This window comes from Vibrio sp. KUL78, from assembly GCF_059725505.1.
Genome location: NZ_AP045837.1, coordinates 1498118 through 1613460, shown reverse-complemented (window position 1 = coordinate 1613460; position 115343 = coordinate 1498118). Strand labels below are relative to the sequence as shown.

Genomic DNA, 115343 nt, shown 5'->3' with positions numbered 1-115343 from the left:
GGCGCGCTTAGGTGCAGAAATTTCAAACCCTATCGGTTGTGCCGATTGTCACGACACTCGCAGTGACAAATTCAAAAACGGTGAGCCAGAGCTTGCGCTAACGCGCCCATACGTTGAGCGTGCCTTTGAAGCCATTGGTAAGAAGTTTGATGAGCAATCTCGCCTAGATAAACAAGCATCGGTTTGTGCTCAGTGTCACGTAGAGTACTACTTCACAGGCCCAACGAAAGCCGTGAAATTCCCATGGGATATGGGCACCTCAGTAACAGAAATGGAGCAATACTACGACGCGCTTAACTTTAAAGACTGGCAACACGCTGTTTCTAAAGCACCAATGCTAAAAGCACAGCACCCGGGCTATGAAACTTGGCGCGATGGTATCCATGGCAAAAACGGCGTAGTTTGTGTTGATTGTCATATGCCGAAAGTAACTAAAGAAGATGGTACAGTCTATACAGATCACAAAGTGGGTAACCCATTTGACCGCTTCGAAGATACATGTGCAAACTGCCACACCCAAAGTAAAGATCAGCTACAAGGCATAGTATCAACTCGCAAAGCGCAAGTGCTCAACATGAAGCTGACTGCAGAGAAACAAATCGTTGCTGCGCACTTTGAAGCCGGTGCAGCATGGGATGCAGGTGCGACAGAAGAAGAGATGAAACCAATCCTAATGGATATTCGTCACGCACAATGGCGTTGGGACTACGCAATCGCTTCTCATGGTGTCCACATGCACGCCCCTGAAGTTGCACTTGAAGTACTCGGTACCTCAGTAGACAAAGCGGCAGATGCTCGTGCGAAACTGATTCGTTTGCTTGCGAAGAAAGGCATTACTGACCCTATCGAAATTCCTGACATTTCTACTAAAGAGAAAGCGCAACAAGCTCTTGGAATGGATATGGACAAGATGAACGCTGAGAAAAAACACTTCCTTGAAACCGTGGTACCAGAATGGGACAAAGAAGCAGCGGTTCGCGAGGCTAATTACTAATGTTATTGGCTATCTACTCGCTTTGTTAAAGAATGAATGTGTGATCCATTCGAGATAACTGTAAGCCCCAACCCATTGGTTGGGGCTTTTTGCTAGAATGTTTAGTACGTAAGTATCTGAAACCGCTTTGTGTTTCGAAAGGCATGAGTCATTCATACTCTAAAGGAACCCCATGAAAAGACGTCTTTTGATCAGTTTATGTTTAGCCTCATCATTCTCTTTCGCAGGCACCTACAACAGTGTCTCTGTTGGTACAACGAGCGAAGGTGGTTTTGGCGTCGGTTTGTATTACGACAGAAACCTAAGTTACGGTTTCTACGCCAACCTCGCCGGTGGCACTGGTCCGAATAATGACGACTTTGGACTTAACGTGGGTCTTGTTAAGTCTCTAAGCGATAACTTTGTGGGCTACGCGGGTATCGGGGTTGCCAACCGAAGTGAAGAGAAGATTTCAGACCTGCCTTTTAAAACTTATGAATCAGACCTACGCTTCAACGGCAACATAGGCCTGTTAATTAAAACGGGTGTCACAGGCTTCACGGCAGACGTTGGTTACAACACAGGTCTAGAGGCAGCCTACTTTGGACTGGGCTACACCTACTAGGATTACCAATAGTTCTCACTAGAGAAGTGCCCTGGCTTTTTGCGCAGATGTTTGCTTAAACCAAGCTCTGTTAACGCGGAGCTCGTGTCTTTGACCATCGCCGGATTACCACACATAAATACGAAGCTATCTGGTACCTGTAAATTCATCCCTACTTTTGTCTGTAGCTCACCGCTCAACAGAAGCTCTGGTATCCGCCCTGACAAACTCTGCTCGTGATGCTCACGGGATACAATCGAAACAAACTTAAATTTTTCCCCCAACCTAGATAAGGCATCCTTAATGGTTTCAGCATAAACCAATTCGTCTGCAGTTCTGACTGCATGAGCCAGCACCACATTGTCAAACCGGCTTGTTAGTGTTTCGTCATCTAGCATAGACAGAAAAGGACCGATCGCCGTACCTGTAGAGAGCATCCACAAATCTCGCGCGTAGTCAGGTACTTCTTCAATAGTCATAAACCCCGAAGGCTGTTTTCCTACAAAGACTGGATCACCAGAATCAAGCTGATTAAGTTTTGGCGACAATTGTCCGTCGCTATCGGCAATAATTAAAAATTCCAGATGCTGATAGCCATATTCATGGTTAGGGTGATTTACCATAGAGTAGGCTCGGCGCACCCACTCGCCCTCTTCGTTACGCAGACCCAGTTTTGTAAACTGACCTGCTACGTACTGTTCTATGGGCGCTGAAACTTCAAGACTGAACAAATTATGAGTCCACTGCTTTTTCGCAAGTACTCGCCCTTCGACTAAACCATTGGGAATGTCTGTCATATCTCATCTCCGATACAGGAACGCATAAAGCTCTTTCATCATAGAAGTAAACTCAGTAAAAATTAACTACATTATGTTTAAGGACTTATTCGACGATTAGACAAAAACTTTGCGATTTTAAGGAAAGAAATCGAGCGGACTCCGGTCTACGTATAGTGTGTGTTGTAAAAAGGATTTTGAGAGTGCCCATGAAGCCATGTTTTCCGTCTGTTCCATTTAAAGGTGTTAGTGAGAGCCCTGTGAAGTACTGGCTCCATGAATATCGTGATACAAGGTTAGATTTCACGGATTCTCAGAATACCGCCCTTTCACGGCTTCTTCCCTTACTAGTCTGTGGTGAACAAAGCTCACAATGGGTGTTCTATAACGAATCTCAGCGTGAGTTGCCTGAATCACTTTCCTCTGCTCGTGACGACTTTGAGCGAATCGTTGCCGATGAACAGTATCATGAGGATGCGCTTGAATTAGTGCAGTCACAGTTAGAGGTACCGGAAGACGTTGTTGCGATAAAGCGACGCAGCCAACGCTTTTTTGCGTCGCTTGGTTCAAGGAGGACATTTGAAGAACATTTCGCGCAGATCGCCTGTCTTGATGCCCTGGTCTGCAAAATAATGTTGTATCTAGAAAAAGGCCGATTAGACCAACATCATCCGTTTGTGCTCTTGTGTCGTTCCATTAAACAAGATGAGGCAAGACACGTTTCCGCAGCCAAACAACATGCTTTAGCGCTAGGCTACGACCGCTCGGAATGGAAAGCCCTCAACACACTCATTTCCGAGAAGTTATACAAACTATTGAATAGCGAGCGAGAAGCCTTCGAAGAGCTAGGCATTACTATCGAGCACATCTTTGATTCTAGGGAGAGTTAATCAATGAGCGCGACTTTCTTACCGGGCAGTGTGTCACTGCTCGCCGCAAACCATTTGTTTCCAGATCAGCATCTTACCAACGCACAATTGCTTGATGCACTCGAACGTCTATCAGGCAAAAGATACGCGAAAGTTGCAGCTCGTATCGCACCATTTTTAGGAATTGAAGGGCGCCACTTTTCACGCAGTATTTATTCCCATACCAGCGTCCCAACGCCAAGTAACTCCGATCTTGTGGTGAGTGTGATAGGCAATCTACTTGAGCAATCCAATACCAGTTTGGACGCTATCGATTATCTGATAGGACACACTACCACCCCAGACACACAGCTCCCGCCTAGCATCGCTTGGGTAGCGGAGAAGCTTCGCTATCATGGCCCGTTTATGGAATTAAGGCAGGCGTGCACCGGTTTTTCTAGTGGATTGCAAATCGCCATCCCACGTCTCGCTATGCTCCAAAAACCAGTGATGATCGTTGGCAGTGAAACAGGGTCAGTCTACTTCGACTATAACGAAGACTTTCTCGACCAGTCACAGCTCGTTAATTACATGCAAATGGGCGATGGTGCTGGCGGTGTTATTATTGCTCCGGAAAGTGAGCAAGGAATGGGTAAGATTTCTGACTGTTTCACCGGACAGATTGGTGTTGAGCAATCACCCGGTTTATCTCTCGATGGCGGTTCTATGTCGGTGTATACCCAAGAGGGCAAAGCGCGCTTTCATCACGATGCCACGAATGTGAGAAAAAGTGGCGAAGCGCTATTTCAAGCCAGTATTTTGGCATTAAGAAGTCGAGGCTACGAGCTGAATGACTTTGACTACATTATTCCCCACCAAGCCAGTGGACGAATAGACATCATGCTAGCCGAGGCGCTAGACATCGATCCAAATAAGATCGTCAACGATGCCAAACATTGGGGTAACCTGGGCTCAGCCGCGATTTGGTGCAGTTTCTCTAAACTCGTGAACAGTGGGAAGCTATTCCAAGGAAGCAAAGTGGTTATCTTAGGGGCAGAAGCGACTAAGTATATGTATGGCGGGTTTGTTTACACCCACGGCTAGAACTTGCTAGACACGGTAGCCACTTCCTATATGGTGGCTACCTCATTCCCTTAGCCTGATTGATCTTCTCGATGATTGCAGCCCGATCGATACCCACTCTGTTCGAATCTAAAATCTGAGTCCACACACGAATCGCCTCATCGTAATCCGCATTCAAAAAGTAATCCGACGCGATAAGTTGCAGCGCTGTGTCGTTGTCACTATCTAGCTCTAGTGCCTTATCAAGGTAACGCTGAATATCAGGTGTAATAGACTGAGAAGACTGGTAATACAGCGCGGTTGCTAACGCAGCATATTGACCAGCATAAGGCATACTAGAAAGGCGAATGGAATAATTGAAACAGGTAGCCGCTGAATCAAACTCCAAGCTTTGCATATATAGCTGACCTAGCTTAAACCAGGATTCCGAATCATTAGGAGACTCGGTTAGTGAGTTTTGCAGGTCAATCATGGCACTTTGATGGTTGGGACGCTCTTGTTGCATTTCTTGCTGCGGCAGCGGCATTCGCCATTGGCTCCAAATCAAAAAAGACAAACCGACAATCGCCAAGCTTGAGAGGATTGAATAACCAATCCGGCTTTTAAGACTGGTTATTTTAGTCAGACATAGATAGGCGACAACAGAAACGACAACGCCGCTCAACAACACAAAACTCAACATGTTAACGCTATATTCTTAATTGGATTAATCTGAGTACATTGTATCGGTTAGCGAAGAACAGCGCTGTGAGTTAGTACTCTGTTCTTCACCAGTGACGACTCAAGTTGAGGATTTTAGATTCATTTCGAAGCGAAGCTTATCCACACACTACTGAATACGCCTACCCGAGTTTGCATCCAGTCTACAGCTAGAACACTCGACGTTTCAACCCAGCGCGTTCAAGTACCCGAGTCGAGATCTCTTCGACTGACAGCGATGTGGTGTTGATATAAGGGATAGCTTCGCGCCTAAACAAAGCTTCGACACTCGCTAGCTCCTGTAAACACTGCTCTGTGCTCGCATACTCGCTACCCGCCAATCGATTTTCGCGGATTTCGGTCAGGCGCTCAGGGTTGATCGTTAAGCCAAACAGTTTATGCCTATGGATCTCAAACTCTGGCATTAGACGCAGTCGCTTGATGTCGTCGTCGATAAATGGGTAGTTAACGACTCGAAGACCAAACTGCATCGCTAGATAAAGACTTGTTGGCGTTTTGCCACTACGCGACACACCCAGAAGTATTAAGTCTGCCTGCTCTAGGTTTTTCAGTGAAACGCCATCATCGTGCGCTAAGGTGTATTCGACAGCGGCAATGCGGTCGAAATACTTAGCGGAATCTTTCCCTACACTGTGTGAACGCTGCAATTTTGGCTTTGGTTCCAGTTGTAAATCACTTTTAACTTGAGCTACCAAACTTTCTAACACATCGTAACAAAACGCTTGCGAAGCAAGTAATCCTGCTCGAATTTCAGGCACCACAATCGAGAAAAACACTAAAGGTTTCACACCGTTACGTTCATAAGATTGATTAATTTCTCTAATGAGTTCATCGAGCTTATGCGTGCTCTCTACGAAGGGGAATGTCTTTTCTTTGGCTTTGAATGGAAATTGACCTAGGACTACGTGTCCCAATGTCTCACAAGTAATCGCTGTACCGTCAGAAACGTAGAATACGTCACGACTTTGACTATCATTTTTCATTTTTTATTTAATTTTTCAAATTAATTTAAGTAGGATGCATTACATAATATCGATAACAAACCCTAGCATTCAATAACGTTCCCCCACAGTTTGTAAAAATAGTTAACTATTTTTTCACTGAATACGTAATCGTTTGCTATATCCTACAGCTGCAATGTTTCTGGAGAAAGACATGCAAAACAACACCCTTTGGTTCAATGGTCTGTCCATGGACGATGTCGATAAGGTCGGCGGCAAAAATGCTTCGCTTGGCGAGATGGTATCTAATCTTGCTAACGCGGGTGTTTCAGTGCCAAATGGCTTTGCGACTACGTCCTATGCCTTCAACCAATTCCTCGATTTCGAAGGATTGGATGAGCGCATTCACGGACTATTAGACGAACTTGATGTTGATGATGTTGACGCACTGCGTAAGACAGGCGCGACCATCCGTCAATGGGTATTAGAAGCCCCCTTCCCTGCTGACCTAGAGCAGGATATTCGAACTAACTATCAAGAACTCATCGAAGGCAATGAAGAACTTTCTGTCGCAGTGCGCTCCTCCGCAACTGCTGAAGATCTTCCTGATGCCTCCTTTGCGGGTCAACAAGAAACCTTTTTGAACGTAAAAGGCATTGATGCAGTACTTGAAGCCACTAAGCATGTCTACGCGTCTCTGTTTAACGACAGAGCGATTTCCTATCGTGTACACCAAGGATTTGACCATCGTGGTATCTCGCTATCAGCGGGTATTCAACGAATGGTTCGATCAGACAAAGCGTCTTCGGGCGTGATGTTTACGTTAGACACTGAATCTGGCTTCGACCAAGTGGTATTTATCACTTCGGCTTGGGGTCTAGGTGAGATGGTAGTACAAGGCGCCGTGAACCCTGACGAGTTCTACGTTCACAAGCCGCTATTAGAGCAAGGTCAAGCGCCTATCGTTAAGAAGACGTTTGGCTCTAAACTCATCAAGATGGTTTACTCTGACAACCAAGAGATTGGCAAACAGGTAGATATCATCGATACGTCTGATGAAGAACGTAACCAGTTCTCTCTGAACGACGAGGAGATCAAAGAGCTTGCGAAACAAGCAATGATCATCGAGAAGCACTATCAGCGTCCAATGGACATTGAATGGGCGAAAGATGGCATCGACGGCAAGCTATACATCGTACAGGCTCGTCCTGAAACGGTATGTTCTCAAAGCGAGCAAAACGTGATTGAACGCTTCCAGCTAAACAACAAAGCGGATGTGTTGGTTGAAGGTCGTGCGATTGGTCAACGTATCGGTACGGGTACCGTTCGCCTAGTAGATTCCCTAGACCAGATGTCACTTGTTCAAGAAGGCGATGTGCTTGTCACTGACATGACAGACCCGGACTGGGAACCAGTAATGAAGAAAGCGGCAGCGATTGTGACCAACCGCGGCGGCCGTACTTGTCACGCAGCGATCATCGCTCGTGAACTTGGCATTCCAGCTATCGTGGGTTGTGGTAACGCTACCGACAGTCTAGAAGACGGTGCAGTGGTTACTGTGTCATGTTCTGAAGGTGAAACAGGCTACGTGTATCAAGGTGAATTGGACTTTGAGATCCGCCGCTCTGCTGTTGACGAGCTGCCACTGCTGCCTACAAAAGTGATGATGAACGTGGGTAACCCAGACCGTGCGTTCGACTTCGCTCAAATCCCTAACGAAGGTGTGGGCCTTGCGCGTCTTGAGTTCATCATTAACAAGATGATTGGTATTCACCCGAAAGCGCTACTGAACTTTGACCAGCAATCTCCTGAGCTGCAGGCTGAGATCACTCAGCGTATTCGCGGTTATAAAGATCCGATCGATTTCTATGTCAGCAAGCTGACTGAAGGCATTTCAACGATCGCAGCCGCTTTCTGGCCTAAGCGTGTCATCGTCCGTATGTCTGACTTTAAGTCAAACGAGTACAGCAACCTAGTGGGTGGTAAAGAGTTTGAACCACACGAGGAAAACCCAATGCTTGGTTTCCGTGGTGCTTCTCGTTATATCTCACCCGTATTTGAAGACTGCTTTGAGCTTGAAACCCAAGCGATTAAACGCGTTCGTAATGAGATGGGACTGAAGAACGTTGAAATCATGATCCCATTTGTTCGCACGCCTAGCGAAGCCGCTCAAGTTATCGACCTACTTGCGAAGTTTGAGCTTCGTCGTGGTGAACAAGGCCTTAAAGTCATCATGATGTGTGAGCTACCATCAAATGCGGTTCTTGCAGAAGAGTTCTTGAAGTACTTCGATGGCTTCTCAATTGGCTCAAACGACATGACTCAGCTAACGCTCGGTCTTGACCGTGACTCTGGCGACGTGGCGCATCTCTTTGATGAGCGCAACCCAGCAGTAAAAGCGATGCTGAAGATGGCTATTGATGCTGCCACCAAAGCAGGCAAATACGTTGGTATTTGTGGCCAAGGTCCATCGGATCACGATGATCTTGCAGAGTGGTTAATGGAACAAGGTATTAGCTCTGTATCACTAAACCCAGATACGGTGATTGATACTTGGTTGAAACTAGGCAACGTAGCGAAATAATCAGACTGAGTAGCTCCACTATTTAAGCTGATTACAAACTAACAGTAAACCAAATGCCAGGGTGTAAACTCTGGCATTTTTTCATTTACCACTTGTTCATCAAGCGAACGCGCGCATCGTTTTACATCAACATCGCTTGCAGGGTGCGATCCTACATAGGCGAGTTAGGCGTCACTAGCATCTCTTCTAAAATACCGGCCTCTATTTCCAACCTTAAGAAGCCAACTATGTGGAACAAGCTAAACAAATCCATGATGGTCTGCCAGATGCTATTTGGTCTATCGTTCTATGGCGTTTTAGTCAGCCTGACGCGATTCTTTCTAGAAGACCTTAACTACAGTGAAGCCGATACCATGATGGTAGTTGGCGCTTTCGCCGCTATTGGTCCCCTATTTGCCATCGCTGGCGGGTTTATTGCCGATAAGTTACTAGGCGCCTACCGCTCGCTCACCATCAGCTATGCTGCATTTACACTAGGTTATCTACTTTTGGTCCTAGGCGCTACGACGCTTCATGTTCCTATGGCGATGGCAGGTATCGCGCTGGCAAGTTACGGACGTGGCTTGATGTCTCCGTCTTACCCTAGCCTTTACAAGCGCACGTTTGCCACTCAAAAAGAATTTGAGCATGGCTTTCCGATTAACTACTCGGTCAACAATATCGGTGCATTCTTAGGACAATACCTGTTCCCAATGATCACGCTCTATATCGGATTTAGCGGCGGATTTGCGCTATCTGCTCTGATGGCTGTTGTTGCTTTGTTTGTGCTGATAACACTGAACAAAAAGTTCAAACCACTTGGAAAGCCAATTGATACCGAACACGTATCGCTGAGAGCTTGGGGGATCTTTTTTTGCTCTATCGGCCGCTATGATTGCATTGGTGTTCTTTATGTTCTCCAACATGGATGTCGGCCAGAACATTGTGTATGCCATTGGAGTCGCTGCCATTGGATACTTTGTGTTTTTGATGTTTAAGGTGACGCGCTCTGAGCGACTAAAAATGGGCACCATCCTCATTATGACATTTCTGACGACATGCTTTTTCGTCTACTACGGTCAAATGATGACATCGATGAACATTGTTGCCATGAACACACTTAAAGGTGAGTTGTTTGGTTTCATTCCACTCGAACCAGAAGCCGCAATGGCAATGAACCCATTGTGGTGTATGGTAGGTGGTCCGATTATCGCGACCCTATTTAGCCGCCTAGAAAAAAACAATATTCACTTGTCGACATCGACCAAGATCGCCGCAGCGTTTGTCTTTACTGCGATTGCATTTGGCATCTTAACCTACTTTATCTCAACAGTTGGCGAAGACGTTGCGATCAGACCTGAAGTTTTCCTCGCAGTTCACTTCTTCCAAGCAATGGCTGAAGTCGTGGTTGGCTCTATGGTTGTGGCTTTTATCTTGTCGGTTGCACCACATCACATCGAGAACTTCTCTGTGAGTTTGTTTTCTGTCGCGATCGCCTTAAGTGGTATTGTTGGAGCAGCGCTATCCACCAATATCGCACTAGAAAAGGGGCAACAACTTACCCAACATATCGCTCAAATTGTGTACGGTGAATACTTTCAACTGCTAACTGTTATGGCGGTTGTGATGATTGGTGTCGCGCTAGCTGCATCGAAAGTTATCCATAACATGTTAAAAGCCGCAGCAGAAGCTGAACTGGGCGCTGGAGAGTTAGTAAAGCAGTAAAAGTGCAGAAACTAGAGCGGCAATCCGATGGTTATTGCCGCTCACAAATAGATTAACCTTGATGCGTAATCAACCAAGCCTCTTCAGCAAAGCGGGTCAATCCTTGCTGAATACGACGGTGATTACTATCTGCTTCATCACGCTCTAGAAGTATCACTTCAAACTCATCGCCAAAGTGCTGCGCCACTTCTGAACTTGGTACGCTGTAAGGAGGGCCCGCCATTTCACTTTGAACATAATCAAGCGTGATAAGTAGAATACGACCACCCGGTTTCAGAGACTGTTTTAATTTCTCAACGTATTGTTCGCGCAGTTCTTCCGGCATTGCGATGAGAGCAGCACGGTCGTAGATAAGCTCTACAGGTTGAATCGGTGCGGTAAAGTAGTCGCCGACATAAATGTTAAGCTCATCAAACTGGTACAACTCAAACTGACCGCTAATCGGCGTCACCATCGGAGTGTAGAAATGTTCAGCGAAAAACGAACGTACGGCAATTTGGCTAAGTTCTACACCTTGAATGTCTTCATGGCGTTGGGCAAGCCAGACAAGATCTTCAGACTTACCACAGAGTGGAACGAAAACCTTGTCTTCGCGTTTTGGGGATAGTCGGTCCCAGTACTTAATGAGTAATGGGTTTACATCTTCTAAGTGGAAGCCAATTTTATTGGCCGCCCATTTGTCGTGCCAAAGTTCAAAATCGTTCATTTATGGTTCATGTCGGTTGTAGATAATGGTTAACGTAGAGTTTACAGAGTGCAGACAAAATGTCACACCCAATCGCGTAGATTTTAATTAGCGATAGGCATCACAGTTTACAAACTCTGTTACACAGTTTGTATTGGGTTTTCAGTATTGAACCCCATATTATTGTTAGCAAGACTCCTGAGCGTTAACGCCCTTTTTTGTTCCCGTTTTTGTAACGTAACTAGGAGAGAGAATGAGCACGTTTCTTCGTACTGCAGCACTAATGCTATTGGTACTCAGCCGCGCACCTGCATTTGCGGCTACGCTTAATCAATCCGATTCCACCCCAACAAAAGGAAAGCAAGAGCAAAACGAAGTTTGTCCATCTGTATTCAAACACAGTCTTAGTGGCTTGTACGGCATCGATTCTGTTCAAGGCGCTGCCTTCCAACCCCATAACGATTTTGACATCTTGTACAGCAAAGCCCACCAAGCTCAACATGAACTCGAAGCGCTTTGTAAAACGACCGCCCTACTGACTGACACCGACGCGTACTTCGCAGGCGTAAAATCTGCTGAGCGTGCAAAGGTGAAGATCGATACTGAGCTTAATGGTCAGGTAAACCAAATCACAGACCTAGCTCGTGGCACTATCGTCGCTAAAGACGTGGAGAGCCTTGTAGGCGCCTATGAAGCGCTTAGCCGTGAAGCGCAAGTCGTGCGTGTAAAAAACCGCTTTAAAAACCCTGCAGCGTCCGGATACCGTGACCTGAATATGTTGGTGAAACTACCTAAGACTGGGATTATTGCTGAAGTCCAACTTCACCTTAAAGACATCGCCGACGTGAAAAGTGGCCCTGAACACGATCTATATGAAATCGTCCAAGGTATTGAACGACGAGCGGCTGCTGAAAAACGCGAACTCAACGAGTTTGAAACCGCGCAGATTGCCAGCCTAAGACGTCAATCGATGGAGCTGTATCAGAACGCGTGGCAGCCATACATCACAACGAATATTCGGGCGGCGTAATAAACTCAACATCAACCAATAGAAATACAAAAAGACCACACTAGGTGGTCTTTTTGTTTAACAGTAGGACATTAATCTACTTTGATGTTCTCGACTCGAGCCTTCAATTTCTGACCCGGACGGAATGTCACTACGCGTCGAGCGGAAATGGGAATGTCTTCACCAGTTTTAGGATTTCGACCTGGGCGCTCATTTTTATCGCGCAAGTCAAAATTACCAAAACCCGACAGTTTTACCTGTTCGCCACTTTCGAGTGATTTTCTAATCTCTTCGAAAAACACTTCTACCGTTTCCTTGGCATCCCTTTTACTGAATCCGAGTTTCTCAAATAGGTTCTCAGCCAGATCGGCTTTTGTGAGCGCCATAAAACTCCCCTCAAAGCTAATTCATACCTTGTTATCATAGTGATAACGCTAAAGATTTCGTTCGACCAATCAACAACATAACGGCCCAACTTTGAAAAGTGTAAGCCAACCTTCTGATTTTCGCCAACTTTTTTATTTCAGAGTAATGTCAGGATTTTGCGTTAACTTTTAGCAAGTTATCGCAAAAGTAGCATATTATGGATGCATAATTTACTATAAAACCCCCAAGCAATAGATATCACTAATAAATGACAAAAAGTTAGATGAAAATAAATTACAAACAAAGTACAAAATAGTGATATTGATACAGTATGAAAGAAAATTATTCCTTAAAAACAGTGAGTTGCGAAGAAAATAGAATATGAAACCAGTTTGTTTTTATCGGCTAATACTGGATATAAAAAAAGCGAGTTACTTTTCAGCAACCCGCTTTTCTAGGTAATTCTCGTTGACACGCTAACTGCGATTAGTCACGCAGCGTTGCACCAAATTTCTCAGAAATATGAGCAACAATTGCATCTACTGCACCAGCAATGTCAGCATCTTCAAGCGTACGCTCTAGAGACTGTAGAGTAAGCGCAATTGCTAAACTCTTCTTACCTTCTTCAACGCCCTTACCAACGTAAACGTCAAACAGTTTCGCGTCTTTCAGGAACTCGCCGCCTTGTTCTAGACAAGCTGCAACGATGTCGCCAGAAGCTACTGCCTCATCAACAACAACAGCGATGTCACGACGGTTTGCAGGGAACTTAGAAAGTCCAGCCGCTTCTGGAATCACTTTAGTGTTGATTGCAGACCACTCAACTTCAAACACGATAGTACGACCGTTTAGACCGAACTTACGCTCAAGCTCAGGGTGAATCGTACCAATTACACCCACTTCTTTGCCATCTACAACGATTGCTGCAGATTGACCTGGGTGAAGTGCTGGGTGTTTCGCTGCCGCAAATGAGTATGCTTTCTCGTTTGCAGACAGTTCTAGAATCGCTTCTAGGTCACCTTTTAGGTCAAAGAAATCAACGGTGTTAGTTTCAATGTCCCAATGCTCTTCACTGCGTGTACCTGCAATCACACCTGCAAGCATAGGCTCTTGGCGCATACCGTTTTCAGCGTTCTCACAAGGGATGAAACGTAGGCCGTATTCGAATAGACGAACACGTGGCTGCTGACGCTTCTGGTTGTGAACAACCGTATTTAGAAGACCTTGGATAAGACCAAGACGCATTGCTGACATTTCCGCAGAGATTGGGAAAGGCAGAATCAATGGCTCAACGTCTGGCACAACAAGTTTTTGTTGCTCTGGCTCAACAAAGCTGTATGTAATCGCTTCATGGTAGCCACGATCAACAAGCAGATCGCGTACACGTTTCAGTGGAAGATCCGCTTCAACGTGGTTGTGCATCTTAAGTGTTGCAGCAGGGTGTTGATTTGGAATGTTATCGTAACCGTAGATACGACCCACTTCTTCAATCAGGTCTTGTTCGATTGCGATATCAAAACGCCATGTTGGTGCAACACCTGTCCAACCGGTATCAGTCGTCGTTACTGTCAGACCTAAACGCTCTAGAATCTCAACAACTTCAGCGTCAGCAATTTGGTGACCAAGAAGTGAATCTAGCTTAGTGCGGCGCAGTTCAACCGTGTTTGGTGTAGGAAGATCTGCGTCAGATTCAACAGCAACGACAGGTGCTACTTCACCGCCACAGATTTCAACTAGAAGCTCAGTTGCACGCTCCATTGCGCTGACTTGCAGTGCGTAGTCAACACCGCGCTCGAAACGCATTGAAGAATCCGTGTGTAGACCGTAGCTACGTGCGCGACCACGGATGTGGTCTGGTGCGAAGAACGCACACTCAAGAAGCACATCTTTCGTTTCTGTTGTTACACCAGACTCTTCACCACCAAAGATACCCGCAATAGCGAGTGCTTTATTGTGGTCAGCAACAACAAGTGTGTCTGCGTTTAGTTCAGCTTCAGTGCCATCTAGAAGAGTCAGTTTCTCGCCCTGCTCTGCCATACGAACAACGATGCCACCTTCAATCTTGGCAAGATCGAACGCGTGCATTGGCTGGCCTTGCTCTAGAAGCACATAGTTAGTGATGTCTACAACAGGGTCGATTGAGCGAATACCACAACGACGCAGTTTCTCTTGCATCCATAGTGGTGTTTCTGCTTGAACGTTCACGTTCTTAACGATACGACCTAGGTAACGAGGACATGCTTCTGTTGCTTTAACTTCGATCGAAGCCACGTCAGCAATAGATGCTTCAACAGGGTTAACCGCTGGTGCAGTTACGTCAGCACGGTTTAGAACGCCTACTTCACGAGCAAGACCACGGATGCTGAAACAGTCAGCGCGGTTTGCTGTTAGGTCAACGTCAACAGTCACGTCATCAAGACCTAGGAAGTCACGGAAATCAGTACCGATTACTGCGTCTTCAGCCAGTTCCATGATACCGTCAGATTCAACATCGATACCTAGCTCGGTAAACGAGCACAGCATACCGTGTGAAGGTTGACCACGTAGTTTTGCTTTCTTGATTTTGAAATCGCCTGGAAGAACGGCACCAACTGTTGCTACTGCTACTTTCAGACCTTCACGGCAGTTAGGAGCGCCACAAACGATGTCTAGCAGTTCTTCTGCGCCAACATCAACTTTAGTTACGCGTAGTTTGTCTGCGTCTGGGTGCTGACCGCACTCAACCACTTTACCTACTTTAACGCCAGTGAAAGAGCCCGCTACAGGTAGTACGTCGTCTACCTCTAGGCCAGCCATTGTAATTTGGTGCGTAAGCTCGTCAGTAGAAACTGAAGGGTTTACCCACTCACGAAGCCATGATTCGCTGAATTTCATTGTGATGAACCCTCTGGATTACTTGAACTGTTTTAGGAAACGTAGGTCGTTCTCGAAGAACGAACGTAGGTCATTTACGCCGTAACGAAGCATAGCTAGACGCTCGATACCGATACCGAATGCAAAACCAGAGTATTTTTCAGGGTCGATGCCTACGCTGCGAAGTACATTTGGGTGCACCATGCCACAGCCTAAGATTTCTAGCCATTTGCCGTCTTTACGCTTAACGTCCACTTCCATTGAAGGTTCAGTGAATGGGAAATATGACGGACGGTAACGAACTTCAAGATCTTCTTCGAAGAAGTTAGTTAGGAAGTCGTGCAGAATACCTTTCAGCTGTGCGAAGTTAACATTTTCGTCAACCAGCATGCCTTCCACTTGGTGGAACATTGGCGTGTGTGTTTGGTCGTAATCGTTACGGTAAACACGGCCCGGTGCGATGAAGCGGAATGGTGGTTTGCCATTTTCCATCGTACGGATCTGTACGCCAGACGTGTGGGTACGTAGCATCAGATCTGGATTGAAGAAGAAGGTGTCGTGGTCAGTACGAGCTGGGTGATCTTCTGCAATGTTCAGTGCATCAAAGTTGTGGAATGCATCTTCAATTTCAGGACCAGACTCAGTGCTAAAGCCTAACTCACCAAAAAACTTTTCAATACGCTCAACAGTACGAGTAACTGGGTGTAGACCGCCGTTCTCGATACGACGACCTGGTAGGGTTACGTCGATAGTTTCTGCCGCTAGCTTCGCTTCAAGCTCTGCACGTTGTAGTGCGTCTTTGCGTGCTGCGATCGCTTGCTGAACCACGCCTTTTGCTTTGTTGATCTCTTGACCAGCACTGCGGCGCTCTTCTGGTGGTAGTTTACCTAGGCTTTGAAGTTGAGCCGTTAGCTCACCTTTCTTACCTAGATACTGAACACGCACTTCGTCAAGTGCGACTAGCGAGTCTGCAGCGTCAATTGCTGTGCCCGCGTTAGCAATGATCTCTTCTAGATGTTGCATCGTTTCCTCGTCTACCGTCCGGTAGTATCCATAAGGGTGTTTTTTGATAGCTGTACATACTAATAAAACCCGCCGCCAATGCCAAATTGATTTGTAAATTGAACGGGTTATTGGGCAAAAAAAACACGTTTTTTGCCCTTTTGATGAAAATCTAGCAGGAAACGATGACTATTTAATGTTAACTCAAGAGAATTAATTGGCTTTAGCGCGGATAAAGATGAAGTTTGGTCGGCGCGACAATCTTTCGAACGTTTCGGGTGACTCGGTTTTCATCTCGGGATCTGGTTTGCCCTCTGAAAACTTGTCCAACACGAATCCCCCTTCGGAAAGACTCTCAAACAGATTGGTAAATGAACGTCGATAGAAGGAGACCTCTACCGGCTCACCAATGGTATTCCACTCTTCGGTCAAAAGCTCAACATCAAAGTAGTTATTGAACGCGTTCTCTTCAAAGTCAACGAGAGGGTGATGGGTTGAGAAAACAAGTATTCCGCCCGATTTAAGCACACGGTGAACTTCCTTGAACAGCGGGACAAGATCTTCTAAGTAATGCAGCATCAACGGGCACACGACGATATCAAACGTATCGTCTTGCTCTTTAGGTAGTCCGTTAGCCAGATCTTGCACATAACATGTGACATTGTCACCTAAGCGTTCTCTTGCTATCGCCACCATTTCTTCAGCTAGGTCGATTGCCGTCACCTGTGCACCTGCCTTAACAAAATGCTCTGCATAAGCGCCAGGACCACAACCTAGATCAAGTACCTTCTTATTTGTCACATCACCAATTAACGCCAGTGTTGAAGGACGCTCGTAAAGCGCATTGTACGCATTGTTCTCAATGGCATCTGCGTACTTTTTCGCGTGCTTGGTATACATCTCACCCATAAAAAACCTCCAACTATCAGACTATTAATTCACCGTTTTCGGGGAATGCAATCTACCGACCTGAGTAAGAGACGTCAATCTTAAGTTGCATTAAGAAGGATAGCATCCTTCAAAGTGGAGTTTTCTATTTTAACGGTCACACATAGTATGCCCACAAAGCCATTGCCTCACTTCTTGAGGTACTCATTAAATCAATAGCAAGCCATCACTATGTCTGACATTACCTTAAACAGCGCAGAATCTATGCTACTTGCCATCCTAATACTTTGGGTTGGGTCAAAACTGTTAAGCCACATCAAATCATTCAGTAAATACCACATTCCATCTCCGATTATTGGCGGTATTCTGATGTCTTTGATCACTATGGCACTGCATTACTCCGGCACTGACATTTCGTTTGATCTACCACTCAAAGACACCTTGATGCTAATGTTCTTTACCAGTGTCGGTTTGTCAGCAGATTTAAGACTTCTGAAGCACGGCGGCTCTGCTCTTATAAGCTTCCTAATCTGTGCCGCTCTGTTTATCTTATTCCAAGATACGCTAGGTATTGCACTGTCTAGTCTTCTGAATCTAGATCCATTACTTGGCCTGATGGCCGGCTCTATTACTCTCTCTGGCGGGCACGGTACCGGCGCAGCGTGGGCAACGGTTTATAGTGAGCAACTAAATATTCCGGGAGCACTCGAAATAGCAATGGCTTGCGCAACATTTGGTTTGGTCGCAGGTGGAATTTTTGGCGGACCATTAGGAACAAGATTGGTAGAGCGCTATCAGCTCACACCTTCAAAAACTCAAAGCTCTTTAACGATTCGAACTCATACGAAAGACAATATAGTCAGCAACGCGAGTCGCATTTTAGGTTATTTCATCGCAATCGCAGTACTAATAACCTGCGCTGTTGTGAGTAGCGATATTCATCAAAGCGCGCAGTCGACAAGTATCCACATCCTAACCTTAGTGCCAAATTTCGTTTACGCCATCATGCTTGGTATGTTAGTTGGCCATATGCCTTCCGTTAGAGCTAAGCTCGATACGATTCGACTTGAGGTCGACAAAAGTGCGAACCTATCACTTAGTCTCTTTCTCGCGATGGCTTTAATGGATTTAAAATTGTGGAATCTATTTGATCTCGCAATACCGCTACTCATTATTTTGGTCGCACAGCTAATTTTAACTATCGGGTTTGTGTACTGGGTAACCTTCCGCATCATGGGTAAGTCTTACGATGCTGCCGTTCTTGCCGCGGGACATGTGGGCTTTGGGATGGGAGCGACGCCGACAGCAATGATGAACCTAAAGGCAATCACCGGCTCTTATGGCCCCTCGCCACAGGCTTATTTTATCGTACCTCTTGTAGGTGCCTTCTTTATCGACATAATCAATCTGATCGTCATCCAAGGTTATATCGCATTTTTAACCTAGCGACATGCTCACACTAACTATTGGTCTTTGCTGCGCCATATCAGGCGCAGCATATCTTTGTGTTGGATACCGTGCTCGAATATAGGCTCATCGTAGCTATCTATAAAGAAGTTCTTGACCACTGAATCGACCCTAAAACCATGCTTCTGATAGAAAGAAAGCTGATAGCCAAATGTCCCTGTCCCAAGTTCGACCGTGTTGATACCTTTTTGCGATAGCAGAGCTAAAGTCTCACTAAGCAAAACACCACCAAACCCCTTTCCTTGAAACTCATCGTAAATGGCGATATTGAATAGTTCTGCAGAGCGCTGCTCATCATCAACCTCCACCAGCAATGCACCCACCAATGCTCCCTGCATATAGACAGCGAAACCGATGCAGCGCTCTCGATAAGCATTAATCGCCGCTTCTTCTGGGTCAGCAATCAGCAATATATCGAGCGGTAACTCAGTCTGCTTTACTTCACGGACATCAAACATACTAGAGCTCATTATCAAGCGACCTTTCCATCAAAAAATTATTGAGCACGACGCCTCGTATTTCCGCTTCGTTAGGGCGCACGACCGTAAAACCGAAGTGTAGATAAAAAGGTTTAGCTGTAATACTCACAAAGGAATACAACCTCTCGAGCTTAGCTAGCTTTGCTTTGTCGAGAATAGTGTTCATCAACAAAGACCCCACTCCTCTCCGCTGAGCTCGATGATGACAATAAAAATGATCAATTAATCCATCGGGTTGTAAGTCGCTATAACCTAGGATCTCATCGCCCTCTACGACGACAAACGGGCGGCATCTTGAAATATAGCCCTTAAATACCTCTTTAGTAAGATCTAGAGGGGCCCATGCATCAATCTGCATCTTATTGTAATCATTACGATTTACAGTGCGAATTGTTTGCCGATAAAGCTCTAGCAATTGCTCTGAATCTTGTTCTTTTGCGGGTCTTACTGATAACGACACTGAAAATACTCCTTATGATTCAGCAATTTGAAAACAGAGTTAATATTATCACCTAATGAAAAAACACTGAAAGTTGTATAGGTCACTAGATGGTAACCAATTGAAAAATATCTTTTTGTGTACTAGATATTAAGACTCATAGACAAAGCTATCCGGAAGCGATTATGCCCGAAAATAACAATAAAGTTCTTGTGCTCTATGCACACCCTTCTCAGCGGCGCTCCGAAGTCAATGCGCCCATGTTCCGAGATGCCGCCTCCATCAAAGGCGTGACAGCAGTTGACCTATATTATGAGTATCCGACCTACAACATCAATATCGACCGAGAGCAGCAACGCCTGATCGATCATGATGTGATCATTTTTCAGTTTCCGCTTTATTGGTACTCAACACCATCGATTCTCAAAGAGTGGCAGGACCTCGTTTTGGAGTATGGGTTTGCTTATGGTCAAGATGGCACCGCGTTGCACGGGAAAACGTTCTTGTGTGCAATTTCTGCAGGAGGAAAGGCGGAGGCTTACCAAACTGATGGCTACAACCACTTTACGATCCGAGAACTCTTGCAGCCTTTGGAGCAAACCGCAACGCTAACTGGTATGACTTACTTGCCACCGTTTTGCTTATTCGGTTCGCGCACTGCGCAAGAGGAGCATCGTATTCCCGAACACAGAGAACGGTGGAGAGAGTTGCTCAGTCTATTGGCCAGCGGCGATTTTGACATAGAGCGAGCAAAACCTATGGACAAACTCAATCACTACTGGCCATCGGAACAAGCAGTTCAATCGGATGAGGGAACATCATGACAGGCTATTTTCTTCAGGCATTCATATACTTAGTTGCTGCCGTTATCGCCGTGCCGATTGCCAAACGACTTGGACTTGGCTCTGTTCTTGGCTACTTAATCGCAGGTGTTGTCATTGGACCAATCATCGGTCTCGTCGGTGAAGAGACCACGACTATTCAGCACTTTGCTGAGTTTGGTGTAGTGATGATGCTATTTTTGGTTGGTCTCGAGCTAGAACCAAAAATGCTATGGAACATGCGTCACAAGCTTATTGGCTTGGGGGGCATTCAAGTAGGTGGTACCGCGGCAGCGGTTATGGGGATTGCCCTTGTTTTCGGCCAGACATGGAGCATCGCGCTTACCATTGGTTTGATTTTTGCCCTATCGTCGACCGCTATCGTACTGCAAACCTTTCATGAAAAAGGGCTTGCTAAGACTGAAGGCGGTCAGAGCTCGTTCTCAGTCTTACTGTTCCAAGATATTGCCGTGATCCCTATGTTAGCGTTCATCCCTCTTTTGGCGATACCAGAGCTAGTAGAGCAAGCTCAGAACGCGGTTGAACATGCCGCAGATCATCATGAAGAATTGAGCTTGGTCGCTGGTTTACCTGGATGGGCTTACGGTTTGGTGATCACAGCCTCTATCGCAGTTGTTGTCGTCGGCGGACATTATTTAAGTCGGCCACTGTTCAGATTTGTTGCATCTTCCGGTCTTCGCGAAATCTTCACCGCTACAGCTCTAATGCTTGTTATTGGTATTGCGGCCTTGATGAGTCTAGTCGGACTCTCCCCTGCTCTCGGTACTTTCTTGGCAGGCGTTGTACTGGCGAACAGTGAGTTTAGACACGAGCTCGAATCCAACATAGACCCGTTTAAAGGTCTGCTTCTTGGTTTGTTCTTCATTACCGTTGGTGCGGGTATCAACTTTGGCATCTTATTCAATGATTTCTTCGTTATCATTGGGTTAACGTTAGGTGTCATGCTGCTGAAAGCTGCGGTGCTTTACGGTCTTGCCATCATCTTTAGGATTCGAGACAGCGCTAGATGGTTATTCACGCTCAGCCTAGCTCAAGCAGGTGAATTCGGTTTCGTTCTTCTTAGTTTCTCGGTTCAGAACCATGTGCTACCGAACGATATCGCCCAAACACTATCGCTTGTTGTCGCGTTATCTATGTTCCTGACCCCCGGCCTATTTATCTTGTTTGATAAGGTTATTTTGCCGCGTTATGAGAAACAGAGTAACGATCGAGAAGCAGATACTGTCGATGAACGTGGTACCGTGATGATCGCAGGTATGGGACGATTTGGACAAATTGTTAATCGCCTATTAGTTGCTAACGAAGTGAAAACTGTGGCGCTTGATGTACGAGCGGACCAAGTCGATAACATGCGTCAAATTGGTACCAAAGCCTTCTTTGGTGATGCATCTAAACCTGACATACTACACACTGCAGGTATTGAAGAAACTAAGCTGTTAGTCGTGGCTATTGATAATCAAGAAGCCAGTATCGAGCTTGTAAAATACGTCAAACATACGTACCCTCACGTCAAAATTCTTACCAGAGCATTTGACCGCGGTCATGGTTACCAATTGAGGCAGGCTGGTGCAGACTATATTGAATCTGAGACCTATCACTCTGCTCTTGAGCTAGGTGCTAAAACCATGAACTGCCTAGGCTTCCATCCTTTCTTTGTCGAACAGCAGAAAGCCACCTACAAGTCGATTGAGGACAAACAGTCTGATCGTTTGTACGAGGGCTGGAAAGGAGGCGCTGAAGGTGAACGCTTCGACAACAACTACCGAGACCTGTTTATTGAACTAGAGGGGCTCATCCGCGACGCCATGCAAATCGACCGCAATGACAAGCACTCGCGCGAACGCGGCTGGACACCGCCGCCAAAAGGTTATGCAGACAAGTTCGAAGAATAGCTTCTTAGGTTTGGTCACGTGCTAAGGAATAGCCGTAATTCAATTAAGGACGGGCACGCTGCCCGTCCTTCCTATTTTTTAGCCATCGTTCGTGACAATAAGTCGGAACACAAAATAAAGAGAACAACGTGGATAAAGATTCTAAACAGTTAGCCAAGCAATTGTTCAACATGACCTTACCTATGGTACTGGGTGTGCTTTCGCTAATGAGTTTCCAATTGGTAGACAGTGCCTTCATTGGTCAACTCGGCGTACTGCCTTTGGCAGCGCAAGGCTTTACCTTGCCAATGCAGATGGTGATCATCGGGATTCAAGTAGGCTTGGGTATTGCAACGACAGCCATTATTTCTCGTGCACTCGGCGCTAACAATGAAGAGTATGCCAAGCAGCTCGGCGGATTAATTCTCGTGTTCGGTAGTTTAGGCGTCGCCATCATTGGTGTGGTGATTTGGTTTATCCGGCACCCTATCCTAGCAATGCTGAGCGCTCCAGAATCCGTTTACCCTGTCATTGATAGCTACTGGCCTTATTGGTTGTTAAGCTCTTGGGTAGGGGCTGTACTCTATTTCTATTACAGTGTGTGCCGAGCAAACGGTAATACTGTTCTTCCTGGCATGATGATGGTCATCACCAGCATTATCAACCTCGCCCTCGATCCACTGTTTATCTTTACCTTTGATATGGGGATTAATGGTGCCGCTATCGCGACCGTGGTGGCGTTTGGTATTGGTATTTTGGTTGTTGCGCCTAAGGTTGTCTCTAAAAACTGGGCGTCATTCAATTGGTCTAATGTGAATATTGCTGAGAGCTTAAGATCGATATGGAAGATCATGGCACCCGCTATGGTGAGCCAGTTATTACCGCCACTCTCCTCTATGTTAGCGACAAAACTGCTGGCGACATTTGGCACGGCTGCGGTTGCGGCTTGGGCTCTTGGCTCTCGTTATGAGTTCTTTGCTATCGTAACCGTGCTTGCACTGACCATGTCGATGCCACCTATGGTGGGTAAGCTCTTGGGTGCTAAGAATCTGGTCGATATTAAGAAGCTCGTGAACATCGCCGTTGCCTATATTTTGGGCTTTCAGTTTGTTGTGGCACTCATCACGCTGTTGTTTGCCAACCAGCTCTCTGCGCTGATGACCAGTGAAGATAACGTATATCAGATATTGAACTACCACCTTATTTTGGTGCCGTTCAGCCTAGGTCCTCTCGGTGTCTGTATGTTGATGGTGTCAATATCTAATGCACTAGGTAAAGCCAAGACGGCATTGACCATCTCTACACTACGCTTGTTTGCCTTCTTTTTACCTTGTTTGTGGGTTGGCGCACAACTTGGAGGGATCCAAGGGCTGTTCTACGGGGCGCTAATCGGGAATGTCCTTGCCGGAGTAAGCGCTTGGTTCACATACAGTTATTCTGTGAAGCAGCTTGAAAAAGCGCTTTCAAACTAACCTTATGAAATAAAAAGAAAAGCCTTCTTATTTTTGTCAAACGCCCTCTCCTTTGCTACGTTTAAAATACGTAGTGAAAGGAGAGGTGAAATTAATGAAAATAAACATTCAGACCCATCACGTATCTATCGGTGACGACTCAAGAGAAGAGATAGAAAGCAAGTTTGAGAAAATTGCGGCTCATTTCCCGCAACTAATTAGCAGCGACATCATCATTAGAAAAGAGCACGACCAACACGAAGTCGAAATATTCACTAACTACGAAGGTGTACGAGTCTCTGCTAAAGCGACCCATGACGTCATGTACCCCGCGATCGCAGCATCGCTTAAGAAACTCGAAGCAGGCCTTCGCAGTCGTAAAGGGCATCTAAAATCCGGCGCCCATTAATAAGAATGCTGACCACTGTATAGTTTCAGCAGTTTACGCCCTCACTAAATTGCAAAGCCGACACGTTGTCGGCTTTTTTAGTGCTCTACTTTTCCCTAAAACACACGCTGAAACATTTTCTTACCGTGATATTGAGCGATCAAATAGCTGCTCTATCGTGTCCTATATCGCTCATCATTCCCCTCTCAGTTAGTCTCATCGGCTTTTCAACGCCTGTGGCACAAAATGGCAACTTTACAATTTTTATCCCGCTACTATGTGCTCCAGATAAAGAGGAGCAGACACGATGACCTATAGAGAATTTCAACATACCGACGCTTACAAACTGATGGTAGGTACTGGCGACCTGATTACTTCCATCGCCAATTTCACGTTCACCGTAATCAAAGCAGTGGCTAAAGCTGGCTACTGGATTACACGCAAAACGTACTTGTGGATCGCCCAGCGATAACCCTGAATCCAACTAACTTTTGAGAAAGCGAATGAAAAGCAAATTAGCACTTGTTTTAACATTGGCAATTGGAACTGCCTCTCCCATTGCAACTTTGGCTTCGGACAGCGTATCGTCAACCGACAACCCTTTATTAACGCAGTCAGAGGCATTGATTCTAGACGTTGAACGCCTCAGCGCGAGCGCTGAGCTAAACCGTTTTGAAGAGAGCATCATCGATCGCAAAAATGACGCCTTACGACAATCACTGTCCGAGCGTTTAACCAGCAATAAAGATGCAGAAATCAACAAGCAGATTGTCGCGAGTCAACTAAGGTTGATGCAGGACCTTCTCGCCGCTAATGAGCAAGATCTCAAACGCTTATCAAAAGAGTCAAAACAAGCAAGTGATGCAGCGAAAGACGAAGTTCAGTTCGCTATGCAAAAACGCATCACCACAATGGATGAATACTATTCAGATCTCTCTACGACGCTAGTATGGGCGTCAGATCTGGGCATAGACACTACAAAGGCACGCACCATTCTAGAACGTGACCTTAAGGAACGAGCAGATTTTCTCTATAATTCGGTTCTGTATCTCGACAGTCAACTGAATGATGTCAATGACCGACTCGCTTATTTGCCTGAAGAAGAGAAAGCGGCGCTACAAGAAGATGCCATTAGGATTACTGGTCAGATAAACCTATTGATCTTAAGTCTCGAATCAAGCATTACCCTGCTTGAAAAATATGGTGTCGACACGACCGAATACAAACAGCTGCTGTTTACGATCACAGGTGATATTAGCACCGACGTCCTCGATGTGAGTGTCATTATGGGGCTGCTCACCGAATGGCTAGGCGCTTTCAAAGACTGGGCAATGGAACACACACCATCGCTTATCGTTAAGATCTTTGTCTTTGGTATCATTCTTTGGTTATCGCGCTCATTTGCAAAAATTGTTGGTAAAGCCGTACGCAAGAGTGTCAGTCACTCAACCATGAAATTCAGTGTATTGATGCAAGATTTCTTTGTCTCAATGGCTCAGAAAGGGGTTACCGCACTCGGTCTGTTAATCGCATTATCACAATTAGGGATCGAACTTGGTCCACTGCTTACTGGTTTCGGTGTTGCGGGTGTTATCATCGGTTTTGCATTGCAAGATACCCTGTCAAACTTTGCATCGGGCATGATGATTCTTATCTATCGTCCATTTGATGTTGGGGACCTAGTAAAAGTGGCTGGAATATCGGGTACCGTTAGCCACATGAGCCTTGTCTCTACGACAATACGAACCGTAGATAACCAGCGCCTCGTTATTCCAAACAATAAGATCTGGGGCGACACCATAAACAACATCACAGCGGAGAAAACTCGTCGAGTAGATATGACGTTTGGTATTGGCTACGGTGATGATATAGATAAAGCAAAACAGGTATTTGCAGACATTCTTGCAGCACACCCGAAAGTACTAAAGTCACCTGAACCGATGATTTATGTCCATACCTTGAACGAAAGTTCCGTAGATTTCATCGTCAGACCTTGGGTGAAAACGGAAGACTACTGGGATGTTTACTGGGAAGTCACCGAAGAAGTGAAGAAACAACTTGATCGCAATGGCATCAGTATTCCATTCCCGCAACGTGATGTTCACGTGTACCAGCATGCAGCAGCGACAGAAGTCGACTTGCTAACGGTCGCTCAAGCTGGGGCAAAATAACCAAATGCGAGCATTCACACCTTGAATGCTCGCATTATTTTTTCTAATCAATAACTGAAATTTTTATCGTGATTAATATCACGCTTTGTTATTGATGAAAGTCCAAACTGACTCTAATATCTGCGCCCTAATACTGACAGGGCTATTCCTAGGCAGGTTTAATCACTTCCTATTGTTTAAGAGATATTTGAGAAATGTCATCCAAGTTTCCATTAGCTAAGCTGACCTTTTTAATCGCTATTTTGACCGCAGTCGGTCAAATGACCCAGACGATGTACGTGCCTTCAATTGGTCAGATGGCAAAAGAGTTCCACGTTAATCCTGCTATGCTGCAAGCTGTTATGGCGTGTTACTTGATTCCCTATGGTCTTTCACAATTTATATACGGACCATTGTCGGACAAGCTTGGGCGCAAACCTATCATTATCTCGGGACTTGCGATTTACCTAGTTGGTGCGCTAATCAGCTTATTTGCTCATTCATTCGAACTGTTTTTGCTAGGAAGTTTTGTCCAAGGCGCAGGTATCGGCAGCGGTGGTGCAATGTCTCGCACCCTATCTCGCGATTGTTTCTCTGGTGAAGAACTGCATCGTGCAAACAGCATCATTAGTATGTGCGTGATCTTTTCGCCTCTGCTAGCACCAGTACTTGGTGGCCTGCTTACAGAGACGTTAGGCTGGCGTTCAAGCTACTTATTTTTGACGCTCTTCGCTGTTGCCGTAGTCATCGTGATGTCATCGAAGTTGGTCGAAACACTGCCTGAAGAGCGTCGCACGAAAAGCTCGGCAGTGGACAACTATCGATTTGTTCTGTCCGATCGCCGCTTCCAAGGTTACGTGATTTGTCTTGTGGCGACGTTTGCTGGAGTCGCAGTGTTTGAAGCAGCAGCTGGTGTGCTATTTGGCGGTGTATTGAAGCTTTCTGCGCTTACGGTAAGTATTTTGTTTGTCATGCCAATCCCAGGGTATTTACTCGGGGCAGGATTTTCGTCGCTCATCGCAAAACGATTTGGTAATGCAGCGGCGTTTAAGTTCGGTCTGGTTGCCATTGTTGTTGGCTCTGTGATCGTCCTTATTCCAGGTTTAGAGGGCAGCACAGATGCATGGACATTAACCATTGGTTCAACGGTCTATTTCTTGGGTGCTGGCGTACTCTTTCCGGCTGCAACCACCGGCGCGCTGACCCCGTTTCCGAATCATGCTGGCACAGGTGGTGCAGTTCTCGGTGGGATGCAGAACCTCGGTGCGGGTCTTGCTACGCTCGCGGCATCGGTGATACCAGCGAGCAGTCAACTGCCGCTTGGCGTCATAATGTTAGTCATGGCGCTTCTTGCCATGTGGGGACTGTATATTGCTAAACGCGATCGTGGTCGTGATAACACTGGTGGTGCCGTCGCAGTGTAAAGCACTTGGTCATGCATTCACCTATGCATTCACTTATGCAGCGCGTCTTGAAGACGAAGGCGCGCTGCTTGATAAAGATCATGGAAGTCCCCTTCTCCTCAATAAACTCAGGCACAAGTTTGATTTTGCGCTGACATTTCTCTAAGATGCGCCACCTTGAGCAATTGAGTAATCACTCAAATCTGTTGCTAAACCGCTTTGGTTGTTATGACTACCATCCAAACTAAGTGGTCTTCAAGTAACTCGTCTCGATGAGGATCGGACTCTCATCACGCTCACATCATTTAGAGGGGAATGACCCTCGACTCTTTGAGAAGCCTGCCAATTATGGCGCTCTCTATTCAGGCTCGGTGACCGGCTTTGTTTGCCCGAACCTCACTGACCAAATACACAATGTGACTGAGTAGCAATTTGGCTACTTCTGCTCGCCTAGCGAGCAATAAACTATTATAACGATAGGAGTTTTTATGCCTAACGGATTGATGCTGTCCGATCTTGCGATCGCTGGCGGACTGCTGCTTTTAGGGAAAGTACTTCGAGTACACCTTACTGTTTTCCAAAGAATGTACTTACCATCTGCGGTGATTGCTGGCCTTCTCGGTTTGGCGCTTGGCCCCGCAGGCGCTGACATTCTGCCGTGGACAGACACCTTTGCAAGCAACGCTGGTCTTTTAACTGCTGCACTTTTCTCAGCGCTTGGTCTTGCAACCGATGTTCCGTCACCTTCAGTCGTGGCAAAACGCGCAGGTAGTATGTGGGCGTTCAACCAAGTCGCCTCCGTATCTCAGTGGTTGTTTGCTGCGATGTTTGGTCTGTTTTTAGCGTCTTTTGTATTCTCTGACCTAACACCAGCGTTCGGGATCCCTATGGCGGCAGGCTTTATGGGCGGTCACGGCACCTCGGCGGTTGTCGGTGATATCTTCACAAACCTTGGCTGGGAAGATGCGTTTACGCTAAGCCTTACGTTTGCCACCGCAGGTATTTTTATCTCTATCTCTGTTGGCATGATCATTTTACAAGTTGCCCTCAAGCTTGGCTTAATCAAACGCTTTAACAGCTTTCAAAAGATGAATAATCACGAACGTAAAGGTCTTATTGAAGAGGGTGAGCAACGCTGGGCGATGAAATCAACCATGTCGTCGTTGTCCGTTGACTCCTTTGCGATTCATGCTGCTTTGGTGGTTGTCGTGACCGCTTTTTCTTATGTGGCAGCGGATTTTTTGTCTTCTTTTCATGACAAAGTTCAAATCCCAACCTTTGTAACGGGTTTTCTAGGCGGAATGTTCGTGCGTATGGTGGCTCAACGTACTGGTGCATCTCAATACCTGTGTGACGGCGCATTCAATCATGCCTCGGGCATTAGTACTGACTACCTCATCGTGTTTGGTATTTCAGCCATCAAAATTACAGTACTCGTGCAATATCTGCTACCAATGACTCTACTTGCCATCGGCGGTATTTGTTTCACTCTGTTCCTTATTTTCTGGGTGGCACCCCGTATACTTGGCGATAACTGGTTTGAGAAAGGCATCTTTTCTTGGGGATGGCTAACGGGTACGGTCGCAATGGGTATTGCGCTACTTCGCATCGTCGATCCAAATATGAAAAGCAAAGTATTGGACGACTATGCTATTGCTTATGTTCCAGGGTCCATCACCGATATATTTATTATTTCTCTGATGCCAATTGCTATGTATTCCGGTTACCACTGGGAAGCGTTAGCTGTTGGTCTTAGCTACATCGCGTTTGTTCTTTTTGTTTGGCGCTTTGTATTCCAAAAATCAGGACAACTCGTGACAGAATAGACCCACAAGGCGGCGACACTTGCCGCCTTTTTTCTACCAAACCTGCCGCCATAACCGACACAACAATGCTCACCCTTACCAAACCACGACTTTTATTTTGATTTCAGTCAGTTAACATTGCATTATGGTTAATAGAGACTAGAATAAAAAACGTGTCTCGCCCCCAAGCCATGGAAGGAGTAGTTGGAGTTGAGAATTCGCTGTATACATAACATGTTTGTATTTCTTGTCTCTGCTGCATTTCTTTTCTCTGGAGCGACTTCTAACGCGCTTGCGGACACGCCAGACAATAAGACGTACTACATCTCTGCTCATGAACGTGACTTCTTAGCGCGATTTATTTTCTCGACTATAGAGAAAGAAGCGAATATTGCATTTGAATATGTAGACTACCCCGATTTCAGTGAGCGACTTAATGCGATAGAAAGTGGTCAATTGGACTTTATAGCCAACATTACTTTCACTAAAGCGCGTGCGCAGCGATTTATCTTCTCGCCACCCATCAATATTGAACCGACTTACTTGTTCACCGAAACAGACAAGAGTTTTGATGATATCCATGTGGTCGGTACCACGATGGGGACAGCATTTAACGATATTATTCAGCGCTATTATCCTGAGAAACGCGTGTTGGGCTTTCTCGATAATGAGGTGGCCTTTGAGAGTATAAGAAGTGGCGATATCGACGGTTACATAGGTACATTCTTGCAGCTCGAATGGTTTTTGAGTGCAGGTTTTAAGGCGACACTGATCAACGATAAAGTGTCTATACCACCAGTTTCGATAATCACTAATAAATCCGAAAATGCTCCGCTCCTTGCAAAGTTCAGCCGTATCATCGCTCAGGAATCAGTACAGAAACAGATCCGCAGCTATATTGAAAGCTACATTACCGAGATAGCCATTAAACAGCTTAAAAATGATATTGAGTCTTCGGGCCTAAACTTGGAAGATCCTATCAATGTCTACCTCAACCCTCGTAAGCCATATGTTTTTACTGATAAAAACGGTGTCGTGACAGGAGTCGCGGTAGATCTAGTCAATGAGATCTGTCGCCTTGGTTCTCTTGAGTGCCGATTGGTATTCCAGCCTGATGAACCGTGGGCAGCGTCTTTGCAGAAACTCATGCTCGGCGAACATGAGATCATGACTCCGATTGCTGATCTTAATCACCGTAAAGAGCGCCTTATTTTCAGCGACCCGTACGCATCTATTGATGGTGTTATCGCTAAACGAGTCGGATACAAAGAAGAGGTATATCGCCATATCTCGGAGCTGTTTGCTGAGCGTGTCGGTGTGGTCGAAAACGGTGTCTTTGCGACCGTTACTCGTCGCCTCCTTCCCAACAAAGAACTGGTCTACTTCAAAGATACTGAAGCTTTGGTGCGCGGGCTAATAGGTAAAACCATCGACTATGCGGTGACCAACCGAGTCACTCTCAATACGTTACTTTATGAACAGTCATTGTCTGAGATTACCGAGGATCGTTATTTTAAGCCTTTCTATCGATCTCAGCTGACGTTTGGTTTTCCAAAAACAGAACGTGGCGCAACACTATCGAAACTCTTTAATCGAACGCTCGACTTTGTAGACACCGAAACGATTCATCATCGCTATCAACCTCCAGCGAATTGGCGAGAATTGAACGAGAAAGAGCTCGATAAACAGCGACTGAACGTCATCAATATTTTGCTTGGTCTATTTATTTTAGTGACGATCACCTTTGGTTATTTGACTAATCACCGAGCTAATCATGACGTTTTGACCAGGTTAAAAAACCGCTATGCTCTAAACCGTATTCGCAAGCAACCCTTGGGTAAAGGTAACGGCCTAATTTTTATTGACCTAAATGGGTTTAAGCAAATTAATGACACCTACGGCCACGCCGTTGGTGATCAGGTACTACGCTGTTACGCTAAATTACTTCGCCAGACTGTTAAAGGCACGAGCTACCGAATCGGTGGCGACGAGTTTGTTGTTATCGCACCCATGAATAATGAGCTACTTCGAGAACTCTTACCCAAGTTAGAGAGTTTTCAATTCGGTGTTCGCGGACATGATCTGACCTTGGACCTAAATGCGGCAATTGGTGTATTCCTTCCTGACAGTAGTGATTTGAGTATCAGGCAGTTACTAATCTATACCGATTTTGCTATGTATGAAGCCAAGCGCAATAAAGGCCTAGGGAGCGTGATTGTCGACAAAGCTAAGCTAAAAGAGTTAATAGCAAAAAACAACGTAGCCAATCCCGTCGATTAAATAATAAAAGGGAGAGACCAGTTATAGTCTCTCCCTTTTATTAAGCCATCTTTTACAGAGACTACCCTACACTTCGAAACGACCAACCAATTGATCCAGCCTTGATATCGAGTTTTGCATTAGTGCAGTTCGACGTGCTAATTGCTTCGATTGATACTGCAAAGAGCCCGTCGAATCGGCTGCTAATTCTGCCGTTTGAGAGTTAGTGTTACTCATGCTTGCCAAGCCAGTGATGGCATCAAAAAGCGAGTTTACCGATTCTTGTAATCGAGCGTTTTGTTTCGAGTTATCTGCAAGATAGGCATTACTTTCTACGTTATCAATACCAGCTCTCATCGTCGTCACCGCTTTTTCAGACTGGTGACGAAGCTGCTCCATCAAGTCACCAATATCTTTAGCTGCTGCCGCCGTTCTATCGGCAAGCGTTCTCACCTCATCGGCAACCACAGAGAACCCACGTCCGTGCTCTCCCGCTCTCGCAGCCTCTATGGCTGCATTAAGTGCAAGCAAGTTCGTTTGTGCAGTGATATCCGTAATTAGTGTGACAATGTCACTAATCTTTTCCATCTCACTATTCACATCATTCACACTCGCTGATGAAGATTGGACGATCGCCTTGATTGTCTCGGCACTGTTACGCGCCGTCTCATACTCGTTTCTCGCTTGTTCGACAGACTCTGTCATGAGTACGTGCATTTCACGTGCATTGTCATTGGCTGAACTGATTTCGCCAACCTGCTTTTGAGAGAGGTCAATCAGCTGAGAGATCGATTCTGAGGTGCTTTCACTCGATTTAGAAAGTCGCTGACTGCATCGAAACATCGATTCCGATACGTTGTTCACTTCTCGACTGGCGAAGACTAACTCAGAAACTACGGTTTCGAGGTTATCGATAAAGCTGTTGGTCCAGCGGCCTAGATCACCGGTTTCATCAGCCTTAAACTTCGATGAGTCCAGTCGCTGTTTAAGGTTTCCATCCCCCTCTGCCAATACCTTCATCACACCAGTCATCTGTTCGAGGCTACGCGACAAAGGCTTGGCTGTTCTCGCTCGGAACAACACAGTAAGTAAGCATGCAAATAAGAAAGACAAACCAGCGCTTGTGTATGCGTCTAGGCTTAGAAAGTGTTGTAGCATCACCGGTAGCAAAGTCACTGCCATAGCGGATGCCATAAAACGTCTCGTTAAGCGGCCAACCAGAGAACGGTGTCGATGTACTTCTTCTAAGTCGGATTCACACATCATACCCCAGGTATCAATTGAGCCCGGCAGTCTGAACGTGACGCCTTTGCCTATTACCGGAATATGGCGGTAGTCTGAGTAACCTGGATAATCGACATACAAATTGCTGCCATTTTTAATGGTCTCTCGAACACCCGGGTGAAGTTGATTGGTCGCTGGATCATTAAACACAACCTCAAACTCAGTATGTTTTTGGATCTTCACGGTTCCCCAGTCTGTTTGCACACCTTGTTTTAGGTTCTCTCCGTGTGAAAAAGTATTGTCCTCAAAACGCGAACGAGATAACGCAACGCCCTGCGCTATTGACGGGTCAAAGTTGGACTCAACCATAAACAGATAGTTGTCACCCGATTCACTGTAGATATGCCCTGCTTCTCGCTGAATCAAATCCCCCAGTACGTCATTTGGTACACGTCCACAAAGGATCGGTGCATCAGCATCATCAATATTGAGGGGCTGGTAGAACATCAAGGTCACAGCATCATGAAACTTGGAGGATGACGGACCTATATCTAAGGTCTTTTTATCGACGTACGGGCCATGCAGAAACGGCTTGTTCCTCGCAAGGTCAAGAGCTTTCTTCGATGCGCTCTGATGACCAATATATTCTCTACTGGTCGAACTTAAGACGGAGCCATGTTCATCAACCAAAAACAGCTCAGTAAAATCCTTACCTCTGCGTAGTAATAGGTCGAGCGCCTCCGCACGCTCATCTTCCGCCTTTGAGGAGAGGTAAAACGCGGCATCTTCTAGAAAACGCCACTGGTTTTGAGTCCATGCTTCCAGCAGTTTGACCCTAGTTTGTGCAATGCTCTCGAACGTTTGCTCTAGTTCGGTGATTCTATCTCGATTGGAGAAACACGCCTTCCGCATGGCGATTTTTCCGGTACTACCTAGCCAAGGTAACCAACGTTTTTCTTCAGAAGTTAAGTTCATTTTCATTCCTTTGAATCTACTTTATTGATTACATTGCAATTTATATACCCGTACTTTGTGTGGTTTAACCCTCTTCTGTCACAAGAGGGCTGTTAAAACAAGGAACCAAAAATGACAATGTGCATCAAAATCGTCACCATCTTAGTGCGTTCAATGCACCAATATAGTGACTTTAGCATTACACTTTCTAACACTATGTCGATCTAGGTAACAGTCTGATTTGCTGAACAAATTCGCTATCCGTTTATTTGCTAGTACAATAAGGAAGACCCCAAAAATAATTCCTATTAGGAGACTCTATGACTGAGAATCGTAACGCCAGCCAAATCGTTTCCATTATTTCCACTATTCTTGTTATCGGACTCGCGATTTACCTGGGTACCTTGGTGAAATCTGTCGATACCATTGAAGAGAAATTGAGCCATCAGGCACAGCAAATTGAACGCGTAACAATCGCATCAAACGGCAGTGACGCCACCAGCGCCTATGTACCGGCCTATTCACATATCTACACCGATGGTGGTAAAGCCGTGCTGCTTGAAACAACGCTAGTGGTGAGAAATACCGACCCGAAGAACAGCATTAATATCCATAGCATTGATTACTTCGATACCAACGGTAACTTGGTCAGACAGTTTTTGGAGGAAGGTTACGAACTCAGCCCATTATCAAGCTCTGAGTACTTAGTAGAGAAAAGAGAAACCAGTGGCGGTGTTGGGGCAAACTTCATCGTAAACTGGTCAAACCCGAATCAAGCATCGAAACCTATTTTTGAAGCGGTGATGATTGGTGCTGGTCAAGGGAAGGATATCTCGTTTACTAGCCGCGCTCCTCAATAACACGCCATCAAACACAAAAACAACTCCCATTAAAAAAGCCCTGCGCAGAGACGCAGGGCTTTCTAGTTTAATCATTAGCCTATTGAGCTTGCTCGTTAAGATAGGCCTGCAGAGAAATGTTCGTCCACTCGCGCATTTTAGTTAGATAGTTGGCTTGAGAGTCCAAGATCTCTTTTGCTAGTTCGTCATTTGAAGCCTGCGCTTTCAATAGTTCGCCATTTGCTTGTTTCAGTGCATTGATGACTTCAGGTGGGAAGCTGCGAACCTTGATGTCCGGGTACTCTGAGCTCATCTTAGACCAGCTGTCGGCATTCTCATGCAACGCTTGCGTATACATGTCAAAAGCAGCGACACGGAAAGAGGTTTCGAGGATTATCTTAAGGTCGTCCGGCAGTTTCTCCCAAACCTTTTTGTTTACGAGAAATTGTGTCTCGGAACCAGGCTCATGCCATGCTGTGTAGTAGTAAGGTGCGATTTTCTGAAAACCCATTCGAAGGTCAAAAGCAGGGCCTACCCACTCAAGCGCATCAATGGTGCCACGCTCTAGGGATGTGTAAAGCTCACCAGGAGCAATATTGGTTGGTTTCGCCCCTACTTGCGCCAAGACTTCACCCGCAAAACCTGGGATACGCATTTTCAGACCTTTTAGGTCCTCAACAGAGTTAATCTCTTTCTTAAACCAGCCTCCCATTTGGATGTCAGAGTTTCCGCCTGGGAAAGAAAGCAGGTTGTGTGGAGAATAGACTTTTTGCATCAGCTCTAGACCGCCACCATGATAGAACCATGAGTACTGCTCCATCGTTGTCATACCAAACGGCATCGAGGAGAAGTACAAGGTGTTTGGCACTTTACCTTTCCAGTAATAAGAGCTTGAGTGACCGAGGTCGTATTGTCCCGATTTCACCATATCAAACACACCCAGCGGCGCTTTATGCTTATTGGCAGAATCGATGCGAATGATTAAGCGTCCATTCGACATCTCTTTCGCAAGCTTAGCCATATTCTTGCTCGCATCCCCTAAGATAGGCGTATTTGGTCCCCATGTCTCAGCAAGTTTTAGTCGGTAAACTTTATCTTCCGCATGAGCATTAACTGCGACAATGGTAGTAAGGGAGGCGACGATGAGGGTACTAACTCGGCGAATGGTTTTTTTTAAGTCCATTTCTTTGATTCCTGTGAACGTTGTTGGATTGCACCCTCACAATGAATGTAAACACCCTGTATGTCAAAGTGTTAAAATTAGGTGTTTCAAACCGTAGGCAGTGTAATTGACTAACATTTAACCAGCCATCCATACAGCATGCTTTAAACCAACGACCTGCTTTATTTAACTCCATCCGAGTGCATAAGATAAACATTCCATTCTGTTTAACAAACTGATAGTTCTGTCACGAAATGTCTGCTATTAATACGAAATCGTTCAATATTCTAAAAACAGTAACTATGGACTGGGCAACACTTTCACTATTCATCCCCACCTTCTTTTTCGTCTCGATCACACCAGGGATGTGTATGACACTCGCTCTCACTATGGGAATGAGTATCGGCTACAAACGAACCCTTTGGATGATGGTTGGAGAACTGTTGGGCGTCGCTCTTGTTGCTTTAGCTGCCATTCTTGGCATCGCTGCCGTTATGCTCAAATACCCAGACATCTTTTTTGCTTTTAAAGCTATAGGCGCAGCGTATCTGTTCTATCTTGGTATTCAGATGTGGCGTTCTAAAGGCAAGCTCGCTATCTCATCAGATATGGAACATCAACCTAAGCACAATGATTGGGATTTGGTCGCTCAAGGTTTTATCACCGCGATCGCCAATCCTAAGGGCTGGGCATTTATGATCTCCCTACTCCCTCCTTTCATCGATCAGTCGAAACCAATGACGCTTCAAGTCTCAATAATGTTGGGAATTATTTTACTCAGTGAATTTATTTGTATGACTATTTATGCCACGGGCGGTAAGGGCCTGAAACGCACACTGGGTCAGGCTCAGAACGTCAAAACCATGAATCGCATTGCAGGCACATTAATGTGTGGCGTCGGTATCTGGCTGTTTATTGGTTAATTCTATCAATATAGAGTGATTTATCACTATCATTCCCTGCCATTAACATTTATTCATAATTGGACCACCCACGGTGGTCTAAACTTTCAATTTCGTAATTCAATTGCTTTTGTATTACAAAACAGAAAGTACATAGCAAGAACCATTTACAAAACCCACCACGACCAGCAACTATTTTGCTACCAAACATTTACGCACCATTGTATTTTCCGATAGGTTTTGTAGAAAAATATAGTGATGTACGATATCTACCCACCTCACCTACCCCTTTAGGATAGTTTAATTCTGTAATTGATTTACATCATGTTTTAATTTTCTTTCACATTTAACAATGCGCGTAGATTCGATAATAACCCTTAGGTATTAATAATGAGCAAGATGAAGCTTGTCGTAGTAGGAAACGGCATGGTTGGCCATCGCTATCTCGAGGACCTCGTCGAGAAAGCGGATATGGCGAACTATGAAGTCACTGTTTTCTGCGAAGAACCCCGCGTTGCGTACGACCGTGTGCACCTTTCTTCTTACTTTTCGCACCACACTGCTGACGAACTTTCACTCGTCAAAGAAGGTTTTTACGAAAAACACGGCATCAAGGTATTGATTGGCGAACGCGCTATCAACATCAACCGTGAAAACCACATCGTATATTCCAGCACTGGTCGTGAAATCAAATACGACAAACTCATCCTAGCGACTGGCTCTTTCCCATTTGTACCGCCTATCAAAGGCAACGAAAGCAAAGACTGTTTTGTTTACCGTACTATCGAAGATCTAAAAGCTATCGAAGCAACCGCTAAGAAGAGCAAGAGCGGCGTAGTTATCGGTGGTGGTCTGCTAGGCCTTGAGGCTGCTGGTGCACTGAAAGCACTGGGGGTAGAAACTCACGTGGTTGAGTTCGCTCCAAAGCTAATGGCAGAACAGCTAGACCAAGCTGGCGGTAATCAGCTTCGTTCAAAAATTGAAAGCATGGGCGTGAACGTTCACACCAGCAAAAACACGCTAGAAATCGCTCCTGAAGGCAAAACAGCACGTAACGTAATGCGCTTTGCTGATGGCACTGAACTAGAAACTGACTTCATCGTGTTCTCTGCCGGCATCCGTCCTCAAGACAAACTTGCTCGCGAAATGAAACTAGATATCGCACCTCGTGGCGGTATTGCTATCAACGACTTCTGCCAAACGTCTGATGAAAACATCTACGCGATTGGTGAATGTGCGTCTTGGAACGAAACGTTCTACGGTCTAGTAGCGCCTGGCTACAAGATGGCAACGGTTGCTGTTGACCACATTGTAGGTAACGACAGCAAATTCGAAGGTGCTGACATGTCTGCGAAGCTTAAGCTTCTTGGCGTGAAGGTAGGCTCAATTGGTGACGCTAACGGTCGTACTCCTGGCTGTAAGAGCTACGTTTACCAAAACGAAGAGCAAGAAGTGTATAAGCGTCTTATCGTTTCTGAGGACAATAAGAAGCTTCTTGGTGCGGTAATGGTTGGGGATACTTCTGACTACGGCGACCTACTTCAGCTAATGTTGAACGAAATCGACCTACCAGAGCACCCTGATGCACTTATTCTTCCAGCACACGCTGGTGCTGAAAAGCCGACGCTAGGTGCAGATTCGCTTCCTGAGTCAGCAGTTATCTGTTCGTGCTTTGACGTAACGAAAGGCAAGATTGCAGAGGCAGTTGCCCAAGGTCACCACACCATTGGCGACATCAAAGCGGTGACTGGCGCAGGCACTGGCTGTGGTGGTTGTATCCCTCTTGTGACTTCAGTTCTAAATGCTGAACTTGCCAAATCTGGAATCGAAGTTAAGAACGATGTGTGTGAGCACTTTGCTTACTCTCGTCAAGAGCTGTTCCACCTAGTACGTATCGGCGAAATCAAGACCTTCGAGGAGCTGCTTGAGAAGCACGGTACTGGTTACGGCTGTGAAGTATGTAAGCCACTTGCAGGCTCTATCCTAGCGTCTTGCTGGGGTGACCACATCCTTAAGCCTGAGCTAGTGAAGCTGCACGATACCAACGATAACTTCCTAGGTAACATCCAAAAAGACGGTACTTACTCAGTTATCCCACGTATGGCTGGCGGTGAAGTCACACCTCAAGCGCTAAAAGTGCTGGCTGAAGTAGCTGCAGAATACAACCTTTACACTAAAGTCACGGGTGCACAACGTATCGGTCTATTCGGCGCGCAAAAAGACGACCTTCCAGCTATCTGGAAGAAGCTGATTGAAGCGGGTTACGAGACAGGTCAAGCGTACGCAAAAGCACTTCGCATGGCGAAAACGTGTGTAGGCTCTACTTGGTGTCGTTACGGCGTTCAGGATTCTGTTGGTTTAGGCTCTCGTATCGAGAACCGTTACAAAGGTATCCGTACTCCTCATAAGATGAAGTTTGGTGTGTCTGGTTGTACTCGTGAGTGTGCAGAAGCACAAGGTAAAGACCTTGGCATCATCGCAACTGACGCAGGTTGGAACATGTACGTGTGTGGTAACGGCGGTATGAAACCTCGTCACGCAGACCTACTGGCTTCTGATCTAGACGAAGCAACGCTGATTCAATACATCGACCGCTTCATGATGTTCTACATCCGCACGGCTGCGCCACTACAACGCACCTCTGTATGGATGGAAAACATGGAAGGTGGTGTGGACTACCTACGTGAAGTTATCGTTGAAGACAAACTTGGCATCAACGAGCAGCTTGAAGCTGACGTTCAACGTCTAGTGGGCGATTACAGCTGTGAGTGGAAGAACACGATTGAAGACGAGTCTCAGCTTACACGCTTTGCTCACTTCATTAACAGTGACCTACGCGACGACAATGTGGTTTTCGTTCAAGAGCGTGACCAACACCGTCCAGCGACATTCACTGAGAAACACCCTGAAGCGAAAGGCGACATCCTACACGTTGAGCTGGAGAAGTAATCATGGCATTTCAAAAATATGTGACATCCAAGATATCGTCCCAGGCACAGGTGTTTGTGCATTGATTGACGGTCAGCAGGTAGCGGTTTTCCGCCCAAGTGCAGCAGAAGAAGTCCGCGCTATCAGCAATATGGACCCGTTCTATCAATCTAACGTGCTATCACGTGGTTTGATTGTTGAACACCAAGGTGAACTTTGGGTTGCAAGCCCGCTTAAGAAGCAACGCTTTAACCTAACTACTGGCGCATGTATGGAAGATGAGCGCTTTAGCGTGAAGGCTTACAAAGCGCGTGTAACTAAAGGTGCGGTAGAGATTTCTGCATAAAATTGAATGCCGTCATCCTCGTGAAAACGAGGATCTCATGAAGCGAGTGACTCGCTGTCGGAGGTCTCCTTTTTCAAGGAGATGACGGGGTTCATATGAGAATGAATAGCCTATAGGGGTTAGCCACCCTAGCCCCTATCACTATTCAATCTTAACTTTTATATTTAAACTTTGTTGGAGAGACATGATGTCTACTGATTTTAAACCAGCACAATTCGTGCAAACTATGATCGACGTTGGTGAAGCGAAAACCAAAACCAGCACTCGCGATCTACTACTACGCGGAACGATGGCAGGTGTGATTCTGTCACTGGCGGTTGTGGTAGCTATCACGACTATCGTACAAACAGGTATGGGTGTTGTTGGCGCACTCGTGTTCCCTGTTGGTTTCGTTATTCTGAGTGTGATGGGTTATGACCTAGTAACGGGTGTTTTCGGTCTTGCTCCACTAGCAAAATTTGAAAATCGTCCTGGTATCACTTGGGGTCGTATCTTCCGCTGCTGGGGTCTAGTAGGCCTTGGTAACCTTATCGGTTCTCTGATTGTTGCTTACCTAGTGGCTGTATCATTAACGGGTAACTTCTCTCTTGAGCTAAACGCGGTAGCGCAGAAGTTCATTGCCGTATCTACAGCTCGTAGCCTTGGCTTTGAGAACATGGGTATGGACGGATGGATCACCTGTTTCGTTCGCGGCATCTTCTGTAACCTGATGGTTTGTCTAGGTGTAATTGGCAACATGACAGCGCGCACTGTTGCTGGTCGTGTAGCTATGATGTGGTTCCCAATCTTCATCTTCTTCGCTCTAGTATTCGAGCACACAGTAGTAAACATGTTCCTATTCCCACTTGGTATGATTCTAGGTGCGGACTTCGGTGTAATGACATGGTTGAACTTCAACCTTATCCCTACCATCCTAGGTAACATCGTTGGCGGTCTAATCATGACTTGTATCCCGCTTTACCTAACTCACGCTAAAACTGCACCCTCAATCTCTGCTGAAACAGAAGAACAAGTGCAAGCTGAACCAGCTCTAAGCGCGAAATAGTATTAATAAGACCTCACCTTCAAGGTGAGGTCTTATGCCTCTTTGGCTATAAAAAGTCGTACTGGCAAGTGCCACTCTTTTATATCCAAATTCTGATTTGATAGGCGTAGCTTATGACCACTAATCACACATCTTTAAATGCCGGCTTTGTTTCATTAGTCGGTGCGGGGCCTGGAGACCCTGATCTTTTGACAGTGAAAGGATATCGCGTGATTCAGTCTGCGGATGTAGTCGTTTTCGATAGACTCGTATCCAAAGATATCCTTTCGCTGGCAAAACCTGATGCAGAGATGATCTATGTGGGTAAGAAGCTCGACTATCACTGTGTTCCACAAGATCAGATCAACCAGATCTTGGTAGAGAAAGCCAAAGAAGGTCATAAGGTGGTTCGCCTTAAGGGTGGCGATTCATTTATCTTTGGCCGTGGCGGCGAAGAGCTAGAAACACTGGCAGAAAACGGTATCAACTTTGAAGTCGTTCCGGGCATCACAGCAGCTGCCGGAGCAACGGCGTATGCAGGGATTCCCCTTACTCACCGTGACCATGCGCAAAGCGTACAGTTTATTACTGGTCACGTGCAAAAAGATGGTCGTGAGATTGAGTGGAGCTCACTGGCTCAATCAAACAACACGCTCGTATTCTACATGGGTTTGAAACAAAGCGGTCGCATTACTGACAAGCTGATTACCCATGGTCTTGATGAAAACACGCCGTGTGCGGTCATCGAGAATGGAACGCGCAAAGAGCAACGTGTTTTCCAGGGAGCACTTAATACACTACCGCAGATGGCTAGTGAAGCAGAAAGCCCCGCGTTAATTGTTGTCGGTAGCGTGACTCAGCTGCATGACAAGCTTAAGTGGTTTTAACTGAATCAACCCTCACGTAAGACTAAAATCACTCAGTTCACATACTAAAGCGGGAACACAATGTGTTCCCGCTTTGCTAACTCGATAGTTCAACCTCTACAGAATTGGCGTAATGTCCTGCTCTGTAAACTCGCCTTCCTTAACCTCAACAGGCACATAGTGTTGATAGATCAAGAAGCCATCTTCTGCAGTTTCTTCTGTTTCTGGTTGGTCAATATAAGCGGTACAGGTGTAGCCGATTGAATAGCTACCTGGACCAACGTAACCAAACTCGTACTCATAGACTGTGTTGTTGTCTTGGTCGACACTTTCGTTAACGTTTGCGACTGATACAGGTGCTACACGCTCGCTTTCTGAACCTACATCTCCCATAGTAGTACGATCCATCTCACCCGCATACAGGTAAACCGCGTGGACGGGCTCAGCGCCGCCGATCGCGTTATAGGATGCACTATCCGCTTCACACGCTTGATACTGCATAGTATCCACTTTGCCGCGAATGTGTCCTGATTCTGAAGCATTAACTAGTGCGACACCATTTCGGTTCATCAACATATGCTCTTTACCCGTAGGGTCAGTCAGCGCTTTTCGCAAATCAAACTCAACAATATAGCTATTAAAGCCAGCCATGATTTCAATCGATTCACTTGGCTTTGCGAAAACTAACGTGCCCTGGTCTTTATCATCTGGCTTATAACCTAAACAACTGCCTTTGTTTGGAACCACCAGCCCCTTTAAATTGCCATCAGTCTTTCGCACATAAGAGGTCGTGTCATCAGCCGTTAAGCCGTCTTTTGCATACAGGCACAATGCGTAATGACCCGTCGGGATTTCATAATCTCTGACGATGGTCTCCGCATTGCTACCTTGATACTCCATCAAGTCAATCTGGCGCAGCTCTTCATCTTCGCCGCTCACGTCCAGAGCAATTGGGTCACCTGTTTTCGCGCCACTTTGTGGGTCAATCGGTACAAGTACCACATCTTTGAAACCCAAAACCACTTCCATCGCATCATCAACTGGTGCGTCAGACACACCTAGGTTTAGTTTGCCAGTTGTTATAGGTGCGGCTGTCTCTTCAGATCCACAACCGACCAATAACGTTGAAGTAAGCACAGCAAGCGCTGTTAGACGTGTTTTCATTTTTTTTCCTGTGATTCTGTCAGTGATTTTCTTACTGACGGATTTAACGATTAATTCAGAGAAGCTATGTCAAAGCAGAGTGATGGAAATTCAAATTATTAGTTTTAACGTCATATTTGCTTACTCGCTTCCAAATATGCTCACTAAGCTATGTAACCACAGTCATAACAACACGTGATGGGTACAAAGTAAGTGTCTCATTTGTGGTATTCGACAATTGGCGATGACGTTTCTCCCGAGCAGTTAGTTTATTCACAACTAAACTAAAGGATGACAACTGCAATGATGCATTTTACTAACGACAGGTAGGTTCGAATGAAAACACTTCTCCCCTTATCCCTAGCCCTTTTGTTTTCACTTCCCATGGCTCACGCTGACGTCACCATCAAAGGCGATCGAATGGAGATCAGCGAGGATTGCCGAAAGATAGAGGGTGAGGTAATGACACTGCGCTCTGAGGATTGCGAGTCTGATTCAAAAGGCTCTCACAAAGGCAAAGGTGAAAACCGCAGTGTGCACGGTGATGACAACCCAGGCAAAGGACACGACAAGAAGAACAAAGACAAAGACGACGACTAACCTCAATGGAATTTTTCATTGAATAGCTAAGGACTAAAGTTATGAAGACCTTACAAATTAGTGCAATTGCTGGCTTGGTATCGCTAGCTCTTGTCAGCTGCGGTGGCGATTCAGGGTCTGGCACCGCTACTGCACCTTTGACGCTTAGCGTCACTGATGCCCCTGTTGACGACGTTAAAGAAGTTGTCGTCACCTTTGGAAAAGTAGCCCTACTCTCTCAAGGTGGTGACGCGCCGCGAGTATTCGATGTTTATCTCACCGATGACGAAGGCAATCCTGTTGACGAGGAAGGCAACCCTATCCCCGACGGGGAAGATCCCGTGCCAATTAGCGTCAATCTGCTCGATTATCAAGGAGACAACGTCATGCCTCTCTTAGAGGATGAAATTGTCAACGTAGGCGAGTATCAGATGTGTGTGTTTGCCAATGACGGTGACCATCCGACTCACCCTTCATACGTGATTAAAGATGATCCAGACAGCGATGATGACCTAACTTTAGAATTAACTGTGAAAGGCGAAGGTACGTGTCCTCAGGGAGTCGGGAGAGAATCAAACGCTGGTGTCCTATTCTTCAATAAGTCCTTTACTATCAACCAGCAAACTAACAATTACGCCATTGAGTTCGATTTGCGTCGAGGTCTCAAAAACCAATCTACTTTCCCAAATTACACCATCCAGAGAACTTCCATCACCCTAATCAACACCGCTGAAACCGGCAACATTAAAGGAACGATCACAGCCGACAAGTTTACTAGCTGTAATGACCCTGTATCTGATGCGGCGGTTCAATCAGTGTATCTATATGAGAGTGGTACTACTCTCGAAAACATGGCACCAATTGGCGGCACTGACTTAGTCAAACCTATTACCTCAGCGTCAGTCGGCGATAAGAACGCTCAGGATGTCTATGAGTTCGCGTTTGGTTTCCTTGATGCTGGCAGTTACAATTTAGGCTACACCTGTACTGCGCAGCATGATGATGGTGAGGAGGATTCTGATCCCGTTGCGGCTGGCTTTACAATTTACGATGTAATAACCGATGTACCCGTTGTGGTAAACGAAGATACCAACGTTGAATTCTAAGCTGCATGTAACGATTGGAAAGAGAGTGGTGACCACTCTCTTTTTTGATCGTTCTCCAGACAAAGAAAAAGCGGCCAAGCATCCTTACTCAGCCGCTTGTATCGTCGCGAGTAAGACTTAGTTACTTGTGACGATAACTTCCTTAACACGAACCTCTGCTAAAGCTCGATCCAAGTTGTCATTTGCCAATTTGTAGTATGATGGTTTCGCATCAATCGCTTGCTGAAAGTACGGAATTGAGCGCTCTGGTTTGCCTTTGAGCATCAAGAAGTATCCTACATTGTTGAGTGCTTCATGCCTCTCCATATGTCTGTCGAACATGTTGAGTGCTTGGTTCTCCTGTCCTTGAGCAAGATAAATCAGAGCCATATTATTTTGAGCCTTTTCGTTGTTTGGCTCCCTTTTCAGTGCTTTTTGTGTGTACCTAGCTGCAGTGGTATTGTCACCGGACATGTAATAGGAGTATCCCATATTAATCAGAGCTTTCGTTGAATTGGGGGCCGCAGTGAGCGCCTTGTCATAAAGTACCCGAGCAATATCGTAACGGTTTTCAACATCCGCTAATATCCCCAGTCCCATGTAAGAAATGGCTGGAGACTGCGAGTCTACCTGCAGCGACTCAACACTTGCCACAGATAAACTGTTGTAATCTATCATCGCCTTCGAACCCAACCGGATTTGGTCAGCATTCACAGAGCGCAGAAAGTAGCTTTCACCCTCGTCAGTGCGTCCTAACTGTGTATAGAGATTTCCCAGCTGCTGAAGCGCAGCGGCATTATTCGGGTTTTCATCCACAGACATTAAGAACGCTCTTTCGGCCAGATCATTGTTCCCTCGCGAAAGGTGGATTTGCCCTATTGTATACAGCGTCTTATCTTTATAGTTTGTCGGACTAAACGACAAGGATCGAATGTACTCATATAACGCCAGATCTACATTACTGGCATTGAGCGCAGCATCACCGCGTTGGATAGCTTCCACCTCAGATTCTGGAGGTGGTCCCTGAGTCAAAGTGTCGATCGGTCGACCTTGATAGAGTGACGTATCGTATGTCGGCTCCTTCGTCGAGGTACAAGCTTGAATACCCAATAACATCAAGCCGATAATCACTAGTTTGAATCCCTTCATTACAAACTCCTTACTCAAAGTTTTTGAGTATAATTAGAACCGATGGTCCAATTGCCACGATAAAGAAACATGGCCATATGAACAGGAACATCGGGAACATCATTTTCGTTGGTATTTTGGCAGCTATCTCTTCTGCAGCCTGGTTACGCTTATCACGGTAATCTTCTGTGTACTCTCGTAACGTATCGGAAATAGAACCACCAATGCGCGAGGCATGGGATAGCATACTCACTAGGCCCGCAAGCTCGGTCAGCCCAGTCCTGACTATCATTTCCTCAAACGCTTTAGGTATCTCTACCCCCGGCTTTTACCTTGACGCAAATTGTTTCAAGCTCATCACCTAGCTCCGGGTGTGAGATGTATATCTCGTCGGCAACTCTTCTTAATGCAGATAGAAAACCCAAACCGGACTCTGTACATACCACTAATAAGTCTAGTGCATCGGGGATACCGCGCCTGATCTTGTTTTGGCGAGCCTTCGCTTTTTTTCTAAGAATAATGTTAGGTAAAAACAGGCCCACAAATAAAACACTTGCCATGTAAAAGTTGACCATCGCTGAATTATCCACCGTCAGATAAATCACACCAGCAATCACCGCCCCTACTACAAAACAAAGCAACTTTATGGCATAGAAGTTAGCTATCGCACTTTTGTGGTGCATACCGGCGTGCATGAGTTGATGTCTGATATTTTCCCGCTCTTTACCACTCTTTGGCATATAGATCGGCGAAATAGACTCTAGGGTGTCTCTTACTTTACTACTCTGTCTCTTTTGCTCAGGGTTACTTAACTCATCGACCCGACGGTTTATGTTTGAACGTACACCGCTAAAGACAAACCCTAAGCAAAACACGGATAAGGTGACGGCTACGAGAACACCAAGCAACATGAGTTGTCCCCGTGATGCGCTAAAGTCAGTGAGTCCTGTAAAACTATTGAGTAGCTCTTCCATGACCTACACCTCCACATTGACTACTTTACGAATCCAGAAGGCTCCCAACACCAGACTTATCATTCCTAGCCCAATGATTTTGAGTCCTCGCGGATCCGTGTATAAGGGGTCGACATATTCTGGATTTACTATTGTTAAGCCGCCAAACAATACAAAAGGGGCTAATACCAATATCCAGGCAGACAATCGACTCTCTGCTGACAGTGTCTTTATCTTCCTAGCCAGTTTAAAGCGTGCTCTCAGCACTTCCGACACCTTGTGCAAGTTCTCAGAAAGGTTACCACCGGTATCTTTCTGCAGCAGAACAGCCGATGAGAAGGCAAGCATTGACACTGTTGGAACGCGATCTGCCATATTCAAAATAGCGACCTTAGTGTCATAGCCAAAATTAAGTAAGTTAAAGGTGTTCTTGAACTCCTCTCCTGCTGGGTTAGGTAATTCATCGCCAACTTCTTTGAAAGCTTGCGTAAGTGGTTGACCTGCTTGCAACATACGACGAATAATGTCTAATGCCTCTGGTAGCTGTTCTTCGAACTTTGCCAGCCGCCTTGATATCTTCCAGTTAACTACATAGGCCACTGCCATCAGTAGCAAAGCACAGCCGATAACAATAAAATACCAAGGCACAGAGAAAAACAGTCCGAGGACAATCAAGACCAAACAACCGATTAAGCTTCTTCCGATAATATCCCCGAGCCCCATATTGATTCCGGCAAGTTCAAGCATTTTCTTCAAATTAGCGAAGTAAGGCATCTCTACCAGTTTTCGATCGAGTGGTGACAGAGATTTGTTGTAATGCTCTTTCAACAGATTGACACTTTCGCTATCGATGTTCGATTTTGTTTTCTTGAGGCGTTTTGCAAGCTCTTGGTGCTTTGCCCTTTGACCTGCAGCAGGCAAAATTAACGCCTGTGAGATCAGAAATATCGATACAAACAGGAGAATGAAGAAAAGGGTCGCATCAACGTTCATAATTGCTCCTTAACCCTCTTTGAGCTCATTGAACAGCTCAAATGGAAGGTCAATTCCACGCTTGACTAAGCCAGCATGACATTCAGGTACAACGCCAGTCGCCGAATAGGCACCAATCACGTTACCCTGTTTGTCCATTCCTTGACGCTCAAATTTAAAAATTTCAGACATGGTGATGACTTCGCCTTCCATGCCATTGATCTCTTGGATACTCACCATGCGTCTCTTACCATCTTCTTGTCGCTCCATTTGCACCACAAGATGAATAGCGGAGGCTATCTGTGAACGCAGGTTCTTAGTAGAAATGTTCCAACCTGCCATAGAGAACATGTTTTCTACGCGACTCAACGCGTCTCGCGGTGTGTTGGCGTGAATCGTCGCAAGAGAGCCATCATGACCGGTATTCATTGCGGAAAGCATATCTACGGCTTCACTACCACGAACCTCACCAACAACAATTCTATCTGGTCGCATACGAAGTGAGTTTTTCACGAGTTCTCTCTGGGTTATTTCGCCCTTGCCCTCTAAATTGGAAGGTCGCGTTTCGAGACGAATAACGTGAGGCTGTTGTAATTGGAGTTCGGCTGAATCTTCTATGGTGATAATGCGTTGGTCTTCAGGAATGAACCCAGAAAATATATTCAGCGTGGTCGTCTTACCGGAACCGGTACCACCGGATATCAGGATGTTCATTTCACCGCGGACAGCACCTTGGATAAATTTCGCCATTTGCGGGGACAACGAGTTTAGCTCTAATAAGTTATCCATGGTAAGTCTGTCTACGGCAAATCGACGGATTGACACTGAAGGTCCATCAATGGCCAAGGGAGGAATGATGGCATTGACACGAGAGCCGTCTTGCAGGCGCGCATCCACCATTGGAGAGGCTTCATCGATACGACGCCCTACTAGGCTAACAATTCTATCGATGATGTTTCTTAGATGACGATCATCGAGGAAGGTATAGGGTGTTTTCTCAAGTTTACCTCGACGCTCCACGTACACATTCTTGCTACCGTTAACCAAAATATCGGACACAGATGTATCTTTTAACAGTGGCTCAAGAGGCCCTAATCCAAACACCTCGTCTTCAATTTGACCAAGAACACGCTTGCGCCCTTCATGACTTAAAGGGTGCTCATTATCGTCATTCATCAAAGTTTGGACGGCGAGATGCAGTTCTTTTTTGGCGGTCTCTTCGTCAAGACTTGACAGCAAGCCAAGGTCTAGCGTCTCGAGGAGCTTTTTGTGGAAGTAGTGTTTTACTTCTAAGTCTTGTTCGAGCTGTTTTCGCGCTTCCGCTACCGCTCGCTGTTTGACAACTTGCTCTTCCATGACCAGGTCATCATTGCTCTCAACGATTTGTTCAACTTGCTCAACAGGCTCGACATCAAAGTTGGTTTGATCTGACGTGTTGGCACGCTTTTCAAAATCTGGATTAATGTTTTTTCTACGAAATAGCATGGTCTACCCTTCCTTAGGTTCCCTATTTAAATAGCTTAGACAACCATCCTTTTTTACTCTCATCTTCCGGTTGCAACGAGCCAGAAAACTTTTGAAGTGCTTTACTGATCGCACTGCGTTTTTTGAAGTTGATCACCGGTTTACCTAAGTTGGCGCTCTCGTTTGCAACCTTGTAATCATTCGGAATCATCTGAATGTCTACTTTGGGAATTGTATTCTCGATGTCTTTGACAGTTATCGATTGGCTCTTCTCGTAGCGATTCACGATGAGTTCTATTGATTCTTCGCTATGACCAAACTCGAACTTAAGAGATTTAACCAAGTTGTTGGCGTTCTTGAGTGACATGTAGTTCTGTTGAAGCACTAAAAAGACTCGAGTCGCTGGTGTTACTAAGTTGGCAAAAGTTGGCTCAATCCCACGTGAATAATCGATAATGATGTATTTATAGAATTGTCGGAACAATGGGACAATTTTCTGTATTTGATCAATCTTGCTCATTGCAGCTTCACCTTGGCCATTGGCAAAGCCTATAGTATGAAGTTTTCCGTCATAAACCGTCACAAGGCTATTCAATGAAGACTCATCGAGTTCAGAAAGAATATCGATGGCGTCTAACATTCCGTACTTCGGAGCTAAATCTAGATACTCTGACATCAGGCCGAACTGGGTGTCGATATCAATGAGGAGCACGTCTCCTGGGTTGTTCTCTGCAAGCTCAATAGCCACATTCATTGCAATTGTCGAAGCTCCGTTGCCCCCTTTTGCATTAACAAACAGGAACAACTCTCCCATCTGACGGCTTACTATTTTTTGATCGGCCATTTGCTTGAGCAAAGGCAGCAAATCGATCATGGTACATCGTTCACTGAGATAGTCAGATGCGCCTACTCTTAGCGCTGTCCTCAATGCGCTGCTATCTTGCTCATCACCAAATGCAATAAGTGAGGTATCAATCTCACCAAATGGTAAGCTGTAATTCTGAATCTCTGCGACTTTTGCTGCCCAACCCTGTTTAGCCTCTACAAAAATAACATCGGGGGCATGCAAAGGACTCAATGACTCCTCACTCACTAGATTTAAACTCATGGTCTCGACGACAGTATTAATACTTTTACTTAACTCGCGTGTTATGTGACGTCGAAATTCATCGGTAACATTAAATACCCATACGTGCAGGTTAGTACGAAGTGAGTACTGTACGCTTTCTAGATTGTCGCGATTGATTGGTACTGGTTCACCCATTTTGCTCTCCCTAGCAGTCTTCAATGGTTCCATTCGCAGATCCGGCATTTGGTCTAACTATCCCCAAGCTTTCTATTGGTAATATCGTCGGGAAGCTCGGTGTGTTAATCGCCCCTGCATTACCAATAAAAGACAATAATGGGAAAAACTGAAACTGGTAATTAGTGATTTCTGCCCTAACGAATCGAACTTGAGACAAAATAACGTTCTGATCATCCTCTGATAGGGTAGAAAAGTTGTCGACGTTAACAGTTGCACCGGTATTGTCGACGTACTCTATCGATAAATTACTAGCCACAAATCCTACAGGGCGGTTCTCTGTTACCTCAGGAAGATCGGCAATATCATCTCTGTCAGATATCGAACAGACCACGGCCAAACGAGCCGCTTTCCGGGACATTTCGTTTAACATCTGCATCGAAAAGATGTACCGTCCAAACTCAAATGCCGCAAACATCATGATAAGGGCACCGAGCAAAATCATAGTGAACTCTATGATTGTGATACCTTTCTGGCCATTTTTGGATAGTTTCTTCATAGTCCCGTCTCCATAACAGCAGAGGCCGAGAAGTTCACACTCATATCGACGCCAACAAATGGTAGCGTTGCGAAATAAGGTTGATAGTTGTAATTAGCCGTGACCGTCACAACGTCACTAACATGACTTACCGTCACGCTGTCTACCACTAGACCAGGGAGCAGAGCATTACCGACCGCTGGGTTGCGACCATACACAACCATATTTTGGATCTCGGCAACAGGGGCAATTTGCTGAGTTGTCGCCGTACCATAGATACTAGTCACAGCATAGCGCGCACCATTGCGAACGGCTTTATTTAACGTTTGGTAGTCAATGAACATGCTGCCGACTTCAACATACAATGCCATAAAGACAATAATTAACGGCGATATCAGTGCGAACTCTACCGCGGCTAGTCCTTTCTGCTTGCTTTTCGCTGTGTACATATCAAGACTCCCCGCTCAATGGATCACGATAGAGCTGGATCCTAAAAATACCTTCTGAACTCGGGTTTACACCAGTGCTGCCATTGGTAATCGTACAGTCTTCAATGAACTCTCCATAAACACCATCTTTTGCACCGTTGTTATCTGGTGCCTTTTGAAGTAAGAAAAAGCACCCAACGGCTGTTAATGGCAGAACCGTCGTCCCCCCAGTAGCGCCTGCACAATCAACCATCGGAACTGGTAAGATTCGTCTACCACCTTCCCCATCAGTGCAATCACCACTAACTGAACCTGTACACGCCACTGATTCGGTTTCGTAATCGGCATAGTTCCATGCGTTATCGTAAACAACGTTGCCCTCGCTATCAGTAGAAGCTAGTGTAGTGGGCTCTTTAACGTAAACGTCAGGTGGATAGTCTGCAGCGGACACACCGCCACCTGAATAATCACCGAAACGTGTATTGAGGCCTTGCCCTACAGGACCAATACTTGCTCCCGGCTTCGTGGTTACTGTACTTGTGATATCAACACAACCGTTGAACCCTCCAGCCAAGTACTCACGAACATCCGCACCACCTGCGCCAAAGTCGAGTAGTTGGAAGTTTCCAGGCCCCATCTCAGTTGAGTTCTTATCAGCGACTTTGAGCTCATAGACCGTTTGAAATTCATACCCTAAAAAATCATTTGCACCACTTGTCGTATCCGCACACACAGCCATAGGTACCACGTTGCACGCATTAATGATGGTAGAGCTAGGACCAGCTACAGCCGAAGCAGCCCCTGCTTTATCAAAGCCAAAATAGCTTAAAAAGTAAGAGTTGAGAGGCACATCCGCAACGGAAACCCGTACGTAAGTATCCAACGCTGCGTTGTAAGAAGAGGAGAAGTCCTGAGGATCATTTGAAAATTGCACATTTATTGAACCGCTGGGGACTGATATCTCTGTATTACCAGATGCCGTGTACATCGTACTGATAGTCTGGATTGCCGTCGCTTGGGCAGTTGCATCAGTTTCACCAGCGCTAACCTTTACTGCTGCTGCCAATGCCGCTGCATCTACACCGTTTTGTAGCCTAGTCTTACTGAGGAGCGCATGGTTAACATCTACGGCAAATGCAGCGAAGACCAAAAACACCACTAATACCATTGTGATTAGTATCAGTGTAAGTCCTTTCTGTTTCCCCATTGATCTTTGGCTTTTACGTTGTTTAACCATACTACACCTCCCCACTAACAATCGTTAATTGTTAGAAGTACGTCTTTCTTGAACTAGTTCTTTACCAAGAACTTTCTCAGCTTCGCCATCGTAGGCAGACTGATCAACATAAGCATCATAGGCAACCTGCATACGAGCCCCTGTGCCTGTTGGAAGCACATTTTTGTTGCGCTCTGTCGCACCATGATCATAGGTTTGCGCGTGTCTAACTTTCGCCACTGAATAGCCCAGTGGCGCGTTATTGGCGCATCCAACCATCACTAAACCACAGCACAGTAATGTAAGTAGTCTCATGTTCTTCTCCCATTCCCTTATAGATCGTGTCCAAATGTTCCTTCTGAACCACCTTGAGTAGAAGGTACTTCTTGAGGTGTTGCTGGCTGGTAAGCAGTACTAGCAGGGTCCATTTCTGCGATGTAAGACCCTTGACCTAGCAGATAGTATTCCCAGTCGTTGGGCTTGACGAACGCGTCTGTTGGCAACACCACTTGGCTTCGATCAATCGGACGAGCCAAACGAGGGGTAACAAGAATAACAAGCTCAGTCTCACCAGAGATAAACTCTTGGCTGTTGAATAGTTGTCCTAAGACGGGAATATCACCCACACCAGGCAATTTTGAAGAGACATCTCTAACGTTCTCGCTGAGTAACCCGGCGATACCAATAGTCTGACCATCAGCAAGTTCAAGTGTCGAAGCTGCGGTTCGCTTGGTAATTGGCGGGATAACATACGTCGCATTCGTTTCTATTGGATCTAGCGTAAGTGAACCAGAGTTCGCGATTTCACTGACATCAACAGACAACACCAGATTGATCTTCTGATCGGTAAGGATAGTGGGCACAAATTTGAGACCTACACCGTACTCTTTGTACTCTACAGTGATACCGTCTCTATTTGGCACCGGAATTGGAAACTCTCCCCCCGCCAAGAATTCCGCTTTGGAGCCACTAAGTGCGGTCAAGTTGGGCTCTGCAAGGACCTTCGCGACACCATTCTCTTTCGCTATATCAAGTGCTAGAGTAAACAGGGTATTGCCGTCTAAAAAGGTGGCTAACAGCCCTGTTTCATCGATGGCAGGCGTACCGAAAATTGGACCAATGCCGCCACCAACATCATCGATAATGGCACCTCCACTAGTCGCTCCCCAACCAAAGTTGCCGTTCTGGTTAAAAAAGTGGAAGTCAGAATCGAACCTTCTGACTAGGCTACGTTGCACCTCTGCCACGGTCACTTCCAACATTACCTGTTGAGCACCACCAATTGACATTAGGTTGATAACATTAGTTTTATCTACAACCTCGTCGGAAGAAGAAGTCCCAGCGTCTGCTGCTTCACCAGCAGTGAATGTCTCCGCGACCTTAACAGCACGATTCATCACTTCCTGACTGCTGACTTGACCACTAAGGATTAACTTCTCTTGCGAGCTGTGTACCTCTATCGTTTCGTTCGGCAGGAACTCGTACAACTTGGATTTCACACCATTGAGATCGTGTGTTACTTCTACGTCAATAGATTCAATCAATCTACCTCGACTATCCCATGCCATAAGGTTGGTGGAGCCAAGTTTTTTACCAATGAGGAATACTTCGTTGGAACGAAGCATAACAATATCTAAAACTTCTGGATCCCCCAGAGATACTCGCTTAGCCTTGCCTGCGAGAATGACATTTTTAGATTTGTGGTGCGGAACCTTGACGTATTTACCACTCTGGGTAGCCGCTTGAAGGTTCAAAGCCATTGCAATGGCCGCGAGGAGGAGGAAAATCCTTTTCATAATATCTCCTTAGTCTCTAACTCTTATATTTGAAGACTGCGTCCCTTTAATAATAGTGACACTAGGAGGGGCGACATAACGCGTCTTAGCTACAGGTTTATCTTTTTGTTGTGGATTGCGAAGGGCGAGCTGGATCTCTCCGCTACTTTTCGCAGTGAGTAACTTTTCGGCTTCTTTCGGTGTTACTTCAAGGGTTACTGCGCGCACAATAACGGGCTTGTTGTCATTGGTTCTTGCCGTTTGGTCTACTGCGAGAACCTTGATATTTTTAAGAACAGTCGTCGTATTGGCTCTAGTCTTGCCCCGCTTTACCGTATTCATGACATCGACTTTGTTACCCGGCAATAGAAAGCCCGCCACACCGATGACATCATTAACGCGAATTGTGATTGCTCTCTTGTCTTCTGAAATCACCGACGCCAAGGTAGAACCTTCTCCGGGTAAAGCGATACGATAGTTGTGTAGAATTTCACCCTGATACAGAGGTGAGTTGGCAACCTTGCCGGTCACGTCTTCGAGAGCGACAAAATGATGTTCATCATTCTTCCAGTCTTTCTCTAACAACTTAATTGATAGGTGTTTGGCTTCGATGATGGTTCCTGCAGGTATGTCCTGTTCTACAAACACAACAGGCTCGCGCTCAACTACCTCGGTCACGACTTCCGGTTGAACCTGATCATCCATCCATTTTTTAGCAAAGAAAACTGCAGCGAGCCCCAATGCCAACGAAAACATCATTAAGAAAAATACTTGCGTACGACTCATTTTATATTCCCTCCAATCCATCGGAAGTAAAGTATAGTCTCCAAGAAGCCTCTAAGACGTTTGCTGTGACTTCAGAGTCTCTCCCTTCAAACTTGATAATGTCCTTACATATCCCGACGATGTCCTTGGGAATGCAAGGATAAAAAGGCACTTTGAATTGCCTGTGAAGCAATAAGAGATGTTCAGTGGTGAGTGAACTCATCGATAACTCGTAAGTTTCTATAAGAGAAGCGAAGAGCTCTAAATACGTTTCCTCGACCAGAGGTTGAAACTCGATTTTATAACCCAGACGTCTTAGGAAAGCGGGATCCGCTATCTCGAGTGGACTGAGGTTGGTAGAGAAAGCAAGCGTAAGTACAAACGGTATTGAGAACTGTTGCCCGTTAGGAAGTACCAGGTAATCCACGTTATATTCCATCGGTACGATCCAACGATTGAGCAAAGTATCAACCGGAATAGTTTGTCTGCCCAAATCATCGATGATCAACAAGCCATTGTTCGCCAGCATCTGCAATGGCGCCATCCAGACTCGATTACTCTCAGAATGGTTGATTTCAAGCATGTCCATTGTGAGCTCACCGCCAACCTGAATATTGGGGCGTTCACAAAGAGCCCAACGCCGATCATATTGCTCGCTAAAACTAATTGTTTGTGCGCTAGAATTATTGTCCAATCTCGTATGATGGAGCTCAGAAAACACCTTGATGACACTTCCTGATGCATACACTGAGTAAGGAATGTAGACAGAGGTGTCAAACGCGTTTAACAGCTGTGCGGCGACATAGCTCTTACCAGTACCTGAATTGCCGTATAGAAGCAAAGCACGGCCAGAGTTGAGCGCAGGCCCTAATACAGGCACCATATACTCAGAACCGTAAACACCACTTAACGCATGCACCACATTGTTGTATGAGATATTGTTTCGCCGAATATCCTGCATTGTCACTACGTGGTTATAGTCCGATAGAGATACAGGTGCAGGGCCTATATAAGCATCTTTGAGAAAGGCGAGTTCGGCTTCTTGTAAACCTTGTCCCGACAGGCCATATAAGATATGGCTAGTGGATAGCTTTTCTGCCTGTGCGTACCCTTCTGTATGAGGTTGATATACTTCTATCAGCGACCGTTTTCTAAGAATATTGAGCAACTCTTGCACGAGCTGCGTACTAATACCCATGAGCTGCGACAGACCAAGCAAGTCCACCTTGGTTTCATGAGAGAGGTGTTTCAACAAAAGATTTTCTAACACAACTTGTGGAATACCCAACCCGCCTAACGACGTAGGAACTGAGGGCGGATCCATTTGAGGACTAAGCTGAGGTTTGTTTTCTGCAGACGTAATGGCATTCATTATTTTATCCCCTAGCTCATGATCGGATACAATGCGACCGCGGCAACGATTGCCGGAGCAAACGGAATTCGCATCTCAATAGCATCCACTGGCGCTTTGGTTAACCTTCCATAGATGTTGTGTGTGACGTATTGGCGCACATGTTGCCCAAGACTCACTTGTGACATGGCAAGTTTCTGCGCCAAGTAGAATGTGCTTTGGATTCCACCTATTACGATGACGGCGGCACCGTACGGGAGTAAATCATCAAGACCAATTAGCAGACTTATAGACCCTATAAGCTTGACGTCGCCAGCGCCTACAAGACCACCTAGATAGAGTGCAAAACACACTGAGAACCCTACTAGCCCCCCAATCAAGTGGTCAGAAGGAATGCTTAGGACGCTCCCATAGAAGCTGTACAGATGAGCAATAATCACGACCGTTAGGAGCCCGACAAGTTTGTTTGGGATCCTGTTTTCCCTGGCATCAAAAACGACAATAATAAAAAGAACAGTCCATATTCCAATATACATTGTCTACCTCCATGTAATAAGGGTGGGGCCAAGCCCCACCTAACGTATACAAATGATTACCAATCGACGAAGCAATCTTTGTAGTTTAAACAGCTGCCCTTTATGATGAGCCTCCTGACTCTGCATCAGCAATAACATTGTCTATAGCAGTTTTTAATGTGGCCCAAGGAGACGCTGCTGCCATCGCCAAAATGATTAACGCAGCTCCTAGTAAATACTCAATAAGAGTGAGTCCCTCTTCATCTTGAACAAAGTTCTTGACGGTTTTAATGAGTGACGACATGGTTACCTCCCTATATCCTCGTCGCTATCACATAGCTCAATTAACTAGACGTGACTTCATTTTTATTATGAAGAACCACCAGCCTCTGCATCAGCAATTACGTTATCTAGAGCTGTTTTCAACGCTGTCCATGGCGATGCGGCTGCAAAAGCCAAAATGATAAGCGCGGCGCCTAATAGATATTCGATGAGCGTTAGCCCTTCTTCGTCTGACATAAAGTCCTTAAATAAGTTTTTTAGTGATGACATGATACTCTCCTTTACATATGTCTTTGCTTAACGCCCTTTCAAATTAGATGATGAGATAATTAAATGTTAGGAGTATTTTGCTTTATTTATGTAAAGTTTTAACATGCAATCCAATTAAAATAATCACATTTTGTCTACGATAGTTTAGCCGCATCTAAACTTTAGGATTAGCAATGCACACATTTTACTCGGTTTAGGTTTAGTAATAATATCATTCACATAATAATATGTAGGATATTTTTGATGTGCTAACAAACTGACTGTACTCCAACTGTTCTTAAAAAAAAGTATGAAAGCTTAATGAATCAACTAGTTGCCTATAGATGAATGTATTAGTAATGAGACAATTTTAAGTTTAGATGTCATTTTTATGATGTTTTGTGGCAAAAAAGAGCTGTGCAACTAGACTAATCATATAGTTTACAGGTGTTGTCGCAGTTTTGAGAGTGGAAAATGGCGTATTGGATAGGGAAACCAACAATTTTGCTTCCCAAGGTTATACGGGACTATCTTAGTGATAAGTTTAATCTCATAGAAGTGAATAGAGATGTGTCAGTCATTACAGAACCTTCTCAGAATTTTTGTTTCTATTTTTCAGAGCGTTATGATAATGACGAAACATTATTAATGCTCCTCAAAATCTGCAGAAACCTGTCCAAATCACTAGTACTGTTTCACGATGCAACCGTACCTGACGCTTTTCTAACTAGTGAACTGGTGTATGCACATGTTGACATCAACTCACCGCAGGCCCTTAAAAAGACATCGCTCGCGGTGGAGCAACTGACCGGGGATTCAAAAAGCAACGCTGGTGATTTGCGAGATAAAGTAAAGCCTCATCAACACAGAGAAAGCGTCGATAGATCCTCCTCTTGCGAATCAAATGTAATTACAACTGCGTTAGATTATATCGAAAAGCATTTTACCAAAAATATCAGAGAATCTGATGTCGCTGGGCACTGTCATCTATCCACACAGTATTTTTCTAGAATATTCCATAGAGAAGTCGGCTGCAGTTTCCGAGATCATCTAGGCAGCAAACGTCTTGAATATGCAAAGAGCTTGCTATTGAACGATGATAATAAGCAAATATCCTCCATAGCTTATGAAAGCGGCTTTAATGATGTTTCATATTTCTCTCGCGTTTTTAAAAGAAAAGTCGGTATGAGCCCTGGAACTTTTCGAAACTTCAAGGGTGTATTGAAAATAAACTAATTCTAAAAGGTAATATTTATTTGATTGTTCTCATTATTGAGGCAACAAAGTAAAATAATCTGTTCTAAGGTTTGAATACTCTGTAGGAAAAATGGAATTTCGAGGATGGAACGTATCCCAAGCAGAGAAGCTGAGCCTGACCTCCGCCTAAACGTTATAATAATTGTCGTTTGGGTAGTGGTTTTTTGTACGGCGTTTATCTACAGCTTCCCAAGCATATTAAACGGCGATCTTGGTGACAATGACAATTACATGAGATTGCATCAAGTTAGTACGTTTATCCAGTCACCCTCTCTTTACCAACTTCCATTAGAAAGATTCAACCCTGAAGACGGGCGAGTGATGCACTGGTCAAGAATTGTTGACGTGCCCGTCGCTTTGGTAATTTGGCTCACAGGTTACGTTGTATCGGAGCCCCTAGCCGTTGCACTGTCTCTATTCTTTGTCCCTACCCTGTACTTTCTCGGCCTCTTGTATTTAATGGCAAGACTCACCAGTAAAATATTTGGTCTCTATCCTGCTGTTATCGTGGCCATATTTGCTCCATTTTCAATCGTTTATGCTAAATTTGCACCGGGATATATTGACCATCACAACTTACAACTATTACTGTTCATCTTGTTTTTGAATCTGGTGCCCTTTTCTGAGAATAAGCAGGTGTCAGCGATATCTAGAGGTGTGGCTAGCGGCTGCGTTATGGCGGCATCCTTGCTCATAGGTTTAGAGGCGATACCCGCTTATTTCTGTACTCTACTGACGGGTATGTGCTTCCTTACTAAGCAACGTGGTCTCGACTACTCATGGGTTTACTTGGGTTACACGGGTATCACCTGTGCTTTAGTCGGACTATTGGGTTTGACTATTTTTGAGCCTATGGAAGTCATTCTTGAACCCGTTTTCGATGTCGCAACGTATCCATTGTTTTTGCTTAGTTTAGTCGTGGGAATAACCTTCATCGTAGGCTCACGGAAAGGTTCCGTTCTTTTTACTCTGACGCTCATACTCGCATGTATTGTAGGAAGTTTGTTTTTATTTCCAGATATGTTAGCGAGCCCATATCAAAACTACCCTAGATTGCTCTCTTACTTTTGGTTAGATCACGTCTCTGAAGCTAAACCGCTTATCTCCTATATGCTGTCCGGAGGACAACTGACGGTTGTCCTTATTGCTGTCTGTTACATCGTTATCACCACAGCATCAATAGTCACCACTACCAGCACTCACCAAAAATGGCTTTGGATGATAGCTTTATTGCTATTACTGCCACTTCTTTTTTGGCAACTGAGGTTACTTCCTTTTTATGTTTTGGTCAGCCTGCCTCTCCAAGCTAACCTTATCTACGCGTTGTATAGCAAGATTACGACTCGCTTTATACGCTTGACCCCATTTATGTTGGCGATGCCAACAATAGTAGTACCCATTATGTATAACTCGGCGGTCGGGTCAGAGCCGAGCCAAGCGCCTGTGAGCCGTTTGTGGCGCTTAGATGCCGTCGAAGTTCTCAACAAAAATCAGCTTCGTGAACACAAGATACTCACCTCATTAGAGACTGCATCGCCTATATTAGCGCTCACTGAAAACTCGGTTATTTCCGGCCCGTACCATAGAAACGTTAACGGAAACACAAAAGCAATTGAAGCCTTCAGTACTCACACATCTGCCGTTCTTGCCAACTCCCTTAAACAACAGAACATTAGCCTCATCATAGTGGACAAACGAGACCCACAACTATCAATGATTGCTAAAGCGACCCCCCCCACTAGCTTGGTCAATATGTTGCTCTCGGGACAAGTTCCCGAATGGCTAAGTTATGTCGATGGCAACGAACAAGGACTGGCCGTTTATCAGCTCAAAGGATTGAACAATGATGAATAACGAACCTAACGTAGCCGTCGTTATCCCTTGTTACAACGAAGAGGGAGCGATAGGACTTACTATCGATGCTTTTAAACAAGCTTTACCATCGGCCACCATCTACGTTTACGACAACAACTCGACGGATAACTCGGTAAGAGAGGCAAGCGCACACGGAGCTACTGTGATGAAGGAGCCCCGCCAAGGCAAAGGTGAAGTTGTGCGAAGAATGTTCGCGGATGTTGAGGCTGATATTTATGTAATGACGGATGGCGACAACACCTATGATGCGAATGCTGCTCCTGCAATGATACAGACTCTGCGCAATGAGCACCTTGATATGGTAACAGGCACTAGGAGCTACGTTGAGACAGCTTTCCCACCAGGGCATATATTGGGAAACCATGCCTTTTCCACTCTCGTCAATACGTTCTTTGGCGCCAAGCTAACCGACGTATTTTCTGGGTATCGTGTGATGACACGTCGCTTTGTGAAATCACTTCCTATTATCAGCCTTGGTTTCGAGATCGAAACCGAGATTACTGTGCACGCACTGCAAGCTAGGGTTGCTTGGAAAGAAGTTCCTACCTCATACTCTACTCGGCCAGAGGGAACAAGCAGCAAGCTCCGCACCTTCAAAGATGGCTTTAGAATTTTAGGTTTCATTTTGTTTCTGCTAAGAGATGTGAAACCCTTGCTCTTTTTCAGCGGCTTATCATTGGTCATGGCTTTTTTGAGCTTGGTACTGGGAATACCGGTAATCAAAGAGTTTTTTGAGACGGGTTTGGTTCCGAAATTTCCAACTGCTATTTTGGCGAGTGCTATAGCAGTCATCTCTGTCATGTGTTTATTTGTTGGCTTTATATTGGATAATGTTAGCCGCGGCCGCCTTGAGGCCAAACAACTTCACTTTTTGAGTACTCGGCGTACGTTCCATCAGTAATAATGATAATGAGACTAGTCTCCTTTCAAAACATACAAGTGATAAACCGAGTACTTGTAGCGATGGGAAGAGACAAACTGGTAACGGTCGATAATGGATTTTAGCGGAGGACTTTGCTCTAAGGTCTGCAGCACCAGTTTATGCTTCGGTTTTCTATCTGCGTCGTATTCTTCTTTTATAAGCACGTTGGGTTTCATTTTTTCAAAGTCTGCGATAACTGCTTTTTGAATCCACGCAATATGTTGTTTCTGTTTAGGTTTATTTTTGCGCTCAATCGCGTTAGGAAGTAGCCAAAAGTTTGGCATGCGAGATGCCCAATCTAACGAATTATGTAACAGTATAGAGTGCTGCGGGTACATACCTTTCGATGCTAAGAACACAATACCATCACCCGGCGAAGAGACATCTCTAATAGCATCAGAAAAATCAAGCAAATCCTTATCGATAATCATATCTTTATGAAGTTCTTGGGATTCGCTCATCAATCTGGACACTGAGCTGTTTAAACTGAACTGAGGCACTTTCATAAAATACGGCCACTGCCATATTACTAGCGGGCCCAGAACCGTAATAACAAGGGTGTGTTTTAGCTCAAAGCGCGTGAGCATTGATCGTACACCTACAATTAGCGAAAGGTTTACGAGTAGATAACTAAATGCGGATGCGGGAATTAGATGGTAAGAAAAAGCAGTTCTGCCCGACACGAATGCGACCAAGGCACCAATAAGAAAAACAGCGCCTAGCTCAAAGCATCTATGATCGTACTTCAACGCGCGTAAATATAGGTACGATGGTATTGTGGTTACAAGCAACAGTAGGGCCACACCTGCGACATTGCTAAAATCCTTAAAATATGATGAGTAGTACTCTCGCGCCCAAGGAACGATTATTGACAGGTAATCTTCATTGAACCAATACACGCTTGCTACGTAAAGTGCACCATAAGAAACAACTGCGATATAAAACAAGCGTTTGTTTGCATTGCCATACCTAAACCATAAATAGGCTTCTACTAACAAAAACACTGTCCCATATTGAGGTTTTAGACTTAACGATATAGCTAGAAAAAACGCCGTAATTACTTTCAGGCCAGTGCTATGAGCTGTATAGAAAGAAGCGTAACTAAACGCAAAGTACACCATTAATCCAGCGGCAATAAACTGTTCACGTTGAGAGAACATTAGGGGATTGATAATCAACAGGCTGAGTGCAATTGCAAGTATCATGGGTTCTCTTTGCTCCTTTGTAAGGTAGCTTAGCACCTTGGCACACACCCATACACCTGCCAAAAGATAGGTAGAAGTGCCAAGCCTTATCGAAGAGATATCACTGAGAAAACCCAGGTGGTAAGGAACTAGGAACAGCTTGTACAGATAGACGATCAGCGGAGGGTTGACCTCATAAAACTGCTGGTAGAAGTTAGATAACGCCGTGTTTTTGGCCATGTGAACCAAGAAAGCAACATCACCGTTGATAGGTGTCATCGTAACTAACAACAAAGTAAAAACAGCAATAAACACTACTGCTATTGAAAGTGCTGTCGATCTTCTCGATTCCATCTCGTGTGTCTCGATATCCATATCAAACGTTCATCACATGGACGAGTATAGCTCATTGTTATTACGAGTAATTCGGTGATTAACTTTAAACACACATACTTAAAACACAAAAAAGCCCTCTCTAGAGGGCTTTTTTTAGCGTAACGGACGAATCCTAAGTGATCTAATATCCACTAATTCATACTTACCATGCAGATAAAGCGATTGGTTTCGAACGTTTTGTCAAAAACGTCTTTCTTCTGTGACGAGTACACTCTTCCCTCGTCCGTCCAATAGTCACCCGGCTTAAGATCCGCGTACAACTCTAAATACTTGTATGCAGCCTTAGTTGGAAGCTTAGAAGACAACTTTTGTTCGCAGTATTGTGTCGCATCTGAGCGGCTAAGGAAAACTTCTGCTGATTTGTTATTGCCACGGTACACTGGGTATAGATAGGTGAATACCTCATCTTTATAAACAACCGTATTTGAGAACGTGCCTACTTCTTTGTTCGAACCCTTTGCGTTCTTAGGTGCTTCTAGAACCTTTTTGGTTATTTGAGCCGCTTCATTAGTCTTGGCACTTTTTGTCACACTCGCAGGTTTTGTCTGTGTTTTAGACTGTGCTTTTTGAGTTTTCTTAGCAAATGGGAAAAAGTAGTCACCGTCGTTTTTCAAGTTTAAGCGTAATGACTGTGTCTTACCCTTATTAACCGCACGAACATTGTATACACCCACATAATTACCAGACAGCTCAATCGTATCGCCGCTGCCTACTTTTTCTTCGTTTATGTAGTATTCGGTGTCCGCAGAGTTAGAGCGGAAGACAAATCGGATCTTATCTAGATTTAATGCTTTGCGAATCTCGCCATCTAAGTTTGAATTGAACGCATTCTTATATTCCGCAGACACGGTATAAGTTAGGTCACCATTCAGTTTTTGTGTGGCATCAACAACTTTATAAGACGTAAGTTTGATTCGCTCGGACCCACCTTTCTCTAATGCAAACGCATTCTTCATGTAAGGTAGGTTTCTATTTACACAGGCTGATAGGCTTTCAGTAACCTTACATTCTAGCTTGCCTGAATAGTTCTCACGATGAACAACATCAGCCTCTTTTAGGTGGCGATCTTTAATTTCTCTATACAGCGCAAGCAGTTGTTCATTTTTGTCACGCTCAATCTGCGTCACACTTGACTGACTCGTAGCAATCGTTTTATTGAGTTCAATTAACTTGGCTTCAGACTCTGCAAGTTCTTGATTAAGTTTACTAATTGACGATGAAACGCCACGAAGCGCCACAGCGATGCCTTCATCGTATTCACCAAGAACTAGCTTCTCTTGGAATACTTTGGAGTCGGCTTTGACAATATCGATATTGTTAAGCAGTTTGATCTTATTAGCATCGATACTTGATGAGGTTTTGTTATAAAGCGCAATAGTATCATCTAAACCTACTTCGCTATAACGAGAAGAATACTCGCTGTTAATCGTTTCTAGCTGTGCTTGCTCACTGCCATTAACCAGATCAGAAGCCCAAGCGCTCGACATAACGGTCACGCTTGCAAGCGTTATCCATGTTTTCGCTTTCAAGTGTGGTAATACTTTTTCTAGATTCACAACAACCTCATAATCCTTCTTAAATGCCAACGCATTTCCATGTGCGGCTTTTTCTTATAGCGAAGGTTTCATTCTGAAATAAGTGTCCATTCTATCAAAGCCCCAGTGCAGTGTCGCTACAATGGAGCATATTTGTGTGATCTTATTCATCAATTAAGAGGGAGTTCAAGTAATGTAGCCCTACGCCCTAGTTACCTGTAACAACCATAATTTCAGCACGGCGATTAATTGCTCGATTCTTGCTCGAGTTATTTGGCTCAAGAGGTTGAGTTTCACCTAATGTACGAACCGTAATATTTTGCTTATCGACACCTTGATAACGTAATAGATCATATACTGACAGCGCTCGTTTTAAACCAAGCTCTTGGTTATACCCGGCACTTCCCATGCTATCAGTGTGTCCTTCAACTAATATTTGAGTATCATTTTCACCGATAGATCGAGCTAAAGTATGTAGAGAGTCTCTTGCCATAGGTGTCAATGAAGACTGGTCAAAACCAAACTGCACCCGTGCGAGATTGGTTTGGTGATTACTGTCTGTCACGACATAGCTTTGACAGCCATCTAGAGAAACGGCTTGTGTTGTCGACAAATGAGGGTTCGACACAAGTTGGCCGCTTTCTATCACTTGTTCCTTTTGCAGTGCACCCTCACGATACTGCGCTAGCACGGTGCCGCTCCCAGCAGAAACACTGTGCTTTACTTCTAGGTTAGAGTTCGTGCAATAGTAATCTTGTGCGTAGCTGGTAGAAACCGACGTGCAAGCCAGCATCGCGATAATGGAAACTCGTATTTTCATTTTTTACCTAATACAACTTAGTAAACCCGTTGGATTTAGAACCGTTTTGAATCAGCTCTTCTATTTTTTTCAATTAGTTCATCAAGGTTGCCAACATTAATGATGTCCGTACTTTCATCATTAACGCACTTTCGAAACGCTTGAATGCCACCAGCATTGTAGTCAATACCGATAAACCCGATATAAAGTCCGGGTATTACTGAACGCGCGCGATTACACATTCCCTCATCAACCAATTTATCCAATATGCCTTTGTTAGGTGACTCCTTTCCGTCACTAAAAATCAGCAACATTTTTACCTTGGTATCGTAGGCTTCTTGCTCGTCTTCGTCAGATGAGTTGGGGTTACCCGCTGCCAATAACTGGGTGCCGGTCAATATTCCCTGGTAGGCAGCGGTAGCACCACTAGCAGTCATGTTATCGATTTTGTTAATTGCGGAAAGTGAGTTCGTCAGCGGTACGTTGTAGAACTGGCTATTACTGCTCTTTCCAAAGCCTGAATATAGATCGACACTCTTCACCCGATAACTTGAGGACTGACTTGGGAATTTATCGTTCAATATGTCGCTGATCGTAAGCGAGTAATCAATATAGCTATAGGAGTCAGGATAGCTTCCGCCCCACCCCATCACATCATAGATTCGCTTTGCTTCTTTCTGTCTTGCCGATGAGTTGTTCTTACAGTTATATCTGTTAATCGCACAATAATAGACATCCCAGTAATCTCGAGTTCGCCACCAGTTCCAATCAACATCGTCGTAATCGTAAGATGAGACCGATGTCCGATAGCCTGATCTGTAACGAAGCTGGCTGACTGCGTAGGCGTTGCCGGAAGAGTCTCGTTCTCTAGTACGAATATTGAAAGGGGCCAATGCGATTCGATTTTTTAGCTTATCAGCCATTTCGTCTTGGTTAGAATCAAGGCAAACGTCGGTATATTCGCCGTCAATCACCTTATACCCGACGTTTTCACATAAGATTTTGGCAGAAACTTGCTTAATTGCTAACTGCAAGTCTCTGATTTTCTTGTTGCTGCTTCCACTCCAACTCGAATCCATCGAGCCAGAGAAATCAGACACAAAAACGATATCAATATTGTTATCCGCTAGCGTGGATAAGTACTTTTTCGCAACTGCACTGCTGTGCAAGTCTACGGTTTCATTGAAAGAGGGAATAAACGTAATTGAAAACCAAGAACTGTGAGACGTTACGGCACTCACGCTGTATTGAATCGACTCATCCGACGCATCCGTTTGCTCTTGATGCTGTCTTACCGATGTAACGGCTATTGAATCAATGTCTCTTACATAGCTGCGTATATAACTCTCAGCTAGGTTCTGAGCAGATGCAGTATCATCTTGAATCGTGAGCGCCATCGCTGCGGCTTCATTAGCATCACCTAGACGGTTGTGTTCTTGGACATAACGCGTCCCCTCTATCGCCCAGAAGGTGAATCCCATGATCGGCACTAAAGTCATGCCTAACCAAATGCCTGCGACACCACGTTGATTCTTGATAGAGGAATAACGATTACCTAAACGACGTTTCATCGGCTACCTCCCAGGCATCACTGATGATGAAGTCACTGCAATATCTTCAGTGCTTCCACCAACGAATGGGTCAAACCAAGAGTCATGTTCTTCACAAACGCTGACTCGGTACAAGGGATAAATAGTCCCACTCTCGGTCGGTGCCAGTCCGGCTTCAGAAGAGATGGAGCCTACGCTGCAACCCAAACTATCAAATTTTGCACTAGTAAATGTCGTCGTAAACTGCGCATCAACAAGAGATTCAATTTTGATGGCTACCTCATCTTCTGTAGTGTTAAGTAACCTTGCTGCTACCTTACGCATTTCAAGAAGTTCAGTCTCGGTTACATCAAGGTTGAGCTTATTGACCACATTGCCATCGAAATAGCGATATCTCTCTTTGAGTATGTTCACCAAAGCAAAGCTGGTGCGATCAAGCTTTGCTCGAACCAATAACTTGTGACTGATATCGGTAGCGAATAAAAATATCGCGCAAAGTGCGAATAGGATAAATCCTAACTCAATCGCAAATACACCCCTGTGCTTTTTCATTCTATTCATCGTCACCCCACCCTTGGTGCTCCAAATTCAACACCATAGTTCGAGATATTTTTACTGTGTCGGAGCTAACCAGCTCTATCATCGGCTCATACTCGTACTCCACAGTGATCTCAGCTAAGTCGTAATAGAAACCAACCCCTTGAGAGGTGTGCCCTACACCAGCGACAAAGTCGTCATAAGATTGGTAGTACTTGCCTTCTATCGTGAACTTATCGCCGTCCATCAAGAAGTGCCAAATCTTGTTGTTGTCCATGATGAGTTGACGAAAGTACGTTTCGTAGTGCTCATTAAGTTTTTCAGGCGTATCGTCAATGCCCTGGTCTACCTTGGTATTACGAATAGTTTCTCGAAGCGCAAACTCCGTCATGTTCACAACATAAATTTGGTAACAGGACTCAAAAATGGCGAAAGTAGCAAACATGAGGGTTAAGCCCGCCAAAGCGAACTCTACGGAGGTTGACCCCATCTGCTTTTTCCACTTCGTCATCAGTGCCATTATTTAGGCACCCCGTTTTGGATCTGTTGTGAGACAAGCACTAGCTCTCGAGAGCTAAAATCATCTTTCAGCAAAGATTTTGCACTTGTCATGTCACCTGTTCTCAAAAGAGCAATGGCAAGATTCGAACGTACCTTTTTGTTCTCCGGTACCTCTTCTAACAAAGCCGTTAACACAGAGATTGCTTTTTGATTATTGCCTTGAGCGATATAGATAACCGCGAGATTGTTCTTCACTGTAAGCTCATCGAACCCTCTAAGTCGTGCCGTGTTGAATGCATCGATCGCTTCAGAAAACTGATTCAACTTACTGTATTCGACTCCGAGTGCATTAAATACATCTCCGCTGTTATTCCCTGAGGCAATGGATTGATTGAAGAACTCTATCGCGTTTTCGGGCTCTTCATCCGATGCGTAAATCTTACCTCTTACAAAAAGTAACTCCTGAGACTGATAACCATGTTCCAGTAAGTAATCTGAATAAAACTCCGCAGATTCAAGGTCATTCTTCTTGAAGTACGCCAGAGCGATTTGCTCATAAGATGCAAGGTCGTCGGGGTTTTGCTCGACTTTCTTTTGGTAGTAATCAATCAGCCCATCGAAGTTATCAACCTTGTGCATATTTTCAACAGGGTCAGACTTGGCGGTAGTTGGTGTGGTCGCGCAACCATTCACTAGAAAAAGGCTAATAAGTAAACTTGCCCAAAGGTTAGCTTTCATCAGTTTATCCACCTATATTTGCCGACATCTGAACGATTGCCGGACCCAAAATTAATACAACGATTGGGAACATGATAAATAGAATGAGCGGTATCCCCATTTTTGAAGACAACTGCCCGACTTTCTCTTCGATGGTCAGCAACTGAATTTTTCGCATGTCTTCTGCTAAGTTGCTCAACACTTGTGCGATAGAGGTGCCGTATTGCAGGTTTTGTATAACAGTCAACACAAAGCTTCGAACTTCCGGAGTGGGAAGTCTGTCGCTGAGGTCATTAAGTGCCTTTTCTAAACCTTTGATCTTCGCGGATTCAGCGGTGCGCCTGATTTGATAACAAAGGTCTCTGTCAAAGCTATCTAATTCTTGGCCCAAATAGTCGAATGTCGCCTCAACGGTCATCCCTGTTTGTACACACACTGACATCATATCGAGAAGATACGGAAGCTTTGACGACGTAGTTGAAATGAGCGACTTACGCTTAAAGTCCAAGATCATATCTGGCACAACAATAATGCCGACTAGCCCAAAAAGCATGATCAGCATTTTGTTATCCCATTCCAGTTCTGTCAGCATGGTAAAGGTAACTAAAGCCACCACAGCCAGAAGCTTTAGAGGAAAATAGAACTTGGCCAATTCTTTGTTGTAAAAGCCCGCTTCAAGGAATCGGTTTTCTAGTGCCTTTCTATGTTTGGTTCCAAACTTAAGTAGGAACATACTTATCTTAGAGGGCGCCTTATAATCATCCTCTTTCAAAAAGTGTTCAATTTTTGCGGTTCTATTTTGCTTATGAAAAGAGTCGACAATAAAAAACACAGATGCGAATACAAATATAAGCACAGCCAATAGAGTAAACATCAGCGTACCCCCTTCATAAGCAGCCAGATCACCGCCAAACCAAGAAGCTCACTGCCTACTACGTAGTAAAGAATGCCCCTACCATCAGGGTCGTAGAGAATAAAATCCAACTTATCTGGACTAATAACAGACAAGAGCCCACAAAAGCCTAATGGAATGAAAGCAACGATCTTCGCCGAGATCCGCGCCTCAGAGGTCATTGCCATTTTCTTTTTTTCCATTGTTCGAGAATCAACGAGCACTCGAATCAATTTCGCTAGAACCCCTTTTAATTGGCCGCCGCGACTAATATTGGCTTTTAAGGTCAAAGTGAAAAACACAAACTCCGGATAGGGGTATATTTTACAAGCTCGCTGCAACACGACCTCTGGTGTTTCACCCATTTTCAAACGGTTGCCCATATACTTAAAATCTCGGCCAATACTATTGTCCATGGTGTTACCCACGTAAGTAATCGCCTGCATTAAGCTATCACCAGCCGTTACCGCACTCATCATTATGTTCAGCGCATCAGGAAATGATTTTTCAAACTCTTTACGACGTCTGTCTTTCAAGTAGCGATAGCCGACAAACAATAGGCCCAGCGTAGAGATAACGACCAACCAAGGATTGTTAAAGGTAAGCACACGATTAAACAGATACCACGAACCAAACAATGAGCCGATAGAAAACATAGCAACGTAAAACACAGAGCGCGGCCCCAATATTGAGATGTTGCCGCTGACCGTCTCCATGGTCTTTTGCCATCCTTTTTTAGCCGTCAACTCTTTAATATTGATCGCATCAAACGACTCACTCTCCGCCTCTTCTAGCTGAAAGTAATGACCGACATTTTTCTTCCTATCATTGGGCATAAGAAGTAATGCGATGGCAAACAGAATGAGCGACAACCAAATCATGATTACATGCCTCTAAATGAGTTCATTAAGTCATCGTATAAGCCAAAAAATTGCGCTTTTTTTGACCAACTCTGAGCGCTGCATAATCCCGCTGGTTACGTAAGAACCTTTAACAGCCTCTCCGTACTGAGTATCGTCATACTGAAAGCGGAAAATCTCGTCCATCACAACGTTTTCACCCTCAAGGCCCACCACCTCTGAAATGCTCGTGACCTTACGCGACCCATCACGTAGACGGTTGATCTGAACAATAAGCTGAACAGCGCTGACTATCGTTCTGCGAATTGCATCAAGTGGCTGATTCAAGTTTGCCATCATGACCATGGATTCAACACGTGCAATCGCATCGCGAGGCGTATTCGCGTGGAGGGTCGACATAGAACCGTCGTGTCCAGTGTTCATAGCTTGCAGCATTTCGAAGGCTTCTGAGCCACGACACTCACCAAGAATAATGCGATCAGGACGCATACGCAGAGCATTGATCACCAAGTCCCGCTGAGTCACTTTGCCCGTTTGCTCGATACTTGCGGTTCTTGTTTCTAGGCGCACTAAGTTAGGCTGCCCTAATTGGAGTTCCGCTGCATCCTCTATCGTGACAACGCGTTCGTCTTCGGCAATATAGTTAGACATAGCGTTGAGTAGCGTTGTTTTACCTGAGCCCGTACCACCTGAAATCAGAACGTTCATTCGACAGCGAGCTGCGATCATCAAGACTCTCGCCATATCTGGTGACATAGAGCCAAACCCGACCAGATCTTCAAACGCAATTTTCTGCTCGCGGAATTTACGAATTGAAATGGACGTACCATCAAGAGCAATAGGTGGAATCACAATGTTTACACGGCTACCGTCCTCTAGACGGGCATCCACAGTAGGCGACAGCTCATCGACTCGTCGACCAACTCGTGAGGCGATACGCTTAGCAATAGAAAGCAACTGCTCTTCATTTACAAAGGTTAAATCTGATTTTTGAACCTTACCATGGCGCTCAAAGAAGATATTGCTTGGTCCATTTACCATGATATCGGTGATAGACTGATCTTCTACTAGCGGCTGTAGAGGACCAAGTCCAAATAGCTCATCAACTAAGCTCTTAACCAGCCCAGTCTTCATCATTGCCGTTATAGGACGACGATAGTTACTTGCTAAAAGGTCAACGGCACTGTGTATCTGACCTTCAAGATCCTTACGATCCATTTTTTGGACCGCTTCGGCATCAAGTGCTTCAAAAATTTGGGAGCGAAAAGCGAGATACAGCTCTTTATTCGAACTCATTTATTCTTCCTAGTTTTGAACCACGATTTAAGGCTCTTGTCTTCGATCGTTTGCCCGTTAATAAGCTTGATTAACTGACCAAAACAGCGATTGATGTGTCTATCGTGCTTGTGGGCGCTCTTGCCATCGATGATGATGTGCTCAAGATGTTTGCTGTATGGCATGTCCATATCAACTGGTGAGCCTAGATACTTGGAAATCTCGCCCTTTTGAATGACAAACGAAGGCGCTGGTCTGTGGTAGTTTACGACGGTAATCACGCGAGTCTTGGTCGACAGCGTCAATTGAATGTTACGCAAGCGTTCTAGCAGTCGCTTGGCACTGCGCATGGACGATACCGACGGGTCAACCACTAAAACCACCACATCAAAGTTGTCCACTAACAATTGTGGTTCTAGCTTGAAATTTACGCTGCCAGAGAAGTCTTCGACGATAAAGTTAGTGTTACGAGACAGGAGTTCACAAAGTGTCTGGCTATAAACCAGAATGTTGTCTTGACTCATATCGCCATCAAGAGCGAGCAATCGAAAGTTCTTGCGCACCGAATGCAGGTAACTTAGCGCCCCTTCTTCATCCATTTCATGTAGTGGTGCAGAAAACTCGTCAATAACACGTGGCTTAAATGACTTAAGCGCCAGAAGCACGTCGACATTTGAGTTGTCGTATTGATGATCCACAAGAAGACCGTCAGTCCCTTGGGCAGCCAGCATTGAGGTCAATTCTGAAGCGATAAATGACGTGCCCACCCCACCTTTCGAACCGACGATAGCGACTCGTTTGGCCTTACGCTTTTGGCTGACCCCTGAAAACGTTTGAAGGTTTTTGTTTACGTGAGTCAGGAAGTCGGCGAACTCAGTTTTGTTCACCGGCCAAAAGACATAATAGAAACCCATCTCCTTCAATGCACGAAGCGTGGATATTGCGTCTTCTTTGCCAATAACAACCACACCTTTATGCGTAGGCAGTCGGCTAGCGAACTCTTTTGCGTCTCGAACGACATCATCCGATTCATTCAGTTCTAGGACGATTATATGACTGCTTTGCTCTGTCGTGAGTTTGGTGACTCTGTGGTTGAACTTGACACAGTCGGGATCATTCCACCCCTCAAAACGAAAGATTTCGCGAACTAATTCCAAACATTCTGTCGACTGATAGTACAGAGTACAGCCTGCCACACCCGTTGCATTTTGCTGCTGTACGACTTTGCTTTTATTACTCAGCGCTTTGGTTAGATCAAACATAACTACTCTCCAACCAATTTCGATTTGTTCACGACTTGCTGCATTCTTGAAGACTCAACAAAGCAGTTTCTCTGATAAGACTCAACAAGCACCTGAGAAGGTGCACATCGCTCGGTTTTAACTTTATGAAGTGTCACTTTCACTAACGCATCGCTGCGTAATTGACTTTCCTGCTGATACGAAACACGGTGATTTCTAAGTGTTAGTTCAGGAAATGCCATCAACGTCTGCTCAAATAGCGCCTTAGTTTTCGCTTGGCGATAAACAAACGTATAACGCGCATCGGCATTTTGCTTTTCAATGCTTTCAATGAGCTGGGTAAGATAGGCTTTGCTCGCTGATTTATTCTTAATATTCAGCTCTACGGTGTGGTTCTCTTGATACACAAGTGCTTCAACGCCATCGCCAATGAAATACCGTTCCGTTGTGCAGCCAAACATCAGAAGACTCAGGCAGATACATAAAACTCGAGTTCTCATTGAATGAATCCTCCATCAGATAGAAGTCTCATCGTCGCATCCGATGCGGGCGCTTGATACTCGTCCCCTTCTAGGTTTAACCAACGCACCATAGTCGGTGTTTTCCTCATAAAAGGCAGTTGAATATCCGTCGAGCGAGTTGGTTTAACGAGATTGACCGTTGCAACAATGATCAGCTCAGTACGCTTTCTCTCAGTGATAGATTTTCTAAATGCAGCCCCTAAAACCGGGATATCACCGACCACTGGTATCTTTTGCAGCTCTTCGTAGTCCGCACTGCTCATCAGCCCCCCGAGAATAAAACTCTCACCATCACCCAGCTCCACCGTCGTCATCGCGCGACGTGAGGCGAGCTGTGGTACTTCTATACCTGCCGCTTTGACGTAACTCTCAATTTCACTTACTTCAGGAAAAAGCTGCATCTTGATCTTGTCTTCGCTTAGCACCTTCGCGGTCAGATCCAGCTTTACACCAAACTCTTTGTAGGTGATGTTGACGTTGTTGGCAGTGGTGATAATGACAGGAACTTCACCGCCCACTAGGAAGCTCGCTGACTCACCCGATAGCACCGTCAAGTTTGGCTCTGCGAGAACTTGAGCAACACTGTCATTGCCAAGTGCCGAGATAATCGTAGTCAGATTTTCAGCTTTAAATTGGTCGAACACGAACTGCCCTACACTGCTGCCAACAGTTTGCCAGTCAACACCGATAGTTTCGCCAAAGTTCTCAGTAACTTGAGCTACTGAAATCTTGACGTTTACCTGCTGAGTAGTCGCCACTTCCAAACGCTCAATAATGCCTTCCCAGGTCATATTGCGTGCGAAAACCATGCTTTCTGGCTCTTCGAGTTCCATATTGGGAAGCTTGAACTCCAGTTTTTCTGCTTTATGCCAACGCTCTGTTTTTTCACGACCAAGTAGTGTTGCTACCATGCGATAAATGGCATCTCGCTCTTCCTCAGAGTTCACTACCCCGCTGACCGCAACTTGTGAGCCTATTGATTGGACCTTGATATCGAGGTCAGGAAAATGAAACGCAAGCTGACGTCTAACTTGTGATAAATCGAGATCCACAATGATCTTGTCTGACAGCAGAACATCTTGCTCAGTGCCATAAACAATCAGGCGTGCTTGCCCTAAGCTAGAGGCAAATACGACGATGGTATTTTCATCAATGACTTTATAGTCGGCGATCTGAGGGTTACTAATAAACACCTTACCAATCGTATTTGGCAGGTTAATGTGCTTGCCCTCATTGAGCGTAATGTACCTGTCCGCGGCACTGCTCATTGAACTGAAAAGCAAACTCGCTATCAACAAAACAACTTGCGGAATGAATAAACGTAAAGACGACATCAGAAGCCCTCTGCTGACATAGTGAGTTTTCCTTGGCCTCGAAGCTCTTCGACACCCGTAAAGTTGTCGATGATGTTTCGCACTTCCACTTGAGTTCGATGTTGGTATGTTTGACTGCGGTACACTTCGATATGCATGGTGCGCTGCGCCAGCGCTAGACGAGGAATTTGGTCTGGATCGACTTCGATAATGATGGTCGCCATATCATCTGTACTGTTTGAGGTTGTTGCTCTGATATTATCTTTACCACGAGCGGCACCTTCTAAGTTAAGAACCTTCACTTTCGTTAGGAACATGTCGGCTTTAACACCATTAAAAAACTGCGGTTTATCTGACGAAGACGCGAGATTAATCGTGGGAGAACTCACGGTTAAAATATCAACGTAAGTGCCTGGGCGAATATAATCATTAACCATGTTGCTCGCGTTAACGCGCAATGGGTATAAGGTCATGCCTTCGGTGATCAAAAGGTCAACGTACCCTGGCTGCCCCTGCTTCGTCTGATACTCAGGCAAAACGAGTTCACCGCTTTTAAGTTCACGGTTGAGTAGTGTCGAAGGGTTAAAGTCGATTTTTACGTCAGATTTGATGCCGTAGTGACGAGCTTCACTGAGAGGTAGCTGCTCTTTTTTCACATCGCTTGTTGCGATTTCTCGACCTTTATCTAAGTCATCTAGGGTACGCCACACTGAGACATATCTTTCTTCAACAACGGGTTCTGCTTGTTTTGTGACCACCGTTTTGTCGTCAGGTTTATCCAGTAGACCCAAGAAGCCTACTACCCCAACAAACAGTGCAAGCAAAGCTATGACAAAAACTATCCTTTGTCTCATGGTGTACGTCCACTCTTGTTATTTTATGAGGTTGTTAAGTAGTGGTTTAGTATCGGAAAATAGAAGCCTAGGCTGATTGCAACTCCGTATGGAAGCCCCGGAGCTGTGACCTGATTACCTTGCAACTGACGAACTTTAAACCAAGCGAAATAGATTACGGCGAGAAAACCACCAGACAGTGCTGTCAATGCAAGTGCGGGTATCAACCATTGAGTTGGCAATGTGAGCGCAAGTACTGCAGCATACTTAATATCGCCAGCTCCCATCACTCTCAAGCCGAATATGACTAACCCTGATAGCAACACGACCAAAAAGCTTGTGACATAGATTTGGTCTAGATAGATACCGAGAAACTGAATGACAAGCAGTAAGCCAATAAGTTTGTTGGACAACCTATTTTGTTTTAAATCGCAGAATGAAAGCAATAGACATATCGCAACAAGTAATAGTATGTATATCTTCGTCAACATAGATAGCCACCGAGCCTTTGAGTAAATAAAGGCTCGGCTAAGCTCAATTAAAGCTGAGAAACAATACCATTAAAAATAGTTTGCAGTTTAGTTACGATACTACCATCAGCACCAAATACTACTGTCAATGCTGCTGCCATTGCTGCTGCAATCAAACCATATTCGATGGCTGTAACACCACGCTCGTCGTTTTTAAAGTCGTTTAAAAAAGCTACTGCTTTAGTTTGTAATTTAGCCATCATGATTTAGTCCTTTCAATGTTATTCAACAATAGGCACTTCGTATTTTATGTTAACCGTACGGCGCTGAGAAAATAGCAGCTATTGATTTTATCGATAGCCAGAATGATGTTTAAAGCTTGTTACTTTGACAATAACGTACAAAAAATGAGTTTAACTCTTTTATTTCAATTACTTAATCCACAACGCACACCATACCAAAAGGGACATCTCCAATTAGAGTTATTATTCTTGTGTGGCACAGATCACACTTTACAGCAACACAACACATGTTTTCGGAATGGCATTCACACTTTATAATCGACAGCAGCGTTTATTAAGACCATCCTGGTTTATTGAATTGGCTCGATTTTATATAGGTAACAGAATGTAAAGTAACGGGTTGTCATCGACCAAACGGCAGGTTACTGTATGTCAGCGTAGTGCAAATTATAAAAGTATAACTAGGCACATCCTATTAGGTTGGTTCGTTAATGAAACTGCAGTTTGAAAATATTATATCGTTTGTTGCTGTTGTAGAGTCTGGATCTTTTAGCTCTGCAGCACGAAAAATGGGTAAATCTCAATCTACCGTCAGCACCGCGGTGCAAAATTTAGAGTCTGATTTAGGCTTTATTCTATTTATCAGGGAAAGTGGCAAAGTAACATTATCCGATAAAGGAAAACGTTTTTATCACCTATCGACTCCCATCGTATCTAAGTATCGTGACTTGATCTCCGTTGCTGGGCAAATGAGTAAGGCTGAAAATATCGTATTTCGAATTGGCGTTGACCCATTGGTTTTCACCGAAAGTGTCAAGAAAACACTGTTTGATTTCTCAGAAGCGTTTCCAAATATCGATCTTGTGGTCGTTACCAAGCCAAGTTTCGTTCTGAGTAACTACATCAATGAAGGTAGAATTGATCTCGCTTTAGGTAACCCTTATCACAAAACAAATAACGAGTTTAATACCGATGAACTGTTTCAAGTTAACTGTTGGTGGGTTGGACATCCTGATCTCATACAGTTCTTTGAGAGCAGTTCTTGGCGCGTGCTGCTGATGGATGGTGTGGACGATCTACTCAACTTGTCGGATTTTGCTGCTCGTGGTTCTTGGCGTTTTGATGACATCAGCACCATTGTCGAACTTTGTAAGGAAAGAAAAGGCATCGCCTTCTTACCTGAGCATGTTATCGCTCCTCTCAGTGACAGCAATCAATTAGCAACAATCACTAACAACACCGAGTTCTTTGGTAGAAAAGTCGTCGCTTCACTGTTTTGGCCGGTGCACTCAGAGTTTGGTTTATATAACCAGTGGATAAAAAACAAGCTTAAAACCGCGGTTGGGGTGCAACGTTCGTTTGTTGCAGACCTAGCCAATTAGATGCTTTTTGTGACGTACACAGGGTAACGAAGACCTTTCGTTACCCAAAACGTGCCCAAGATCTCTCACCCCTTTATCTCATCCTAAATGATTTCATTTAAGGATGATTTATAAGCAATCATTCCGTTAAATAATCCAAGATGCTCTACTTATAATCATAAAAAGGACATCTTGTGACATTCGTTAAATCCCTTATTTCTATTTCCGTCGGAGCCGCGATGCTGTGGGGCTGCTCAGGCGAATCGACATCACCTACTGACCAAGGTGGCACAACAAGTTATGCGTGTAGTGCTGACGTCGCAACAGCCTCTGACGACCTTCGCATCTATCAAGTCATGGTTGAAAGTTTCGTTGATGGTGACCCTGCTGTAGGGCATGGCACAGGTTACGGCACCAGTCATCACATGGGTGATATCCAAGGCATTATTGACTCTCTCGATTACATTCAAGATTTAGGTATGAACGCCGTCTGGCTAACACCAATCTTTGATTCTGTGCCAGTCGATGGACAAGACCACTGGGCTGATCGTCTTGATGCAACAGGATACTTCGCGACTAACTACTTTGCTATCGACCCGCGATTTGGAACCATGGACGATGCTAAAAAGCTAGTAGAGGAAGCGCACAAGCGTGGCTTATATGTCTTCTTTGACGGCGTATTCGGACACCATAAGGATAACGTAGTCGCCTCCCCTTCTTGCAATCTACCAGTAGGCAGTAGTAACCCTGTTAGTTATCCAGAGAGCCTTCCTTTCTATAAAGAAGTGGCTGAGTACTGGATTAAAGAACTCAAAATTGACGGCTGGCGCTTAGACCAAGCATATCAAGTCCCTACCGATGCATGGGCCGAAATCCGTAAAGCGGTGGATGAAACCTCTAAAACCGTCACCTATACGAATTCTGACGGCGATTTAGTTAACCCGCTTGGCTACATGGTTGCTGAAATTTGGGATGGTGAAAGCAATATCGCCAAAAATGGTTACGGCTCAGCTGATAGTCCGGCCCTTTGCTCTGCGTTTGATTTCCCGATGCGCTATCGCTTGGTGCAAACCTTCGCAGTTGAGGAATCTGGTTATGGTTCAAACCAAGGCGGTATTAAGCTCGCTGAGGGCATGCAAACCCATAGCGCGTACCCGTCACATGCTAAACCTAACCTAATGCTAGGTAACCACGACTTAGTACGCTTCGGGGATCTTATCCAACGCGGAAACCTAGCAGAGCCAACTGATGCTGGCTACTGGCAACGACACAAAGCCGCCATTTCGTTTTTAGCTGCCTATACGGGTCCAATTACGCTTTATTATGGTGAGGAGATCGGTGATGAACTGCCGGGCTTTGCGGATAGAGTAACGACGGATTGCGCGATTAACGGCGTTTGTGATGATCACGTAGCTCGTATGAGCGGAATCATCGACGGTGTAACTGGCGACAATATTCTCACTCCCAACCAAACTGACCTGAAAGACTATGTGAAAGAGCTAATGACACTGAGATCTCAACACTCATCGCTTTCACAAGGTGAACGTACTAACGTTGTCGCAACCACATCGGCTTACGCCGATCTTAAAACAAGTTCGGATGAATCTGTACTCTATGTGGTCAACACCACTGACAGCAATCAGACGGTGGCGATCACAGAGGGCAGTATTAGCTTTAGCGGCGAACTAAAAGACTTACAGTCCAATGAGACCGTGGCGTTAACGTCTGGTCACTTTAATATTGACCTAGCGCCTTTTGAAGCTCGCTTCTTACTGCTAAACCAATAATCACTGGTATACGCCCATTAAAAAAGCCGCTTTCGAAATACAAAGCGGCTTTTCAATTTGTTTAACTGGTATTAAGCAAGTGCTGGGTAAGTCTTATACTTCACACCCATCATTTGCTCCATACAGTGCACAACTTGGCAGCTGTAACCAAACTCGTTGTCGTACCATATATAAAGTACACAGCGGTTATCTTGAGCAATCGTTGCTTCACCATCGACGATTCCTGGGTGGCGAGCGCCAACCAAATCAGTCGAGACAATCTCAGTGGAATCTGTGTAGTCGATTTGAGCTGACAATGATGACGTCAATGAAACCTCACGAAGATAAGCATTTAACTCTTCTTTTGTCGTGTTGTTTTCAAGGTTCAGATTCGCAACCGCCATAGATACGTTTGGCGTTGGAACACGAATCGCGTTACCACTTAGTTTGCCAGCAAGTTCTGGAAGCGCTTTAGCCACCGCTTTTGCCGCGCCTGTCGACGTCAGTACCATATTCAACGATGCTGAACGACCACGACGGTCACCTTTGTGGTAGTTGTCGATTAAGTTTTGGTCGTTGGTGTAAGAGTGAACGGTCTCAATATGACCAGAGATGATGCCATACTTATCGTTCACTGCTTTTAGTGTTGGCGTAATAGCATTCGTTGTACAGCTGGCTGCTGAAACAATAGTGTCGTCTGCCAAAATCGTATCGTGGTTAACACCAAAAACGATGTTCTTGATATCGCCTTTACCAGGTGCAGTAAGCAGTACTTTTGAAGCGCCGTTACATGCTACATGCTGACCTAGACCTTCAGCATCACGCCACACACCCGTGTTATCAACAACAAGCGCGTTGTTAATGCCGTACTGAGTGTAATCGACATCTTGTGGGCTGTTCGCATAGATGATTTGGATGTAGTTGCCGTTAACGATCAGCGCTTTATGATCTTCATCAACAAGAATGCTGCCATTAAACTGACCGTGTACCGAGTCACGGCGCAGTAAGCTCGCACGTTTTTGAAGATCGCCGTCACGACCTCCACGAACAACAATTGCGCGTAGTCGTAGCGGGTAACCAGGACCACTCTTTTCTACCAAGATACGCGTCAACAAACGGCCGATTCGACCAAAGCCGTAAAGCACAACATCACGGGCTTCCACAGACTCTGAGCTATCGATGCTCTCAATAAGCGCCGTCATCAAAAAATCACCAATGTTATGGTGAGTTTCATTCGTCGCCCAATATTGGCTCGCAAGTTGCCCAACATCGATACAGCATGGCGACAGCTCTAGCTCGATCAGTTTCTCGATGATTGGGGCAGTTTGAGTGATGTTGACAGTGGTTGTGCTGTGGTGACGTGATAGTCGGTGAGTTTTGATGATGTCGATTGTGGTGGCGTTGACGAGCGTCTTACCAAACAGAAGAACTTCGACGCCCTTCTCTCTGTACAATCGGCCAAGAAGCGGCATGATTGACTCAGCGAGTGTTTGATTTAATTGCCATTGATTTTGGTGGATTTCAGTTTGCGAGATGTTGCTATTACTCATAGTAACCTGGGGGCCTCTCTAGATTAAAGGCTCGCTATTTCTCGTATGTAGGGTACAAGATATATTGAGCAGAACGGGGATGTAATCGTGTTGTTATTTTTTATGCGACGCAGTGTAACAAACAGGCACTTAATCTGCTAGTAAAAATAAATCAGAGGAAATGAATAAAAAAGTGTGACTTGGATAGAATATTTAGCGGCGAGAGACTCGACCTTAGTCGTAAAAAATAGTGACCAAGGCCGAGGTTATTTTATGAAACCAATCAAGAAATAGCAGCAGTTAATTGGCAAACCATATTCATTAATAATGGTTAAGCGGATTCAAACTCGTCATTATCTTGTTTTTTGATGGCTTTATGACCATCTTCAGATACACCACGTTTCCAGTAGCTGCTGATGTAGATATCTTGACGCGGGATCTCTTTTTCATTTCTGAAATATTGACGTAATGCGCGCATCTCGTCGAACTCGCTGGCACACCAAACAAAAGGTTCGCCCTCAAGCCAAGATAGAGTTTTGGCTTTATCCGACAGCGACCCTGTTGTCCAAATGACATCGATTCCCTTTGGCACCTCGATATCCTGCTTGTCAGCCATATCTTCTAGCTGAACGACCGCATAACCTTTCGCACTGGATGGTAACAGAGATAGCTTTACACATAACGCTGGCAAAGCCGTCATATCGGCATTAAAGAAGAACCAATCTTTTGCAGTATCGACTTCTTGCAGTGTACCTGGGCCAACAATGGAGATAGTATCACCAACTTGAGCTGCCATTGCCCAGCGCGCACCAAATCCACAAAGCTTGTCTTCAGTCACATGAGTAACAAAGTCTACATCCACTTCACCCGCTTGCTGGTCGAGCCGACGAATAGTGTAGGTACGCATCTTAGGACGGTTATCCATAGATAAACCTGCCAAATCAGTACCCCCTTCTTCATTAAATAGCAGTTTAATGTAGCCCCCGATGCTTTCACTAGGGAACACTTTAAACGCTTCGGACTGTAATGTTATTCGGAGCATATTTGGTGTCAGAGTTTCTACTCGAGACACGGAGACAGTTTTCGGCGACGGCTTTTTCATGCTTATCTCTTAATGATTATTGTTTTCATTAAGTCTAACACATACTTAAGGAGTAAGAGTTATGATTTGAGTAGTTTAGTGCTGAATTTACAGACTTTTACCTTTGTCAGTCTGAGTAAAACGTATCTCTTATAGCACCTATTTCGGGGAGCTAACCTTGTAACACGCAAATCGTGCATACCACTCTTAAGTTTATTTTTCTACAAAGCATTGTTCATAATTTGACCAGCATCAGATTAACTCCTATGTTTGATAAACCGCTCACAACAATGGAGGTAAAACATGAAAAAAATGAGCAAGGCGTATCGCATGCAAATCATCAAAGAAGTTGCTGAGAGAAAACGTCGAGATCAGTTCGACGACCCGATGGCGGTGTACATCAATCATCTATTAGATGAGCGTCCACAAGCCGATAATGTCGTAGAGTACAAACAAGAATTTAGCGGAAGCTACTTTGATGAAAGTATTGGGGGATGGATCAGCAAGACTTGGCAGAGCAAATAACAATTACAGATTATAAGACCACCTATAAGACACCCGTCTAGATAACTGGGAAAGAGCTACGAGCTCACGATAAGGCGCCGAATTTAAGGCGCCCCCCATAACAAACACTACCCTCTTACCGCTATCACCTCTATCTCAACTTTTGCATCCATCGGTAGCCTCGCTACTTCAACACAAGAGCGCGCAGGAAATGACGCATCGTTATCAATAAAGAACTGCTCGTAGGCTTGGTTGACTCGACCAAAATCATTGAGATCTTTTACAAACACTGTTGTTTTAACAATATTACTGGCTACTAGACCATCAGCTTTAAGAATAGCCAACGCGTTATTCAAAGACTGTGTCGCTTGCTCGGCAACATCATCCGGCATCGCTTTCGTCTCTGGGTTAATGGGTAGCTGTCCGGACGTAATAACCATGTTTCCGAAAGTGACACCTTGTACATAAGGTCCAATAGCCAGTGGAGCATTTTCAGTAGAAATGGATTTCATTGCATTATTCCTAGTAAATCGTTTTTATCCTGATATTCGAGATGCTGACTGCGCACTAAAGCGCGAGTCAGCGGTATGTTTTTGATGATTATTGAGTGAGGTCTATCCTGAAAAACTTGGCAACATGCCCATCATTGAAAGGACATGGAAGATAGCGGTAAGCACACCAAAGCCAATCACAATCGTGATCATGGCGTTACCGCCAGGTGCTTTGAAACCCTCGCCACCTGTATGTACAACACGCGTTCTACGCGCGAGAAGCGCTGGAATAATACATGCCCATACAGTGGCAGCCGCACCGGCATAACCAATGGCAATAACGAACCCAAATGGGAACAGTAATGACAATATTAGTGGTGGGAAGAAGGTCACTAACCACGTTTTGGTGCGTCCCGCTTTATCGTCGCCGAACTTAAAAAAGTCCGCTAAGAAATCAAAAACGCCTAACCCTACGCCAATAAAAGAAGAAAGAATGGCGGCCATAGAGAACGTATTAATTGCATTCGCGACCTGCTCTGACTCAATTACAGAGCCTAGTGCTTTTAAAAGTGCATCCACATTACCGCCCTGCTCTATCACAGGTCCGAAGTTGGCGCGTGGTAAGTTTCCGAAGATGCTAAACAACCAAAGAAAATACAGGCTAAGGGCGATCACTGTACCGCCAAGAATGGCATACTTGGCTTTAGTTTCATCGCCGTAATAAGCTCGCATCGATGATACTGAGTGGTGATAACCAAAAGAGGTAAGAGCAACAGGCAGCATCGCCATGGCATACGGTGCATAAGCGTTCTCTTCACTAATGGTATCGAATAGTACTGCCATATCGACCTTGACCGCCAAACCTGAAACCCCAAAGACAAAGCTGAGGATCATAAAGGCGATTAGCACCACTGAAATTCGGTCAACCGCGCGAGTCGAGTGCCAAACAAAGGCAGAAAAGACCAATACGAACAGCGCTGAAGCGATCTTCGCATTCAATCCCAACACATCTTGTAAAATAAGACCTGAAGAAGTGATATAGGCGTAAAGTAAAATTCCGCCGACGAAATAGACAGTAATATTGTTCAACAGGTTGACCTTACTGCCTAGAAGATCTTTGGTCACCGTATCGAACGATACTTTTAGTTCATAATGTTTGAATGCCTCAAGTAGCATCCATCCTGATATAGTCATCACAACCATGGTAATCGCGATTGCCAACATAGACCAAACTGTCCATGCTCCTGCGCCCGCACTGGGTAGTCCAAGCATCCCTGCGCCCACACAGACGCTGGCGATGATGCATGCGCCACCAATTAGCGACGGATTCTTTTTCATCATACTGCTCTCTTTGATTCACGTTATTGGATTAGGGTGATGCACCCTTAACTATTATTTTTATTGTTTTAAAGGAAAAGAACGCAACCAAATGGCTGCGTTCCTAAGAGGCGATTATGCTTCTTCGAGCACTTTAGCTTCTGCTTTTGGGGTAACGGCTTCGACTTCTTTTAGTCTTGCCGTAAAGTGACGAAGCACTTCTGGTTCATAGGTAAAATCGAGACCTTTCACTTTATGCGCGTTCTGTTTCACTTTTTCGAACGCTTCAATAACGTAGTCCATATGCGTTTGCGTATAAGTCGCACGAGGAATCGTTAAACGAAGCAGCTCAGCTGGACAAGGATGCTGTTTACCTGTTGCTGGATCGCGGCCTAATAACAAAGATCCAATCTCTACTGCGCGAATACCCGCCACTTTATACAGCTCACAAGCCAGGGCATGCGCTGGGAACTGGTCTGCAGGAATATGAGGAAGCAGTTTACCCGCATCAACAAACGCAGCGTGTCCACCAGCCTGCTGACAAACCACACCAATCGCTTCTAAGCCATCAACTAAGTATTGAACTTGCTTGATGCGGTACTCTAGCCAGTCTTGGCGCATACCATCATAAAGACCGACAGCCAAACGCTCCATCGCACCGCCTTCAAGACCTCCGTAGGTTGGGAAGCCTTCTTGGACTACACATAACGTGCGGCACTCAGTGTAGACATCCATCATGGACTCATCTTTAAAGCAAAGCAGGCCGCCCATTTGCACCATAGCATCTTTCTTCGCAGACATAGCAAGTCCATCAGCATACTTGTAAGATTCGCGAGTGATTTGCTCAATGGTCCAATCTTGATAACCAGGTTCACGCTGTTGGACGAAGTACGCGTTCTCTGCGTAGCGAGCTGAGTCCATAATCACAGGGATGTCATATTTCTGAGCAATTTCATATACCGCTTTGAGGTTCGCGATAGAAACTGGCTGACCACCGGCTGAGTTACAGGTAATCGTGCTCACGATGTAAGGAACGTTTGCAGGGCCCGCTTCAATAATTGCAGCTTCGAGCTTCTCTAGGTCAAAGTTACCTTTAAAATCTGCATTTACTGCGGTATCAAACGCGTCCTCGGTGTAGACGTTTTTCGCAACACAACAGTTAACTTGAGTGTGGCCTTGAGTGGTATCGAAGAAGTAGTTAGACAACGCCACCATCTTGGTACGGTCTAGCCCCTTCTCTTTCTCACGCTTTTTAATCAGCACAGGAATATAAATCTGCTCTGCGCCACGACCTTGGTGAGTTGGGATTGTCAGTTCATAACCGAAGATGTCTTTTACTGCATTCGAAAGAGCGTAATAACTACGACTGCCACTGTATGCTTCATCACCACGAAGCATCGCTGCTTGCATCTCTTGCGTGATAGAGCCGGTACCACTATCAGTTAGAAGATCAATAAATACATCTTCACTGTCCAACAAGAATGGGTTCATACCCGCTTTAATGATAGCTTGCTCACGATATTCACGAGTCGTACGTTTTACTGGTTCAACAACACGAATGCGGAATGGTTCTGGTAGATGCTTGAAGTTTTCCATTTTAATTTACCTACTATTTAATTCACCTTGCCAAGCGTTATTAATTATTAATCGACAAGATAAATTTTATTTACAGATAACCCTATCTAGAAATATATCCAGATACGATTTGATTTTTATTTTGAGTTGTACTGAAATGCCGAATTCGAAAACACCTAAAACTAGGATTGCAACACGTAAAGCATACGCTTTGATTGCAAGCTGGAGTCAAGACAGGGTCGCCGACGGTAGCAGTTCAGCTAGACGCACTGGACAGTGCGAGAGAGAGGGTTATCTCGAAGGAAAGAAGAAAGCGATTTTGTAGTCTAGTGTGAACCAGCTACTGATTGAGTTGAACTTATTCATAGTTTTACCTACTTACAATATTCGAAGCTTTGATATTAAGCTTTTCGAAGTAACTGTGTGTATTATCTATAACTTGCCGTACAAGTCATTACTATAGGATATAATTTGAGAACTCGCTAACAAAAAAGTTGATTGTCTCGAATGTACTAAATATAAACCAAGAAATACTTTGAAGCAGATCAATATAGCGTACTAGTTAATAAGCGCAGCGATAGCACCCAACACTTTAATTATAAAATGGGTTTCGATTCTAAGTCCTGCAATCTATTGCAGCAATGTCCGAATTAAAATAACACTGCTATTCTATTACCCCATCATTTTGCATAAATTTAATCACTCTCGACATCATAGCGTCGAAGTAAGGGTTCCAACTCAGACGCGCACTTACCTTGTCTTGTTCAAATAGCCCCCACGCAGTGTAGGTGAGTGTTGGCATTCCAACGCAATCAACGGTGTAAACCTCCCCTTCTACCTCTCCACCACATTGCCGCATTGAGCCTCGTTCGCCATAAAGAGGATTATCCCTTCGATAAAGTACAGAAATATGGGAGCCACTCTCTATGCTCATCTCAGGCAGCGTCATTGAGCTTTGAATCACACGTGCATCTGGGTAGGACTTTTCCCCATACCACACCAATCGGCTATTGGGGTGCACGAACTCAGTCCGAAACAGTGAATAAACAGACTCGGTGTCGATGAGCTCGTCGTTTTCGGTCACCATTAGCAGTGCGGGTATGGTCAGTTGATTAGACTCAAGTGTCTCTTTCACTTCTTTTGTAGTTTGATAGTAAAGGGATGCACCATGCATCGCCAGCGAGTCGTATCGAGTGTAGTTTTGCTCTTTTGCAATATTGACCCAGTCTACAAACACGCTGGCGGCACCAGCAAATCTGACAATAAAATCATCAGGACTGTAGGCAGGAGAAAACAACACAAGCCCTTCAATAACTTCTGGGTTGTTTGCCGCATAGGTGGTCACTAAGTTAGTGCCGGTAGAGAATCCACCTAACCAAACTGTGTCGACATCGTTTTGAAGTATGGCGATCTGATTCGCAACCGACTTTTGCCAATCTTCCAGCGTTGGTGACATGAGATCGGCGGGTCTAGATCCATGCCCAGGGAGCAGCATCACGTGTACTAGATAACCTTCCTCAGCCAATACGGGTGCAATATCAATGAAAGAGTAAGGAGAGTCCCCCAGCCCATGTACCAGCAAGATACCTTTACCATTGGGACTTTCTGGCTCAAGACGATAAGGACTTACCGCCGCCATTTCTGCGTCATATCCCGCGCCGTGAAAGACACGAGTTTTATCGAGCCATTGATAAGTATCATCGACATAGGCGTCGAATGTAGCTTGTAAGTAAGGGGCAATCGAGCCAGAAACGGTGTACATTTCTGGCTCTTGCTTGATGATGGGATTGGTGCAGCCGGCGAGTGCTAAGACTAAAGTTCCTACAAAGACTTTACTCCAACTCGGTGTTTCTAAGCGTTTATTCAGATTAGCCACCAGCACCGGTCATTTGATGATCTCGGAAATACTCCTCTGCATCCATAACTTTACCATCTGGTAACGCACACTCTTTGGTGTCCGGCATATAGCCGCCACCCATTGCCTCACAAAAACGAGCTGCGCTATCGGGGCCTTCTTTATGATGCTCCCGAAAGTACTCCCAAGCATCCACTTCTTCGCCCGAAGAGAGTTTACACATCCCTGTATCTAGGTTGTACATACCATGCTTTTCACAGTAAACCGCCGCAGGGTTTGCCATACCAACAGGCTCTGGTTTTGGTTCAGATTTTGCGCAGCCAATCAGCATTGCAGGTCCTAACGCTAGCACACCGATACAACGAATTAGTGTACGACTATTCATAGTTGTTCTCCTTGTTCGCCCTACATTCATAAACTTAGATGAACTTAGGCAAACTTCAACCACGTTTATGATTACGCCTCCATTAATAGCTTAAAAGCTGTTCAAGTTCGAATTCCGAATCGAAGCAGGTAACACATGTTCGATTGTGAGAGGGTAACGCGGAGTATGTTACTTGTATCTTTGGGCGGATACTTGAAAATTCATGAGTAAATTATTAGTAAAAAGGTCGCAGATATGAACGGTGTTCGTTTATGGCATTTCGCTCAAGCTTCACTTGGTATCGTACAATGGGTTGGGATCGCCATCCTTATCAACCCAATCATAATTGAAAGAACCGCAAGTGGCGCACTGCTTGGGCAAGTAATGGCGCTCATTGGGGGCGCAGGTTTACTCGCCCCTCTTATTGGCGGTATCGCGGATAAGTATTCTTGTCACCGAATGATGCAGCGCATGGCTCTTTTTACTCACTTTATCGCCCTGCTTATTCTCTATTTTGCTGAAACCTCAACCACTATTTACTGGACAGTCGGTGCCCTAATCGGTATTGGCAGTGTTGCTCTACTGGTACTCAATCCAACCTTCGTCATAGCATCGAGCAAAAATCAAAATGAGGAAGGACGCGGGCTCGCCAATCTGTATCAATGCCAATTTTTCGGGATCGTCGTGACAGGGCTATTGGTCGCCCTAGCTGACTATCTGTCTGTCAGCACTGATAACCAATTGTTGATCCTTATGGGTCTCGTGCTAATTGTATTAACCATGGTGACAATTACCCCGCCACCTAAAGTAGAGGTTACTTCAGGTACAGAGCACGCGAGTAGCGAGCTGGAGCACAAGTCAACATCAGCAAAGAAAGCCCTACCGTGGTTTTTGTTTTTGCTTGCGGTTTTCTTCTCTATGTTCCTGTCATCCAACCTTATGGAGCTTGGTCCCCTTCTTATCAAGGAAGTATATAAAGTTGAAATTGGTAACTCGGCACTAGGCATGGCTGTCTCAGCCGTTATCAGCATATTCATGCTTGAATCCGCTGGTCGCTGGATGCAGAAAGGTGGTCCATTCAAGGTCTGGTACGCAGCACAGGCTGCCTACCTTGTTGTAGGTTCTCTATTCTGGGTGACATCAGGCCACGATGTTGGCGCAGTATTACCCATCGCTCTGCTGGTTGTTCTAATGCAGGCGATGTCTTGGAATGACATGATCATTCCAGCGATAGCGGGGCGATTAAGTCCGAATTCCCCTGCGCTTACTCAAGGTCTTTTGATGCTTTGTATGGCCGGAGGTTTCGGTGTCGGCGCTATGTTGGCTGGACTATCCATCGACAAATTTGGCTATGCGTCGGTATTTACCTTATCACTTGTTGGTATCTTGATTGCACTTACTTGTGTTGCTGGTTTGGTCATGGTGTCTAGACCAAAAACAACCAGCGTTGCTTCTGCCTAACATTACGAGACTAGACGATGGAGCATCACCGCGGCTTTTTAAGACCGTTGCTTTATCGTCTTGCATTCGTGAAGAAAAAAGCAGCATTTGTTGTCGTATATGATACCTCTCTCCAATCAATCTATTAAATTTCCGTCAGTTATGTCATTTTTCTTACTGGATGGACCATTCAACTCTTTTCCTAATATATAATCCCGAACAATTGAGTTAAATCTAAGAGTATTATGTTTTTAGCGCCATACGTATCAAGTAACAACGAACAGTTTGAATTCACTCGCCAACAAGCAAGCCATTTTGCTAAAAAAAGTCGCGGGCGACTTCAACCCAATCCATGACGAAGACAACAAGCGCTTCTGCGTGCCTGGCGATCTGCTTTTCGCTGTGCTACTTCAAAAAGAAGGCATCAGCCAAAAAATGCGTTTTGACTTCTCTGGCATGGTTGGTGACGGTGTTGCGCTTAATGTTGTTGAGAAAGGCGAGCATGAGAGTGCGGTTGTCGATGCGTCTGGCAAAGAATACCTTCAAATGACTCACACAGGTGAAGTAAGCCAAAACCAAGAGTTTATTGAGCATGTCGTAACGAACTACGTTCAGTTTTCTGGCATGAACTTCCCTCACATCATGGTTCCTCTGATGCAGGAGCAACAAATGATGATCAACTGCCAACGCCCTCTAGTGATTTACGAGAGCATGGAAGTAGAGTTCGATCGTCTCGACCTATCCCACCCTGAAGTTGAGTTCACAGGCGCGACATTTGACGTTGATGGTAAACGTGGCGTCGTTACTCTTAACTTCGCATTCAAAGAAGATGGTGCGGTTGTTGGTAAAGGCATTAAGCGTATGGTAGCGAGTGGTCTAAAGCCTTATGACAATGATTCGGTAGACGATCTAGTGGCGCGCTTCAATGAGCGTAAAACTCAGTTTCTAGAACTACTCAATAACGCAGCATAATTTAAAAAGCCCCGTAATCTGACGGGGCTTTTATTTTGAATGTCGATTAAATCCAGCGTCGCACCTTAACCTTATAGGTACGATAGTCTTCTCCAAACATAGCTTCTAGCGCTCGCTCCTCTGGGCGTATCTGAAAACGATTCATATACGGCACAAACAGACAAGCCAATGCGATTGCCAGTCCATCCTCAAGCCAAAATCCCCAACTAAGCAATAACGCAAACAGCGCCACATACATTGGATTGCGAGTTTTAGAGAATATCCCGCTATCGACGATACAACTCGCTTTATCTGGCTTGGCAGGATCGACGGTTGTCTTGGCTCGTTTAAATTCAAGAACTCCCGAAATACCCACATAACCGCTTAGTAAAAATAGCCCCAACACCCAAATGCTTTTTAGTGGGATATGCATATAGAGCCAACCATTATCGAACTCAGCAAGTAGGTACATGGCAGCAGCTAAAATAAGAAAAACCAAGACAGGTGGAACCTTAAGCTCTAGCGCTTTCACTATTAACTCCTTTATCAAAATCAAAAAAAAGCGCCCTAAGGACGCTCTTTGATGTTACTGACTCAGTAACTGCAATACCGCTTGCAGCGGATGCTTGGTAGCGGTTTGTTCAAAGCGTTTTACCTGGCTTCGGCATGAATAGCCAGTCACTAAGCAACGCTCTTTTGGCAGTTGGTCTAGTTTCGGAGCCCAGCTCAAGCCGTAGATATCTTTTGACATCTGTAGCTTATCCGACTCGTGACCAAAAGTACCCGCCATGCCGCAGCAGCCAACGGGTACTGTCGTCAAACGGCCGCCAAAGTGACTGAATATGGCACCCCACTCTTTCTCTGCGTTTGGCATCTTAGTTTTCTCTGTACAGTGCGCGAACAGATACCATTCTTCTGCATCAGCTATGGCTTTTGGCTCAGATTCGGCGAGAAGTGGAGTTATCCACTCGTGCACGGTTAGTACATCGAAATCGCCACGTTCTGAGCCGAGGATTTCGTCATATTCATCGCGATAACAAAGAACCAACGCAGGATCGACGCCAACAAGAGGCATGCCCAAAGCCGCAACTTGCTCTAAGAACTCTGCGGTGCTCTTCGCTGATTTGGCAAACTTCGCCAAGAAACCCTTGATGTGTGTTGCCTTACCATTGGGCTTAAACGGCAACATCACAGGCTTTTTACCAAGCTTGAGAATCAATTTAGCGAAATCTTCCACCACCTGCGCATCATAAAAGCTGGTAAACGGGTCTTGAACAATACACACGTAGTCTTGACGTTGCTCTTGCGGAATGGCTTGTAGCTGTTCCAAGTTAAACTCAGAAATCGGCTGCTGCTTAATACGAGATTTCAGTGTTGGTACCGACAATAACGGCGCATCCACATAACCGACCGTTTTTGCTGTTAAGCTTTGTACTAGGTTTTGCTTGAGAGCAAAGTTGACCACTTTTGGCACCTTTGCCATGTACGGCAACATAGTCTCTATATTGGCAACCAAATAGTCTTTCGCTGGGCGCTGATAGCGCGTGTAATACAAGTTGAGGAACCGCGCTCTAAAGCTTGGTACATCGACTTTGATAGGACACTGGCTCGCACACGCTTTACACGCTAGGCAGCCATTCATCGCTTCGTAAACCTCGTGTGAGAAGTCATACTCATGACGCTTGTTGAAGGTATTACGCCACTTTTCTATCAGACCTTTGGCGCTAGAGTTTTGTTTAGTCTCATTTTCTAAATCCAGAACATCAAAGCCTTGCTCGGACAACTGTCTTAACCATTCACGAACTAAGCCTGCACGTCCTTTCGGTGAGTGTCGGCGATCAGCGGTCACTTTCATCGACGGGCACATAGGCGACGCGGTGTCATAGTTAAAGCACAGACCGTTGCCATTGCATTCCATCGCCTGCGAAAAGCTGTCACGAATTTGAACCGGGATTTGACGATCATATGTGCCGCGCTTAACATCCGACACCTTCACGAGCTCATCTTGACTCTCAAGCGGTGTACAAATCTTACCGGGGTTCATCTTATTGAGAGGGTCACATGCGGACTTGATACGACGAAGCTCACCAAACAACTCTTCACCGAAAAACTCTGGTCCATATTCAGAGCGGAAACCTTTACCGTGTTCGCCCCACATTAAGCCGCCATACTTAGCGACTAATGCCACCACCTCGTCTGAGATTTGGTGCATCAAAGATTCTTGTTCAGGATCGCACATGTCCAGTGCCGGACGCACATGCAGTACACCTGCGTCAACGTGCCCAAACATACCGTAATTGAGTTTGTGACCATCAAGCAATGTGCGGAACTCAGCGATAAAGTCAGCAAGGTTTTCTGGTGGAACACAGGTGTCTTCTGCAAAGGCGATAGGCTTCGCGCTACCCTTCACTGCGCCCAGCAAACCTACCGCTTTTTTACGCATGTTGTAGATACGACCGATACTGCCAACATCATTGGTCACCTGATAGCCGATGATTCCGTCTTGTTCTGTTTTAAGCTTTTCATCAAGGCTGTCAGTCAAGGCTTTAACCGCTTGCGCTACTTCTTCTTCGTCTTGTCCAGCGTATTCCACCATGTTAAGACCAAGCATCTCTTTGCCTGGGACATCACTGATCAGGTCACTAACGGTATGCCAAACGATGTCTTGCTTCGCAAAATTTAACACGCGTGAGTCAACCGTTTCCACAGATAACGCGTTCGCCTCGACCATAAACGGGGCATTACGCAGCGCAGAGTCGAAGCTGTTGTATTTCACATTGATAAGCGTTCGAGCTTTTGGAATTGGAGTAAGGTTGAGTTTAGCTTCAGTAATGAATGCTAAAGAGCCCTCAGCGCCACACAGAATGCGCGTGAAATCGAACGTATCGTCGTCCGCTTGGTAGGCATTTTTTAGATCGTAGCCGGTTAGAAAGCGGTTTAATGGTGGAAACTTTTCGTTAATAAGTGCTTGTTGCGAAGTACAGACCTGTTTTGCAATTTCAACCGCCTGCTTGGCAAACGTGCCTTCATTCAACACATCAACAGATTCACTACTTTCAAGCAGTGAGCCATCGGCAAAAACCGCTTGAAGGGACAAAACGTGATCTGAGGTTTTACCGTATTTAAGCGAGCCTTGTCCGGATGCATCGGTATTGACCATGCCACCTAACGTTGCGCGATTACTGGTTGATAGATCTGGCGAAAAGAAATAGCCAAACGGGCGAACGGCATCGTTTAGGGCATCTTTAACGATACCAGTTTGCACTCTCACCCAACCTTCATCTTCGTTGATTTCAAGCACCTTGTTCATATGGCGTGACAAGTCAACGACCACACCAGATGTTAGCGATTGGCCGTTAGTACCTGTACCACCTCCACGAGGAGAAAATGTGACGTTGCTGAACTTATCTTGGTTCGCAAGCTGACCAATCAACTGAACATCGTGCGTTGTTTTCGGATGGACAACGGCTTGTGGCAGCTTTTGGTAGACACTGTTATCAGTCGCGACCGCTAATCGGCTTGAATATTGAGTTTCGATATCACCGGTAAAGCCATTGGCTTCAAGTTGCTGTAAAAAAGACCAGCACAGTGGGATGTATATCAGATTGTGAGTGTAATCTTGGTAACATTAGCTTCCTGCCCCTTAAGTCTGCCGATCCACTCGGCAAAGGAGTAAATTGTGAGAATTGCCCTGCGTCGCAGACGTCTTAGAATTGCATACTCAATTGCTGAAAATCCCGCACCTTGAGTTCACTTGATTATATACGTCGCTGAAAGCACATCGATTTTACTTATCCCGTCACTTTACAACAATTAAAAATGTGATCAAATCGGAAACTCACAGTCATTACCTATGTTTTATGCCTTTTCAACACCAGAGCTTCGTGACACACTCCTAAGACTAAGGAAGACACCATAAGATCAAGCGGTCCGCAATGAAGAAAACAAAAGTAATCACTACAGAAGATATTCTATTAAAACTTTGCCAATCGGTTTCCACCGTCCTGACTTCTGCAACAGAATCCAGCGTCACCTATTCGGCCATGGTTCAGAAGATAACAAAAACGACACTTAAGCCGGACTACGGTTGTTTTGTTTTATTCGATGGCGGATTTTCGGGATTGGTGGTGATTAACTTTACGTCCAAAGCCGCCCTTGAGCTTTATACCAACTACATGCGTAACATGGGCATGCCTGAAGAGGAGCTGGCCATTCACCACAACTCTGACGAAGTAGGCGATGTGCTTGGTGAGTTGATGAACCAACTGGTCGGCGATTTCACGAATAAAGTGCGTAAAGAGCTACAAACCAACATTACTCAAAACCAGCCAAAGATGCTGTCTATCAACAAGCAAGTGGTGCTCTCTGTAGACACTAACTTGGAGCGCCCACAAGCGAGACGCGTTACCTTCTCGACAGAAAACAACAATATCTTCTATCTTGAGTTTGCGATGGATAAGACGGAATTTATTCAAATGGAAGAGTTTGAGATTCAGCCAGACGAGTGTCCGGACGCTATAATTGAGAAAGCTCGAACGGCTCAATCTGAGAAAGCCAAACCCAAAGCGGAAGCGGTCGACGACAACCAAGACCTCCTCGATCAACTCGGGCTATGATACGCACCTTCATTGAATTTCTGTATGGCTGTGTGAAGTTTCATAGCCATACACACCTATTGTGACACCCTTCCACTTTTGCATAAAAGTCGCTAAAATATCCCCCCTTTTTCTTCCACGGTTGAGAAACTTCAGGTTGTCGATGGATAAACAAAAAGCCCTCAAAAAGATCGCTAAATGTCTAGAGCTAGGCAACTCAGCGAACGTCAATGAAGCCGCAAACGCCATCAAAATGGCGCATAGGCTGATGTTGAAATATGGTCTCGATAAAGATGATATCGAGTTCATCAAGATGGGTAAGACGCAATCCACTCACCTGCTTCCGACCAACATCAGCTCAACCTTGCTGCGTGTTATTCGTGGTATCAACACCAAGTTTGGTGTTGAAGCTGTCCTACTCAATCACAAAGGGCTAAAACGCGTTGAGTTCATTGGTGAAGCGGATCGCGCTATCTTTTGCGGCCTTTGCGTTTGACATCATTTACCGTGAAATGAACGAGCAGACAGGCCAGTTTAGAAATAGTTTTGCCGGCTCTGGCACGTCTACAACCGAAGTGACGCGCCGTGTTAACTCTTTTGTCTCTGGTTGGATTGAGGGAGCGCTTGAAAAGCTGCCAGTCATCACACCAGATGACGAATCAGCGAACAAGATCAATAACTATATAGATAAAGAGTTTAAAAACATCGACCGTGAAACCTTCAAACAGCAATTAAAAGAAGCGATGAAGAACATCACTGCCGACTATGAAGTCGGTCTTAAAAAAGGTCGAAAGGTGTCAGTTAACCGACCTATTGACGGTGCGCAAGCTCCAAAACTACTGAAATAGACACCTATCTAACTTGCCAATGGAGTGCAGAATAGATGCTTAAAAAGCTTGGCGACTCACCCACGTAGCATGCTGCTTTTACTCGTATTATTCTGCCTATCCTACTCCGCCCTGGCGTCTACGGAGGCGCTCGAAAAACAAGCCCTACTTAACAATGCCGATGCCCAATACCAGTTAGGTCTAGCCTACGAGACGGGTGAAGGTGTTAAACGCGACCTGACAAAAGCGGCACACTGGTATCAACAAGCCAGTGAGAATGAACATCCCGCCGCGACTTTTAACTATGCACAAGCGCTAGAGTTTGGTCGAGGTGTACAAGCCAATCCATCAAAAGCCGCGCTACTCTATACTAAGCTCGCGGTTCAAGGTGACGTTTCTGCACTCGGAAAAGTCGCTAAACTCTATCAACAAGCTGCGGTAGACATTCCTAATGAAGACCAAGCGGTTTTGTGGTACTCCCTTGCGAAAGATGCTTCGCCTAGCTATCAAGAAGCCTATAACGCCGCACTTCAAGCACAGTTCAATGCTCAGCAGTTGCGCCAGATAGAGGCACTGAAACAGCAAGAGCAAGCAAATGCACCTCAAGCGGTTACTCACATACCCTCGCCGGAGGCGACCTCTTCAGATTGGCGTTGGTTAATCCACGCGAGCTACCTTGTCTTGGTCGGAGCAATCATTGCGACTGGAGTCTATCTACAGAGACAAACAATGCGTGCGTCCAATGATCATGAATTGAACCTCGGACAGCTAAAACAAAACCTCGCTAAACAGCAGCAGATCATCAAAACATTGCAAAAACAGCTTAAGTCGGCAACCGAACAACTGCGCAGTCGCTCGACTGATTCCCAAAACTCAAGCTCCCAAAGCCCACATTCAACAGTAAGGGATGCCTACCTTCGCTTCGGGCTCAACATGAATGAACCACCTACTGCAAGACAAATCAAGGCGCGCTACAAACAGTTGAGCCGTATCTATCACCCAGATGCCCAAGGTAGTGAAGAAGAGATGAAGCAGCTTAACCTTGCACTGAAAACGCTTACCAACCATCTAAAGAGTCGATAATCGCTATTTAAACTGGCGGTTTTATAACCAAATCTGCACAACATCGCTCTTTATGAAACATATATTTAACATTCCTATTGGTTTTGTGTCATAATACTCCGCGAAAATAACACCCAGACAGATAAGGGTGGGGAGTAATAATGTACATATTCACTAAAGAAGGTATCTGTGACTGGTGCCACACACCTAGTTATGTCACTAAACATGAGTATATTGACGGCAAGTGCCATCACTCTTGCGAGCAATGTTTAAGTTTTGCCGTTATGGATGTCAGGCAATTTAATCTCGCAGAAATCGAGCTTCGAAACAAAATGACCGCTCAACCATAAATGAAATGCAATGCGCCTCTGTTAACAGAGGCGTTTTAGTCTCTACCTTCAAACGCCCTACACACCACTCATCTCATCGCTAGCTAATAGACGTACTATACAGCGGTTGTACAGTACTTTTATTCAAAACTACTGTTGTTCCCTTATTTCCTCACAATAGCTCGCGATAACTTCAATTTAAAAATCATTAAATATCAATAATTTAAATACAATTGAGTTTTTAATGAACAAAAAATGCTTGATCTTTCCCCTACAAAAAACTACTGTATAAACATACAGCATGTATAAAGGAACAGGGTTATGTTACTCAACAATCAAATTCGCTCTCAATACAATGTTTCACGTACTTACAACGCATTCGGTAGCAGTATTGCGCCACAAGGAATTCAGGATGAAGTTCTTGAAAAGTTATCGAAGCTAACGTCTAGACCACAGTGGATTTTGATGACAGCGGAATGCCCTCGCCCTTCTGCAGGACAAGCACTTCATTTTCATAAGTTGGGTAAACATATGGTTCAAATGAAACCTTCTGCTAGTTTGACGCAATATCAAGTTGTCGAAAAAGCAATCCGCTCTGGAAACGCATGCGCCATTATCGCCAACGGTCAGTTCAGTACCCAAGAGCAAGCGACTCTGAATGCACTCGCATTAAGCCAGCAATGCGAAGTTGTCTTTTTATCTGGCGAACGTTACCTACATTGATACGCCTCTTTTCAGACTCGAGGCAGCGAACCTGCCTCGAGACGTACGCACATTTCCGCTCACACAACCACCCTTTACACGAACCTAAAGCCGTCTTTTTAAACAATTGACTCTATAACATAAATAAATTGCGCAAACGTTTGCTTTTTCTCTGGCAGGTTCAACCAGTTCTGGTATGATGCGTGGCAATAATGAGTGTTACCACTCTTCCACTTGTTGTCGCTGTTGTCGCGACCTTACATTAGATAGGAATGTCTCCATGAGTCTTGCTGATCAAGTTCTTGCCGTAAACGACGATCTCCCAATTCGCACTAACAAACCGGTTCATAGTGGTAAAGTGCGTTCTGTATATTGGTTGACTGAAGAAGATAGCCGCCGCCTTATCAAAGATAAAGGCTACGACGTAGCAGAAGACGCACCACTTGCGATTATGGTTATCAGTGACCGAATTTCAGCTTTTGATTGCATTTGGCACGGCGAAGGGGATCTTCGAGGTGTTCCTGGTAAAGGCGCAGCACTTAATGCGATTTCAAATCACTGGTTCCAACTTTTCAAAGATAACGGTTTAGCGGATAGCCATATTCTAGACATCCCTCACCCATTTGTTTGGATCGTTCAAAAAGCTAAACCAGTCATGATCGAAGCTATTTGTCGTCAATACATCACTGGCTCAATGTGGCGTGCCTATGAGAAAGGCGAGCGAGAGTTTTGCGGTATTACGCTACCAGAAGGGCTAGAGAAAGACTCAAAGCTAGAAGATATTCTTATTACACCGTCCACAAAAGGTATCTTGCGCGGTATTCCTGGTGTTCCTGAGGCAGATGATGTCAACATCACTCGCCAAAACATTGTCGACAACTTCGAAGCATTCAACTTTACCAATGCAGCTGACATTGATGGCTACGAGAAGTTGCTTAAAGAAGGTTTTGGCGTTATCAGCAATGCACTTGAAGCGATTGATCAAACATTTGTTGATACTAAGTTTGAATTCGGCTACGTAACGGATTCAAAGGGTAAAGAAAAGCTAATCTATATGGATGAAGTGGGCACACCTGATTCTTCGCGCATCTGGGATACGAAAGCCTACGAAACAGGAAGCATTGTTGAAAACTCAAAAGAAGGCTTCCGCCAGTTCCTGCTAAACCACTTCCCAGATCCTGATATCCTGCTAAACAAAGAGCGCATGCCAGAGCGCGAAGCACTTGCGAAAGACAATGCATTGCCGCTAGAAGCACTGATGGATGTATCACGTACTTATACTGGTATCGCAGAAAAGATTACGGGCCGTGAAATCAAGCTAAGCGAAAATCCAAAACAAGAGATCATCGATATCTTGCGTGCCGAATACGACTTGATTGCAGACTAGTACCGCCTCGCTGTAAAGAGATTCAGCACCAAAAAGGGGGAGCATAGCGCTCCCCCTTTTCATTGGTTCGAACATTGTTAACTACGCGCATATTGGGGTATGTACATGGCTAACTAAGTCTCAATTTAGCATCGACGAAGCTAATGCTAAGCATGGATCACTGCGATCAGTAGATCTTCATCGGGCACTGCAGTAATACTCGCATTCCCTTTGGATTGTATCGTCTCTATTTGATCGGCATCGAGTGAATAAGGCATTATCACTTGTAGGCAATCAATATGCTCATCTCGAGCAAGTCGAATTAACGACACTAGGTTGGATTCATCACTACGACTGGTTGATAAAGACTGAAGCGCCATCTCCCATAAGCGGCTATCTGGGTCACTGTCTTGTTTGGTGGTCTCTTTCCAAGCCTCACCAAACACTGGAGCCACAGAAGCCAACGCCTCTAGGAAAGTCCATTTTTTACTGCACGATTCGCCGAGAAAACTGGTGTAATCAAACTCCACTGGCGATTTTTTATCATCACACATCTTCACTCCCGATTGCAGAATGCTACTTGATTACTATCATTCAAGCTTGCTTATATAGCAATAGGATATATAAAAACGGTCTTTTATAGCCCTTTTACGATGTGAAAAGTGATATAAAAACCCAATACGCAACATCTTCTGAACATTCGCTCAGCAATAGGCAAATTGTTGTGTAACCTGCCTTGACACCTCACTAACGGACACTACCTCAAGTCTAGCACTCTGCTTGCTTTTCGGTACTTCACTCGCCATCCCGACCAGGCAGGCAGCTCTTTGCGTTTAGGGTCATCTTTTCTTGATCCCGAATGATGACTGATTTCAACTAGTTTACCTTTACCGAAGTACTCAACCGTCAGTGTCAAACCACTCAATTGAATAACAAGCGGATACTTAGCGGCGAAGTCGGCATACTCCCATTCAGGAATGCCTTCAAACTCAAAGTCATTCGCATCGATAAGTTCAAGATCGTCGAAGCTTTCAACGCCAAGTTCGTCAAGACTACTTTGTAACCATAGAGACAGTTCTCCAGTCTCATAGCTCTGCCCTTGCCCCAATCCTAGTTCAAGATACAGTTTCCAATGCGCCATTTTTGTTGATAAGTCTTGTGCTAACCCAGGGAATAGTTGACCACTCATTATCGCATTAGCAATAACCGCAAGTGCGGCTTCTCCCTGAGGTTCACTTTCTCGTTTGGCAATTGTTCTTCCTGCATAAACTAAGGTTTCAGTGTTAATGAGGCCTGCTTCCGTCTCAACGGTCTCTCCAGCAACCCACTCACCTATCGAAAGCTCACGTAGCAAGGAGAGTTCAACCGGAACTAGCAAGGTTCCCAAGGTCATCGTCTGTTTCACACCGCGCCCTGGTAGGGAGTGCGTTGATAACACCAACGCAGATTCTGCATTACTCTTGAGTCGACTAGAGCGACCCAACAAGACCTCAATCAACCCATTACCAAGCGCCTCGCGTCGTCTCTCTCGACGCACAAACAACAACGTTGGATTGGCATTGATCATCTGCTTGATCCATTCACTTCGATCGTATCGCGATGCGACTTCTAGACTCGGCAGCTCAAATACCGATCGCATTTGCTCAGACAAACCTTGCGCTTCGCGCAAAGCATCTTGATCTGCGCTGACGCCAGAGAAGCTCTCGCCACGCAGTAAACCAACCATGATTTGCGCATCGCATCCAAACGGCTCTTCGATATCCAAGCGTTCAAGTGCTTCTTCGTTAGATGTCAGTTGATACAGCTTGCCCGTGGTGCAGATTGCTGCGGTCAAATCAATCATGACCTCTTTCAACGCCTTGGTTGGCATCTTAGTGACAAGATCGGCATAGATAGCATCAACTGGCAGTGGAGCAAGATTTCGCCCATGCTCGGTAATGCCATTATCATCAATCGCCCCTAGCTCTTTGAGCTGCATTTTTGCCGAGGCTAATGACTTATCCGGTATAGTGTCGATAAAGCTCAGGGTCTCTAACTCGTGCCCACAAACCGCGGAAGCCAGCATTGGCTCCACGATAGACTCGCGTTGTAACTCCGGTGGCGTTACCGACTCTAATGCTGCATGCTCTCCATACAAACGTACACAAATACCATTCATCATGCGCCCTGCGCGGCCCGATCGCTGCGACGCGCTCGCTTTTGAAATGTGAGTGAGCATGAGCGTCGTTTGACCATTTCGCTGGACATTACGACGCTCTAACCCTGAATCTATCACTAGCCCGATATTGGGAATGGTCAGCGACGTCTCAGCAACATTAGTAGCCAGTACCACTTTGCGCTTGTCTTGTGTGGTCATGGCTAAGCTCCGCTCATGATCCGTCACTGAGGCATGCAGCGGCGCAACAAGGATATCGTCAGTATCACAGAGAGGAGCCAATGCAGTTCTAACTTGTTGTATCTCTTTTCTGCCAGGTAGAAACACCAAGATATCACCCGATGTTTCACCAAGTTGCTCTATCACTTCCTGTTTAATTCGCGTTTCTAGATGACGACTATCAGGTAGTTGTCGACTGTCATCGCGTCGATGTTGAATATCCACGTGATAAACACGACCACTTGCCACCAGCCGCTCGGCATTGAAGTAACGCGCTAACTTCTCCCCCTCGATTGTCGCAGAAGTAATAATGGTTCGGTGTGACTGCTTCTGTTTGAGTAATGCCACCAATAGATCGGTATCCCAGCGACGCTCATGAAACTCATCCACGATAACAACCGAATATTCAGCTAACTCGTTCTCCGCGTACCAACGTAGTGCCACCCCAGGCGTTACGAATACTACCTGAGATTCCGCGGTAAAACGGTTTTCTAGCTTGATGGCGTACCCTATTTTTTCTCCGACTTTCTCTCCTAGAGATCCAGCTAAAAATTCGGCAAGTGAGGTGCAAGCGATTCGACGCGGCTCAACAACGAGGACTTTACCCTGCTCCATTGCCCAAAGCGGAAGTCTTGTAGACTTACCCGACCCTGTCTCTGCTTCAACGATAAGGTGGGAATGTACCAGCGTTTGCTTCACATCTTGTTCAATAGAATCAATAGGTAAGGTCATTGTATTTTCTGTAATCTCGGTCGAATGTCGAGAGTATACTTGTTGCTGCCGCAAGGTGCAGTACAACCTCAGTTAGCGATAGGATTTTTACGTGATATTTTCTACAATTAGTTAACATTTGCACTTCGCTTAATCTCTTAATTTGTGTTAAATTAGCGCGCTAATTGTTCCTATTTCCCGAATGACTGTTCCCATATCAGGTAACCTAATGAACAACAACAAACGACCGCTTTACATCCCTTACGCAGGTCCTGCGCTTCTTAGTACTCCATTACTCAATAAAGGCAGTGCTTTCACTTCAGAAGAGAGAATGTCTTTTAACCTAGAAGGTCTTCTTCCAGAAACGACAGAGACCATTCAAGAGCAAGTAGACCGTGCTTACAAGCAGTACACTAGCTTTGAAAATGACATGGATAAGCACATCTATCTGCGCAATATCCAAGACACGAACGAAACCCTTTTCTACCGTTTAGTCCAGAATCACATCTCGGAAATGATGCCAATCATTTACACCCCAACTGTAGGTGCAGCATGTGAGAACTTCTCGAACATTTATCGTCGTGGTCGTGGCCTGTTCATCTCTTATCCAAATCGTGATCGCATCGATGACCTACTCAACAACGCACGTAACCACAATGTTAAAGTCATTGTTGTAACCGACGGTGAACGTATCCTCGGTCTTGGTGACCAAGGTATCGGAGGTATGGGGATTCCAATTGGTAAGTTGGCACTGTACACCGCATGTGGTGGTATCAGCCCAGCTTATACACTGCCAATCGTTCTTGATGTGGGTACGAACAACCCGCAGCGCTTAGCAGACCCAATGTACATGGGCTGGCGTCACCCTCGTATCACGGGTGATGAATATCGCGCGTTCGTTGAAGATTTCATCCAAGCTGTACAACGTCGCTGGCCAGATGCACTGGTTCAATTCGAAGACTTTGCTCAGAAAAATGCAATGCCACTTCTTGAGCGCTACAAAGATCGAATCTGCTGCTTTAACGATGACATTCAAGGTACCGCTGCCGTCACTGTTGGCTCGCTATTAGCAGCTTGTAAGGCGGCTGGCAGCAAGCTGTCAGAGCAACGTGTAACTTTCCTAGGTGCAGGTTCGGCTGGTTGCGGTATTGCAGAAGCAATCGTGGCTCAAATGGTATCTGAAGGCATTAGTGACGAGCAAGCTCGCTCACAGGTCTTCATGGTTGACCGCTGGGGTCTATTGCAAGAAGGCATGCCAAACCTGTTGGACTTCCAGCAGCGCCTGGTACAAAAACATGAGCACACGCAAAACTGGGAATCAGAGAACTCTGGTTTCTCGCTTCATGACGTAATCAAAAATGCTAAGCCAACAGTGCTTATCGGTGTATCAGGTGCACCCGGCCTATTTAGCAAAGAGATCATTCAAGAGATGCATCAGCATTGTGAGCGTCCGATTGTGTTCCCACTTTCGAACCCAACAAGCCGTGTTGAAGCGACGCCGAACGACATCCTTCGTTGGACTAACGGCCAAGCACTCGTGGCAACAGGTAGTCCATTTGACCCTGTTGTCGTTGAAGGTAAAACCTACCCAATCGCACAGTGCAACAACAGCTACATTTTCCCTGGTATTGGCTTAGGTGTTCTTGCTGCTCAAGCATCTCGCGTAACCGACGAAATGCTAATGGAATCTAGTCGTGCACTGGCTGAGTGCTCTCCACTGGCACAAAAAGGCACTGGTCAGTTACTTCCGCCTCTAGAAGAGATTCATCTGGTCTCTAAGCGCATCGCTTTCGCTGTCGCTAAAAAAGCCATTGAACAAGGCGTGGCCAAAGAGTGTTCAGATGAAACACTACTCAAAGCCATCGAAGAAAACTTCTGGCAGCCAGTTTATCGTAAATATAAGCGTTCAGCGTTCTAACCTGAATCAATGTCACATGAAGGCTCTTGTTATCAAGAGCCTTTTTTTTGTTTAATGAGCCGCTAATTATGAAAAAGGAACCCTTCAATGTTGGATCTATTCGCTCCAGGTGGCAAGTTACTCTCTCCTTACCTTCTTGAAATCTCTACCGCGCTAGTAGCCTGTGCGCTGGTTGTCCTCGGTGCTGACATTAATCGTTTGATGCGTAACGTATTACGTGATACTAATTTCGTTATTCGGACAGGCTGCTTTATACTTCTTAACGCGTTTGGTTATGGATTGATCATCATAAAAGCCACGCCAGTATTAAAGAGTACTCTCAATAATATCGAACCCGGTTTGATGTTTTCCATCGTGGTTCTAAGCTTTGTAGGTATCGGCATTTGGGCTCAAAGGAATCGACAGATTTAGTGACCTTAAGATTTAACAAAGAATCTTGGCAATTAGGTAATGTTCTCCCGTTTTTGAAACGGTGCGTTCGCGTGCTTGCCATCACCCTGGTGTTATTTGTTATTTTGGTTGTCACAGTCGATCGCTGGGTGAGCTGGCAAGCCGAAGATCACTTGGTGACATCTATTGAAGAAGTGGACAACGTGCAAGTCGCTGTCGTGCTTGGGACCAGTAAATACTTAGGTCGCACGCTCAACGAATACTACTCACACAGGATAGATGCCGCGATCAATCTGTATAACGAAGGTAAAGTGTCCCACTTTTTGTTGAGTGGCGATAACGCCCATCGCTCTTACAATGAGCCATGGACCATGAAGAGAGACCTCCTTAGAGCAAATGTGCCAGAACCTGCTATTCACCTAGACTACGCCGGTTTCAGAACCCTAGACTCTATTGTTCGTGCCAAAAAAATCTTCGACACCGATAACTTTCTTATCATTACTCAGAAATTTCACTGTGAGCGTGCATTGGTGATTGCGCAGCACTATGACATTAATGCCAAGTGTTTAGCAGTCTCAGGTCCTGTTTCAAAAACAGGCTACTCTGTGCGACTTCGAGAGGTTTTTGCTCGCACGAAGGCGATGCTTGATCTGTATGTCATGAACACTCAGCCTAAGTTTCTTGGTCCCAAAGAGCCTATCGTCACGAGCGATGAGTTTATTGGACCGCTGCTTCCTAGTGAGCAAAACGAAGCCAACTAGTTTCTATACCCCGTTGATATAAGGATTTTTTAGCTTGAATTTGCTAGCATGACAGTACAATCAAAATAAAGAGTAATGTCATGTCACTACTAGCTTCAGGGACGCTGTCTAAAATGCGCGCTTCCCTAGAATCCACTGTTCAATACCGACTTCCGGTTGGTGATGAAGAGGTTGACCTTTCACCATTGATCGGTAAGACCATCACCCTAAACCACACGGGCAATATCTTTTGCGCCTCTTGCGGCAAAAAAACCAAAAAAGAGTTATTCACAAGGGCATTGTTTTGTCTGTATGAAGAAGCTGGCGAGCTGCGACATGTGCATCATGAAGCCAGAAACCTGCCACTATGATGAAGGGACTTGTCGTGAACCTGAATGGGGCGAAGCCAACTGCATGGTTGACCATTTTGTTTACCTTTCAAACACGTCGAGCCTTAAAGTGGGTATTACGCGTCACACTCAGATCCCAACGCGTTGGATTGACCAAGGGGCGACACAAGGTCTACCTATCCTAAAGGTCAAAACGCGCCAAATCTCTGGCTTAATTGAAGTAGAGCTTGCGAAGCACATCGCAGACAAAACAAACTGGCGCACACTGCTTAAACAGGATGGTGAGCCATTAGAGTTAGTTGACCAAGCGAAAGCACTTTTGCCACTTGTTGCGGATAAAATTGAAGAGATTCGCGCAAAATTCGGTGAAGACGCTGTCGTTGTGCTTGATGAGAGTATTACTCCACTGAGCTATCCGGTAAACACCTATCCGACCAAAATCACATCACACAACTTTGATAAGCAGCCGTTAGTGACGGGCTTGCTACAAGGTATCAAGGGGCAATACCTGATCCTTGATACCGGCGTGATTAACATTCGTAAATTCACGTCTTACGAAGTGGAAGTCAGCGCTGAGTAACACTTATCACTCGTAACGCATAAAAACAGCCCGCATTACGCGGGCTGTTTTTTCTAATTAAAGGCTTTCAAGCGTATCGAAGAACCGGTCTACTTCTTCAAGAGTGTTGTAGTGCATAAATCCAACACGAAGTACGCCACCTTTATCTTCCAGTCCTAACTGCCTCACCAAACCCAGAGCATAGAAATGCCCATTCCAGACGCAGAGGTTATGCTCACCTAGTGCTTTGGCAAGCAGCTCCGGTGAGTGTTTAGAAGAGCGCAGAGCAAAGGTTGGAGTGCGCTTTTGATGATCGCAGTTCTCGGCTCCATAGAGCGAGACTGATTCAACCTTTGATAATCGCTGTAGGAAATAGCGGCTTAATTGCTCTTCATGAACGCCAATATCCTTCATAGCACTAGCTAGCTTCTTTCGAAGTGAATCCCCTTCCCCCCAAGACGCCAGATAGTCCACAGCGGCAATAAATCCTGCGAGTGCTTCAAAGTTCTGAGTACCCGTTTCAAACCTTCCCGGACCAATATCTGTCGCGGGTTCAACCTTGTATGGACGAAGAGATTGCAACCAATCAGAGGCTACGAACGCCACGCCCAAGTGGGGACCAAAGAACTTGTATGCCGAGCAAACTAGAAAGTCGCAACCTAGTGCCTCTACATCCACAAGGCCGTGCGGTGTATAGTGAACGGCATCAACATAAACAGCAGCGCCATAGCGCTTTGCCATCTCAACGACGCGACGAATATCCGTAATAGTGCCTGTTGTGTTTGAGGCATAAGTAATGGCAATCAAGCGCGTCTTTTCATTGAGCAGTGATTCAAGGTGAGTTAAGTCTACTGAACAGTCTTTTGGATCGACTTTCGCTTGCTTAACTGTTGCCCCTTTATCTTCTGCCGCTTGCTCCCAACTGGACACATTAGAGTAGTGATCAAGTGCAGTTACGATCACTTCATCCCCAGCTTGCCAATCACGAGAAATAGCGCGGCTCAACTGGAATGTTAGTGACGTCATATTGGCGCCGAACACAATATTGTCCGCCGTCGGTGCATTGAGAAGCGCACGAGCGTGTTCTCTCGCATCAGCAACCAACTCAACGGTACGTTTGCTCGAAAAGTAATGACCACCGAGGTTCGAATTATAGAACCCTAAGTACTCGTTCATGGCCGTCAGCACGCTTTGAGGAACCTGAGAGCCTCCTGGACCATCAAGAAAAACCACAGGCTTATTGTTATGAGTTTGACTCAGAGCGGTAAACTGAGCGCGAGCGGTATTAGGAGTGAAGCGCATTTTTCGGACCTTTTGCAGTAAGAACGAAGACATCCATGTAGCCTTCATGTTGCTCATCAACACAACGAATTGGCGTCGCGTTATGCCATAAACGAGAGTCATCCAAAATAGCGACTTCACCAGCGGCCAGCACTTTTTTAAAGAATGGCGCCTCCTTGTGACCGCTATAAAGCATAATGTCGCCACCAACAATGTTTTGGCGCCCGACTCCAACCAAAGCAATATGGTCAAAACCGTCTTGGTGCACGCCTTCTGGTGCTACCTCTGTTTCGTCATAAACCGCTGCGATTCGAATCTGATGGATTTCGATTTCCTGTCCGTTCGGCAGGTCATTGGTGCGCACAAAAAGGGACACAAGCTCCTTCATCGCATCGCTTTGCAATGTCGATGCTAGAATTGGTTCAAACTGCCTGACTACATCGCCTTGAAAGTGATTGTAGTGCTCTGATTGCACAAAGCTGCTATCTCCAGTATCTAGGATCTCGCCATCGCGGTAGTTAATCACAGAGTATCGACGCAAGCGATATTGACCATCTGCATGTTGAGTATTAGGTAAGGTTGCAAAAGTCGGTGCTAACTGTTCGATTGCTCGTCCACTAAGACTAGTGAGATGTAAGGTACTTTCGCTTGAGTGCAGCATCATTAACTCCATTTAATGTTATGTTGAATTTCAATATTTCACATTTCATTTACATACCATTAAATATCACTAATCCTGCAAGATCAACTTTTGACAGCACCAAATCCCACTAAAACTTACATTTAAGATGTTATGACCGCGATTTGCGCACTATATAGGATTACCCTCCAATTGCAGTTCTGGCTGCACTCGAAATCTAGAACAGTTCACTAGCATAATAACCACATATATTTTATCGGGTTATTCAAAACCCAACGCAAAATAGCGCCAAGATCACAAAACCAGCAACAACCACTACATCTTCACTATATGGTAGTGATTACGACTGTTGCTATTGGATTATTGAACAACAGAAATGAATCAACTGTGGCAGCTCTGCTTTGGTTTGTGACCAATCGACCAAAATATCACCGTTCATTGCAAATCTAGTATTGATTCTTAACCCTCAACCCCAATATATTAGGTAGCAAAGCCTCACCCACCCGTGGTGTTGATAAGAATAGAGAAAGTGAGAAAAACTATGGCTGACACAAAACACTGTAAATTGCTGATCTTAGGATCTGGTCCTGCGGGTTATACAGCCGCTGTCTACGCAGCGCGAGCGAATCTTGAACCTGTACTAGTGACTGGGATGCAGCAAGGTGGCCAGCTAACCACCACCACGGAAGTTGAGAACTGGCCAGGCGATGCCGAAGGTCTAACCGGTCCACTGTTGATGGAGCGCATGCAAGCTCACGCAGAAAAGTTCGAAACTGAGATCATTTTTGATCACATTAATGAAGTCGATTTTAGCGAGCGTCCATTTAAGTTAACTGGCGATAGCCAGAGTTATACTGCGGATGCTGTCATTATCTCAACAGGCGCGTCCGCAAAGTACCTTGGTCTTGACTCAGAAGAGGCATTTAAAGGTCGCGGTGTTTCAGCATGTGCTACTTGTGACGGCTTCTTCTACCGTAACCAAAAAGTAGCGGTTGTGGGTGGTGGTAACACTGCTGTTGAAGAGGCACTGTACCTTTCAAATATCGCCTCTGAAGTACACCTCGTTCACCGTCGTGACAGTTTCCGTGCTGAAAAGATCCTAGTTAAGCGTCTAATGGACAAAGTCGAGAGCGGCAATATTGTCTTACACACAGATCGCACTCTAGAAGAGGTTGTCGGCGACGACATGGGGGTTACTGGTATTCGCATTAAAGACACACAATCCGATCTCGTTGAGCAAGTCGACGTAATGGGTGCCTTCATTGCGATTGGTCACCAGCCAAACACCTCTCTATTTGAAGGTCAGCTAGAGATGAACAATGGTTATATCGTTGTACAATCGGGCTTAGAGGGCAATGCAACCCAAACTAGCATTCCTGGTGTTTATGCCGCTGGTGATGTTATGGATCACAACTATCGTCAAGCCATCACCTCAGCAGGTACTGGTTGTATGGCAGCGCTGGATGCAGAACGCTTCCTTGACGCCCAAGACTCTTAAGAGACTTGCTCTTTTCACCAGCAGCTCATCAATATTGAAAATTGAAAACCCATAGGTATAACCTCTGGGTTTTCTTTTGTATAATCGCTGGTTCTATTAATAATAATACTCATTAAGCCTTCTACATGGATAAGAAAAAACAACGGAGCTTGAATAAGTGGCTCAAAGAGCAAAGTAAGCTAGCAAAACGCTGGCTTATAATTGCGATAGGGCTCGGCGTTCTTTCAAGTCTGTTCCTTCTCGCGCAAGCCGCGCTTATCGCCACCATTCTTCATCAACTTATTATCGAACATGTCGATAAACATGAACTGATCCCCCACTTTGCTGGACTTGTTGTCGCCGTCGCAGGACGTGCTGCCTGCGCTTGGGGTCGTGAGATTGCGGGCTTCAAATGCGGCGAACAAGTTCGTATTTACATAAGGCAGCTAATACTCGACAAGCTTAGAGAACTCGGTCCAACATACATCAAGGGCAAACCTGCCGGTACTTGGGCGACTCTAGTACTTGAGCAAGTCGAAGAGATGCAAGAGTTCTTCTCCAAGTATCTTCCTCAAATGTCACTTGCTGTTGCCGTTCCTGTTATTATCTTGGTGGTTGTGTTTCCAATCAACTGGGCAGCGGGTCTTATCTTCCTTGTGACCGCTCCTCTAGTTCCTATCTTTATGGCTTTGGTGGGAATGAAGGCGGCTGATGCCAACCGTAGGAACTTCAAAGCGCTACAACGCCTTTCTGGTCACTTTTATGACCGATTGCAATCAATGACGACCATACGTCTTTTCAATCGCACCAACGCAGAAACGGAAGTGCTACATGGCGCATCTGAAGTATTTCGTAAGCGTACTATGGACGTTCTGAGACTGGCCTTCTTGTCTTCCGCTGTGCTTGAGTTTTTCACCTCTATCTCGATTGCAATCACCGCTGTTTACTTCGGCTTTAGTTACATTGGCGAACTTAACTTCGGCCACTACGGAGTAGGCGTTACCCTCTTTGCTGGTTTGTTTATTCTTATCTTGGCACCAGAGTTCTATCAACCACTGAGAGACTTGGGCACCTTCTATCATGCCAAGGCACAAGCGGTAGGTGCTGCGGAAAGTATTGTTGAGTTTCTCGATCTTGAAGTCGCAGATCTACCTAATGGTCAACAACCATTAAACAAGGATACGATAACCATCAGTGCAGATAACCTCGAAGTCTACAGTCCTGATGGAACGAAGCTCGTAGGGCCTGTGAGCTTTGATCTTGATGCCAACAAAGCCACCGCATTAGTCGGCCCTAGCGGCGCTGGCAAAACCAGTTTAATCAACGCTATTCTCGGCTTCATGCCATACGAAGGCTCGCTCAAGATAAATGGTGTTGAGCTCAAATCTTTAGACCAGCATTCATGGCGTCAAGCTATCAGCTGGGTGGGACAGAACCCATTGCTTCTGCACGGCTCCATTTGGGATAACGTGACTCTTGGCAACCCTGACGTGAGCGAAGCCCGAGTTAATGACGCCCTGCTCGCTTCGTTTTCAGCTGAGTTTGTCGAAAAGCATGGCCTCAACTATCAAATTACCGACCGCTCTGGTGGTTTGTCTGTTGGCCAAGCTCAGCGCCTGGCACTGGCTCGAGCTATGGTCCAAAACGGCCAATTCTGGTTACTCGATGAACCAACGGCGAGTTTAGATGCTAAGAGTGAACGCTTGGTTACTCAAGGACTACACACCTCAACAGCGGGTAAAACGACCTTAATGGTGACGCACCAGCTTTCACAGCTTAAAGAGGTCGACAATATCCTTGTGATGAACAAAGGCCAAATTGAGCAGCATGGTGACTACACCTTGTTAGCCTCAAATGATGGTCTTTTCAGAACCATGCTTTCCGCACAACAATCTGCAAAAGCCCAAGATAAGGGGAATCTAGATGCGTGAACTTCTCCCTTACCTGAAACTGTATAAGAAGCATTGGTTTGGTCTCTCTCTCGGTATGGTACTCGCGTTCTGTACCCTGTTTGCTTCTATTGGTTTGCTGACACTTTCCGGTTGGTTCATCTCGGCTTCGGCTGTCGCTGGTCTGACGATTGCTCGTGAAACGTTTAACTACATGCTTCCCGGTGCAGGCGTGCGTGGCGCCGCTATGGCGAGAACCGCTGGCCGCTGGGGTGAGCGTGTTGTCAGCCACAATGCGACATTCAAACTACTGACTGACCTGCGCATTTTCTTCTTTAGGAAGCTGGCACCGCTTATTCCAGGTAAAGCGGTTAACATTCGCGATGCAGATATGCTTAACCGACTGGTTGCCGACGTCGATGCCATGGACCATGTCTATCTAAGACTAGTGAGCCCTATCATCGTTGGTGCTTTTGGCATCCTGTGTTTGACGGCTGTGCTGTGTTGGTTTGATATGACACTGGGCTTAACACTGGGCGCTATCTTGATGCTGCTTCTCGTGCTTTGGCCAGTTATCTTCTACCGCCTTGGTAAAAGCAATGGTGAAGCACTGACTCTGAACAAAGCCGATCTCAGGATCAAAACGCTAGACTGGCTGCAAGGTTATAGCGAGTTAACTCTGTTTGGCGCTGAGTCGCGCTATCGTCAATCCATCATAGAGGCTCAAAACAAGCTGTTATCGAACCAGTTTGTGCACGCTAAGATTTCTGGTATGGCGCAAGGTCTATTGATTCTGGCAAACGGCTGGTTGCTGATTCTTATGCTGTGGCTAGCGGCCGATGGTGTGGGCGGTAATCAACCTGATCCACTTATTGCGCTTATGGCATTTGCCACCATGGCGAGCTTTGAACTGCTCATGCCTATCGCAGGCGCATTCCAATACCTAGGCCAAACGCTGACGTCAGCAAAGCGTCTGAACGAAGTTATTTTGGCAGAGCCTGATGTCACCTTCCCTGCGGAGTCTGTCTCTCACGATAATGCGTTCTCAATTAAGGTGAACAACGCAACATTTCGCTATCCAGATGCGAATCAACCCGCACTAAGAGAGTTGAATCTCGATATTCCTGCTGGTCACAAGCTTGCGGTCGTTGGTCAAACGGGCTCGGGTAAATCAACATTACTGCAGCTGATTACCCGCTACTGGGACGTTAATGAGGGTTCTGTCGAGCTCGCAGGTCACGATATTCGCTCATGGAGTGAAGCCCAGCTTCGTCAATCCACCAGCATTGTGAGCCAGAAAGTCGATATCTTGAACGGAACACTACGCGACAACTTGTCGATGGCAAAACCTGATGCATCCGATGAGGAGCTCGCACAAGTGCTTGCTCAAGTTGGCTTAGAGCACCTTAACCAAGACTCAGGCTTAGATGCATGGCTTGGCGAAGGTGGTCGACAGCTTTCCGGAGGCGAGAAGCGTCGAGTTGGGATTGCCCGAGCGCTGTTGCATGATGCACCGATATTGCTTCTTGATGAACCTACTGAAGGCTTAGATAAGAAGACAGAGCAGCAAATCATGTCGTTGTTTGAATCGAAGTTTGCGGGTAAAACGGTGATCTTCATTACGCACCGTCTAGTGAACCTCGATACCTTTGATAAGGTCTGCCTGTTAGAAGATGGCGAGGTGCTCGAGCTTGGTCATCATGACGAGCTCTTAGCTGCGCACGGACGCTACTTCGAACTGCATCAAACTCTATAGCGCACTTACCTTCACCACCAATAAAAATCCCCGTTCAAATAGCGGGGATTTTTATTTTCGCTAGACCGACCATTAGTGATCGTTTGCTTGCTCAATCACTACTTCATGTACCCTAACCTGTATAATCCGATTGTTCTTTACAGTAACAACCTCGAAAACAAATCGCTGGTAGTAAATAGCCTCGCCCTCTTCGGGCAAACGACCTGATAGCCAGGTGAGAAAGCCATTTAAGGTTTGAAAACCTTCTGTTTCTTCCCCTTCAAGGACGTCTAGGTTTAGCTTGGTCTTGAATACTGAAATAGGAATCAGGCCATCAAACTGCCAACTGCCGTCTTTCCCCTTTCGTGCCGACATATGTTGTGTGGTCACGGCTAACTCACCCGCTATCGACGTTAACAGGTCATAATGAGTAACCAGACCTTGAATGTCACCATACTCATCGACCAAAAACGTCATCTCACTACTGGTCTGCTGCATATAGCTAAGTAGAGACAGCCCTTTCATCGATTCAGGAACAAACCTCGGCTTACGCAATAGCTTCACTAAGCGCTCAATGGATAGCTCGCTATATTCATCCAGTAATACCTTAGAGGAGATGGTACCGATAAGGTTATCTAACCCGCCACGACAAACCGGCCACACCGAGTGTTTAGTTTGACGAAGGTTGTTTAGTATCTCGGCTAATGGCTGCTCTATATCTAGATATTGGATCTCACATCTTGGTGTCATCAAGGACGTCGCCATTCTATCGTTGAGCTGCAATAAGTTGGCGATCATCTCTTGCTCTTGAAGTTCAATAACTCCAGTTTCTGAGCCTTCCTTTACCAAAGCGACGATGTCTTCTTCAGTGACAGCGTCACCATTGGTGTCCTTTTGTCCCAACAGTTTCAACATGAGGTTGGTGGAGAATGTCAGTAGCAGAACAAAAGGCTTAGTGGCGATTGAGAGCCAATAGATCGGATAGGCAACCACCACAGCAATACGCTCTGCATTGTTTTGAGCAACTCGTTTAGGCACTAACTCGCCCACCACTATCGCAAAATAGGTGATCACCAAAACCACCCCTGTTGTTGCTAACACCGTTGCCAACTCGCGCTCCATGCCCATGCTAACAAGCCATTGCAAAATTGGCGCTGACAGTACTGCTTCACCCCAGATACCACTTAAGATACCAATAGCGGTAATGCCAATTTGAATCGTTGAAAGAAACAAAGTGGGATCATCTTTCAGTTTCAGTGCAGTCTGCGCAGAACCGAACTGCTCTGCGAGTTTTCTGAGTCGACCACCTTTGGCCGCCACCAGCGCAATCTCAGACATTGCAAACAAGCCGTTAAGAGCAATCAAACCAAATAAAATCAATATGTCCATAATGCCATCCGATCATCAACACACTCTCAGCATAACGAGGAACGCGAGAGAAGAGTGTGAATAATCGCATGTTCACCAGATTCTTTGATATCGAGTTTACTATGGTGACGATAAGCTCTGTTTGTTCAGACATAAAAAAGCCGCGAATAATCGCGGCTTCGAGCAAAATCGAGAGTTGAGTTTATGCGTGCTCAGCTTCAAATTCTTTCATGAAGGAAACAAGTGCTTGAACGCCTTCTACTGGCATCGCATTGTAAATGGATGCGCGCATACCACCGACAGCACGGTGACCTTTCAACGCGCGAAGACCGCGTTCATCCGCAAGCTCTAAGAA

General features: G+C 45.3%; 98 protein-coding genes and 8 pseudogenes (2 of these 106 running past the window's edge). 46 read left to right on the top strand and 60 right to left on the bottom strand.

Annotation, left to right across the window (positions count from 1 at the left end; translation table 11 throughout):
• Positions 1-994, top strand: partial view of an ammonia-forming nitrite reductase cytochrome c552 subunit gene (gene nrfA / locus AC6I8Y_RS07625; RefSeq protein WP_394152391.1) — the 3' portion only. 425 nt of this gene lie to the left of the window's left edge; the window shows 994 of its 1419 coding nt (coding positions 426-1419); its start codon lies off the left edge, out of view; its stop codon occupies positions 992-994.
• 172 nt (positions 995-1166) lie between these two features.
• The gene (locus AC6I8Y_RS07620; RefSeq protein WP_252014369.1) at positions 1167-1598 is read left to right on the top strand and encodes a hypothetical protein; all 432 of its coding nucleotides are present in this window, start codon (positions 1167-1169) and stop codon (positions 1596-1598) included.
• 2 nt (positions 1599-1600) lie between these two features.
• Here the strand turns inward: AC6I8Y_RS07620 and AC6I8Y_RS07615 are convergent, their stop codons facing one another.
• Positions 1601-2374, bottom strand: coding sequence for a ferredoxin--NADP reductase (locus AC6I8Y_RS07615; protein ID WP_498021315.1), 774 nt, complete (start codon positions 2372-2374; stop codon positions 1601-1603).
• Between the two features lie 188 nt (positions 2375-2562).
• Here AC6I8Y_RS07615 and AC6I8Y_RS07610 point away from each other — a divergent pair, with 188 nt between their 5' ends.
• Positions 2563-3243: a hypothetical protein gene (locus tag AC6I8Y_RS07610; protein WP_498021314.1), complete on the top strand. Its 681-nt coding sequence runs from the start codon at positions 2563-2565 to the stop codon at positions 3241-3243.
• A 3-nt stretch (positions 3244-3246) separates the two neighbouring features.
• The gene (locus AC6I8Y_RS07605; protein WP_498021313.1) at positions 3247-4305 is read left to right on the top strand and encodes a 3-oxoacyl-ACP synthase III family protein; all 1059 of its coding nucleotides are present in this window, start codon (positions 3247-3249) and stop codon (positions 4303-4305) included.
• 37 nt (positions 4306-4342) lie between these two features.
• On the opposite strand, the gene AC6I8Y_RS07600 is transcribed toward AC6I8Y_RS07605, so the two are convergent.
• Both AC6I8Y_RS07600 and ppsR read right to left on the bottom strand, forming a co-directional pair.
• Positions 4343-4966 carry a TPR domain-containing protein gene (locus AC6I8Y_RS07600; RefSeq protein WP_394152242.1) on the bottom strand — a complete coding sequence of 208 codons (624 nt, stop codon included), beginning with the start codon at positions 4964-4966 and terminating at the stop codon, positions 4343-4345.
• A 187-nt stretch (positions 4967-5153) separates the two neighbouring features.
• On the bottom strand, positions 5154-5987 hold the full coding sequence (gene ppsR, locus AC6I8Y_RS07595) for a posphoenolpyruvate synthetase regulatory kinase/phosphorylase PpsR (RefSeq protein ID WP_234493812.1): 834 nt from the start codon (positions 5985-5987) through the stop codon (positions 5154-5156).
• A 154-nt stretch (positions 5988-6141) separates the two neighbouring features.
• On the opposite strand from ppsR, the gene ppsA reads away from it, so the two are divergent.
• Both ppsA and AC6I8Y_RS07585 read left to right on the top strand, forming a co-directional pair.
• Positions 6142-8529 carry a phosphoenolpyruvate synthase gene (ppsA, locus tag AC6I8Y_RS07590; protein ID WP_394152240.1) on the top strand — a complete coding sequence of 796 codons (2388 nt, stop codon included), beginning with the start codon at positions 6142-6144 and terminating at the stop codon, positions 8527-8529.
• A gap of 227 nt (positions 8530-8756) precedes the next feature.
• Positions 8757-10233 (top strand): annotated as a pseudogene (locus tag AC6I8Y_RS07585) (peptide MFS transporter).
• A 52-nt stretch (positions 10234-10285) separates the two neighbouring features.
• Here AC6I8Y_RS07585 and AC6I8Y_RS07580 read toward each other — a convergent pair.
• Positions 10286-10939, bottom strand: a complete 654-nt coding sequence (locus AC6I8Y_RS07580) for a thiopurine S-methyltransferase (protein ID WP_498021312.1) — start codon at positions 10937-10939, stop codon at positions 10286-10288.
• A gap of 232 nt (positions 10940-11171) precedes the next feature.
• Here AC6I8Y_RS07580 and AC6I8Y_RS07575 point away from each other — a divergent pair, with 232 nt between their 5' ends.
• Positions 11172-11948, top strand: coding sequence for a RelA/SpoT domain-containing protein (locus tag AC6I8Y_RS07575; protein ID WP_394152234.1), 777 nt, complete (start codon positions 11172-11174; stop codon positions 11946-11948).
• Positions 11949-12019: 71 nt separating this feature from the next.
• On the opposite strand, the gene ihfA is transcribed toward AC6I8Y_RS07575, so the two are convergent.
• The 4 genes from ihfA to AC6I8Y_RS07555 all read right to left on the bottom strand — a co-directional run bounded on the left by ihfA (position 12020) and on the right by AC6I8Y_RS07555 (position 17057).
• On the bottom strand, positions 12020-12313 hold the full coding sequence (ihfA, locus tag AC6I8Y_RS07570; RefSeq protein ID WP_006074250.1) for an integration host factor subunit alpha: 294 nt from the start codon (positions 12311-12313) through the stop codon (positions 12020-12022).
• Between the two features lie 466 nt (positions 12314-12779).
• On the bottom strand, positions 12780-15167 hold the full coding sequence (pheT, locus tag AC6I8Y_RS07565) for a phenylalanine--tRNA ligase subunit beta (protein WP_498021311.1): 2388 nt from the start codon (positions 15165-15167) through the stop codon (positions 12780-12782).
• 18 nt (positions 15168-15185) lie between these two features.
• Positions 15186-16169 carry a phenylalanine--tRNA ligase subunit alpha gene (pheS, locus tag AC6I8Y_RS07560; RefSeq protein ID WP_112461716.1) on the bottom strand — a complete coding sequence of 328 codons (984 nt, stop codon included), beginning with the start codon at positions 16167-16169 and terminating at the stop codon, positions 15186-15188.
• Positions 16170-16361: 192 nt separating this feature from the next.
• Positions 16362-17057, bottom strand: a complete 696-nt coding sequence (locus AC6I8Y_RS07555) for a class I SAM-dependent methyltransferase (protein WP_498021310.1) — start codon at positions 17055-17057, stop codon at positions 16362-16364.
• A gap of 210 nt (positions 17058-17267) precedes the next feature.
• Between AC6I8Y_RS07555 and gltS the strand changes: the two genes are divergently transcribed.
• Positions 17268-18482 carry a sodium/glutamate symporter gene (gene gltS / locus AC6I8Y_RS07550; protein WP_498021309.1) on the top strand — a complete coding sequence of 405 codons (1215 nt, stop codon included), beginning with the start codon at positions 17268-17270 and terminating at the stop codon, positions 18480-18482.
• Between the two features lie 17 nt (positions 18483-18499).
• Here the strand turns inward: gltS and AC6I8Y_RS07545 are convergent, their stop codons facing one another.
• Together AC6I8Y_RS07545 and AC6I8Y_RS07540 are read right to left on the bottom strand one after the other, a co-directional pair.
• Positions 18500-18973: a GNAT family N-acetyltransferase gene (locus AC6I8Y_RS07545; RefSeq protein WP_498021308.1), complete on the bottom strand. Its 474-nt coding sequence runs from the start codon at positions 18971-18973 to the stop codon at positions 18500-18502.
• Positions 18963-19442, bottom strand: a complete 480-nt coding sequence (locus AC6I8Y_RS07540; RefSeq protein WP_498021307.1) for a GNAT family N-acetyltransferase — start codon at positions 19440-19442, stop codon at positions 18963-18965. Before AC6I8Y_RS07540 ends, AC6I8Y_RS07545 begins: the two co-directional genes overlap by 11 nt.
• Positions 19443-19606: 164 nt before the next feature.
• On the opposite strand from AC6I8Y_RS07540, the gene AC6I8Y_RS07535 reads away from it, so the two are divergent.
• The 9 genes and pseudogenes from AC6I8Y_RS07535 (at position 19607) to AC6I8Y_RS07495 (ending at position 31611) form a co-directional block, all read left to right on the top strand.
• Positions 19607-20245, top strand: coding sequence for an NAD(P)H-dependent oxidoreductase (locus AC6I8Y_RS07535; RefSeq protein WP_498021306.1), 639 nt, complete (start codon positions 19607-19609; stop codon positions 20243-20245).
• Positions 20242-22155, top strand: a complete 1914-nt coding sequence (locus tag AC6I8Y_RS07530) for a monovalent cation:proton antiporter-2 (CPA2) family protein (RefSeq protein WP_498021305.1) — start codon at positions 20242-20244, stop codon at positions 22153-22155. The genes AC6I8Y_RS07535 and AC6I8Y_RS07530 overlap by 4 nt, the downstream gene beginning before the upstream one ends.
• A gap of 170 nt (positions 22156-22325) precedes the next feature.
• Entirely contained in the window at positions 22326-23606 is a 1281-nt protein-coding gene (locus AC6I8Y_RS07525; RefSeq protein WP_394152389.1) for an MATE family efflux transporter, read from the top strand.
• A gap of 94 nt (positions 23607-23700) precedes the next feature.
• A pseudogene (gene hpf, locus AC6I8Y_RS07520) lies at positions 23701-23991 on the top strand (ribosome hibernation-promoting factor, HPF/YfiA family); the annotation flags it as partial.
• A gap of 289 nt (positions 23992-24280) precedes the next feature.
• Positions 24281-24445 carry a hypothetical protein gene (locus tag AC6I8Y_RS07515; RefSeq protein ID WP_156111054.1) on the top strand — a complete coding sequence of 55 codons (165 nt, stop codon included), beginning with the start codon at positions 24281-24283 and terminating at the stop codon, positions 24443-24445.
• Between the two features lie 31 nt (positions 24446-24476).
• Complete coding sequence (locus AC6I8Y_RS07510) at positions 24477-26144, top strand: mechanosensitive ion channel family protein (RefSeq protein ID WP_498021304.1); 1668 nt, start codon at positions 24477-24479, stop codon at positions 26142-26144.
• Between the two features lie 194 nt (positions 26145-26338).
• The gene (gene emrD / locus AC6I8Y_RS07505; protein ID WP_498021302.1) at positions 26339-27547 is read left to right on the top strand and encodes a multidrug efflux MFS transporter EmrD; all 1209 of its coding nucleotides are present in this window, start codon (positions 26339-26341) and stop codon (positions 27545-27547) included.
• A gap of 467 nt (positions 27548-28014) precedes the next feature.
• Entirely contained in the window at positions 28015-29352 is a 1338-nt protein-coding gene (locus AC6I8Y_RS07500) for a sodium/glutamate symporter (RefSeq protein WP_498021300.1), read from the top strand.
• Between the two features lie 213 nt (positions 29353-29565).
• Positions 29566-31611, top strand: coding sequence for a diguanylate cyclase (locus AC6I8Y_RS07495; RefSeq protein WP_498021298.1), 2046 nt, complete (start codon positions 29566-29568; stop codon positions 31609-31611).
• Positions 31612-31677: 66 nt separating this feature from the next.
• Here AC6I8Y_RS07495 and AC6I8Y_RS07490 read toward each other — a convergent pair whose 3' ends face one another.
• Positions 31678-33789 carry a methyl-accepting chemotaxis protein gene (locus tag AC6I8Y_RS07490; protein WP_394152210.1) on the bottom strand — a complete coding sequence of 704 codons (2112 nt, stop codon included), beginning with the start codon at positions 33787-33789 and terminating at the stop codon, positions 31678-31680.
• Positions 33790-34088: 299 nt separating this feature from the next.
• On the opposite strand from AC6I8Y_RS07490, the gene AC6I8Y_RS07485 reads away from it, so the two are divergent.
• Positions 34089-34628 (top strand): DUF3124 domain-containing protein, encoded by a 540-nt coding sequence (locus AC6I8Y_RS07485; protein WP_052412961.1) that lies wholly within the window; start codon positions 34089-34091, stop codon positions 34626-34628.
• 79 nt (positions 34629-34707) lie between these two features.
• On the opposite strand, the gene AC6I8Y_RS07480 is transcribed toward AC6I8Y_RS07485, so the two are convergent.
• Positions 34708-35790 carry a TRAP transporter substrate-binding protein gene (locus AC6I8Y_RS07480; RefSeq protein ID WP_394152206.1) on the bottom strand — a complete coding sequence of 361 codons (1083 nt, stop codon included), beginning with the start codon at positions 35788-35790 and terminating at the stop codon, positions 34708-34710.
• Between the two features lie 281 nt (positions 35791-36071).
• Here AC6I8Y_RS07480 and AC6I8Y_RS07475 point away from each other — a divergent pair, with 281 nt between their 5' ends.
• The 5 genes from AC6I8Y_RS07475 (at position 36072) to cobA (ending at position 41856) form a co-directional block, all read left to right on the top strand.
• Positions 36072-36692 carry a LysE family translocator gene (locus AC6I8Y_RS07475; RefSeq protein WP_042475539.1) on the top strand — a complete coding sequence of 207 codons (621 nt, stop codon included), beginning with the start codon at positions 36072-36074 and terminating at the stop codon, positions 36690-36692.
• A 369-nt stretch (positions 36693-37061) separates the two neighbouring features.
• Positions 37062-39620, top strand: a complete 2559-nt coding sequence (gene nirB, locus AC6I8Y_RS07470; RefSeq protein WP_252014333.1) for a nitrite reductase large subunit NirB — start codon at positions 37062-37064, stop codon at positions 39618-39620.
• A 7-nt stretch (positions 39621-39627) separates the two neighbouring features.
• The gene (gene nirD / locus AC6I8Y_RS07465; RefSeq protein ID WP_498021459.1) at positions 39628-39945 is read left to right on the top strand and encodes a nitrite reductase small subunit NirD; all 318 of its coding nucleotides are present in this window, start codon (positions 39628-39630) and stop codon (positions 39943-39945) included.
• 187 nt (positions 39946-40132) lie between these two features.
• Positions 40133-40990, top strand: coding sequence for a formate/nitrite transporter family protein (locus tag AC6I8Y_RS07460; protein WP_234496088.1), 858 nt, complete (start codon positions 40133-40135; stop codon positions 40988-40990).
• 113 nt (positions 40991-41103) lie between these two features.
• Positions 41104-41856, top strand: coding sequence for a uroporphyrinogen-III C-methyltransferase (gene cobA, locus AC6I8Y_RS07455; RefSeq protein ID WP_234493830.1), 753 nt, complete (start codon positions 41104-41106; stop codon positions 41854-41856).
• 96 nt (positions 41857-41952) lie between these two features.
• On the opposite strand, the gene AC6I8Y_RS07450 is transcribed toward cobA, so the two are convergent.
• Entirely contained in the window at positions 41953-42999 is a 1047-nt protein-coding gene (locus AC6I8Y_RS07450) for a DUF4382 domain-containing protein (protein ID WP_394152202.1), read from the bottom strand.
• Between the two features lie 315 nt (positions 43000-43314).
• On the opposite strand from AC6I8Y_RS07450, the gene AC6I8Y_RS07445 reads away from it, so the two are divergent.
• Positions 43315-43578, top strand: coding sequence for a CG2 omega domain protein (locus AC6I8Y_RS07445; RefSeq protein WP_394152200.1), 264 nt, complete (start codon positions 43315-43317; stop codon positions 43576-43578).
• Between the two features lie 41 nt (positions 43579-43619).
• The gene (locus AC6I8Y_RS07440) at positions 43620-44663 is read left to right on the top strand and encodes a DUF4382 domain-containing protein (protein WP_394152198.1); all 1044 of its coding nucleotides are present in this window, start codon (positions 43620-43622) and stop codon (positions 44661-44663) included.
• A 117-nt stretch (positions 44664-44780) separates the two neighbouring features.
• On the opposite strand, the gene AC6I8Y_RS07435 is transcribed toward AC6I8Y_RS07440, so the two are convergent.
• The 15 genes and pseudogenes from AC6I8Y_RS07435 to AC6I8Y_RS07365 form a co-directional block, all read right to left on the bottom strand.
• Complete coding sequence (locus AC6I8Y_RS07435; protein ID WP_394152196.1) at positions 44781-45791, bottom strand: tetratricopeptide repeat protein; 1011 nt, start codon at positions 45789-45791, stop codon at positions 44781-44783.
• Positions 45792-45801: 10 nt separating this feature from the next.
• Positions 45802-46744, bottom strand: a pseudogene (locus AC6I8Y_RS07430) (type II secretion system F family protein).
• 3 nt (positions 46745-46747) lie between these two features.
• Complete coding sequence (locus AC6I8Y_RS07425) at positions 46748-47716, bottom strand: type II secretion system F family protein (RefSeq protein WP_394152192.1); 969 nt, start codon at positions 47714-47716, stop codon at positions 46748-46750.
• Between the two features lie 9 nt (positions 47717-47725).
• Positions 47726-49024, bottom strand: a pseudogene (locus tag AC6I8Y_RS07420) (TadA family conjugal transfer-associated ATPase); the annotation flags it as partial.
• Between the two features lie 178 nt (positions 49025-49202).
• A complete protein-coding gene (locus tag AC6I8Y_RS07415; protein WP_394152190.1) occupies positions 49203-50423 on the bottom strand; it encodes an AAA family ATPase in 1221 nt (406 codons plus the stop codon).
• A gap of 10 nt (positions 50424-50433) precedes the next feature.
• Entirely contained in the window at positions 50434-50961 is a 528-nt protein-coding gene (locus tag AC6I8Y_RS07410; RefSeq protein WP_394152188.1) for a TadE/TadG family type IV pilus assembly protein, read from the bottom strand.
• Positions 50958-51389 (bottom strand): TadE/TadG family type IV pilus assembly protein, encoded by a 432-nt coding sequence (locus AC6I8Y_RS07405; RefSeq protein ID WP_394152186.1) that lies wholly within the window; start codon positions 51387-51389, stop codon positions 50958-50960. Before AC6I8Y_RS07405 ends, AC6I8Y_RS07410 begins: the two co-directional genes overlap by 4 nt.
• A 1-nt stretch (position 51390) precedes the next feature.
• Positions 51391-52605: a pilus assembly protein TadG-related protein gene (locus AC6I8Y_RS07400; RefSeq protein WP_394152185.1), complete on the bottom strand. Its 1215-nt coding sequence runs from the start codon at positions 52603-52605 to the stop codon at positions 51391-51393.
• A gap of 24 nt (positions 52606-52629) precedes the next feature.
• Positions 52630-52899 (bottom strand): hypothetical protein, encoded by a 270-nt coding sequence (locus AC6I8Y_RS07395; RefSeq protein ID WP_394152183.1) that lies wholly within the window; start codon positions 52897-52899, stop codon positions 52630-52632.
• A 17-nt stretch (positions 52900-52916) separates the two neighbouring features.
• A complete protein-coding gene (locus AC6I8Y_RS07390; protein ID WP_394152181.1) occupies positions 52917-54380 on the bottom strand; it encodes a type II and III secretion system protein family protein in 1464 nt (487 codons plus the stop codon).
• Positions 54381-54389: 9 nt separating this feature from the next.
• Complete coding sequence (gene cpaB, locus AC6I8Y_RS07385; protein ID WP_394152179.1) at positions 54390-55145, bottom strand: Flp pilus assembly protein CpaB; 756 nt, start codon at positions 55143-55145, stop codon at positions 54390-54392.
• Between the two features lies 1 nt (position 55146).
• On the bottom strand, positions 55147-56496 hold the full coding sequence (locus tag AC6I8Y_RS07380; protein WP_394152177.1) for a DUF8689 domain-containing protein: 1350 nt from the start codon (positions 56494-56496) through the stop codon (positions 55147-55149).
• Positions 56497-56507: 11 nt separating this feature from the next.
• Positions 56508-57011, bottom strand: coding sequence for an A24 family peptidase (locus tag AC6I8Y_RS07375; RefSeq protein ID WP_498021294.1), 504 nt, complete (start codon positions 57009-57011; stop codon positions 56508-56510).
• Positions 57012-57111: 100 nt separating this feature from the next.
• Entirely contained in the window at positions 57112-57294 is a 183-nt protein-coding gene (locus tag AC6I8Y_RS07370) for a hypothetical protein (protein WP_498021292.1), read from the bottom strand.
• Positions 57295-57359: 65 nt separating this feature from the next.
• Positions 57360-57542: a Flp family type IVb pilin gene (locus AC6I8Y_RS07365; protein WP_394152172.1), complete on the bottom strand. Its 183-nt coding sequence runs from the start codon at positions 57540-57542 to the stop codon at positions 57360-57362.
• Positions 57543-57995: 453 nt separating this feature from the next.
• On the opposite strand from AC6I8Y_RS07365, the gene AC6I8Y_RS07360 reads away from it, so the two are divergent.
• From AC6I8Y_RS07360 to AC6I8Y_RS07350, 3 genes are all read left to right on the top strand, one after another.
• Complete coding sequence (locus AC6I8Y_RS07360; protein ID WP_498021290.1) at positions 57996-58757, top strand: helix-turn-helix domain-containing protein; 762 nt, start codon at positions 57996-57998, stop codon at positions 58755-58757.
• A gap of 105 nt (positions 58758-58862) precedes the next feature.
• Positions 58863-60632, top strand: coding sequence for a hypothetical protein (locus tag AC6I8Y_RS07355; protein WP_498021288.1), 1770 nt, complete (start codon positions 58863-58865; stop codon positions 60630-60632).
• Positions 60625-61554 carry a glycosyltransferase family 2 protein gene (locus tag AC6I8Y_RS07350; protein ID WP_498021456.1) on the top strand — a complete coding sequence of 310 codons (930 nt, stop codon included), beginning with the start codon at positions 60625-60627 and terminating at the stop codon, positions 61552-61554. Before AC6I8Y_RS07355 ends, AC6I8Y_RS07350 begins: the two co-directional genes overlap by 8 nt.
• 14 nt (positions 61555-61568) lie before the next feature.
• Here the strand turns inward: AC6I8Y_RS07350 and AC6I8Y_RS07345 are convergent, their stop codons facing one another.
• The 16 genes and pseudogenes from AC6I8Y_RS07345 to AC6I8Y_RS07270 all read right to left on the bottom strand — a co-directional run bounded on the left by AC6I8Y_RS07345 (position 61569) and on the right by AC6I8Y_RS07270 (position 76462).
• Positions 61569-63134 carry a hypothetical protein gene (locus tag AC6I8Y_RS07345; protein ID WP_498021287.1) on the bottom strand — a complete coding sequence of 522 codons (1566 nt, stop codon included), beginning with the start codon at positions 63132-63134 and terminating at the stop codon, positions 61569-61571.
• A 152-nt stretch (positions 63135-63286) separates the two neighbouring features.
• Complete coding sequence (locus AC6I8Y_RS07340; protein ID WP_498021286.1) at positions 63287-64741, bottom strand: hypothetical protein; 1455 nt, start codon at positions 64739-64741, stop codon at positions 63287-63289.
• A gap of 157 nt (positions 64742-64898) precedes the next feature.
• Entirely contained in the window at positions 64899-65510 is a 612-nt protein-coding gene (locus AC6I8Y_RS07335) for an OmpA family protein (RefSeq protein ID WP_498021285.1), read from the bottom strand.
• Positions 65511-65545: 35 nt separating this feature from the next.
• The gene (locus AC6I8Y_RS07330) at positions 65546-67060 is read right to left on the bottom strand and encodes a TadE/TadG family type IV pilus assembly protein (RefSeq protein ID WP_498021284.1); all 1515 of its coding nucleotides are present in this window, start codon (positions 67058-67060) and stop codon (positions 65546-65548) included.
• Between the two features lie 3 nt (positions 67061-67063).
• Positions 67064-67591: a tight adherence pilus pseudopilin TadF gene (gene tadF / locus AC6I8Y_RS07325; RefSeq protein WP_498021283.1), complete on the bottom strand. Its 528-nt coding sequence runs from the start codon at positions 67589-67591 to the stop codon at positions 67064-67066.
• A 1-nt stretch (position 67592) separates the two neighbouring features.
• Complete coding sequence (locus tag AC6I8Y_RS07320) at positions 67593-68087, bottom strand: TadE family protein (protein WP_234496091.1); 495 nt, start codon at positions 68085-68087, stop codon at positions 67593-67595.
• 8 nt (positions 68088-68095) lie between these two features.
• Complete coding sequence (locus AC6I8Y_RS07315; protein ID WP_498021282.1) at positions 68096-68815, bottom strand: tetratricopeptide repeat protein; 720 nt, start codon at positions 68813-68815, stop codon at positions 68096-68098.
• 4 nt (positions 68816-68819) lie between these two features.
• On the bottom strand, positions 68820-69668 hold the full coding sequence (locus AC6I8Y_RS07310; RefSeq protein ID WP_498021281.1) for a type II secretion system F family protein: 849 nt from the start codon (positions 69666-69668) through the stop codon (positions 68820-68822).
• Positions 69668-70567 carry a type II secretion system F family protein gene (locus tag AC6I8Y_RS07305; protein WP_498021280.1) on the bottom strand — a complete coding sequence of 300 codons (900 nt, stop codon included), beginning with the start codon at positions 70565-70567 and terminating at the stop codon, positions 69668-69670. The genes AC6I8Y_RS07310 and AC6I8Y_RS07305 overlap by 1 nt, the downstream gene beginning before the upstream one ends.
• Positions 70568-70569: 2 nt before the next feature.
• Positions 70570-71842: pseudogene (locus AC6I8Y_RS07300) on the bottom strand (TadA family conjugal transfer-associated ATPase).
• Positions 71839-73083 (bottom strand): CpaE/TadZ family protein, encoded by a 1245-nt coding sequence (locus AC6I8Y_RS07295; protein ID WP_498021279.1) that lies wholly within the window; start codon positions 73081-73083, stop codon positions 71839-71841. Before AC6I8Y_RS07295 ends, AC6I8Y_RS07300 begins: the two are co-directional and overlap by 4 nt.
• 2 nt (positions 73084-73085) lie before the next feature.
• Entirely contained in the window at positions 73086-73562 is a 477-nt protein-coding gene (locus AC6I8Y_RS07290) for a hypothetical protein (RefSeq protein ID WP_498021277.1), read from the bottom strand.
• Positions 73559-74917, bottom strand: coding sequence for a type II and III secretion system protein family protein (locus AC6I8Y_RS07285; protein ID WP_498021275.1), 1359 nt, complete (start codon positions 74915-74917; stop codon positions 73559-73561). Before AC6I8Y_RS07285 ends, AC6I8Y_RS07290 begins: the two co-directional genes overlap by 4 nt.
• Positions 74917-75750, bottom strand: coding sequence for a Flp pilus assembly protein CpaB (gene cpaB, locus AC6I8Y_RS07280; RefSeq protein WP_498021273.1), 834 nt, complete (start codon positions 75748-75750; stop codon positions 74917-74919). The genes AC6I8Y_RS07285 and cpaB (AC6I8Y_RS07280) overlap by 1 nt, the downstream gene beginning before the upstream one ends.
• Before the next feature lie 23 nt (positions 75751-75773).
• Positions 75774-76220 (bottom strand): A24 family peptidase, encoded by a 447-nt coding sequence (locus tag AC6I8Y_RS07275; RefSeq protein WP_498021272.1) that lies wholly within the window; start codon positions 76218-76220, stop codon positions 75774-75776.
• A 47-nt stretch (positions 76221-76267) separates the two neighbouring features.
• Entirely contained in the window at positions 76268-76462 is a 195-nt protein-coding gene (locus AC6I8Y_RS07270) for a Flp family type IVb pilin (RefSeq protein WP_498021270.1), read from the bottom strand.
• Positions 76463-76932: 470 nt separating this feature from the next.
• On the opposite strand from AC6I8Y_RS07270, the gene AC6I8Y_RS07265 reads away from it, so the two are divergent.
• Complete coding sequence (locus AC6I8Y_RS07265; RefSeq protein WP_498021268.1) at positions 76933-77823, top strand: LysR family transcriptional regulator; 891 nt, start codon at positions 76933-76935, stop codon at positions 77821-77823.
• Between the two features lie 218 nt (positions 77824-78041).
• Positions 78042-79589: an alpha-amylase family glycosyl hydrolase gene (locus AC6I8Y_RS07260; RefSeq protein ID WP_498021454.1), complete on the top strand. Its 1548-nt coding sequence runs from the start codon at positions 78042-78044 to the stop codon at positions 79587-79589.
• Positions 79590-79660: 71 nt separating this feature from the next.
• Here the strand turns inward: AC6I8Y_RS07260 and AC6I8Y_RS07255 are convergent, their stop codons facing one another.
• Positions 79661-81118, bottom strand: a complete 1458-nt coding sequence (locus AC6I8Y_RS07255) for a glyceraldehyde-3-phosphate dehydrogenase (RefSeq protein WP_498021266.1) — start codon at positions 81116-81118, stop codon at positions 79661-79663.
• A 310-nt stretch (positions 81119-81428) separates the two neighbouring features.
• Positions 81429-82199: a siderophore-interacting protein gene (locus tag AC6I8Y_RS07250; protein ID WP_394152133.1), complete on the bottom strand. Its 771-nt coding sequence runs from the start codon at positions 82197-82199 to the stop codon at positions 81429-81431.
• Positions 82200-82481: 282 nt separating this feature from the next.
• Between AC6I8Y_RS07250 and AC6I8Y_RS07245 the strand changes: the two genes are divergently transcribed.
• On the top strand, positions 82482-82703 hold the full coding sequence (locus tag AC6I8Y_RS07245) for a hypothetical protein (protein ID WP_128649681.1): 222 nt from the start codon (positions 82482-82484) through the stop codon (positions 82701-82703).
• 107 nt (positions 82704-82810) lie between these two features.
• Here AC6I8Y_RS07245 and AC6I8Y_RS07240 read toward each other — a convergent pair whose 3' ends face one another.
• From AC6I8Y_RS07240 to AC6I8Y_RS07215, 6 genes are all read right to left on the bottom strand, one after another.
• A complete protein-coding gene (locus AC6I8Y_RS07240; RefSeq protein ID WP_128649680.1) occupies positions 82811-83194 on the bottom strand; it encodes a Rid family detoxifying hydrolase in 384 nt (127 codons plus the stop codon).
• A 102-nt stretch (positions 83195-83296) separates the two neighbouring features.
• The gene (locus AC6I8Y_RS07235) at positions 83297-84511 is read right to left on the bottom strand and encodes an aromatic amino acid transporter (RefSeq protein WP_498021453.1); all 1215 of its coding nucleotides are present in this window, start codon (positions 84509-84511) and stop codon (positions 83297-83299) included.
• A gap of 114 nt (positions 84512-84625) precedes the next feature.
• The gene (gene tnaA, locus AC6I8Y_RS07230) at positions 84626-86086 is read right to left on the bottom strand and encodes a tryptophanase (protein WP_498021265.1); all 1461 of its coding nucleotides are present in this window, start codon (positions 86084-86086) and stop codon (positions 84626-84628) included.
• 270 nt (positions 86087-86356) lie between these two features.
• Positions 86357-86431 (bottom strand): tryptophanase leader peptide, encoded by a 75-nt coding sequence (gene tnaC / locus AC6I8Y_RS07225; protein WP_081936086.1) that lies wholly within the window; start codon positions 86429-86431, stop codon positions 86357-86359.
• A 298-nt stretch (positions 86432-86729) separates the two neighbouring features.
• Complete coding sequence (locus AC6I8Y_RS07220; RefSeq protein WP_498021264.1) at positions 86730-87941, bottom strand: alpha/beta hydrolase; 1212 nt, start codon at positions 87939-87941, stop codon at positions 86730-86732.
• Entirely contained in the window at positions 87934-88305 is a 372-nt protein-coding gene (locus tag AC6I8Y_RS07215) for a DUF333 domain-containing protein (RefSeq protein WP_128649677.1), read from the bottom strand. Before AC6I8Y_RS07215 ends, AC6I8Y_RS07220 begins: the two co-directional genes overlap by 8 nt.
• Positions 88306-88539: 234 nt before the next feature.
• Between AC6I8Y_RS07215 and AC6I8Y_RS07210 the strand changes: the two genes are divergently transcribed.
• The gene (locus AC6I8Y_RS07210) at positions 88540-89745 is read left to right on the top strand and encodes an MFS transporter (RefSeq protein WP_498021262.1); all 1206 of its coding nucleotides are present in this window, start codon (positions 88540-88542) and stop codon (positions 89743-89745) included.
• A gap of 224 nt (positions 89746-89969) precedes the next feature.
• Positions 89970-90696 (top strand): annotated as a pseudogene (locus AC6I8Y_RS07205) (DUF3581 domain-containing protein).
• A gap of 46 nt (positions 90697-90742) precedes the next feature.
• Here the strand turns inward: AC6I8Y_RS07205 and AC6I8Y_RS07200 are convergent.
• Positions 90743-91207 (bottom strand): methyltransferase family protein, encoded by a 465-nt coding sequence (locus AC6I8Y_RS07200; RefSeq protein ID WP_498021261.1) that lies wholly within the window; start codon positions 91205-91207, stop codon positions 90743-90745.
• Positions 91208-91261: 54 nt separating this feature from the next.
• Positions 91262-94213, bottom strand: a complete 2952-nt coding sequence (ydiJ, locus tag AC6I8Y_RS07195) for a D-2-hydroxyglutarate dehydrogenase YdiJ (protein ID WP_498021452.1) — start codon at positions 94211-94213, stop codon at positions 91262-91264.
• Positions 94214-94610: 397 nt separating this feature from the next.
• Between ydiJ and AC6I8Y_RS07190 the strand changes: the two genes are divergently transcribed.
• From AC6I8Y_RS07190 to AC6I8Y_RS07165, 6 genes and pseudogenes are all read left to right on the top strand, one after another.
• On the top strand, positions 94611-95291 hold the full coding sequence (locus AC6I8Y_RS07190) for a DUF3334 family protein (RefSeq protein ID WP_394152118.1): 681 nt from the start codon (positions 94611-94613) through the stop codon (positions 95289-95291).
• A 142-nt stretch (positions 95292-95433) separates the two neighbouring features.
• Positions 95434-96118: pseudogene (locus AC6I8Y_RS07185) on the top strand (DUF2786 domain-containing protein).
• A 69-nt stretch (positions 96119-96187) separates the two neighbouring features.
• Entirely contained in the window at positions 96188-97180 is a 993-nt protein-coding gene (locus tag AC6I8Y_RS07180; RefSeq protein WP_498021259.1) for a J domain-containing protein, read from the top strand.
• A 146-nt stretch (positions 97181-97326) separates the two neighbouring features.
• Positions 97327-97509, top strand: coding sequence for a hypothetical protein (locus tag AC6I8Y_RS07175; protein WP_394152382.1), 183 nt, complete (start codon positions 97327-97329; stop codon positions 97507-97509).
• Between the two features lie 300 nt (positions 97510-97809).
• Positions 97810-98211, top strand: coding sequence for a hypothetical protein (locus tag AC6I8Y_RS07170; protein WP_252014291.1), 402 nt, complete (start codon positions 97810-97812; stop codon positions 98209-98211).
• Between the two features lie 259 nt (positions 98212-98470).
• Positions 98471-99577: a phosphoribosylaminoimidazolesuccinocarboxamide synthase gene (locus tag AC6I8Y_RS07165; protein WP_394152114.1), complete on the top strand. Its 1107-nt coding sequence runs from the start codon at positions 98471-98473 to the stop codon at positions 99575-99577.
• Between the two features lie 146 nt (positions 99578-99723).
• Here the strand turns inward: AC6I8Y_RS07165 and AC6I8Y_RS07160 are convergent, their stop codons facing one another.
• Both AC6I8Y_RS07160 and AC6I8Y_RS07155 read right to left on the bottom strand, forming a co-directional pair.
• On the bottom strand, positions 99724-100110 hold the full coding sequence (locus AC6I8Y_RS07160) for a transporter (protein ID WP_498021258.1): 387 nt from the start codon (positions 100108-100110) through the stop codon (positions 99724-99726).
• Positions 100111-100313: 203 nt separating this feature from the next.
• On the bottom strand, positions 100314-102662 hold the full coding sequence (locus tag AC6I8Y_RS07155; RefSeq protein ID WP_498021256.1) for a helicase-related protein: 2349 nt from the start codon (positions 102660-102662) through the stop codon (positions 100314-100316).
• Positions 102663-102870: 208 nt separating this feature from the next.
• On the opposite strand from AC6I8Y_RS07155, the gene AC6I8Y_RS07150 reads away from it, so the two are divergent.
• The 4 genes and pseudogenes from AC6I8Y_RS07150 to AC6I8Y_RS07135 all read left to right on the top strand — a co-directional run bounded on the left by AC6I8Y_RS07150 (position 102871) and on the right by AC6I8Y_RS07135 (position 106619).
• A complete protein-coding gene (locus AC6I8Y_RS07150) occupies positions 102871-104559 on the top strand; it encodes an NAD-dependent malic enzyme (RefSeq protein WP_498021254.1) in 1689 nt (562 codons plus the stop codon).
• Between the two features lie 87 nt (positions 104560-104646).
• On the top strand, positions 104647-104970 hold the full coding sequence (locus tag AC6I8Y_RS07145) for a DUF3392 domain-containing protein (RefSeq protein WP_042475457.1): 324 nt from the start codon (positions 104647-104649) through the stop codon (positions 104968-104970).
• A 71-nt stretch (positions 104971-105041) separates the two neighbouring features.
• The gene (locus AC6I8Y_RS07140) at positions 105042-105710 is read left to right on the top strand and encodes a SanA/YdcF family protein (RefSeq protein WP_394152106.1); all 669 of its coding nucleotides are present in this window, start codon (positions 105042-105044) and stop codon (positions 105708-105710) included.
• An 80-nt stretch (positions 105711-105790) separates the two neighbouring features.
• Positions 105791-106619 (top strand): annotated as a pseudogene (locus AC6I8Y_RS07135) (DUF2797 domain-containing protein).
• Between the two features lie 57 nt (positions 106620-106676).
• Here AC6I8Y_RS07135 and AC6I8Y_RS07130 read toward each other — a convergent pair.
• Together AC6I8Y_RS07130 and AC6I8Y_RS07125 are read right to left on the bottom strand one after the other, a co-directional pair.
• Positions 106677-107900, bottom strand: coding sequence for a cysteine desulfurase-like protein (locus AC6I8Y_RS07130; protein ID WP_498021253.1), 1224 nt, complete (start codon positions 107898-107900; stop codon positions 106677-106679).
• On the bottom strand, positions 107884-108540 hold the full coding sequence (locus AC6I8Y_RS07125; RefSeq protein ID WP_498021450.1) for a 2OG-Fe dioxygenase family protein: 657 nt from the start codon (positions 108538-108540) through the stop codon (positions 107884-107886). The genes AC6I8Y_RS07130 and AC6I8Y_RS07125 overlap by 17 nt, the downstream gene beginning before the upstream one ends.
• A 520-nt stretch (positions 108541-109060) precedes the next feature.
• Between AC6I8Y_RS07125 and trxB the strand changes: the two genes are divergently transcribed.
• The 3 genes from trxB to cydC all read left to right on the top strand — a co-directional run bounded on the left by trxB (position 109061) and on the right by cydC (position 113641).
• On the top strand, positions 109061-110017 hold the full coding sequence (gene trxB / locus AC6I8Y_RS07120) for a thioredoxin-disulfide reductase (protein ID WP_128650444.1): 957 nt from the start codon (positions 109061-109063) through the stop codon (positions 110015-110017).
• Positions 110018-110142: 125 nt separating this feature from the next.
• The gene (gene cydD, locus AC6I8Y_RS07115) at positions 110143-111927 is read left to right on the top strand and encodes a heme ABC transporter permease/ATP-binding protein CydD (RefSeq protein WP_498021251.1); all 1785 of its coding nucleotides are present in this window, start codon (positions 110143-110145) and stop codon (positions 111925-111927) included.
• A complete protein-coding gene (gene cydC, locus AC6I8Y_RS07110; RefSeq protein WP_498021249.1) occupies positions 111920-113641 on the top strand; it encodes a heme ABC transporter ATP-binding protein/permease CydC in 1722 nt (573 codons plus the stop codon). The genes cydD and cydC overlap by 8 nt, the downstream gene beginning before the upstream one ends.
• Positions 113642-113713: 72 nt before the next feature.
• Here cydC and AC6I8Y_RS07105 read toward each other — a convergent pair whose 3' ends face one another.
• Together AC6I8Y_RS07105 and serC are read right to left on the bottom strand one after the other, a co-directional pair.
• Positions 113714-115009: a hemolysin family protein gene (locus AC6I8Y_RS07105; protein WP_498021247.1), complete on the bottom strand. Its 1296-nt coding sequence runs from the start codon at positions 115007-115009 to the stop codon at positions 113714-113716.
• Positions 115010-115190: 181 nt separating this feature from the next.
• On the bottom strand, positions 115191-115343 hold the end of the coding sequence (gene serC / locus AC6I8Y_RS07100) for a 3-phosphoserine/phosphohydroxythreonine transaminase (protein WP_498021246.1). It continues 942 nt past the right edge of the window; the window shows 153 of its 1095 coding nt (coding positions 943-1095); its start codon lies off the right edge, out of view; the stop codon is at positions 115191-115193.

Coding starts and splice junctions, on each gene's coding strand:
- AC6I8Y_RS07345 (WP_498021287.1), bottom strand. CDS start 63,134: ATGGATATCGAGACACACGAGATGGAATCGAGAAGATCGACAGCACTT.
- AC6I8Y_RS07295 (WP_498021279.1), bottom strand. CDS start 73,083: ATGTTTGATCTAACCAAAGCGCTGAGTAATAAAAGCAAAGTCGTACAG.
- AC6I8Y_RS07165 (WP_394152114.1), top strand. CDS start 98,471: ATGAGTCTTGCTGATCAAGTTCTTGCCGTAAACGACGATCTCCCAATT.
- AC6I8Y_RS07365 (WP_394152172.1), bottom strand. CDS start 57,542: ATGTCATCACTAAAAAACTTATTTAAGGACTTTATGTCAGACGAAGAA.
- AC6I8Y_RS07615 (WP_498021315.1), bottom strand. CDS start 2,374: ATGACAGACATTCCCAATGGTTTAGTCGAAGGGCGAGTACTTGCGAAA.
- AC6I8Y_RS07375 (WP_498021294.1), bottom strand. CDS start 57,011: ATGTATATTGGAATATGGACTGTTCTTTTTATTATTGTCGTTTTTGAT.
- AC6I8Y_RS07545 (WP_498021308.1), bottom strand. CDS start 18,973: ATGAGCTCTAGTATGTTTGATGTCCGTGAAGTAAAGCAGACTGAGTTA.
- AC6I8Y_RS07450 (WP_394152202.1), bottom strand. CDS start 42,999: ATGAAAACACGTCTAACAGCGCTTGCTGTGCTTACTTCAACGTTATTG.
- AC6I8Y_RS07425 (WP_394152192.1), bottom strand. CDS start 47,716: ATGAACGTTGATGCGACCCTTTTCTTCATTCTCCTGTTTGTATCGATA.
- ppsA (WP_394152240.1), top strand. CDS start 6,142: ATGTTTCTGGAGAAAGACATGCAAAACAACACCCTTTGGTTCAATGGT.
- pheT (WP_498021311.1), bottom strand. CDS start 15,167: ATGAAATTCAGCGAATCATGGCTTCGTGAGTGGGTAAACCCTTCAGTT.
- AC6I8Y_RS07255 (WP_498021266.1), bottom strand. CDS start 81,118: ATGAGTAATAGCAACATCTCGCAAACTGAAATCCACCAAAATCAATGG.
- AC6I8Y_RS07305 (WP_498021280.1), bottom strand. CDS start 70,567: ATGATTTGGTTGTCGCTCATTCTGTTTGCCATCGCATTACTTCTTATG.
- AC6I8Y_RS07575 (WP_394152234.1), top strand. CDS start 11,172: ATGAGCACGTTTCTTCGTACTGCAGCACTAATGCTATTGGTACTCAGC.
- AC6I8Y_RS07105 (WP_498021247.1), bottom strand. CDS start 115,009: ATGGACATATTGATTTTATTTGGTTTGATTGCTCTTAACGGCTTGTTT.
- AC6I8Y_RS07360 (WP_498021290.1), top strand. CDS start 57,996: ATGGCGTATTGGATAGGGAAACCAACAATTTTGCTTCCCAAGGTTATA.
- AC6I8Y_RS07495 (WP_498021298.1), top strand. CDS start 29,566: ATGTTTGTATTTCTTGTCTCTGCTGCATTTCTTTTCTCTGGAGCGACT.
- AC6I8Y_RS07435 (WP_394152196.1), bottom strand. CDS start 45,791: ATGAAGGGATTCAAACTAGTGATTATCGGCTTGATGTTATTGGGTATT.
- tnaA (WP_498021265.1), bottom strand. CDS start 86,086: ATGGAAAACTTCAAGCATCTACCAGAACCATTCCGCATTCGTGTTGTT.
- cobA (WP_234493830.1), top strand. CDS start 41,104: ATGACCACTAATCACACATCTTTAAATGCCGGCTTTGTTTCATTAGTC.
- cydC (WP_498021249.1), top strand. CDS start 111,920: ATGCGTGAACTTCTCCCTTACCTGAAACTGTATAAGAAGCATTGGTTT.
- AC6I8Y_RS07535 (WP_498021306.1), top strand. CDS start 19,607: ATGCCCGAAAATAACAATAAAGTTCTTGTGCTCTATGCACACCCTTCT.
- AC6I8Y_RS07415 (WP_394152190.1), bottom strand. CDS start 50,423: ATGGGTGAACCAGTACCAATCAATCGCGACAATCTAGAAAGCGTACAG.
- AC6I8Y_RS07250 (WP_394152133.1), bottom strand. CDS start 82,199: ATGAAAAAGCCGTCGCCGAAAACTGTCTCCGTGTCTCGAGTAGAAACT.
- AC6I8Y_RS07475 (WP_042475539.1), top strand. CDS start 36,072: ATGGACTGGGCAACACTTTCACTATTCATCCCCACCTTCTTTTTCGTC.
- nirB (WP_252014333.1), top strand. CDS start 37,062: ATGAGCAAGATGAAGCTTGTCGTAGTAGGAAACGGCATGGTTGGCCAT.
- AC6I8Y_RS07400 (WP_394152185.1), bottom strand. CDS start 52,605: ATGGTTAAACAACGTAAAAGCCAAAGATCAATGGGGAAACAGAAAGGA.
- trxB (WP_128650444.1), top strand. CDS start 109,061: ATGGCTGACACAAAACACTGTAAATTGCTGATCTTAGGATCTGGTCCT.
- AC6I8Y_RS07260 (WP_498021454.1), top strand. CDS start 78,042: ATGCTGTGGGGCTGCTCAGGCGAATCGACATCACCTACTGACCAAGGT.
- AC6I8Y_RS07310 (WP_498021281.1), bottom strand. CDS start 69,668: ATGTTTACTCTATTGGCTGTGCTTATATTTGTATTCGCATCTGTGTTT.
- AC6I8Y_RS07605 (WP_498021313.1), top strand. CDS start 3,247: ATGAGCGCGACTTTCTTACCGGGCAGTGTGTCACTGCTCGCCGCAAAC.
- AC6I8Y_RS07530 (WP_498021305.1), top strand. CDS start 20,242: ATGACAGGCTATTTTCTTCAGGCATTCATATACTTAGTTGCTGCCGTT.
- AC6I8Y_RS07395 (WP_394152183.1), bottom strand. CDS start 52,899: ATGAGACTACTTACATTACTGTGCTGTGGTTTAGTGATGGTTGGATGC.
- AC6I8Y_RS07610 (WP_498021314.1), top strand. CDS start 2,563: ATGAAGCCATGTTTTCCGTCTGTTCCATTTAAAGGTGTTAGTGAGAGC.
- cpaB (WP_498021273.1), bottom strand. CDS start 75,750: ATGAGACAAAGGATAGTTTTTGTCATAGCTTTGCTTGCACTGTTTGTT.
- AC6I8Y_RS07270 (WP_498021270.1), bottom strand. CDS start 76,462: ATGATGGCTAAATTACAAACTAAAGCAGTAGCTTTTTTAAACGACTTT.
- AC6I8Y_RS07480 (WP_394152206.1), bottom strand. CDS start 35,790: ATGGACTTAAAAAAAACCATTCGCCGAGTTAGTACCCTCATCGTCGCC.
- AC6I8Y_RS07485 (WP_052412961.1), top strand. CDS start 34,089: ATGACTGAGAATCGTAACGCCAGCCAAATCGTTTCCATTATTTCCACT.
- AC6I8Y_RS07240 (WP_128649680.1), bottom strand. CDS start 83,194: ATGAAATCCATTTCTACTGAAAATGCTCCACTGGCTATTGGACCTTAT.
- AC6I8Y_RS07160 (WP_498021258.1), bottom strand. CDS start 100,110: ATGTGTGATGATAAAAAATCGCCAGTGGAGTTTGATTACACCAGTTTT.
- AC6I8Y_RS07355 (WP_498021288.1), top strand. CDS start 58,863: ATGGAACGTATCCCAAGCAGAGAAGCTGAGCCTGACCTCCGCCTAAAC.
- AC6I8Y_RS07235 (WP_498021453.1), bottom strand. CDS start 84,511: ATGAAAAAGAATCCGTCGCTAATTGGTGGCGCATGCATCATCGCCAGC.
- AC6I8Y_RS07170 (WP_252014291.1), top strand. CDS start 97,810: ATGTTACTCAACAATCAAATTCGCTCTCAATACAATGTTTCACGTACT.
- AC6I8Y_RS07460 (WP_234496088.1), top strand. CDS start 40,133: ATGTCTACTGATTTTAAACCAGCACAATTCGTGCAAACTATGATCGAC.
- AC6I8Y_RS07215 (WP_128649677.1), bottom strand. CDS start 88,305: ATGAATAGTCGTACACTAATTCGTTGTATCGGTGTGCTAGCGTTAGGA.
- AC6I8Y_RS07380 (WP_394152177.1), bottom strand. CDS start 56,496: ATGAATGCCATTACGTCTGCAGAAAACAAACCTCAGCTTAGTCCTCAA.
- AC6I8Y_RS07265 (WP_498021268.1), top strand. CDS start 76,933: ATGAAACTGCAGTTTGAAAATATTATATCGTTTGTTGCTGTTGTAGAG.
- AC6I8Y_RS07370 (WP_498021292.1), bottom strand. CDS start 57,294: ATGTCGTCACTCATTAAAACCGTCAAGAACTTTGTTCAAGATGAAGAG.
- AC6I8Y_RS07320 (WP_234496091.1), bottom strand. CDS start 68,087: ATGACGAAGTGGAAAAAGCAGATGGGGTCAACCTCCGTAGAGTTCGCT.
- AC6I8Y_RS07405 (WP_394152186.1), bottom strand. CDS start 51,389: ATGTACACAGCGAAAAGCAAGCAGAAAGGACTAGCCGCGGTAGAGTTC.
- ihfA (WP_006074250.1), bottom strand. CDS start 12,313: ATGGCGCTCACAAAAGCCGATCTGGCTGAGAACCTATTTGAGAAACTC.
- AC6I8Y_RS07130 (WP_498021253.1), bottom strand. CDS start 107,900: ATGCGCTTCACTCCTAATACCGCTCGCGCTCAGTTTACCGCTCTGAGT.
- AC6I8Y_RS07315 (WP_498021282.1), bottom strand. CDS start 68,815: ATGAAAGCTAACCTTTGGGCAAGTTTACTTATTAGCCTTTTTCTAGTG.
- cpaB (WP_394152179.1), bottom strand. CDS start 55,145: ATGAGTCGTACGCAAGTATTTTTCTTAATGATGTTTTCGTTGGCATTG.
- AC6I8Y_RS07150 (WP_498021254.1), top strand. CDS start 102,871: ATGAACAACAACAAACGACCGCTTTACATCCCTTACGCAGGTCCTGCG.
- cydD (WP_498021251.1), top strand. CDS start 110,143: ATGGATAAGAAAAAACAACGGAGCTTGAATAAGTGGCTCAAAGAGCAA.
- AC6I8Y_RS07490 (WP_394152210.1), bottom strand. CDS start 33,789: ATGAACTTAACTTCTGAAGAAAAACGTTGGTTACCTTGGCTAGGTAGT.
- AC6I8Y_RS07155 (WP_498021256.1), bottom strand. CDS start 102,662: ATGACCTTACCTATTGATTCTATTGAACAAGATGTGAAGCAAACGCTG.
- AC6I8Y_RS07245 (WP_128649681.1), top strand. CDS start 82,482: ATGAAAAAAATGAGCAAGGCGTATCGCATGCAAATCATCAAAGAAGTT.
- pheS (WP_112461716.1), bottom strand. CDS start 16,169: ATGCAACATCTAGAAGAGATCATTGCTAACGCGGGCACAGCAATTGAC.
- gltS (WP_498021309.1), top strand. CDS start 17,268: ATGTCTGACATTACCTTAAACAGCGCAGAATCTATGCTACTTGCCATC.
- AC6I8Y_RS07285 (WP_498021275.1), bottom strand. CDS start 74,917: ATGTCGTCTTTACGTTTATTCATTCCGCAAGTTGTTTTGTTGATAGCG.
- AC6I8Y_RS07330 (WP_498021284.1), bottom strand. CDS start 67,060: ATGAAACGTCGTTTAGGTAATCGTTATTCCTCTATCAAGAATCAACGT.
- AC6I8Y_RS07440 (WP_394152198.1), top strand. CDS start 43,620: ATGAAGACCTTACAAATTAGTGCAATTGCTGGCTTGGTATCGCTAGCT.
- AC6I8Y_RS07290 (WP_498021277.1), bottom strand. CDS start 73,562: ATGAGAACTCGAGTTTTATGTATCTGCCTGAGTCTTCTGATGTTTGGC.
- AC6I8Y_RS07210 (WP_498021262.1), top strand. CDS start 88,540: ATGAACGGTGTTCGTTTATGGCATTTCGCTCAAGCTTCACTTGGTATC.
- AC6I8Y_RS07445 (WP_394152200.1), top strand. CDS start 43,315: ATGAAAACACTTCTCCCCTTATCCCTAGCCCTTTTGTTTTCACTTCCC.
- AC6I8Y_RS07500 (WP_498021300.1), top strand. CDS start 28,015: ATGCCTAACGGATTGATGCTGTCCGATCTTGCGATCGCTGGCGGACTG.
- AC6I8Y_RS07145 (WP_042475457.1), top strand. CDS start 104,647: ATGTTGGATCTATTCGCTCCAGGTGGCAAGTTACTCTCTCCTTACCTT.
- AC6I8Y_RS07350 (WP_498021456.1), top strand. CDS start 60,625: ATGAATAACGAACCTAACGTAGCCGTCGTTATCCCTTGTTACAACGAA.
- AC6I8Y_RS07335 (WP_498021285.1), bottom strand. CDS start 65,510: ATGAAAATACGAGTTTCCATTATCGCGATGCTGGCTTGCACGTCGGTT.
- AC6I8Y_RS07510 (WP_498021304.1), top strand. CDS start 24,477: ATGAAAAGCAAATTAGCACTTGTTTTAACATTGGCAATTGGAACTGCC.
- AC6I8Y_RS07525 (WP_394152389.1), top strand. CDS start 22,326: ATGACCTTACCTATGGTACTGGGTGTGCTTTCGCTAATGAGTTTCCAA.
- AC6I8Y_RS07410 (WP_394152188.1), bottom strand. CDS start 50,961: ATGAAGAAACTATCCAAAAATGGCCAGAAAGGTATCACAATCATAGAG.
- AC6I8Y_RS07620 (WP_252014369.1), top strand. CDS start 1,167: ATGAAAAGACGTCTTTTGATCAGTTTATGTTTAGCCTCATCATTCTCT.
- AC6I8Y_RS07580 (WP_498021312.1), bottom strand. CDS start 10,939: ATGAACGATTTTGAACTTTGGCACGACAAATGGGCGGCCAATAAAATT.
- ppsR (WP_234493812.1), bottom strand. CDS start 5,987: ATGAAAAATGATAGTCAAAGTCGTGACGTATTCTACGTTTCTGACGGT.
- AC6I8Y_RS07180 (WP_498021259.1), top strand. CDS start 96,188: ATGCTGCTTTTACTCGTATTATTCTGCCTATCCTACTCCGCCCTGGCG.
- AC6I8Y_RS07125 (WP_498021450.1), bottom strand. CDS start 108,540: ATGCTGCACTCAAGCGAAAGTACCTTACATCTCACTAGTCTTAGTGGA.
- AC6I8Y_RS07190 (WP_394152118.1), top strand. CDS start 94,611: ATGAAGAAAACAAAAGTAATCACTACAGAAGATATTCTATTAAAACTT.
- AC6I8Y_RS07515 (WP_156111054.1), top strand. CDS start 24,281: ATGACCTATAGAGAATTTCAACATACCGACGCTTACAAACTGATGGTA.
- AC6I8Y_RS07600 (WP_394152242.1), bottom strand. CDS start 4,966: ATGTTGAGTTTTGTGTTGTTGAGCGGCGTTGTCGTTTCTGTTGTCGCC.
- AC6I8Y_RS07555 (WP_498021310.1), bottom strand. CDS start 17,057: ATGGGTGAGATGTATACCAAGCACGCGAAAAAGTACGCAGATGCCATT.
- tadF (WP_498021283.1), bottom strand. CDS start 67,591: ATGAAAAAGCACAGGGGTGTATTTGCGATTGAGTTAGGATTTATCCTA.
- AC6I8Y_RS07390 (WP_394152181.1), bottom strand. CDS start 54,380: ATGAAAAGGATTTTCCTCCTCCTCGCGGCCATTGCAATGGCTTTGAAC.
- AC6I8Y_RS07275 (WP_498021272.1), bottom strand. CDS start 76,220: ATGTTGACGAAGATATACATACTATTACTTGTTGCGATATGTCTATTG.
- emrD (WP_498021302.1), top strand. CDS start 26,339: ATGTCATCCAAGTTTCCATTAGCTAAGCTGACCTTTTTAATCGCTATT.